Source organism: Rheinheimera muenzenbergensis, from assembly GCF_036984005.1.
Classification (GTDB): domain Bacteria; phylum Pseudomonadota; class Gammaproteobacteria; order Enterobacterales; family Alteromonadaceae; genus Alishewanella; species Alishewanella muenzenbergensis.
Genome location: NZ_JALAAR010000002.1, coordinates 310,752 through 420,523, shown reverse-complemented (window position 1 = coordinate 420,523; position 109,772 = coordinate 310,752). Strand labels below are relative to the sequence as shown.

Genomic DNA, 109,772 nt, shown 5'->3' with positions numbered 1-109,772 from the left:
AAAACCCCGCTCGACTTGCATGTGTTAGGCCTGCCGCCAGCGTTCAATCTGAGCCATGATCAAACTCTTCAATTAAAGTTTTTTGTCACCGAAGTGACGCTCAGTCTTACTGACTTAAAACATTTCTGTAGTAGTCACTCAACCGATTAAATTTCGTTGCCAAAATCCATCGTAAGTGCCCACTCAGATGATTGATTGCTAATTGTTAAAGAGCGTGCTTCGCTTAGAAGCGGGAGGCGTATGTTACACTTCCCAGTTTTTAAGTCAAGCGTGAGGAGAATTCTATTTTCTAAAACACTCATCACACCGGACTTTTTATCTCGTTTCACCGTGTTTACCACCACCGTGAAGCGAGGGCGCCATTTTAGTGATTTAAACTTTCGTGTCAAGCGTCTTTTTAAAAGATTTTTGCAACTCAGTTTTCATCACCCGAAGCCTGCTAAGTGCAGCGCCCCGTGGCATGGCGCGCATTATAGGGCGTTTTTAAACAGGCGCAAGCGGTTATTTAAGAAAACTTGTGTTTTTAAGATCGTTAGCAGAAAAATTGCACAAAGCGCTATAAAAGCGAGCAAAACATGCTAATTTTCAGCTGTTCGAATAGCTACAGCAGCTTTAAGGCGGTTTTTGCCATAGCTAAAAGCTTTGATAAACACACTATGTTCAACCGGAATATACTGCCGTTCAGTTGCAGACAACCAAGGGATGTCGTCAGTATCGGGATCGTTAATATAGACAAAGTGCTCATCCACCGCACAAACCACCACCCAATGTGGAGCTTTGCTTTTATCAAACTGCCAGGTGCTGATTAGCGCAAGCAATAAAGCTCCATCCTGCAGAATCTGTTTAATCTTACTAATACCAGGTTCTGCGCGATGTAGTACTATGCCACTTTGCTCCACTTTATAGCGGTACGAATCGTGTACCCGCTGCAAAATGGCCTTTTTTACCTCACTGCGTACTGAGTCAGTAAACAGCGGTCCTTCTTTATTAAGGTAGATTTCGACCGCAAACCCCCTGCTATGCGCAGCCAGTGCTAAGCCCCTAGGGCCACAGCCGCCATGGCCAGATGTCATAAAGATAGTAGTGGCCTCGCGCCAGATATCAATTTCCAGTGATACCGGGTCATATTTACCTGGCTCAAAGTAATTAAACGCCATTAACAGGCAAGCGGGCCCACAGGTAAAAGGGGTGGTTTGTGCTATATAAGGTACTTGCCGCTGTACTGAGTCGGTATCAAACTGGATGATCTGTTTCTGCATACAGATAGCATCAGAATGATCTTCGTAAAAGTCGTGTTTAACGGCAAATTCATGATAATTAAGTTTCTGATATAAACGGATAGCTGCGGCATTATCGTAACGCACTTCCAGGCGCAGCAAAACACAACGTCGCTTAGCCGCGACTTGTTCAGCATGTTGCAGCATAAATTCTGCTATACCCTGTTTGCGGCAAGCGGGATCTACCGCCAGAGAATACAGCCGCGCCAGGCTGGTGCCTCGCCTATATATAAGTAGAAAGTATCCAACCACCTGTTCAGCCCGCTCGACCAACAGCAAGTCGCTGCGTTTTTCGGTGATAAATCGCTTAAAGCTGCGCATGCTAATGCGATCCGCAGTAAAACATTTCTGTTCTAATGCCACTAAGTTCGCCGTATCAGACAAACTGGCATTTCGGATCGATAACATAGCGGGGACTGCGGTTAATGCCATAACTACACTCTTTATTGCCTTTAGCAGATTTTTAACTAAGTTTAGGATAACAACAGCTAAACAAATGAAAAGCCAACAAGAAATTTAAATGTTGTAGTGCAGATTTCTTCGCTGTCTTTTTTTGTCACACCACGACATGCTTTAATAAAACTATAGGAGTGGCAATGGCCAAACTTATTATCGTCGTCGACAAAGCTCAGGACTGGGCACCTTTTCATCAGTATGATGGCGTAATGACATTACCGGCCTATCTAAAATGGTCGGCCAAAAATAAACAACGTACCCGGGTAATTAACCTATGCCGCCAGGCGCAATATCTCGGCAGTGGCTATTACTGCTCTTTGCTGGCAGAAGCGCGCGGCCACCATGTAGTGCCCTCTGTCCGAGCCTTTAATAAATTTAACCGCCATGAAATTGCTGATATAGCGGAAGAAATTCCCGGTACCATCTTAAATCAACTCAACAAAGCCTTAGTCGATGAATCCAGCACACAGCTTGTTTTTAATATTTACTTTGGTGAAACCGAACATAAAGCACTGAAAAAAGTCGCCAGCTATCTATTTGAAGCCTTTCCGGTACCAATACTGCGTGTTGAATTACAAAAAAAAGCCAGCTGGCAGGTGAAAACGTTAAAAATTGGCAGCGTACATAAATTAGACGAACAAGAGCAGAGCTTGTTTGGCAATACATTAGAGCGTTACAGCCACAAGATCTGGCGGGTAGAACCGACTAACCGCAAATATAAGTACGATTTAGCTGTATTGGTAGATCCAAAAGAAAAGTTTCCCCCTTGCACACCCAAATCATTAGAGCTGTTTAGCAAAGCGGCCAGAAAAGCCGCCATGGACACCGAGCAGATTGGCGCCAAAGACATTCACCGGTTGGCAGAATTCGATGGTTTGTTTATTCGCGAAACGACCGGAGTAAACCATCATACTTTTCATATGGCATTAAAGGCCGAGCGCGAAGGCCTGGCTGTGATTGACGACCCTAACTCGATATTGCGCTGCGGTAATAAAGTGTACCTGCAAACCCTGTTTGAACAACACAAGGTACCGATGCCGGATGGCATTATGTTATTTAAACAAGATGAAGATAACCTGGAGCGTGCTGCCGATACGCTCGGCTTACCATTGGTACTGAAAATTCCTGATGGCAGCTTTTCCCGCGGCGTAGTGAAAGTGAAAACCCTGACCGAGCTGCGCTCACAACTGAGTGCTCTGTTTGAGCAAAGCGCGATTATTCTGGCACAGCGCTATACCTTTACTGAATATGATTGGCGTATAGGTGTGCTAAACGGTATGGCTATTTTTGCCTGTAAGTATTTTATGGCGCGCAATCACTGGCAAATTTATAAGCATGGCAAGGCAAAAACTGAAAGTGGTGGTTTTAGCACCTGTGCTATTGCAGAAGTGCCGGCACATGTACTGGATGCTGCTATCCGCGCCTGCACCCCTATCGGTGACAGCTTGTATGGTGTAGACATTAAACAAGACGGCGAAAAGGTTTACGTTATCGAAGTTAATGACAACCCGAATATTGATGATGGCGTAGAGGATTTATATCTGGGTAATAAACTGTATGACATGCTGGTAGAAGACTTTATCCGTCGTATCGAACTAAAACGGTAAGTCTGGGGGGACACAAAAATGTCCGGAACATTTTTGGACAGCTTTCGCTGGCCTGCGCAGCAGGTTTTTATCAGGGATGATAAAAACAAAAAAACCGGCCTGGGCCGGTTGATTTGGTGCAGATGGAGAGACTCGAACTCTCACGCCTTGTGGGCACAAACACCTGAAGCTTGCGTGTCTACCAATTCCACCACATCTGCGTTATGTCTTCGCTACCGCGTTAACATGGCGTGCAGTATAGCGACTTTAAAAAAGCAGTCAACTAGCAAACTGCACATTTTCATCCGTTTTGCATCGTTCGGGCAAATACTAAGCAAGATGCTTAGTATTTCGCCTTTTTCAGTAAGCCAATCTCTTCTAAACGCTGCATTAAGTAGTCGTTAGAGTTAATCGGCTCAGGATAACGATTGGGTCTTTCAGCGCTAATACACGTTTCCAGCGTCTTTATTACGTAATCCGGGTTCGGGTGCATAAAGAACGGAATTGAATAGCGAGGCTCACCCGCAGCAGCACCAGCCGGATTAACCACCCGGTGCGTCGTCGATGGCAATACATGATTAGTTAGCCGTTGTAACATATCACCGATATTCACCACTATAGTCCCCTCAATAGTGGTGACCGGCAGCCAGCTGCCATCGCGGCGCAAAATCTCCAGGCCTGCTTCATTTGAACCCACCAGCAGAGTGATAAGGTTTATATCTTCATGCTGACCAGCGCGGATAGACTGGGTGCTGGTATCTTTAATCGGCGGATAATGAATCGGCCGTAATATAGAGTTACCGTAATTGACTTTGTCGGCAAAGTAACTTTGCTCCTGGCCTAAGAACAACGCCAGAGCTTCTAACACTGTATTACCCAGTTTCTCCAGTTCGCTATACAGAGCATAGGTTGCCAGCTTAAAACCCTCTACCTCAGTTGGCCAAACATTAGGATACAAACTGGGATGCGGTGCAGGGCCTGTAAGTTCACGACCAACATGCCAGAACTCTTTTAAATCCGGATGATTAGAGTCTTTAGCTTTTTCTACGCCAACAGCGGTATAACCGCGCGCACCGCCCTGCCCTGGCTTGTGGTACTTAGCTTTAACTTCATTGGGTAAAGCAAAAAACTGTTTAATTGCTGTGTAAGTATTTGCTACCACTTCATCCGGAATACCATGGCCGCTAATGCCGCAGAATCCAAACTCAGTGTAGGCCTTGCCAATTTCGGCAACAAAGTTATCTTTGTCGGTGGCAAACCGTCTTATATCTAACGTTGGAACTTGCTGTGTCATATAAAAGACCTGTTTTTTAGCCTAAAGAAAAAAAGAACCCTGCAATAGCAGCGCTCATCAAGTTAGCTAATGTTGCAGCAAGCAAGGCTTTTAAACCCAGCTCGGCAATATCAGCCCGGCGACTTGGCGCCATACCACCCAAGCCACCTAATAAAATAGCAATGGAAGAGAAGTTAGCAAAACCACACAGCGCGATAGTCACTATCACCTGAGTATGAGCGCTTAACTGCTCTTTCACCTGCACAAAGTCGAGGTATGCGACAAACTCATTAATAACCAGCTTCTGACCAATAAAACTACCCGCCAGACGGGCTTCGTCCCAGGACACACCCAAAATAAAGGCCAGTGGCTGGAACACATAACCGAAAATGACCTGTAGTGTTAAGCCTTCAACGCCAAACCAGCCGGCAATACCGCCAATAGCACCGTTAACCAACGCGATTAAACCAACAAAGGCCAACAGCATGGCGCCAACATTTAATGCCAGTTGCATACCACTGGATGCCCCGGCTGCAGCAGCATCAATCAGGTTGGTATGCTGAGTATCGGCCTTGATCTCGTTTAACTCATTCTTTGGCTGTTCTGTTTCCGGCAGTATCAATTTGGCCATTAAAAAGCCGCCGGGGGCAGCCATAAAACTGGCCGCAATCAGGTATTTCAACTCAATACCTAAGCCAGCATAGCCTGCCAGTACTGAACCTGCTACTGATGCCAGGCCACCCACCATAACAGCAAATAATTCAGAGCGGGTCATCGTTGGAATAAAGGGCCGCACTATTAACGGCGCTTCGGTCTGGCCAACAAAGATATTGGCTGCCGCCGACATAGATTCAGGCCGGCTGGTGCCGAGTAATTTTTGCAAGCCGCCGCCAATAATGCGGATGATCCAGGTCATCACGCCTATGTGGTACAGCACGGCAATTAATGACGAGAAGAAAATAATAATCGTCAGTACATGAATGGCAAAAATAAAACCCTGCGATTTACGGCCAATATCACCAAACAGGAACTCAATACCGGAGGTGGCATAACTGATAATGTCAGCGACAAAGGTAGAAATGCTGTACAACACTTCCTGACCTACAGGCACATAAAGTACAAAAGCGCCGATCGCTAATTGAATGGCAAAAGCGCCGCCTACGGTACGCCAATTTATCCGGCTGCGATTGGCTGAAGCAACATAAGCCACCAGTAACAGGGCAAAAATGCCCACTAATCCCATCATACTTAGTTCCCTGATTGTTATTATTCTGCCAGTAGTTGGCGAATTTTTGCTTTTATTATATCGATAGCAATCTGATTTTTACCGCCACGGGTAACCACCAGATCAGCATATTGTTTAGAAGGCGCAATAAACTCGAAAAACGCTGGTCTAACCGAGTTTTCATACTGCTCTGTTACTGAAGTTAAACTACGCCCCCGGTCTTCTAAATCGCGCTTAATACGCCGTAACAAACATACATCAAGCGGCGTATCCATAAATACCGTAATATCAAACTGCTCGCGCAACTGTTCATCAGTCAGCAGTAAAATGCCTTCTACCAATATCACTTTGGCCGGTTGCACCCTAATGGTTTCGTCAGTACGGGTATGGTTTTTATAGCTGTACTGCGGCATTTGAATGGCTTTACCGCTACGCAGTGCGCGCAAATGTGCGGCCAATAGTTCATGCTCAAACGCAGCAGGATGGTCGTAGTTTGTTAAAGTACGCTGCTCAAACGATAAATGGCTCTGATCACGGTAATACGCATCTTCGGATAAAATAGCAATACGTTCACCGCCCAATTCAGCTACCAGCTCCTGGTATACCGTTGAGGCGAAAAGGCTTTTACCTGATGCCGAAGCACCAGCAATAGCGATAATAGTGTTTTTTCCCACGGAGTAATTCACTTTGGCAAAATTAGCCGGTAATTATCGCTAAAAACCGGGTATTAAGAAATAAAAAAATGCCCGCATTAAGCGGGCATTTTAATTACGTTTTAACTAAAAACATTAGAAGCGGTATTCAACACCAATTTTCATGCTCCAGTAAGACGGGTTAGCAACACGCGCCTGCGGATTAGAACTGGTGAATTCATTAAACTCATACTGACCATTTGCGTTAACAGTTGCATCAACTACGGATACAGTTTGCGGGAAACCGGCTTCGTACATTACGCCCCAGTCATCGTTCAGTAAGTTGGTTAAGTTATCAATTACAAAGAATGCTTTAGCTTTGTGTCCTTGTACGAAGCCAGGCAAATCCTGAGTGATACGTAAGTCAAACTTAGTCCACCAGTCAGAATAATCTGCGTTACGTTCAACAATTTGACCACGCGGTAGACCTTCAGCATCAACAAATGTAAAGAATGCATCTTGATTAAACGGTACACCGTCGTCATTTGCACCCCAAACTACGTTTGGATCATCAGCACCAGTTGGTACATACAGTAACTGGCGATCAGAAGAGGTATCACCTGCAATATTACCCCCAAAGGTGTAGCTATAAGGGCGGCCTTTGTTGTGCGAACCTAGCAAAGCAATGGTCGTTTCATAACCATCTACAAACTCGTGCTTATAAGTAGCACGGAAGGTGAAACGGTGCGGCGTTTCATAGTTAGAAGTTGCAGGACGCGGATCATTTAAATCAGAGCGGGCATAGTTACCAAAGTTAGAACCTGCTACCGAACTACCCATAGGGTTTGAGTCTTCTGCATCAATATAAGCGTAGGCCAACTGCATTTTCAGACCATTATCGAAATCCTTCGATACAGAGGTACTGAAAGATAACGTTTTAGCATCTTCAGATGCGTTAGTTAGTAAGTATTCACCACTGCGACCACCTACACGCTCATATACCGGGCGACCATCGAATAACGTATCAACTTGCTCTAACGCTAAGTCTTTTACAATAGACTGGTTCTGCCCAACTGAATACATCAAATCGGCCATCACAATATAGCCAGATTCAAAGGAGTAAGTACCACCGAAGGCGTATTTCCACTCACTTGGGAGTTTGAAGGATGGGTCTACCGCATTAACGGCACTATCACCTGTAGCGCCAGCTACCTGGTCAAAATACTTCTGTGGAATATCATACAGTGGACGACCAGCACCACTTAACGGTGTATTCAACACGTTAGCAGGTGAACGGTCTTCAATCTGGATTTGTGTAATACCATCGTTTTGGTAGCCGTTTGCTAACCATACGTTAGGATTACCGCCTGAATACAAGCCAATACCGCCGCGCAGCTCTAACTCATCGTTTACGTTCCAGTTAATACCTAAACGTGGTTGAATTAAGCCTTCGCCATCAAAGGTTGCATCATTAGCAAAGCCGTAACGATTTACGAAGTTTTGGTTAACGCGTGGTTTATCACTGCTGCTGTACCAGTCATAACGCAAACCAAAAGTCACAGTCATATCCATATCGTAGATATAGTACTCATCCTGAGCATAAAGCGTATGGTTTTCATAACCGAAGCTCGCGGCTGCGTTAGTAGGGTCATTAGTCCCTGCACCGCTACCGTAGTATATACGTGCTGGTTGACCAGCTTCAAAAGCATCAATGTTATTGAAACGATACTCACCAATGGAATGTTGTACGAACATGTTGAATACATTGTATTCTTCAAATTCATAACCAGCATAAATTAGGTGATCACCAACAGAATAGGTACCAGCAAGTTTTAAAAAGGTTGTGTCGTAGCTAAGTTTATTTGACTGACGTGAGTCATCAACACCTAAGAACACTGTGGCGCCATTAACACGTATTTGCACTTCACCTAAACCACCAGGGCCAATGTTTTGCTGACGATTGTCTAACTCGGAATAACCTGCGCGGACTTCTGTTGAGAAATTATCGGTCCAGTCAGAGAAAAACTGGGCAACATAAGAAGTGAACTCAGCACCCCGGTCATAATAGTGGTCAGAGAATTCATAGGCACCAGAGAACGTATCTGACTCCCGCACCGAACCACCATCGTTATAATTATATGTCAGTGCAGCACGGTGCATATCATTGATATACCAATCCAACTTAACCAGTAGCTTTTCATCTTCAACTGGTGATGAAGTTATTGGTGAACCTACTTCATAGCCATAAACATCGCGGGCAATTTGTGCTATACGGTCGATGTCCGCTTGGTTCAACCCTGAAACTGGAGTACCAACGTTTGCATCCTGCGGACCGCGACTGAAGTTGTCTGCACCTTCGTATTTTTCGTAGGCTGCAAACCAGAATAATTTGTCTTCTACTAAAGCACCACCAACGTTTAAACCGTAGTTCTTTTTATTAAAATCATCACGGTCAATTTTCATACCTTCCAACTCATCACCAACCATATCCTGATTGGTGTAGTCAAAAAATACTGTGCCTTTTAATTCATTGGTACCTGACTTAGTTACAGCATTAATGTTACAGGCAGTAAAACCACCGTATTTAACATCAAAGGGGGCAAACTCTACAGAAACCTGCTCCAGCGCATCGTAAGAGAACGGCATACGCTCTGTAGGATAACCATTGTTGTTTAAGCCGAAGTTATCATTCATTTTAACGCCATCAACTGTCAGGCTGTTAAAACGTGGGTTAGCACCGTTACACTGAATACCACGGGCAAAACCGGCATCGATGTAGATACGCGGATCAGCAGCTACCACATCAGAGATATCTCTGTTAACGGACGGAATAGTTTGAAGGTCAGATAAACTAAAGTTAGCTACCGGGCTCTTACTGCCATAAGCAGAATTGCTGATTGAAGATCCTGTTACAGCAATGCGCTCAACATCAGGCTGCTGAATAACAACGTTAAGGTTTTGAGTATCACCTAAGGTAAGAAAAACGTTGTCAATAGTTTCAGTGCGGCCTTCCGGACCAACAACAGTCAATAAATATGGGCCACCTACTTGTAAACCGCGCGCAGAAAAGGTACCTGTTTCATTAGTAGTTAATGTTCTGGTAGTACCGTTACGTTTATCTGTAATTCTTACTGTCGCATTTGTAACTGTAGTACCGGCTTCAGTGGTAACGACACCACGCACAGCTGATGAGGTTTCTTGTGCCAAAGCGATATTGCTTACGCCTAGGGCGAGCGTTACCGCAAGAGCTATACTTTTAATTTTCATATCGTTTTTCACCTGGTAGTTGTAGGTTGTTATCTAAATCCATTTGAATACTTATGTGTGTTCAATTTGGGAGATAAGGTTAACTATTTTATATTACATTTTTCTTACGCCAATCCAAGTTACGGGAACTTTTTATTCCTCTTGTTGTCGTAGGCGGTTGCCACATAAGTGTAACATAGCTGGTCGGAGATGCGCACTATGTAGCTGAATTTTGCTCATAAAATGACAATTTATGAATTTTCAGCTGCAGGCTGGCTTTTCACACGGCTTAGCCTATATGCTAAGTGCCGGTCTAACTTAAACCCGCAAATTGAATGAAAAAATTATTTACCATCTCAGTATTCAGCGCCGCTTTAAGCCTTGGAGGTTCGCCAGATATGCATGCTACCGAGCTTACCTTTGCCACCTTTAATGTCAGTATGGAAGCGCAAAACTATTTGCCACACGGCGAAGCCGGCGATGGCACAGTGCTGGCAGAATTGCTTAAAACCGACAGCCAACCGCAAATTAAAAATATTGCCCATATTATTCAGCTGGTGCGCCCTGATGTGCTGCTGTTAAATGAATTTGACTATATTGCCAACCCGGAACACGGTATTAAAGCTTTTATCCGCAACTATCTAAACAAAGCTCAGGGCAATGCGCTGGCAATTGACTATCCATATTTTTACTACAATACAGTAAATACCGGCCAGCCCAGTGGTTTTGACCTGGACAATGACGGCAAAGCAAGCGGCATAGGCGCTGATGCCTGGGGTTACGGCTTTTACCCTGGCCAATACGGCATGGTATTACTGTCAAAATATCCGATAGACACAGCTAAAGTACGCAGCTTTCAGCAATTTAAATGGAAAGATATGCCAGGATTTATGCCAACGAAAAAGGCCGATGGCAGCCCCTGGTATAGCGACGCGGCCTGGGCGCAGTTTCCGCTATCATCAAAAAGCCACTGGGATATTCCGTTGCTGGTAAACGGCAATACCATACATGTGTTAGCCAGCCACCCTACACCACCGGTGTTTGATGGCCCGGAAAACCGCAACGGTATTCGTAACCATGATGAAATACGCTTTTGGGTTGATTATTTAACGCCAGACAATGCCGGTTATATCTACGACGACAAAGGCAGTAAAGGTGGTCTGGCTGCAGACAGCCCTTTTGTACTGCTGGGAGACCAGAATGCGTCTGCCGATGGTGAAGGTGATGCGCTAAATACTGCTATCCGAGCGCTTTATCATCACCCACGTATCAACAATAGCAACCCGCCGGCCAGCGCGGGAGGTGCAGAGAATGCAGCAGATAACCCTAACGCGCCCTTCCATACCGCTGGCTGGAGAATGCGCGCAGATTACGTCTTACCTTCAACATCTGGCTTTGTAATTAAAGATAGTGGTGTGTTTTGGCCGGCAAAAGCCGACCCGCTCTACCCTCTGGTAGGCTCGCGCGGTGCCAGCTCTGATCATCGTTTGGTGTGGGTCAAGCTTGAACTCAGCGCTGACTGAGCAGCACTGAGTTTGTCAGGTAGAAATTAGAATTTTAATACCAGGTTTTGCACGTGTACTGTTACTTCTTCACGGTCATGGTACAGGTGCTTAACCTGTAAACGGAATTTAATACCAGCATCTTCCAGGCGCTGCTCCAGCTGGGCTAATATCTCGGTTACGGTTTCATAGCGTTTTTTCATCGGCAGCTTTAAATTAAACATTGCCTCCTGACACCAGCCATTAATCAGCCAATCGCCCATCCGCTCTGCAACCCGCTGCGGCTGCTCAATCATGTCGCACACCACCCAGTAGACATTTTTCTTTTGCGGTTCAAACTTAAAACCATCTACCATTAAATGCTTAACCTGACCGGTTTCCATCAGCGATTCAGCCATAGGGCCGTTATCTATTGCGGTAACCATCATACTGCGTTTCACCAGCTGATAGGTCCAACCGCCCGGACAGGCACCTAAATCAACGGCATTTAAGCCACCGCCCAGGCGTTTGTCCCATTCGTGCTTTGGAATAAACTGAATAAAAGCTTCTTCCAGCTTTAAGGTACTGCGGCTTGGTGCTTCGTTGGGAAATTTCAGCCGCATAATGCCGTTTTCCAGCGGGCTGTTATTCTCAGGATAGGACAAACCAACATAGCCCTGCTGACCTGTTAGTAAAAACAAATGCAACACCGGAGCGCGCTTTTGCTCTTTTGCCAGTAATACGCCAGCCTGACGCAACGACTGGCGCAGTGGTACTGTTAATTTACGTGCCAAAGTTGACAGTGTCTTACCCTCATTGGTTTCCGGGTATTCCACTCTTAGCTCACCACAACCCTTTAGCTCTGCGGCAACTAAGGCTTCTATTACCGGCGCTATACGATCATCAGCCGGTAGCTGCAGTAACTCAGCCTGTAACAGGCTCCACTGGCGGATAAAAATAAACTGCTCAAAAGGATAGTCGCGATAAAACCGTGCCAGACTGTCGGCGTCGTAAGCTTCAAAGATCACAAAGGCGTTGTTGGCACTGAGCTTACAAAAACCAAACACATCGTACTGGCCGGCCTTGTGCTGAATTTCAGCCGCGCATTCTTTTTCAAAACCGGCGCGGCAGTACAGTAATAGTTGTTTCATGTTAACTCCGCCGCCAGGCGCTTATCGCAAGCAACAGCCAGGCAGCTATAAGGAGCTGGCCACCAATAGGCGCCAACTGTGAATAATAAAACGGCAAGGTAAATACCCCCGCCAGTATAGTCCAGACAAAACACCAGAGCCCCAGATGCCAGACAACAGCAACCAGCTTTGTCAGTTTTGCCTCACTGTGTTGCCGGCCCAGCGCCAGAAGCGCCAGACAATGAAAAGCCAGCATGCCCAAAGCGCTCAATACGCGGGCCAAAGCTTCAGCACTTAACTGTCCTTGCCACAAATGCATCACTACCGCACTTAACCCCACTACGGCTGCGCCATACAAAGCGGTTAGGCTGTTACTGCTGTGCCAAAAGTACTTCATCAATTTTCCTGCTGCAAAATTGCGCTGCCTGCGCTATCAACTGTTGTTGTGTCAGGCCGCTTTTAACTCTGGGTTTAAAATCATGGTCGCCATCAGCAAGCCAGTAAATTTGCACTGCCGGCCAGCTTTTATCTGTCAGCTCAGCCGCATTGCCAAAGGCATCACGCTCGCCCTGAGCAATAAACAGCGGACATGCCAAGTTGGCAAAATGCTCAGTGCGCCAATGCTGTTTTTTCGGCGCATGAAACGGATAACCAAAAGCCACTACCGCCTGCACATTTTGCTGGCAACTTACTAAGCTGGCGACCCGAGCGCCCATTGACTTACCACCGATAAACAGCGGTAAATCCGCCGGGCACTTATCGATTTGCCGGCTGAATTCGGCCTGCAATAACGGCATTTTTTCCGGCAGGCTGCGCTTGCCGCCGTCGATAAAGCGCTGCATATAAGCAAAATTAAAGCGCCTCACCTCAATATTCAGTGCTGCCAACTGCTGCGCCAATTGCTGCATAAAGTCACTTTGCGCGCCTGCACCGGCACCATGCGCCAGCAACAAACGCGCTTTGGGCTTATAAGCCGTATCAACAATAACGTCAGTCAAGTGCCACCGCATTGGTAAACTGCTGCTCGGCAAAGGCGGCTTGCTCGGCTTCTACCATAGCAACCATCCACTGACGGAAGGCAGTTATTTTACCCAGTTCAGTCTGGCTTTCACGGCAAACCAAATAATAGGCATCTTTGGATATCAGCACATGGTTAAACGGTACTATTAAGCGGCCGGAATTAATATCTGGCCTGGCCAGCACGTTATGCGCCAACGCCACGCCCTGACCATGAATGGCCGCCTGCAACACCATTGACGAGTGGCTGAATATCGGCCCCTGATTGACATTAAAATGTTTAAAATTTTGCGTAGTAAACCAGGCCTTCCAGGCCCGGCGTGAGCCATCATGCAATAAATTATGGTATTGCAGATCGGTAGGTTCCTGCAGCGGCTTCGAACTGTTTAACAGCAGCGGCGAACATACCGGCAATAAATACTCAGTATGCAGTTTATCGGCATGTAAGTTACGCCAACTGCCGCGGCCATAGTAAATAGCCACATCAACATCATCCGTTAACGAACCTTCATCCAAATCTACTGCTTTAATACGCACATCGATATCCGGGTGTTGCTCGCTAAACTGGTTTAACCTCGGCACCAGCCATTGAATCGCGAAGCTGGGCTGCAGGCTTACCGTTAATGAGCCTTTGGCACCGCGCGCCAGTAGTTTTTCGGTTGATTCATGCAGCTGCAAAAAAATTTCTTTAATATCAAGAAAATAACTCTGCCCCTCTTCGGTAAGCAGCAAAGAGCGGTTTTTTCGCATAAAGAGTTTAAGGCCAAGATGATCTTCCAGCGCTTTAATCTGATGGCTGATAGCGGCTTGGGTAACGTACATCTCTTCTGCTGCCTTGGTAAAACTTAAATGCCGGGCGGCAGTTTCAAAGGCTTTTAATGCATTTAGCGGAGGCAGACGGCGCGCCATAATATCTCTTAGATGAATAAATCAGTGATTAAATTTTCTAATCCGAATTATAGCGCCGCCACTTCGACTTAGCCAGCACAGAGATTAGCTAAGCTTACTTCTCTACCGGCTTATAACCTTCAATCTCAACGTCTTCGCCTTTAAATAAGAAAGCTTCCATTTGGGTTTCCAGAAACTGCCTATGCTCTGGGTTCATCATATTCAGCTTTTTTTCATTAATCAGCATAATCTGTTTAGCCTGCCATAAAGCAAAAGCTTCTTTACTGATGCTGTTAAAAATCTTTTTGCCTAAATCACCCGGGTACAGCTGAAAATCCAGCCCTGGGGCTTCTTTATTAAGGTATTCACAAAATACGTTACGGCTCATATAGCTTTATCCTTGTTGCCCGTGCTTGCAGCTAATAACTGCTGAAACAGTTGTTTTGCCGGCGCCGACAAACCAACCGGTGGAATGCGCTCTATTGTAAACCAAGTTGCAGCTGATTGCTCCTGCACGTTGTCAGGCTTATGCTTAAGCTGCACCAGCTGCGGCTGGATCCACAAATGAAAATGACTAAAAGTATGCCGAAAACCGGCTAAATCGTTACGGCTTTTAACATCCAGCGCATTAAGTGCCAGGTAGTGCTCACGCTCGTCAGAGGATGCAAATTCAATAAAACCATAAAGCCCGCCCCACAAGCCCGCTGCCGGGCGCTGCGACAGCAACACTTTATCGTCGTGTTGTAACAGCAACCAGAAGCTTTGTTTTTCCGGTAGCGCTTTTTTCGCTTTTTTGCCGGGATACAACGCCTGCTCACCTGCCAGGGCCGCTTTGCACTTTAATTTTAACGGGCACTCAGCGCAGCGCGGCTTGCTGCGGCTACACAGGCTGGCCCCTAAATCCATCATTGCCTGGTTAAATTCTGCTACGGTATTTTTCGGCGTAACTTGCTCAGCCAGCTGCCACAGCTGCTGCTCTGTTTTTTTATCGCCAGGCCAGCCGGATACCGCGGCAAAGCGGGCCAGTACTCTTTTGCAGTTACCATCTAAAATAGGATAATGCTGGCCCAGTGCTAAAGACAACACCGCCCCAGCGGTAGAGCGGCCTATGCCAGGCAAAGCCAGCACCTGGTCAAATTGGCACGGAAACTCACCGCGGTAATCTGCCGCCATAACCTGCGCCGCTTTATGTAAGTTACGCGCCCGGGCATAGTAGCCAAGCCCGGTCCATAAATGCAGTACTTCATCCAGCGGTGCCTGTGCCAAAGCATTTATGTCGGCAAAACGGCTGGTAAAGCGCTCAAAATAAGGAATTACCGTGGCGACCTGGGTTTGCTGCAGCATAACTTCACTAAGCCAGGTTTTATACGGGCTTTTATTCAGCTGCCATGGCAGTGTTTTACGGCCGTGCTGCTGATACCAGCTAACCAACTGATTTGAAAACCAAACTGCATCTTGTTGCTGCAACATTGCTGCCTCTGCTTTAACGATTGCGCGCAGTATAAGCAGCACTGTTTGGCTTGCCAACCATAATCACGGTTGAGCAAAGCGGCTAATACAAGGATAATACGCGCCGTTAACGATTATGCGGAGCAACAAATGACAGACAGTACCGGCCAACAGCAGGATCAACAGGCTGAAACCACTACCTATATGCGCAGAATTCGCTCTTTTGTGCTGCGCGAAGGCCGGCTGACCAAGGGCCAGCAACACGCACTGGACACTTACTGGGTTGACTACGGTTTAACCTATCAAGCCGCGCCACTGCAGCTAGCCGAAATATTTGGCCGCGAAAACCACAAAGTGCTGGAAATCGGCTTTGGTATGGGTAAATCCTTAGTGCAGATGGCAAAAGCCGCACCAGAAAAGGATTTTATCGGCATTGAAGTACACCGGCCCGGCGTAGGTGCCTGCTTATCTGAAGCGGTGGCGCAGCAGGTAAAAAACTTAAAAGTGTTTGAACATGACGCAGTAGAAGTGCTGGAGCACAGTATTGCCGACAACAGTCTGGACACCGTGCAGCTGTTTTTCCCTGATCCCTGGCATAAAAAGCGCCACCACAAACGCCGCATAGTACAGAGCGAATTTGTGCAGTTGCTGCGACGCAAATTAAAGCCGGGCGGCGTGTTTCATATGGCCACCGACTGGGAAAACTATGCCGAACATATGCTGGAAGTTATGTTGGCTGCAGAAGGCTTTACCAATTTATCTGCCGACAATACCTATGTTGAACGGCCAGAGCAGCGGCCACTGACTAAATTCGAACAACGTGGCCAGCGTTTGGGCCATGGCGTTTGGGATCTGATGTTTAAAAAGGAAAGCTAAATGCTAGCAACAGCCAGTCAACTGGTTTTACGTAACATCGACGATCTGCGTGGCAAAGTATTAATCGTAGAACCTGTGGCCGACAACCTGGCTGCAGAGCTACTGCACCAGGCACCTGAGCTTGAACTAAGCTGTTACAGCACAGATGCCGGTGCCGCCCAAAGCTGGAGCCATCCTGCGGTGCAGCTGTATGCTGACGTCAGCCCGCAATTTAGCCACAGTTTTGATACTGTGGTGTTGTTTTATCCCAAAAGCAAAGAGCAGCTCGCCTTTACATTAGCCCAGTTAAAACCGGCGCTAAGTGCAAATACCGCCGTGTTTGTAACCGGTGACAACAAAGGCGGTATTAAAAGCCTTGGCAGCCACGCACAAAAACTTGGTTTACTTGCCAATAAGCTCGACAACGCCAAACACTGTTTATGGTTTGCCCTACATGGTGACTTTCAGCAATTAGCCGCAGCCAAAGCAACAAGCTTTAGCATAACAGCCGGCGGTGAAACCTTAACCCTGCATTCATTACCAGGTGTGTTTAACCACGGCAAGTTGGATGTGGGTACAGCTTTATTGCTGGACAACTTACCGCAAATAAACCAGGGCAAGGTGCTGGATTTTGCCTGCGGCTGTGGCGTTGTCGGAGCTATGTTAAAGCTTAAACATCCTGCCATTGAACTATTTAGCTCAGATATCAGCAGTTTAGCAGTAAAAGCGACTGAGCTTACGCTGGCAGCTAACCAGCTGAGCGGCAGCGTTATAGCAGCAGATGGCTTACCGGCCACGCCGAAGCAATTTGACTGTATCGTTAGCAATCCGCCGTTTCACACTGGTATAAAAACCGACTACAGTATTGTTGAGAGCTTTATCCGCGACAGTGCCAGCCGTCTTAGCAATAATGGCAGTTTAACTATCGTTGCCAATAGCCACCTGGCTTATCAGGAACTACTACAACAGGTATTTAAAAAAGTGAGTATTGTCGCCAAAGCCAACGGCTTTACCGTGTATAAGGCTAGCTAGTTTATTAAGGAAACACCATGGCCAAACTGTCTGTTGCATTACTATTACTGTGGTTAACCCCGGTTGCAGCAGCAGACAGTTCAGGCTGTATCCAGGCACCGAAACGGCAAAAAGCCTGCCCCAACCTGATATACCGGGTTGCACAATTACCGGCCATGCCAGCACCGGCTATGGTGTGTATTTGTGCCACAGATTTTGCGCCTTTGCTGGTTACCCCGGCTTCTGACAGTGAAAAAGTGCAACAAAATATGCTCAGGCGTCAGATGGAGGTAATACACGGTGAAAAACTACAAAGTGTATTGGATATACTGCAACGCCGCCTTTAGTCATTCAGTAGCACTAAACGCGGGCTAAAGGCGCCCAGGCTTTCTTCCGGCTGCTGTAGCAACACCGGCACTAAAAACAATTCGCCGCGCTCCACCCAATAAATAGCATTTTGTTCAAACTGCAGTGCCAGCTCGATAGCCTGCTGCTTGTCACACAGCACTATCCAGCTTTTTTCCTGATAGGTTAAATCCGGTGCGCTACCGATCACCGAGCGGTATGGCAGCCGTTGTTGATTAAGGCAGGCTTGTAATTCTTTATCGCGGCGTAAATTAAGATAAGGATGTTCGGTGTGTCCGGCGGGATTTTGTGCACTGATAATAGCAAAGTCGACATCACATTTAAGTGCCTGATGACACAGAAAGATACTCGTTTTATAACTTTCCCACAGGCTCATAACCACACCTAAAAGTAACAAGTGCTCTTACTATAAACGGCTTTATTAATTTTGCCACTGTAGTTTGCTAAAAACATCTAATGTGCATAACATCAATACAGCAGCATAACTTTGCGCCTCATACCGCAGGACTAAGATAAGCAGATGATTGCAATAGATAAAACAACATCGATAAAAAGCGCTTTAATTTGGGTCATTATGCTGACATGCAGCCTGACTTTGTGTCTGGCTATGATGGTATCGACCTTACAGGACGTGAAGTTGCAGCGCAGTAAGCTGATTGCTCAGTTGCAGGGCTATGCCAGCATTATTGCCTTCAATGCCCGCGACAGCTTGCTAAAGGATGATGCCGATATTGAAGATAACCGGCTGAAGTCGTTTAAAGCGGTAACTATGCTGCACAATGTGCACATTTATAAGCTGATGCCGGGTACCGCAGAGCTGAGCTTCTTCGCCAGCTACAATCGTGATGGCATAGGGCCTTTTCCGGTGCAGTTTGCCCGTATTGAGCAGTTTTCCAAACCCTATGTCAGCGATAATCATATAGAGCTTATCCGGCCAATTATGCTGGACGAACAAATAATCGGCTATGTCTATGTCCGTGCTAATCAGGACGAGCTCAGCAGTTATATTCAAACCAGGGTGTTGCTGGACATCTTTATCGCGCTGATTGCATTGGGCAGTGCCTATTTTATCAGTTCCAAGTTGCAGCAACGCTTTACCACACCGATAGAAACCTTGCTGAACCTGGTGCAAAAAGTTGCCAAGGAAAAAGACTACCGCATTCGGGCTCCGGTTGCGCCAATTAAAGAATACAACATGCTCAGCCGCGCTTTTAACACTATGCTGGACAGAATTGAGCAGCAAATCAGTAAACTGCAGCAGGCTGAGCAGGAAAATCGTCAGCTAACCTTAAGTCTGGAACAAAAAATTGAGCAGCGCACTGATGCACTAAAAACGTCAAATCAGGAGCTGTTAAATACTCTGGCTACGCTACATCAATATCAGAATCAGATAGTAGAAACCGAAAAAATGGCCAGCCTGGGCCAGATGGTTGCCGGTGTGGCACACGAAGTTAATACGCCGATAGGCCTGGGCGTGACCGCCTCAACCTTGATGCAGGATAAGCTTACCGATATTCAGAAAGCCTTTGATGAGAAAAAACTCACCTCGTCACAGCTGGCCAAATTTCTGGCCGAAAGCAAAGAGAATCTGGGAATTATTTATCGCAATATGGAACGCGCTGCCAGTCTGATCTCCAGCTTTAAACGTGTGGCGGTTGATCAGTCCAATGACAACCGCCGGCAATTTAATATGCTGCAGCTTATCAATGAAGTTCTGCTGTCTTTGCGGCCCAATTTAAAGAAAACCCGGCATCAACTGGTAGTTAACTGTCCACCTGAGCTTGAGCTCGACAGTAAACCCGGGCCTATTAATCAGATCCTGATTAACTTAATAATGAACAGCCTGATCCATGCTTTTGAGCATACCGAACAAGGTACTATGACCATTAGCGTGCTGGTAAAAAACAATAATTGCACCCTGTCTTATACCGACAACGGCACCGGAGTACCGGAAAACATTAAAAAACGCATTTTCGATCCCTTTGTCACCACCAAACGCGGTGAAGGTGGCAGTGGCCTGGGCCTGCATCTGGTATATAACCTGGTAACCCAGGCCCTAAACGGCAAAATTTTGCTGGAAAGCACGTTGGGGCAAGGCGTCAGCATTAAAATTGATTTTCCGGTTATCGTGATCCGCCATGCCGCTTAACCGGCGCTGTTCGTTCGTATTTGGATAAAAGCGCCAGGTGGCAGTTCAATTGTTAACAAAAAACTTGTTAACAATTGGACTGCTGGTTATAATCACGTATTATTTGACAAGTGCAAGTCATCTATAAAACGCTAATTCGCCATAAAACTAACAATATTTACATAAGGTTTAAATCCTATGCAAACACCTGTGATTCTTATCGTTGAAGACGAAGAAGTAACCCGGTTAAATCTGGTCAGTCTGTTCCAGGGTGAAGGTTATGACGTTATTGAAGCCATAAACGGCGAAGAAATGAATCAGAAACTTACTGATAATAAAGTAAATCTGGTGGTAATGGATATTAATCTGCCTGGCAAAAACGGCTTGATCCTGGCTCGCGAATTGCGTCAGAAAGAGAATATCGGCCTTATTTTCCTTACTGGCCGCGACAGTGAAGTAGACCGTATTCTGGGTCTGGAAATTGGCGCCGATGATTATTTAACCAAGCCATTTAATCCACGTGAACTAACTATCCGTGCCCGCAACCTGTTAAGCCGCACTGTTGCTCAGCCGGTAGTGGAAGAGCACAAAAGCATAGTTAAGTTTAATGGCTGGACGCTGGATGAAAACAGCCGCAATCTGACATCTCCAAAGGGTGTGGCGCGCCGTTTACCTAAAGGCGAATACCGTGCCTTGCGTTTGATGCTGGATACACCGGGTAAAATTTTCACCCGTGAGCAGTTAATTCGCCATATGACTGGCCGTGACTTACGTCCAAATGACCGTACTGTAGACGTTACCATTCGTCGTATCCGTAAGCATTTTGAGTCAGATATCGATAGCCCTGAGTTAATCAGCACCATCCATGGTGAAGGCTACCGCTTTGTTGGCAAGTTAGAAAAGTAAGCCTTTAAGCCTTTTCAATATAGTCAGACAGAGCAGTCAGATGCTGCTCTGTCTTAAAATGAAATTCCACCAGTTGCCGTTCCATTCCTTGCCAGTTTATTTCTTCCTGCTCTAAGCGTTTTGCCTGTTGTTGCACCCAAAGCAAGCCAACAGATGCCGCTGCACCTTTAAGTTTATGCGCCGCTTCCTGAAACTCTTTTAACTGCCGTTGCACCGCTGTTTCCATCAATCGGTTCATGTATCCAGGCAGCAACTGCGCAAATAATTGTGCGCTACGTTTTACCGTATCTTTGCCTAATGACTGCAAATAATCATTTAAAATATTGATGTCCAGTGCGGCGGACTCGGTCGTTTTCTGCTCCAGCAGGGGCTTTTGCAACTTAACAGCACTGGGTGAAAACAACTGCGCCAGCACGGCGTCAAGTTTGCCGGTATTAATCGGTTTGGCTAACGCATTGTCTATGTGCAAGCCTTGCAGTTGTTGCTCAGCTTTGCGCACGTTGGCACTTAGCACCACTATTGGTAAGGCGGCTAACCGAGGCTCCTGGCGGATAAACTGGGCTATTTGCTCTCCACTCATATCCGGCAACTGCATATCCAGCAGCACCAGATCGATATCGTCTTCGGTTTCCAGCAGTGCCATGGCGTCTTCACCGGTTTCAGCATGGATCACCGTATGACCGCGCTGCTCCAGCAAGCCGGTTGCTATTTCAGCATTTAGCGGAACATCTTCAATCAGTAAGATGGTAAGCTCCGGACAGCTTATCTGAGTTGCCGCTTCCTGCTCAGAGCACTCCGCCGGTAGCCTGACTTCAAAACAACTGCCACGGCCGAGTTTGCTCTGCAACACTATGGTGCCTTTCATGGCCTCCACTAATGCCCGCGATACCGATAAACCAATACCAGAGCCGATGATACTCAGGCGACGACCATCACTGGACTTGTAATACATATCAAAAATCCGCTCCTGCTCCTTGGCTGCGATACCAATACCGGTATCACTAACCTGAAACATCAGTTCAGATTTTTCGGTATCCACTTTGCACGTCAGCGCCACCTGCCCGGCCGCAGTAAACTTCACTGCATTGTTCAGCAGGTTCCACAATACCTGGCGCAATCGGGTTGGATCCAGACGCAAATACAGCTCTACATTGCCTTCGCAATGTAATTCAAATGCCAGGCCTTTTTGTTGGCACAGTAATTCGGCAAAGTTGGCAATGTCGTTGATAAACTGCCGCAACGACAAGCTCTGATACACAATGTCCAGATCTTGCCGGTCAATTTTGTCCAGATCGATAATATCATTGAAAATATTACCCAGGGTTTCCGCACTGCTGAAGATGGTATTAGCCCAGCCATGTTGCTGCTTGGTAAGTTTGCTTTCCAGCAAGCGCCGGCTCAGGCCGACAATACCATTAAGCGGAGTACGTAATTCATGGCTTAAGGTGGCAATAAATTTGCCTTTATCCTGATAAGCTTTTTCCAGCGCCTGCTCTGCCAGCTTTCGCGAGGTGATATCGCGGCCAAAACCTAATAAACCGATATAACGACCATGGCGGTCGTAAAACGGCACCTTACGCATTTCCAGCCACAATCTCTGGCCGTCTTCTTTTACATACTCCACATCCAGCGTAAGTTCCGACGGCTGCATCGCCACTTCATATTCAGTCAAAATAGCCGCCTGGGCACTTTTGGCACTGTATATTTCTGCCGGATAGTGGCCGATAAGCTCAGAAGCGGACTTACCCATCAGCTGTTCGAACATCTTATTGCAACTGGCAAAGCGGCCGGTTTCATCGCGGTAGTAAAACAAATCGGGGGAGCTATCGACAATAGAGCGGATAAGTAAACTTTGCTCTTCCAGCTCAATCTGGGCTTTTTTCCGTTCAGCTATTTCTTTACGCAGTTCGTCAATAGCGCGGCGTTTAGCCTGAAAGGCTTTTTTTCGCTCTTCTATCTCATAGTTCAGCTGGCGGATATTTTCCTGCATACCCTCATTAAGCAATCTTTCCTGATGGGCAGAGTCTTCCAGGTAGGACAAAGCGGCATCTAAATGCAGTACCAGATAAAACAAAAAGGCAATAGCAACCGGGCCCAAAGCAGCGGCCGCCAGCATTGCTCCTCTCACCAGCTCCCAATCGACCTGGTTATTCAGCACCACTGATGTCACAGCCGACACTATAGCCAAACCAAGCGACAACAGCAGCTGACACAATAATGCCAGCTTCAGCTTGCCCCAGTGGCGTATCCATCTGGCGAAGGTTCTAACCTGAGGATGAACAGGTCCTTGCATCAGGCACTACCTCGCATTTTCCGCTTAGTTAGCCGGAGTAATATCCAACAGCAAATTACTGTAAGAACAATACTGCACTTCGGTATCTTGCATGCGCTGCACACCTTGCCGGCTATTAGATACTGCGCCCTTATACAGCCGGATATTATGGCCCTGGCCTACCCTTACCGCACGGCCATCAGCCTGGCGGCTTTGGGTGCTACACAGCAAATGCGCCAATTGCTTATAGTTGTCGCGCTCAAATAAATCGCCTGAGCTTAGCATTGGCGTCAGGCTGTTATTAGCAGCAAACTTCCAGTCGGCAAAGCGGGCCCGCATAATGCCATCTTTAATCTCCAGCTGATCTTCGCGGGTCAGGTAATGCGTACTCACTTTGGTTATGCTGGTAGCCGCACCCTCGCCAGAGCGCTCAGTGCCATGCGTGTCGACCACATAAACACCATTAGCGCCGATAACCTGCATTGTTACTTCCGGGCCATTTTCATTGTTATTAAAGCCAACCAGCAATGCTGTCGCTTCATCAACGCCAAAACCAAAGCGGCTTTGCGTATCATTCAGTAACCTGATCAGGCGGCCCTGGCGGCCACGCTCAGAAAAATGCGTGTCCAACACACCAAAATTGAACAAGCCTAAACCGCCGGTGGCAGTGTAGGTAAGGTGATCTTCTGCCAGACCATTGCTACAGCTTTGATCTTTATCACAACCCGGCATAGGTGCAGGTAAATCGAAGGCGCCATATTGCATAGCACTGTAGCTGTCGCCATTAGTGATCATCGGTATTTTGCTGCCAGCAAAACTGCCTCCGCTCATCACGGCGGTGCCTGCGCTGGTGCCAGCCACTATCATGTCGCCATTTTTCAGCATAGTTTCAATCTGCTGCAACTCAGGGCTCGGGCTGCCATCAGCAAAACGCAATGCCTTAAGCGTCAGACTCTGATCTCCACCGTTAAAGAAAATCGCATCTGAACGCTTTATCAGTTCGACAGCAGCTTCACTGCCCTGCTGACAAAAACTGCTGAGTTGCTCCATTAAATCAGGGTAGACACGCTGACGCTGATAACTGCCATGGTACTGCTCCAGATACTGCGGTAACTTGTCACAAGACGCCTTATCAGCCGTTTTGTTTGCTTGTGCAGCCTGGTAAGCAGCGTTAATTGGCAGCCAGGTTACATCAGCACCGGCTTCTTTAAATAAATTGGTATAAAAATCGACCGCGGCAAAAGGATCACGGCCTGAGGCGGTAACAACCAACAGCCGGGGCTTACGCTGTGGTCCGGCGACCTGCTGCGCCAGACTGATTATTTTCTGGTAAATTTCGATGCTAAAAGGGTCTGCCGTTTTGGCCAGGTCAGCAAATTCTCTTTGCCGTACTGCCGGTGAGCGCCTGCCAGAGTTAGGGGCTATTGCCATCACCTGCAACTGATCCAGCACAAAATTCAACTCACGTCCGGTCAGTGAGCTGTAATTTGTCCGGCCAGAAACCCAGATACCGTCCATTTCGGTTTCAGCCGAACGCCACAAACGCATTAGCTCACGTTCTGAAATGCGATCAGTTCCGGTTCGCGAGCGAACAAAATCGAGCACCGCCAGCGTTTGCTGCTGTTCGATGACACGTTCTTCGCCCCAGAACAGCTTATCGCCAACGTTAGCAATATTTTCTGCCGACAACTGAAACACATCAGCAGCCTTAGCAGCGTCAGAAAAAACGCCCTCAGTGCTACAGTGGCGCGCGCTTGCCGAACTGCAGGTTTTTAACCCGCCTCCGACCAGCACCATAGAGTAGTCAGGAAATTTTTTATTGTTAGCTTGTACAGCGGATACAGTGCAGGCCAATATGGCTGCGGATATATAAAAGCTCAGTGGTCTCATTAATCTAGTTCTTATCATTGAGTACAGAAGTGTTCAACTACCAATACTGCAGATAGCGGCCAAAATTCAAAGGCTATAGATTAGCCTGTATTGACTTGGTTGCCAATTAGCAGTATTTGTATTAGCCATGTTTTATTGAACTCAATTCAATTTTGGTAGCGATATGTTGAAAAAAGCCTTCGTGCTCAGTTCATATCACTACTCGTCTTACTACCTGTCAGAGTGGTTTAACGAGTAGATACGTGTCAGGCATTAAACCATGCCTGGCAGGTAACTATTCCTGCAGCCTAATAACTCAACTAAATACTTATAAGCTCAGCAATGCGCAGTCTACCGCGCGCCGGGCCATGTTAAGACAGGTGTATCTATGCAAAAGTTATCTTCTTTAGCGCTAGCGGTTGCCGGCAGCTTTATCGTCAGTCCTATGGTGTTCTCTGCCGATGAAGTGGCAACAGAGCAGCAGAAAATTGAAAAGATTGAAATTACCGGCTCACGCATTAAAGGTGTCGATCTGGAAGGCACTCAGCCATTAGTGGTTATTTCAGCCGATGAGATAAAAAACTCCGGCGCCAGCACTGTGTATGATTTGCTAAAAGACGTGGGTCAGCTGCGCGGCGGTTCAGGTACCTTTTCTACCTCTGAAAGCGGTACTGCCTCTAACGATACGCCTGCCGGCCAGGCCGCAGCCTCACTGCGCGGCTTAGGCCCCTCTTCCACGCTAACCCTGATTAATGGCCGCCGTGTTGCAGCTTCTTCTTTTGCCGCCGGCACGGAGAACTTTGTCGATATTAACTCTATACCGGTGTCGGCCATCGAGCGGATAGAAATTCTCGCCACCGGCGCATCAGCCATTTACGGTGCTGATGCCGTCGCAGGTGTGATTAACTATGTACTGAAAAAAGATTTTGACGGCATAGAAATGGATCTGAGCTATGGCAACTCGACCGCCAGTTCAGACGAAGGTAAAGCCGGTATTAACCTGATTTGGGGCAAGAGTTTTGCTAACAGCAACCTTACGGTATTTGCTGACTACTTTGACCGTAAAGATTTTGCTTACCGCGATCGTGAATTGACCGACGAAACCTGGTCACTATCTACCCGAGGCCAGTTTGCCAGCGTGCGTTACACCACCTCTGACTATTTAGATCCGGTAAGTGATGAGTATGTCGGTTTCCCCGATCCGGCCTGCCCCAGCGAGCTGATCGTCGTAACAGACCCCACCTATGGCGACAGAGCCTGTGGTTATAACCCAAATAAAGACATGCTAATCCGTCCGGCGCTGCAATCAGCTTCTGGCGGCTTTATGTTCACCACTGAAATGGACAGCCTGCGCTGGTCGAACGAATTCTTTATCAGCCGCACTAAATCTACAGCCCAGAGTACGCCAGCCAACTTTACCAATTTACAGGATCAGAGCAGCTGGATCTTTGCCGCCTTTGACAACCCTTTTATTCAGGCTAATGACGAGCTGGCATCACTCATTTATCCGGGTTTTGAAAGCAGTCCCAATGGCAATGATGTTGATGTAGTTGAACTGCGCGGCCGCTTTTTAGCGCCACGGCAAATTGCAAACGAAACCACAGCGCTGCGTTTTGTCACTGCCCTGCAAGGCGAAGTGGCTGAGTTTGAATGGGAAGGCGCGCTGATGTATTCACGCAGTGAGTCCGATCAGCAGGCCTTAGCCGGCATTTATAACCGCTATAAGTTTAATGCGGCCTTATTTGGCGAGCTGTGCGCCGACGGTTCAACCGACTGCTCAGCAGAAAATGGCGGCTTATGGTTTAACCCCTTTGGCGGCCAGACTGGCAATGACGAGGTACTGAGCATTATCGAAGAGCGGCCAAAGCGTAAAGGTAAATCGGAAGTGTTAAGCGCAGATTTTCGCCTGAACGGCGATCTGTGGGAGATGCCAGCCGGCATGGTAGCGTCGGCTTTTGGTGTCGAATACCGCCAGGAAAAACTCAGCGACCAGCCGGATTTAATTGCCCAATCACGCTTTGACCGCGACTACCTGGTAGACGTAATTGGCTTTGGTTCCAGCAAATCCTCAGCCGAGCGCAAGCAATGGGCCGCCTTTGCCGAGCTGTTTGTTCCACTCACTGATAGCATCGATTTACAGTTAGCCGCCCGCTATGACCACTACGACGACTTTGGCAGCAGTGTAAACCCGAAAGTCGGTTTAACCTGGCGGCCATCCGACAGCCTGGTGCTGCGTTCTTCCTGGGCCACTTCGTTCCGCGCGCCCTCTTTAACTCAGGCCGGTGTCGAGCTGCGCACCACCAGCAGCACAGCGCGTTGTCTGTCTGAATTTGCTGAGCTGTTCTGTGGCGGTGAAGTCGGTGGTGAAATCACACCTAACACGCTGGAGTTTGGTAACCCCAATCTGAAAGCCGAAGAAGCCGAATCAATTAGTGCAGGTTTCGCTTTCAGCCCCAATCAGGACATTACCTTTACCGCAGACTACTGGCAGTTTGATCACAAGAAAATTATCGGCACCGATTTAGAGTCTATGCTGGTGCGCACCTTATCCGACCCAGGCTTACGCTTCTGTGGCCTGGTACCGAGCGATAAAATTGGTATTGCGTTCGACCCTGAGCTGTGCGACGAGCTGGGCCTGATGTCGGGTTTTGATAACAACTTAAGCCAGGTACTGGCCGACTGGCAGGACATTGACAGCCGCGCCACCAGCCTGCCGCTGTTTCGCGACCACATTCTGCTGCTGGAAAACACCGGCAATCAGCAAACCAAGGGTATCGACTTTACCTACAGCCAGCGTTTTGCTGCCGACTGGGCAACAGTGCGTTTTAGCGCCGACGTGACCAAGTTAATGAGCTTTACCCGCGATCGTACCGCGTTTTCAGGTACCGAGCAGCTGGCCGGCAGTTTCCGCTATCCGAAGTTACTGGCCAGCATGAAGCTGCGGCTAAGTGGCGACAACTGGTTTGGCGGTGTAAGTATTAACTATACCAGCGACTATCAGGACGAGATTGCCCTGCTTGAACCTGCCGACATTGCCCTGCTGGCAGAGCAAGGTATTGGCACTGATCGCCGCGTGCCGTCCTGGACAAAAGTTAATGCCAACTTTGGCTATGATGTCAGCGACAACCTGACGCTAAGCCTGAATATTGATAACCTGTTCGACCGCGAGCCGCCATTTATTTATGGCCGTTACAAAGATGTCGACTTTATCAACCATGATGTCTTAGGCCGTAACTATCGCTTACTGGCGACCTACCGCTTCTAACATCAGCCAGGGGGAGTGATTATACTCCCCCTGATTAGCCATTTTTTTCAGGATCACTTTATGTCTGCCGTAACAAACAAACCGGTATCGATGCCTGACGCCTTTATCATCCTGTTTTTTGTCATGATATTGGCCGCTGTGGCATCCCATCTGGTGCCAGCCGGCTCTTTTACTATGTTAGAGCCAGCGCCTGCAGTAGAAGGCGCCGCCAAGCTGAAAAGCAAAATCGACCCAAACAGCTTTACACTGCACCATGACGCTGCACAGGGCGCGCCGCTATTTGCCGAAGGTGGCGGTATCGGCTTTTTTAACTACGCCTTTGAAGGCCTGGTATCAGGCGATAAATGGGGCTCCGCCGTCGGCGTTATCGCCTTCATTCTGCTAACTGGTGGTGCCTTTGGCATCATTATGAAAACCGGTGCCATCCACAATGGCATCCTGGCGCTTATCGGCAAAACCCAGCGCATGGACTTTTTGTTTATCCCGCTGATGTTCAGCCTGTTCTCGTTAGGCGGCGCCATCTTTGGTATGGGCGAAGAAGCTATAGCGTTTTGTATCGTATTACTGCCACTGATGCTGGCACTGGGCTACGATGCCATTACCACAGTACTGGTAACCTATGTTGCCACTCAGATCGGCTTTGCTACCTCCTGGATGAACCCGTTTAATGTCTCTATCGCCCAGGGTATTGCTGAAATCCCGCTGATGTCCGGTAAAGAGCTGCGTATCGTCATGTGGACAGTGTTTACCCTGTTTGGCATTATTTTCACCATGAAATACGCAAGCAAAATTAAAGCTAAGCCAGAATTGTCGCTTAGTTTTGCCAGCGATCAAAAGCTGCGCTCGGCGCAAAATGAAAGCGCGAAAAGCCAATACAACAGCTTAGACTCTATCATTCTGCTGGCGTTTTTTGCCGGCCTGGTATGGATTATCTGGGGCGTCACCACGCGTCAATACTATATACCGGAAATTGCCAGCCAGTTTTTTACCCTGGGTGTGGTGATAGCGATTATCGCGGTAATAGGCAGGCGTTTTAGTATGAATGACGCCGCCGACGGCTTTAAACAGGGTGCCGCTGAGCTGTTACCGGCTGCGTTAATTGTCGGCATGGCCAAAGGCATAGTACTGCTGCTCGGTGGTGACAATGCCGAGTCACCGTCGGTGCTTAATACGCTGCTGTACTACAGCGGCCAGGCGCTGGATGGCTTACCGGCATATTTATCGGCCTGGCTGATGCTGGTGATCCAGTCAGTGATAAATTTCTTTGTCGCCTCCGGCTCCGGTCAGGCGGCGCTGACTATGCCGCTAATTGCTCCGCTGGCCGATTTAGTCGGACTTTCCCGCCAGATTGCGGTATTAGCCTTTCAGCTCGGTGATGGTTTAACTAACTGCATAATTCCAACCTCGGCGGCGTTAATCGGCTGTTTGGGCGTAGTGCGGCTAGATTGGACTGTCTGGCTGCGCTTTGTCTGGAAATTACAGCTGTGTCTGTTTGCGCTGGCCAGTGCCTTTATGTTTATCGCCGTTGCTATTGCATATCAATAACAGCATCTGAGCTGTTTGAGGTTACTATTTTGAACTCTACAATTGTGAACAACATTATTTTAATAAAAAATGCCGAACTGCTAGCCCCGCACAGTCTCGGCAAAAAAGACGTAGTACTGGCCGGCAATACTATTGCCGCCATTGGTGAAGATTTTAATCTGGCAGGCTGTAACCTGCCGGTAACGGTAATAGACGGCAAGGACTATTACCTTACGCCGGGCTTTGTCGACTCGCTGGTGCATTTTATCGGCGGTGGCGGCGAAGGCGGTTTTGCCACCCGCACGCCGGAAATGCAGCTGACCGATGCCACCTTAGGCGGTGTTACCACAGCTGTTGGCGTATTAGGCACCGACGCCACCACCCGCACCTTAACGAACCTGTTAGCCAAAGCCCATGCGTTGGACATCGAAGGCATTAGCACCTATTGCCATACCGGCTCGTACGAAATTCCCTGCCGCACTCTTACCGGCAATATCACGGATGACTTAATCCTGATTGATAAGTTTATCGGCGTCGGTGAAATTGCCATCAGCGATCACCGCTCATCACAACCCACCACAGATGAAATCCGCAAAGTGGCGGCAGCGGCGCGGGTTGGCGCCATGTTAGCCGGCAAAAGCGGTGTGGTCAGTGTGCATATGGGCGCCGGCGAGCGTATTTTGCAGCCTGTTTATCAGGCGGTAGCCGGTACAGAATTAAAACTGAAACAGTTCTACCCTACCCATATGAACCGCAATCGCAGGGTTTTTGAAGCCGGCCTCGAGTTTGCTACTAAAGGCGGCGTAATTGACTTTACCACCAGCACTACCGACTTTGATTTAAAACACGGCGAAGTGGCAGCAGCGGCAGCTCTGGCTGAGGCCTTAGCCTTTGGTATTAAGCCAATGCAGCTGACACTAAGCTCAGATGGCAATGCCAGCCTGCCCATTTATAACGACGAGGGCGAGCTGCTGGGCTTGCAGGTTGGCAGTGTGCAAAGCCTGTATCAATCAGCGCGTGAGGCAGTGTTAACGCACAAGGTCGCGCTGTCAGATGCCATTTGCAGTATTACCGCCGCGCCGGCGGCCATACTGGGCTTAAAGCAAAAAGGCCGGCTGGCAGCACAGCTGGATGCCGATCTGGTGTTGCTGCGCCGCGATGATTTAGCCATTGATAGCGTCATAGCCAAAGGCAAGTTGCTGGTGCAGCAAGGCAAAGCACTGGTAAAAGGCACTTTTGAGCGCCAGAGCTAAATACGCTTTTGCAAATTACCTATTTCAAATAGCAATAATTCGCATAAATATGGCGCCTTTGCCATAAGATTATCGATTAAAAAGCTGCTGCGGCAGCTTTTTTTATTGTGCCAACTGCTATTAATGGCAAAAATATCGCCAATTCATGTAATTAATTTTCAATTTCAAAACTACGCTTTCTGCGTTATACCGCCTACTTTACAGCATAAAGTCAGCTTGCTTTTTTCTACAAAGCACGGTATACCTGTACGCTCTTGAACGTTTAGATGGCTAAACATTTTAAGAGTAAATACTCTACAACGCATTGACCTCTGAAAGAGGAACCGTTATTTTCTTTCAGCAGCAGCAAAAACCAACAAAAAGAATAATAATTCAAAAATAATAAATATTTATTAAATATCAGGACAAGTGTGGAGGTTAGTCATGGCGTTGTACCAGCACAGTCAGGCAAGAGAAAACTGTGGCTTCGGTCTGATCGCACATCTGGAAGGCGCAGCCAGCCACCGGATCGTCAGAACCGCTATTAACGGCCTCGATCGTATGCAGCACCGCGGCGGCATTTCTGCCGACGGTAAAACCGGTGATGGTTGTGGCTTATTAATGCAAAAGCCAGACAGTTTTTTCCGTGCTATAGCCGAGGAAAACGGCTGGAATCTGGCAAAAAAATACGGCGTCGGCATGATTTTTTTCAGCCAGGACCCGGTAAAAGCAGCCTTAGCAAAAAAAATTATCGAGCAGGAAATTGGCCGCGAAACGCTAACCCTAGTTGCCTGGCGCGCCGTGCCTATCGACGCCAGTGTATTAGGCCCATTAGCCCTTAAATCGATGCCGGCCATTTCCCAGGTTATAGTTAACGCGCCGCACGGCTGGGGTGATCATGATTTAGAACGCCGGCTGTATATGGTACGCCGCCGCATTGAAAAACAACTTAGCGACGATGCTGATTTTTATATCCCCAGTTTTTCATCATTGGTTACTGTATTTAAAGGCCTGATGATGCCGGCCGACTTGCCGCGTTATTATCTCGACTTAGCCGACATCCGCATGGAAACCGCCATTTGCGTATTCCACCAGCGCTTTTCTACCAATACCATGCCACGCTGGCAGCTGGCGCAGCCGTTTCGCTTTTTAGCCCATAACGGTGAAATTAATACCATTACCGGTAACCGCCAATGGGCGCGGGCGCGGCAGTATAAATTTTCTTCACCGCTGTTAAGTGACTTACAAGACGCGGCGCCCTTTGTCAGCCAAAGCGGCTCTGATTCCAGCTCGTTAGATAACATGCTGGAGCTGTTATTAGCCGGCGGTATGGATTTATTCCGTGCCATGCGTTTGTTAGTGCCGCCAGCCTGGCAGGGCAACCGGGTGATGGATGACAACTTAAAAGCGTTTTACGAGTTTAACTCCATGCATATGGAGCCGTGGGACGGCCCGGCCGGTATTGTGATGACCAACGGGCAACACGTTGCCTGTAACCTCGACCGTAACGGCCTGCGCCCTGCCCGCTTTGTTATTACCCGCGATAAGTTAATTACGCTGGCATCCGAAGTCGGCATATGGGATTACACGCCAGACGAAGTGGTAGAAAAAGGCCGCGTTGGCCCGGGCGAAATGCTGGCGGTAGATACCACCAGCGGCAAAATCTGGCGCTCGGATGAAATAGACAACGACTTAATGGCGCGCCACACCTACCGCGACTGGCTAAACAGCAATGTGCAGCGGCTGGTACCGTACGAGAAATACGAAACCGACTTAATCGGCAAACGGGTATTCTCTGATGATGACATGCTGGTGTACCACAAGCTGTTTAACTACAGCTACGAAGAAATTGATCAGGTAATGACGGTACTGGCCAAAGACGGCCAGGAAGCGGTCGGCTCTATGGGCGATGACACGCCAATGGCGGTATTATCGCGCAAGCCGCGCACCTTATACGATTACTTCCGCCAGCAGTTTGCCCAGGTGACTAACCCGCCTATCGATCCACTGCGTGAAGCGCATGTAATGTCACTGGCCACCAGTATTGGCCGCGAGCACAACGTATTTAAAGAAACCGCCGGTTACGCCCGCCGTATTCAGTTTGAATCACCGGTGATGATGTACTCCGACTTAAAGCAGCTAAAACAGGCCGACGAAAAATACTACAAGCATCAGATCTTCTCGCTGAACTTTGACCCGGCAGCCTTAAGCCTTGAGCAAGCGGTAGAGCAATTGTGTGCCGACGTTATCACTGCCGTGCGCGACAATAACGTGGTGCTGGTAATGTTAACCGACCGCCGTATTGAGCAAGGCAAGCTGCCGCTCCCGGCTGCCATGGCAGTAGGTGCGGTGCAACATGCGCTGGTTAATGCCCAGCTGCGCTGCGACTCCAACATTATTGTTGAAACCGCCTCAGCGCGCGACTCGCATCATTTTGCGGTATTAATTGGTTTAGGTGCCACCGGCATTTACCCCTTTATGGCCTACGAAACGGTAGAGCAGCTGGTCGAAAAAGGCGTGATTAACCTAACCGCCCGCCAGGCAGTATTGAATTACCGTAAAGGCATCAACAAAGGCCTGTACAAAATCATGTCGAAAATGGGCATTTCAACAGTGGCCAGCTACCGCTGCTCTAACCTGTTTGAAGCCGTCGGCATTGATAAAGCCGTGATGCAGCTGTGTTTTGCCGATATCCCATCGCGTTTGGGCGGCGCCGGCTTTACCGACTTTGAACAGGACGTACAGCAACTGGCCAACGTCGCCTGGCTCAAGCGCAAACCGCTTAACCATGGTGGCTTGTTAAAATACGTGCATGACGGCGAATACCACGCCTATAACCCGGATGTGGTGCAAACCCTGCAAAAGGCCGTACGCTCAGGCAAGTACGAAGATTACCAGCAGTACAGCAGTATTGTGAACCAGCGCCCGGTGGCGCATTTACGGGATTTATTTAAGCTAAACAGCGCTACGCCGGTGGCGCTGGATCAGGTAGAGTCCGAGCAAAACCTGTATCCGCGCTTTGACAGTGCAGCCATGTCTATCGGTGCCTTAAGCCCGGAAGCCCATGAAGCCCTGGCCATAGCGATGAACCGGCTTGGCGGGCGCTCAAACTCGGGTGAAGGTGGCGAAGATCCACGCCGCTTTGGCACCGAGAAAAACTCCAAAATTAAGCAAGTGGCATCGGGTCGCTTTGGCGTAACACCACATTATCTGGTTAACGCTGAAGTTATTCAGATCAAAGTCGCCCAGGGCGCCAAGCCTGGCGAAGGTGGCCAGCTGCCGGGTGAAAAAGTGACTGCCGAAATTGCCCGGCTGCGCTATTCAGTGCCTGGTGTAACGTTAATTTCACCACCGCCACACCATGATATTTACTCTATTGAAGATTTAGCCCAGCTAATCTTCGATTTAAAGCAGGTTAACCCGCAGGCGCTTATTTCAGTAAAATTAGTGTCAGAGCCCGGCATCGGCACCATCGCCGCTGGCGTGGCCAAAGCCTATGCCGATTTAATTACCGTATCCGGTTATGACGGCGGCACCGGTGCCAGCCCGCTTACCTCGGTGAAATACGCCGGTAGCCCCTGGGAGCTTGGCCTGGCTGAAGTGCATCAGGCGTTGGTGGAAAACGGCCTGCGCGATCGGGTGCGTTTGCAGGTAGACGGCGGCTTAAAAACCGGCCTCGACGTGATTAAAGCGGCTATTTTGGGTGCCGAAAGCTTCGGTTTTGGTACCGGCCCTATGGTGGCGCTGGGCTGTAAATTCCTGCGTATCTGCCATTTAAATAACTGCGCCACCGGCGTAGCCACGCAGGATGCCACACTGCGCCGCGATCACTTTACCGGCTTGCCGGAAATGGTAATGAACTACTTTAAGTTCTTAGCCTTTGAAGTACGCGAGCTAATGGCACAGCTGGGCGTAACCGAGCTTACCCAGCTGATTGGCCGCACCGATTTACTCAGCATTAAAGACAGTGAAACACAAAAGCAGTCGCGGTTAGATTTAACACCGATATTGCAAGCCAGCGGTGTGCAATCAGACAAAGCGCTGTACTGCGTGCAAAACAACACCCCGTTTGACGAAGGCGCGCTTAACCAGCAACTGCTTAAGAGCTGCGAGCAAATGGTGCTGAATAAAAGCGGTGGCCGCTTAAGCCTGAATATCCGCAATACCGACCGCTCAGTCGGCGCAGCGTTGTCGGGCTTTATTGCCCGCCAGCACGGTAATCAGGGCATGGCAACCGATCCTATCCGCATCCGCTTTAACGGCACCGCCGGCCAGAGCTTTGGCGTGTGGAATGCCGGTGGCCTGCATATGTCACTGCAGGGCGATGCCAACGACTACGTAGGTAAAGGCATGACCGGTGGCCAGTTGGCTATTTTCCCGGCCAAGGGCGCCAGCTTTGCCAAAAACGGCTTTACCATTGCCGGCAATACCTGTCTGTACGGTGCCACCGGCGGCCGTTTATACGCTGCCGGTCAGGTAGGCGAGCGCTTTGCTGTGCGAAATTCGGGCGCGTTAGCGGTGGTAGAAGGCACCGGCGATAACTGCTGTGAATATATGACCGGCGGCGTGGTGGTAGTACTGGGCTGCACCGGGGTGAATTTTGGTGCCGGTATGACAGGCGGCTTTGCTTATTTACTCGATGAGCAAAACGATTTAGAGCTTAGGTTAAACCCGGAGCTGGTCGAGGCGCTGGAAGTCAGTACGCCGATACTGCAGGAGCACCTGCGCAGCTTATTGCACCAGCACGTAGAAGAAACCGGCAGCGAAAAAGCACAGAAAATCTTAAACGACTTTAACCGTTATTTAAGTCAATTTAAGCTGGTAAAACCAAAAACCAGCGATGTAAACACCTTGTTGGGACACCGCGCACGCTCGTCAGCCGAGCTGCGGGTTCAGGCGATGTAGGGAGACGTTATGGCACAGAATGTATACCAGTTTATCGACGTAAAACGGATTGATCCGCCAAAACGCTCACACAGCGAACGCACTATCGAGTTCGTGGAAATTTATCAGCCAATGACCCACACCCAGGTAGAAGGTCAGGCCGATCGCTGCCTGGATTGCGGCAACCCTTACTGTGAATGGAAGTGCCCGGTGCACAACTATATTCCGCAGTGGTTAAAGCTGGCCAATGAAGGCAAAATTTTAGAAGCTGCCGAACTGGCGCACAAAACCAACAGCCTGCCCGAGGTATGCGGCCGGGTCTGCCCGCAGGATCGCTTATGCGAAGGCGCCTGTACGCTTAACGAAGGCTTTGGCGCCGTTACCATCGGCAGTATTGAAAAGTATATTACCGATAAAGCCTTTGAAATGGGCTGGCGGCCGGATTTATCGGCCGTGGTAAAAACCGAGCGCCGCGTCGCCGTGATCGGTGCCGGCCCGGCAGGTTTAGCTTGCGCTGACGTACTGATCCGCAATGGCGTCACACCGGTGGTGTTCGACCGCTATCCGGAAATCGGCGGCCTGTTAACCTTTGGTATACCGCCGTTTAAGCTGGAAAAAGACGTACTTAAGCTGCGCCGGCAAATTTTCAGCGAAATGGGTATCGAGTTTCGCTTAAACACTAACGTAGGCGTTGATGTCAGCTTTGACAGCTTACTTAACGAGTATGACGCGGTGTTTTTAGCGCTGGGCACCTACACGCCAATGAAAGGCGGCTTAACCAATGAAGACGCACCAGGTGTATATGAAGCATTGCCGTTTTTAATTGGTAATATCAATAACTTAATGGGCTGGCAAACCGAGCACCCGTACGTTAGCTTAAAAGATAAAACTGTAGTGGTATTAGGCGGTGGCGACACGGCAATGGACTGCGTACGCACCTCCATACGTCAGGGCGCAACCAAGGTAAGCTGCGCCTACCGGCGTGACGAAGCCAATATGCCAGGCTCACGTAAAGAAGTACAAAACGCGCGCGAAGAAGGCGTCGAGTTTTTGTTTAACTTACAGCCGTTGGGTATCGAGGTTAATGCAGAAGGTAAAGTGATTGGCGTTAAAGTAGTCACCACCCAAATGGGCGCACCCGATGCCAAAGGCCGCCGCAGCCCCGAGCCGGTGCCAGGCTCCGAGCAGGTGCTACCTGCTGATGCGGTGGTTATTGCTTTTGGTTTTCAGCCCAGCCCGCCGCAGTGGTTAGTCGATATGGGTGTGGAGCTCGATAGCAAAGGCCGGGTTGTTGCCAGCGAAAAGAGTACCTATGCCATGCAAACCAACCAGCAGAAAATCTTTGCCGGTGGCGATATGGTGTTAGGTTCTGATTTGGTAGTTACCGCTATCGCCCAGGGCCGTAAAGCCGCCGAAGGTATACTGGATTACTTAGAAGTATAGGCTTGGAAGTATAAGCCTGGAGGTATAAACAGCAGGTTTAACTACCTGCTGTTGCTTGTGCCATCTGCAGCAGCGGACTGTTAAAGCGAGATTAGGTTTGCCCTAAGCCAACCGTCTATGCCCTGGACGGGCATAGAGGAGTCCCCATGGATGGGTTTACGACGTGTTGGCGTGGGCAAACCGGCTCGAGCACTTCTACACAGCTGGAAGTTACTGAAAAGGACAACAACATGCCCCACTTCACCCTACCCGACCTCTGCGACGCCCACGCCGACTCTATTCGCGTAGCCGAGCCCATTTTTCAAAACTACGGCGGCAAAACCGCCTTTGGCGGGCAAATTGTTACGGTGAAATGCTTTGAAGATAATTCCAAAGTTAAACAATTAGTCGCCACACCGGGCCAGGGTAAAGTGTTAGTGGTAGACGGTGGCGGCTCTAAACGCCATGCCCTGCTCGGTGATATGCTGGCCGAACAAGCCGCAGCAAACGGCTGGGAGGGTATTATTATCAACGGCTGTATTCGTGATATCGACGAGATCCGCCAAACGCCGCTCGGTGTTCAGGCGCTGGGTATTCACCCGATGAAAACCGACAAGCGCGATCTAGGTGATATCAATCTAACGGTAACTTTCGCCGGGGTAGATTTTATCCCCGGCCAGTTTGTCTATGCCGATAACAACGGCGTGCTGGTCGCGATTAAAGCCCTGCAGTAACCAGCTGCTTTATCTTTAGCGCTTTTTCAAAATGGTCCAGCCGCTGGGTTTGGATCCACCAGGTCGCCGCTTCCATTAATAGCGCCGGGTCATCGTTTTTATTGGCAAAAAAGGCGTAAAACGACACGCCCACTGTCTCGCCTTTGGCGAGGATCTTTTTGTCACAAACGGCAATAATTTTTTGTCTTAATGCATCGCGCATAGTGCGGTAGTTCCTGCGGTTAAAATGGGTTACAAGCAGTGCCTTGGTGAAAAATCATCTGCCAGTTTTCAGCATCAAAGCGCCAGAGAGAGCTGCGCACCGAATAGCTGGGGCTATTGCTCTCTGCACGCTGTATCGTTGCACGGTAAGTCAGCTGCGCCAGGCCATCGGCCAAAACCCGGCAGTCAAAATCTTGTTGGCTAATAACCGGCGGCGTTTCAGCTGGCAGGCGTTGTAGCACATCAGCTTTACCAAAGCAGCGGCCGGTAGCGGAGATTTCATGAAAATCATCGGCCAGATAGCGGTCTAGCAGTTCAACTGATAATCGGGTGGCAGGCTGCACCAGCAGCTGTTCCAGCTCAATTAATTGCTGTTTAGTGGTGTCGCTATGCAATTTTTAAGATCTCCGCTAAAGCTGGTCTGGTACTCAGGGCTGGCTAGGGTGGTATACCCTAAACCAGGTTGTTCATGCGGATAATAATACCAAGATTTTGATATGAGAAACCGCGCCTGAGCAGCAAAGGCAAAAGGCAAGACCTGACCCTGAGGTACGCGTAATGAGATAGCACTATTTTTTTAGATAGCCCGGCGGCTCAAGTAAAATAGTGGCAAAGTCCAGCCAATCCTCATCAGTTAGCGGCTCGGTTGTTCTTCCTACAACCACCTCTGTGGGCTGTGCTGCGACATCAAACGGCTCGCACGCTGTCCCCTGATGAAAAATCATCTGCCAGTGTTCGCCATCAAAACGATAGATTGAACTGCGCACCGAGTAGCTTGGGCTATCGTTTCCTGCGCGCTGTATCGTGGCGCGGTAAGTAAGCTGCGCCAGGCCATCGGCCAAAACCTTGCAGGTAAAGTCTTGTTGGGTAATCTCAGGTGGCGTTTCTGTTGGTAAACGCTCAAGCACATCCGCTTTACCAAAACAGCGGCCGGTTGCGCCGATTTCATAAAAATCATCGGCTAAATAGCGGTTAAGTAGTTCGGCAGATAAACGCGTAGCGGGCTGTACCAGTAGCTGTTCCAGTTCAATTAAATGCTGTGTAAGCAGCTTGCAGTCCATGGTATTCCCGAATCTATGGGTCAAAAAAATATTTAACACAGACTATAGAAGAAGAGAGGCCGCATTTGGCTTTCTCATACAACTATAGGAATTCTAATATGTACGACGACCTTATTCTGCCAACGATACATCTTTTCACCGCTATTGCGCACGCAATGACCGAATATTTTAAACTGAAGCAGCTACACACCAGCGGCTGCACTCAGCTGAACATCAACGTACGCAACTCTTTTCAACACCCCTTTTAATAGCTCGTTTCACGATTTCTACACATCTAAAAGTTGATGCGACGTTTTATTTGTTTATAATCGGTTAACTTTGAATGCTAGGAACCAATGACATGGATGTTAAACGCGCAGAACTGAAAATCACGATAGCCAAGTTAATTGAGCTGGCATACTCAACGGACAACGATCTTACAGTGAAACTGATGGCTAAATCAGGCAGTACCAAGCTGACAATAGATCAGAACGGCAAAGCTACGTTATCTGGAGCAGCAGGCAATCTGACATTTAGCGGCTCACCAGCGCTCGAGCAGATTGGTGCAAAAATTAAACGGGTAAGCATAAGCTTCACACGTGGAAGCGACAATAACGTTAAATACACCGCTACATTCAGCCTGGAAATTATAAGCATGTCAGTATCAGGCGAATTTGATATAGAGGCGCTTATTCTATCCTGCTCAGGCTTGCTGTGCCGTGCAGCAAGGGCAATGAAAGGCCGAAACCAAGCTCTTGAGCACCAGTACCAGCAAATAATGGGGAACTAGGGATGAAATATATTGTTAGTGCCGCAGCCCTATTGGCTTTGATCGGTTGCGCGGCGACAAAGCCGGTTTCTTTGTTCCAAACCTACACTGATTACAGCAGCCAGATGAATGCCGAAAATGTCGAGCAACTGGCACCGATTTACTTTAGTTCTAACCTGTTACCGCAGTCGTTTAGTGATGCTAGCGTCACACAGCAATTGCTGTTTAAAAACATGATGGCTAAGTCATTGCAGCATAAAGAGTTAATCACTGGGAACAGTGGTTGCGTGGCAGTAGTCGGCCAGGACAATGAGCAACAGCCACTGCAGTTTAATTTGGCTTACCGTGCTGAGAACGACAGCTGGTTAATTGAGCAGGTTCACGTTGTGTTTCTGGAACAATTCACTGAGCTTAAGCCGATAACCAATTGCGCGGAGTTGTTTCCCGGCTAATTTGAGTTATCCAACCGCTGCTACTATGCTCCACTCAGGTTATTTATTACGGCCAGTTTTATGATTACCGCTGAACAAATCAAACAGCTTTCCACCGCCGAAAAACTGCAGGTGATGGAAACCTTGTGGCAAGAACTCACTACCGAAGGTGCCGATAAACTCGCCTCCCCTGCCTGGCATCAGCAAGCTTTACAGCAAACAGAAAATGCGGTTAGAGAAGGTGATGAAGTAACGCATGACTGGGAGCTGGCGAAGCAGAGTTTACGTAATAAATTCCGATGAAAATTAAGGTTCTCACTGCTGCAATAAACGATCTGGAGAATGGCCGTTTGTTCTATCAACAGCAAGGAGAGCATCTTGGTGACTACTTCCTGGACGCCCTGTTTAGTGATATTGATTCTCTAGTTATTTACGCCGGTATCCACCAGCAGGTTTTTGGCCATTAACGAATGCTGGCACATCGTTTTCCTTATGCAATTTATTACAAAATGCCAAAGCCAGATGAAGCGGTAGTGTGGCGAGTATTAGATATGCAGGCTAAACCCGCAAAGACAGCTAAAAGCCTGGAGTCCTAGCGCTTAGTTGACAGTCAAAAGGCAAGACCTGACCCCGAAGACAGACACGAAGACAGACACTATCTGAAATTCATTAGCTGGTTTTTCAATTTGATAATACTCACCCACTTCGATTACTTTTCCGAAATCGATTTTAAAATTATTATCAGCCGGCTTTTCAGGTACTACTGTACATCCCGACAAAAGCAGTAAAATTATAAATAAAACCTGTCTTTTCATATGTGTCCCTTTAAATCACTAACAGTATGAATGGCAGCATCCCAGATATTGCCCAGCCGTTTTGCCAAAAGTTAAAATGCATTAGACCTGACACTGTACTTCCATAAGTTTGTCGTAATTAGTTTTACCCTTTGTTGGCTATTGCACTAGCCACTATTTTTTGCACCTCTGGTACATCACTTGTGCCAAAACGCTCCATTAACTCGTCATACACTATTATTGCTTCTTCTGAACGCTCCAGTTGGCCCAACGTGATACCTTTATATAGCATTGACTTAGCCACTGCTTCTTGCACCTCTGGTAAATCGCTAGTGCCAAAACGTTGGATTAGTTCATCATACACGGTGATTTCGTCTTCTGAGCGATCCAGCTTGCCCAGCCTTACGCCTTTGTTGATCAGAGCCATGACCACTTGCTCTTGCACTTCTGGCACAGTGCTCGTGCCAAAACGCTGGATTAGCTCGTCATAGACCGGGAATGCATTTTCTGAACGCTCCACTTTATCCAGCGTAATGCCTTTGAATAGCATTCCCTTAGCCACTGCCTCTTGCACCTCTGGTAAAACGCTTGTACCAAACCGCTGGATTAGTTCGTCCCACACCGAGATTGCGTCTTCTGAACGCTCCACTTTATCCAGCGTAATTCCTTTGAATAGCATTCCCTTAGCCAACGCCTCTTGCAACTCTGGCACATCACTTGTGCCAAAACGCTGGATTAGCTCGTCATACACAGTGATTGCATTTGCTGAACGACCCAGCTGCCCCTCCGTTATACCTTTATTGACGAGTGCCTGAGCCACTGATTCTTGCACTTCTAGCACATCGCTCGTGCCAAAACGCTGGATCAGCTCGTCATAGACCAGGATTTCGCCTTCTGGCCGATCCAGCTGACCTAACGTGATGCCCTTGTACAGCAAAGCCTGAGCCACTTTCTTTTGCACTTCTGGCACATCGCTTATACCATAACGCTGGATTAGCTCGTCATACACCATTATTTCGTTTTCTGAACGACCCAGCTTGCCCAAGCTTACGCCTTTGTTGACCAGTGCCTGAGCTACTAATTCGTGCACTTCGGGCACATCGCTTGTGCCAAAACGCTGGATTATTTCGTCATACACGGTGATTGCGTCTTCAAAACACTCAAGCATGCCCAGCCTTACGCCTTTGTTGACCAATGCCTTGACCACTAGCTCTTGCATTTCTGGCAAAGTGCTAGTGCCAAAACGCTGGATTAGCTCGTCATACACAGTGATTGCATTTGCTGAGCGACCCAGCTGCCCCTCCGTTATACCTTTATTGACGAGTGCCTGAGCCACTGATTCTTGTATTTCTGGCACATCGCTCATACCAAAACGCTGGATAAGCTCGTCATACACCACTATTTCGTTTTCTGAACGACCCAGCTGCCCCAGCGTGATGCCTTTGTTGACCATTGCCTGAGCCACTTGATCTTGCACCCCTGATACATCGCTTAGACCAAAACGCTGGATTAGCTCATCATAAACTTTGATTTCCAGCTCGAGATCAGTTTGCTTGAGTGCCCATCTCAAATAAGCCTTAGCAACCCAGTCTTGCTCAGCAATTTCCAAACTTCTGGCCGATTTAGAATGATTAATAATGTCCTGAAATTTACCCTGTAAATACAATTCAAGATAGTTTGGACCATGTGTTTCTTTTTCTCGTTGCTGTGCCTGTTTTAGACGTTGCCGCAACCCTTGCAAAATATCGTGAGTAATTGTTGAAGCAGACATGCCAACATCAGATTGATCGCCGGTTTTTATTTTATTCTCATTGCGTTGTGGAAACGCTGAGACTGCTTCTAACTCATCGAGTTGGTGAGCATATGGATCAGTAAAAATCATCGGCGGAAAACAATCTAGCTGTTGCGCCAATTCGATCAAAAATAAATCAGCTCCATCAGCACAGCGCATATAATGCGCTAAGTTTGTTTGCAAAATAGAATCGGCAATATGCGAGGGCGCTTGCTCAGCCATATCCACCCAAAACAGCCGGTGTTGACCTGAAAAATGATTTTTAATCTGTGGGAAAAAAGCATCCGCCTGCCCACTATAACCAATAAACAATGCTGGCGATTCATTTAAAGTCGCGCGAACAAATTGGCTCAATTGCAACGCATGATCGGCTGTTTCTTCATCAGAGTTAAGCTGGGCAAAACCGTGGCTCTGTCCGTGCAAATGTACAACGGCTGGGTTATCAATTAAATGATAGAGGTTTAAATTGGCAGCTGTAAAATCGTAAGTTGCGGGATACAAACCCAATAATCCACAGCTACGTGCCAATAAATTATCGAAGTTAAAAGTTAAAACTCGGCCAATATAACCTGCCCGCAACAAACACGCTAAAGCAATATGCGCCCAATTGATCTTTGCTTTGTCAATATAGCCTTTCAGAAAGCGTCTACGGTCATCGCGTCCAATTTGTGCCATGCACTTTCCGTAGTCTTCGCGATCAGCACCAACCAGTAACTTCAGCTCAGTTTTAAAATGCTTTTGCATATCTTCTATTAGTTGTTTCGCCAGTGGAATTCCCGCCTTGAAAGAGCAACCCGCACCAGTAAAAAATACGAATGGCTTTTCGCTTTCCTTTGCTTTACGAATAAATTCAGCCAAATCAGCAATAGAATATTGTTGTGACACTTTGCCCATTCTCCTCAAACCTTGTTTTAATTTAATAACTTCGGGGATGGGTCTTGCCTTTTGTCATACCTTCAGTTGTTTTATCAAACCAGCTAACTGTCAATCAGCTACCACCTTTACCTTAAACTTAAACACCGTCAAGTATTTAAATCGGCTAAGCTATTGAACCAGCGTACAGTTCTTTACCAAAACCAGCGGTCGCATCAAAATCCATGCTGCCATTTGGAGTTCAAATAAAACCAACGAACTTCTGATTTAATGCTGATATTGCCGCTTTCTGGTTGTTTTTTGTGCTAAAAATTTGTTCTGGCGTTAGTTGAAACCTGCTTCAATAAGAAAAGAATTTTCTGTTCCGTGTAATCTCACCTGATTAACCAACAGCCCCCCAGCCAGAAAACTATTTTCTTGCTTGCTCAATACACTTTAAAAAGTTACTATTTTTTTAACTTTAATTTACAAGGATGAAGGATGAAACAAGCAAGCCACCAGTTGGCAGATCGCACATATGCCCAGTTACGGGAACAAAGCCGGTTAAAGTCTTTAGAGAAAATGCCATTGAACATTCGGGAAGCGGTAACGCTTGACGATATTACAGGCAGAACAATGGCGCAGTTATCCCGTTGGGAGGCGCATCCTGATCGCCGGGTAATGTGGTCGTGGCAGCATTGGGCCAGCCGTTACGCCGCCATTTATCCTAAACGGTTTGAGCTCGCTATCTGGTTTCATAGTAAGCTGTGCAGTGTGTCATTGGGTCGACCAACCTGGGGTGCCGGCAAATTGCGTTTAGATATGATTGAATCTTCTCCTGAGAAAACACCACTAACAGGCCAGACGGTACAATTAACGGTTTTAGTCGCGGAAACTTATGCAGACATTATTGGCGCTGAGCAGATCAGAATAATGAACCCAATAAACAGCAAAGTACGTTCGCATTATGAAGCTATGGGCTTCACCTATGTTGGCGGTAAAAGTGACTACTGTGTGAAGGATTTACTATGAACAAACGAACTGACAGGCCTGAACCCGGTACTCCCGAGTTTGACGAATGGCTTGGTAAGCGGATAGCCAAACGCGTTAAAGAGCTGGAAAGCGTACCCGATTTAGAAGACGAAGTTGGCGTATTGTCCGGTAGCTTTGAAAGCATGACTAATACCGATGCTGAAGCCTTTCCTGACGAACCGGAAGAATATATGCCGCATGAACGGGTAAAGATTGTGGTAGATAACAACAGTAAAAAGAAACCCTAGGACTTTAAGGACTCGAAGTTCAACAGCAAAACCTGGCTTAGCTGCTGCTGATAACCGACTGCTCAAGTAAACCTAACCAGGCTGGGTGGAATTAGCCGTTTGCACAGTAATTTGCAGCCCCAGTGCTTTGGCAACCTTGGCTACAGTAGCAAAGGTAGGGTTGCCGTCTGGTGAAAAAGCTTTATACAAGCCTTCGCGGCTGATGCCGGTATCGCGCGCCAGTTGGCTCATATTTTTCGCTTTGGCAATTACACCTAACGCATGCACAATAAAAGCCGGATCATCACCCGCTTCTTCAATGCAGGCTTCAAGATATAGCTGAATATCTTCGTCAGTTTTTAAATGCTCTGCGCTGTCCCAGCGCATGGTTTTAATAGCCATAACCTACACCTCTGCCCATATCGTTTGACTACAGCAGCTTACGCCACTGATTTGGCAATATTCTGCGCCACAACATAGGCTTTGTACTGGGCGTCAATTTTAAAAAACACCTCTACCGGCGCGTTATAAACCCGCTTAATCTTGGTTGCCAGATCAATGCTTAACTCACTTTCGCCATTTATAAAACGGGTGATGGTAGATTTAGCCACATTCAGATCACGGGCTGCATCGGCTGCTGTCAGGTTTTTACGCTGAAGATAGCGTTTAAAATGTGCGCCGGCGGCTTTTGGCGGGCCAATCAGGCCCATCTCGCGCAGGTTTTCACTGCTTAGCAATTCCGTATTGTTTGTCATTTCATCTATTACCTTAACGTTGAAACGCGCGTTGAAATTACACGGCGAACCTTATGTCAATACAGCTTAGCCCTTGAGCCAACTGTTGAAAAGCGTTGACGCCAGCGCCTTGCCAGAGAGCTAACCTCTGGCCTCAAACAATGCCGTTTGCTTTAGCCCCGCTATCCGCTAAGCTGCTTTACACCCTTTCTCCTACTGCCGGATAGACCATGCGTATGCTGTTTACTCTGACAGGCTATGTGCTGGCTGGCTATTGCCTGCTGTGCTTATTGCTGTATCTGTTACAGCGGCAGTTTCCGCTGTTTCCGGTTAAGTGGTTGCTAAAAGATACTTACAACTCTGTGGCCTATGCGCCTGGCATTAACAGCCCGACGCTGATTTTACTGGCAGAACAAGATGAAATTATCGGCCGTACCCACAGCGAGGCGCTGTACCGGGCATTTGCGCCCGGCGTTGCCACGCTTAAAAGCTACAGCGGTAGCCACAATACTAACCTACCCGCCAGCCAGCTTGCCGCCTGGCTTGCCGCTGCAACACTCTGATGCAAGATCCCGATGCGCCACCGGTACATTGAGTGCCCTTGGGGTTCTGTTAGGCTCTAACAACTGCGCTAAATTAGCTGGCGCGTTAGCGGTCTTTGTATGTTTTATTTGCCTCAAAAGCTTCCAGCTCCAGCGGCGAGTTGTCGTAGCCGTAGTTAACTAAATCGGCAAAGTGTTGAGTGATCACCTGCTTTAAGCTGGCACGCTCTATTTGCAACACATGCACCAGCTCGTGCGCGAGCTTAGGCGTATTTAGCGGATAGTCTTTTCTGACATAAATCGAGTAACCAAATACCTGAGCGTTGTTAACTATGCCATCGCCAATAAAACCTGTGGCCTCACCGACGAATTTCAGCATAGGATTGTGATGCGGAAATGGCACGGCATCGACGTACACCAACCTGACTTCTTCCGGTTTTTTTATGCCGATCTCTTTGGCAAGTGCTAACTGCGCTTCGTTAAGCGGCTCACCCATTTTTACACCAGCAGCTTCTGTTTCAAGGGCCCAGTCGATATATTGTGGCAAAATGACTGCTGAAATAATGCTTTGCTTAAATACGATTACTGCGCCAATAAGCGCCAGCACAAAAGACAATACTATGGTTATTTTTTTCATCCAGCTTAATGTCCAATCTGTTAGTGGCGTTTATTATGCTTGCTAAACTGCTCTTTGTCGAAAAAATGCAATAAAACAACATACTTAGGCACCAGGGGCTTGGGGTCACCAGGGGCTTGGGGTCAGGCCTTGCTATTTGCCTGATACACACTGCTTTGTATATCAACCCCAACGCAGCTTCGACCTTTGTCTAATTTGCCCTTATAGACGATCGGTCTATTATTCTTGCATGACGACATTAAATACCACACCCCGCCGAGGCCGGCCGCCCAGAACGGCACAACAGCGGGATATCCGCGCCGAGCTTATTCGAAGCGGGCTTGAGCATTTAACCGAAATCGGTTTTACCGCCTCTGGCCTGGATAAGGTGCTAAAAAGCGTCGGGGTGCCTAAAGGCTCGTTTTATTTTTACTTCAAAAGTAAAGAAGCCTTTGGCCATGCCGTGCTTGATAGCTACGCCAACTACTTTGCCAGCAAGCTTGATAGCTGCTTGCTTGATCAGCGCTTTTCGCCGCTTACGCGGATTGGCAATTTTGTTGACGATGCCAAACAGGGCATGGCCCGGCATAGGTTTAAGCGCGGTTGCCTGGTGGGCAATTTAGGCCAGGAAGTAGATGTATTACCCGAAAGCTTTCGAGCGGTGCTGATAGCTATCTTTCAAAGCTGGCAGCAGCGTATTGCTGCCTGTCTGCGCGAGGCGCAACTGGCCGGTGAGTTAGCGCCAACGGCTGATTGCACTGCACTGGCCGAGTTTTTCTGGATTGGCTGGGAGGGCGCGGTCAGCCGCTCGCGGCTGGAGCAAAGTACAAAACCGTTAGAGCGCTATCTGGCGCTGTTTATTCAGGGGTTAGGCAAGTAAATTTTGTTAATAAATAGGCGTTACGTCTATTGGGGAGACACTATGTTTAAAGGCGTATTAATTGAAAAAGACGAGAGCGGTTATCATGCCGCGCTTAAAGATTTAGACGACTCTGTGCTAATGGACGGCGATACGCGGCTTAGTGTGGCTTACAGCACGCTTAATTATAAAGATGCGCTGGCCATTAGCGGTAAAGCCCCGGTGGTGCGTAAATTTCCCATGATCCCCGGCATTGATTTAGCCGGCACAGTAATAAGCTGCAGCTCGGGTAAGTTTAAAGCCGGTGACGAGGTGCTGCTAAACGGTTTTGGCGTTGGTGAAGCGCACTGCGGCGGCCTGGCACAACAAGCCCAACTTAACAGCGAATGGTTAATTGCCCTGCCCAAGGGGTTAACAGCCAAACAGGCAATGGCAATTGGTACTGCAGGCTACACCGCTATGCTGTGTGTGATGGCGCTGCAAAAGCATGGCGTAAAGCCGGGAAACGGCGAAATACTGGTTACCGGCGCCAATGGCGGCGTCGGCAGTTATGCCATAGCGATACTGGCTAAACTGGGTTACAGCGTTGTCGCCGCGACCGGCAGAATGGCAGAAGCCGGCTATTTAACCGCGCTTGGCGCCAGCGATATTATTGACCGGCACACCCTGTCTGAACCCGGTAAACCGCTGGCGAAAGAGCGCTGGGCTGGCGTAGTTGATTCTGTCGGCAGCCATACTCTGGTTAATGCCTGTGCCAGTACCAAGTACGGTGGTATTGTTGCTGCCTGTGGTCTGGCGCAGGGCATGGATTTACCAGGCACGGTAGCGCCCTTTATTCTGCGCGGTGTGACCTTAGCCGGCATCGACAGCGTGATGCGCCCGCTTCAAGATCGCATCGAGGCCTGGGAAAAGTTGGCAACGCTGTTGGACGCCGGCACGCTGGAAAATATCGCCACCGAAATCGGTTTATCGCAGGTGTGTGACACCGCACAGCAATTGCTCGAGGGCAAGGTGCGTGGACGTATCGTAGTGAATGTAAACCAGCTTTAAGCCAAGCCATCAGCGGTAATACACAGCTACTGTTTAGCTAGGCTATGGTTACCGCTGCAAAGGCACACTAGCGTTAGCCTGTCTTGCCGTTAGTGATCTTTGCCCGCTATTGCCTCAACAGTGCCATTGCTGGCGATAACCTGATACTGGCCCGGCGAAACCACTATAGGTGCAGGAAAGCCGCGCCCCAGTACCCGCATGCCATCGTTATTTTCACCTTCTGCGTTGGCAAAACCGTTGTTGACCACTGCAGCAAAATGCTCGTACGACGCCCACACCACGATATTGACATACTGAATGCTGCCATCGTCCTGCCGGTTAATCGATTTATAAAAGGTCGAACTGACAAAGCCGGCTTGTTTACTAAAGTAATTTACATATTCCTGGCGCACGTGCTCGGCTTGCTGCTCCATGCCGGCAGGTACGGAAATGGTATTAATAACACTTAACTGCGGCATAAAAACCTTTCCTGTTATGTCAGATATTTACTAAAGATCCCGCAAAGGTCACTTTGCTGCCGCTACTGAAAATATCAGCAGCATTTTATCTCAAGCCTTTAGCGGGTTCAGTGGCCACGTTGCCTTGTAGTGTTCGCAGTATTAACCGCGCATATTGTTTGTAACCTTGTTCATCAAAAGCGCTTGATGACGGATTCATAAAGCCATGCGTAAAACGGGTAGGTTGTGCGCTTACACCCGGTTTAGTTTGTAACTGCGCACAGACAGAAGCCACATCAAAATGCGGCTCGCTGTGGCCAAAGATAACCTCAGTGGCTAGTTGCGGTTGAAGCGCCAGATGCTGGTGAATTTGGCCGGGGTAAAACAGTATCGCCTGCTTTACCTGAGCGCTGTCGCATGTTGCCAGTGCGCGCCATAGTGCCGTCGCGCCAGCACTAAAACCCAGAGCGATATCGTATGGCTGCCCGCTGCGTTGCAGCGCCTGTGCCGCGATAACAGCATAATTATCGTGCCCACACTGGGCGATATAAGCGTCATAGGCCTGAGCTTCACCGGTAAACTGCTGCGCCTTACCCTGATAAGGGTCAACCAGGTGCAGCGTGGCGCCGCTTTGGCGTAAGTCGGCCAGCAGACGTTCCAGGCCTGAACAGGCTCCAAAGATATCGCTAATTACTAAAACTACTTTTGTCATTCAACCCCATTGCAGCGGTACGGCTGCCGATGTTTGCGCAATTAACAGTTGCTGTTGAACCAGCATCCCGGTCTGTGACAGCACCGCCTGTTTCGTCAACAAGGTGGTGCCGGTATCGGCCTGCAGACTAACCCAGGCATTACGGCCACTTTTCTTGGCACAATACAGCGCTTTGTCGGCAATATTGATAACATCCTGCCAGCTTAATAACTGATGCTGAGCAGTAATAAACGGATAGGAAGCGCAACCAATCGAAATAGTGCAATTTAACGTCACACCGTTGCCAAGTTCAAACTGCGTGGCGGCAACTTCCTGGCGTAAACGTTCGGCCAGTGCTAACGCATTGCACCAGTCGGTTTGCCTGGCCACTACCAGAAATTCTTCACCGCCCCAGCGGATAAAATAATCGGAATGACGAAAGATTTTCTCCAGCTTAAGTGGTATCTGTTTTAACAAACTGTCCCCCCCGGCATGGCCATAATTGTCATTTACCGCTTTAAAGTGATCGATATCAATCAGAAAAAAGTGCAGCTTCGCTTTGTCTGCCTCAGCACCGTCGCCTGCCGGTGCGGCAAAGAAGCGTTGGATAGCATGAATATCGGCGGCTAATACCTGCGTTAAGAAGCGGCGGTTTTTCAGCCCGGTTAACGGATCGGTCAGGCTGGCTTGCTCCAGTTCTTTATTTGCTTTATCCAGTTCCAGATTACGCCGTGACAACTCCCGGGTTTGTTCATTTACCAACGCCTGCAAACGGGCGCCTTTTAATTTTAAGTAGCGCACCCGGCGCTGAAACCCTAAGTACAGCGCGGTAAGAATACCCAGACACAGCAAGGCCCTGAACCACCAGTACTCATACCAGGCCGGTTGTTGCACTATGCTAAGTGCCAGCTGATGCGGGCTCCATTGTCCGGCTTTATTGCTGGCTTTAATCTGTAGTGTGTACTCACCCGGGTCCAGGTTGGTATAGGTTGCAACGCGATGTTGTGCACTGCTGTACTGCCAATCGTTGTCATACCCCAGCAGCTGGTAAGCGTATTGGTTGTGCTCTGGCGCTGAGTAATCCAAAGCCGAGAACTCTACGCTTAAACTGCGTACCTCTGCTGACAGCACCACGGCTTTACCGGCAATAACGGGCTGGCTGATGCCATCTACCGATAACTCGCTAATCACCACCGGCGGCTGGTAATCCCAGCTGGTGTAACGCTGCGGGCGCACCATCAATAAACCTTTGGTACCGCCGTACAACAAGGTGCCGTCACGCAGCTTAGCATAGCTGCCAACCCAAACCGTACCGATATCAATACCATCGGCCTTACCCAGGCTGCGAAACTGTAACGGCTGCCGCTCTAACAGATGCCACTGTGTCCAGATTCGGCCGCTCTCGTCCGCTAATAAATTGGCGCCCATATATAAACCGGCTTTACCGGCTTTAGCACTTATTGCCTCAAAGTGCGCTTGATCACCCTGCCAGCCGCTAAAGCGATGCAAACCGCCGCGGGTATCTACCCAAAGCTGCCCCTCTGCATCAACCAGCAGGCCGGAAACCAGATTGTCGGCCAGGCTATGCGGATTGTCCGGCTGATGAAAAATGCCACTTAACTGGCTGGCACCTGGCGCTAAGACATATAAACCATTAGTGGTCCCCACCCATAAATAGCCATCCGCTGTTTTTGCCAGTGCATTGACAAATTCGCTCATCGGTTGATTATTGCTAAGCAAAAACGATTCAAAACGGTTACTGCTGGCATGCCAGCGCGCTAAGCCACTGCGCGTACCCACCCAGATGTTTTCGTGTTGATCGGCCAGTAAAGTGCGGACAAAGTTGCCAGGCAGACCATGCTGCACAGAGTAATGCTGAAAGTCTTTGGTGTCGGCGCGATACCGGTACAGCCCACTGTCCATGCCGACCCATATGGTGCCACCTTCTGTCTGCACCATAGTACGGACTAAGCTGTTGCCCAGCGCGTTGGCGTTGTTGTTGTCGGGCTTAATGGTATACAGCAACCCCTTTGTTGGCGAAACAACGTCTATTCCCTTACCCCAACTGCCCAGCCAGACCGTACCGTCGGCCAGTTCTAACACCGAGCGTACATTGCTGAAGCTGAGAAACCCGGGCCGTACCGGGCTGTGCCGCAGCGTACGAAAGGCTGCATTTGATGGGTTGTATCGGTTTAAGCCACCGCCCCAGGTTGCAATAAATACCATACCGGAGCGGTCGAGCCAAAAATCGGCTACCGCATTCGAAGTTATACTGCCGGTCATGGCGGCATCATGCAGAATATGCTCAGCTACCACGCCGGTTTGCGGCTCGATGATGAGGATGCCACTGCCGTACAAACCTACCCACAGCTGGTCTTTTACCTGAGTAATGGCCCTGACTTCAGGATTGGCCGGTACGCCATCCAGCCTGATCCTGGTGTCTATATGCTGTATTTGTCCGCTGTCAGGGCGATACACACTCAGGCCGTGCATGCGGGTACCCACCCAGATAGCGCCATCATTTGCCTGGAATAATTCGCGGATTTCCTGGCCGGCAAACGCTGCTGTCGTCTTATCTGCGGCCTGAAAGGCGACAATGGCGTCGCTTGCCGCCGTCTTAACATAGAGACCGTTTTGTGTGCCCAGCCATAAATTATTATGTTTATCTAACAGCAGCGCCAGAATACGCTTATCTGGCTGTTTATTACCGGCGGGCAGTTGTGGACGATAGGCTGTTATCTGTGCCCTGGCAGTATCAAAGTAATCCAGGCCATTACCGGTGCCTATCCAAACGCCGCCGTCAGCCGCAGCGGTGATTGCCCAGACATCATTATGCGACAAGCTGTTGGCCGTGCCCGTTGCATTGCTATAGTTGGTAAATTGTTCCGTCGCCGGATCAAACACTGACAGGCCGTTAGAGGTAGTACCTATCCAGAGTCGGCCATCATTAGCCAGCCATAGAGTATTGATAAAGTTGCCGCTAAGGGATGCCGGGTCGTCGGGGTTGTGCTGATATTTTTTGAAATGGTAGCCATCAAAGCGCAGCAGGCCAAACTGGGTGCCAATCCACAAAAATCCGCTGTTATCCTGCGCCAGGGCTGTCACTACGCCGCCAGGTATAGCGTCTTCGTTGCCAACGGTATCGAAGTATCGCTGCCCCAAGCTAAACAGGTCGCCATCTTGCGCAGCATACGCCAGACGGCATTGGCACAGCACAAGCAACAACAGCGGGACTATTAGCCGGTAGGTCCAATCCTGATTGGCGGGCATTTTTACCTTGCAATCCTCAGCTTAGTGCACAGGTGGCGCCAGCGTTTAGCGCCACATTAGATTATGCTTGCAAAGGTAGCAGAACAACAGCTGCAATCCAAGAGGCCAGGCTAAGCACCAATCAGCCATAACGCCTTGTTGATGCCGCTGTTGCTCTGTCGTGCGTAAAGGGTTTAGGGCACAAAAGCCGGTAACACTTTTTCGGCGATCATTTGTAAATACGCCTGCCGTGCATGGCCGGTTACCACCACCAGCAGATCCAGCTCAGCTACCAGCAAGATGGTGATGCCACCACCGCCCTGGGCAGAAATGCTGCGGTACTGTTTGTCAGCAAGCTGCATTGCCGTTTGCCACCAAAAGTAGCCATAGGCCGAATTTGATAAGCTGGCGCCGGCATAAAAATTCTGTACCTGCTCATCGCTCAGTTCAACATGCCCGGCCGTGGCCTGGCTGATAAAGGCGGCCGGGATCAGCTGCTCGCCCTGCCAGTTGCCGTTATTTAACACCAGGCTGCCCAGTTTCAGCATATCGCGCGAAGTCAGGCTGGCAAATGCCCCCGCTGTTGGCACGCCATCCTGCTCGGTACGCCAGTCATAGTTAACGATACCCAACTTGCCAAATAACTGCTGTTTAATAAAATCCTGCGCTGAGCCCGGCACTACAGCGTCCAGTACCTGCATCACGATATCCGGGTTTGGCCCCTGGTAATTAAAGGTCTGCGATTGCTTAGTCACAGCTTCGCTATCTTCGAAAAAAGCCTGTAGGCGCTTAATACCGTAATAACGCCCGGGCTGGCTACCATATTGTCTGATTCTGTCAGCGCTGAACTTAAGGCCGGAGCGCATTGTCATGGCCTGATGCAGCGTGATGTTGTCTATACCGGCGACAAATTTTGTCTGATCTAGGCCTTGCAAAAAACTCAGTACAGGTTTGTCTAAATCGGCCAGCGATAAATAACCCAGCTGTATAGCACGGCCTATAGCCAGACTGGTGTAGGTTTTAGTAGCAGACGATTGCGGATGCGGCAAATCGATACGCCCGCGCAAATAGTAAGACTCAAACAGCAACTTACCTTTATGGCTGATCAGTAAGCTGTCAACTTCGCCATGTTGCTTGTCTGCTATTTCGCTGGCCAGTCTGCTGATCAGCGTCTTGTCGCCGCCATCTTGCCCCAGCACGCCTGTTGCTATACCGTCTTGCAGCTGTGCCGGTGCAGAGGTAGTAAAGGGCTGCTCCAGCGGGGCAATATCCCAGAAGGTGTGGCTAATTTGTGGCACACGCCAATGGATAATTTTAGCCTCCTCGGCCGTTGCGGTTGGTGCCTGATGTGGCTGCACAGCCGCATCTGCTGCTATGGCGCCACTCGCCATACTTAACAAGGTTATTGATATTAAACGATTAAATTTCATAAAAGCGCCTTTTGTCTTAATGCTATTTTGCCTGGCTATCGCAAAGCCCATCGCCCACCAGCTGTTGTGATAGCGGATAGCTAAGCAGGTTAGTGCGGCAACGACATAAAGCTGGAATTTCCACTGACTTTTGGCTGACTTTTCGCTGATTCTCCAAAAAACGTTAGTTATCAGCTGGTTGATTAATTGCATTAGCGGTGGTGCCGATTTACTCTAGCCTGATGTGTTTCGCTTTGGCTTCTGTAGTCTGGCATCTATTGGTTAGCAGGTCGCTATGTCACAGCAATATTGGATTGGTGGTTTTTATATTGATTTGTCGCGCAATCAAATTACCCACCTTAATGAAACAACAACCCTGGCGCCGAAAGCTTTAGCTGTACTGACGTATCTGGCGCAGCATCAGGGTAAGGTGGTAAGCCAGGATGAATTACTGACAGAGGTGTGGCAAGGCACTATAGTGTCACCCAATACGCTACAGCGCAGCATTACCCAGCTAAGAAAAGCGCTCGGTGACGATGGTAAAGTTCAGGGCTATATCAAAACCCATGCTAAAAAAGGTTATAGCCTGGAAGCTGATGTGCGCTGGCAACCTGAAGCCGCCCCCCAACCCGCCGCGGCAGCAGCGCCAATGGCCGCCGCGATGCCGGCCAAGCGCCGTTATGCCGGCTTAACTCAGTTTAACCTTGGCCTGCTGCTGTTCGCGGTGTTGCTGGTTACAATGTTGCTGGGTGCAGGATTACTGTGGCAAGGTTTTTTGCCGCAGACAACAACCCAATTTAAAATCAGTGAATTTCGCCCGCTTACCGCCAATGACAACAAAGAGGTGGCGGGTATTTATTCGCCAGACGGCCAATATATTGTTTTTCATCGTTATTCCACTGAGTTTTGCCGTAACACTATCTGGGCAAAACACATTAAAACCCAGCAAGAGTTTCAGCTGAGTAAAAATTTAGATTCTAATGGCGCGCACAGTTTCTCTACCGACGGTAAAAGCTTAATATTTGTTCAGTCCAGAGATTGCACTGAGCCGCTAACGCAGAAAACCTGTTATCACTTAATGAGTCTGGACTTTGACGCGGCGTTGCTATCCCCCCAGGCGCCGAAACGACTGTTAGAGTGCAAAAATTCCGCCATTAAAAATCCGCAATGGCTGGATGATAACCACATAGCCTTATTGCAACAAAAATCGGGCCACTGGAGCTTAATCCGCTATGTTGTCGCAGCAGACAGCAGCGACACCCTCTATGAAGTTAGCGATGGCAACGTGCTAAGCTATGACTACTCGGCCAAAGATAAGCTGATAGCCGTAGTCAGCCAGAGCAATGACGGCAGCTATTATTTAACTATGCTAAGGCCAGACGGCGAGCAGTTATCCGGCCATGCTATTCGCTATCCGTCACAAATCGCCCGCTTCAAATCAATTTACCCTAACTTTTCGCCGTTTGAAAACCAGCTTATTTTTAGTACCGGCCGCCAGTTATTTACCCTGTCATATGATGGCCAGATAAACCCGGTTGAATTACCTATTGATGACGCTATGGGCACGCCGGTATTTCACCCCGACGGTAACCGCATGCTGGTGACCAAAGGACAATACGACAGCGATATAGTGGCACTACCCTTAGCCGGCACTTTGGCAAACAATGAGCAAAAGCCGGCACAGGCTGCGCTAAGCGGAACGATAATAGCGCGCTCGGTTAAAGCTGAAAATAACGCGCTGTTTCAACCTGGCGGCAAACTTATTGCCTTTCAGTCGGCACGCTCCGGTCAGCTGCAGGTATGGCTGAGCGACGGCCATACAACCTGGCAACTCAGCCATTTTCCCACCGATACTTACCTGTATGGCATGCACTGGGCTAAAGATGGTAACAGCCTGTTAGTCAACACCGATTATGCCCTAAGCCAGCTGTTTTTAGACGGTAGCCAACACAGTTTGCCGTTTAAATACCCGATACATAGCGTGTTTCACTACGACAGTATTGCCAACACCGCGCTGGTAAAGCTGCAAATAAACGGCGTGCTCAAGTTTGCCGAAGTAAACTTAGCCAGCGCAACCAGGGAGGTTATCAATAATGCTGAGGTTACTCAGGCCGTTAAAACCGCACAAGGCCGGCTGATTTATACCGATCAGCTTGATAGATTCTGGCTGCAAGGCCCGGTTGAAGATTTGCTGATTGAGCCACTTAGCAACCAGGTCAGCAACAAAGGTTTTGTGGTTTATGGCGATACCCTGTATGGCATTAACAAGGATTTTCAGCTGTGGCGCTACGCTGTCGACACTGAACACTTTGCTGTCATCGCTGAGGTGCCAAAAACCGTTGACGCCATAACCGCGGCTAATGCCACGCAAATACTGCTGACACAGCGGATAAACGGCAGAAAAGAAGTGGTAGAGTTGGTGCTGGCCGACTAAAACGGGCATTGCTGCCGGCATCTGGCAGTGCAGAGTTTTGATGGCGCTATGATAGCTAATGGCAGACCAATTGCTGCTGCGACTGCGCCGCCCTGGCCTCGATTTCATTGATCATGGCATCAGCATATTCGCCCTGATACAAGCGCCTGAACTCGCCTTGCAGCACCAGTTTATTCAGCGCACACTGCCAGTTGTTAATAACGGTATCGTTAACTGCTAAGGAAAAAGCCAGGTAAATTTCAATAGGTTGTAGCGGATATACCGGCTGTAAGTCCAGGCCGGCGTCAAGCAGCTCGGCCTGGCGTTTAGGTGTTACATCGCTGTGCATGGCAATTAAATCGGCGCGGCCAAGTTTTAGCATGTTATAACAATCACCGGATTGTCGGCTTAAAATCAGGTTTTTGTCTATCTCAAAGCCCAGCGACAGCAGCTCGTTAACGATACTGGTGTTGCGCGTTTCACAGACCACATGGTTTTGCAGTAAATCAGCCAGGCTGGCATTGTCTTTTATTGCTCCTTTTCTGGCGTGTAAATCTACCGAGTAGATTTTAATGGGTCCCACCCATTTAAATTTATCTTCCCGCCCGGCGGTGCGGATAGTGTCATATAACGCGACATTGTCGCTACTAACGGCGATGGCGTAAGCCCGTGCCCAGGGTAAAATTTCTATTTTGGCCGTATCGCCCAACTGTTGCTGAACAGCCTTAATCAACTCGGTAGACATGCCATACACCTGGCCATGTTGATCTTTTAACCTGCCACGGCCACTGGGCTCGGTAATGATACGCAGCGCGGCGGCCGCAGAAGATTCAGTGTCAACCGCTAACACCGTTACCGGCATAAATGCCAATAATGCCAGAGCCGTAATAAGCAGCCCGGGCAGCACTCTGTAATAGTTCTTGTTATTCACCTAAAACGTCCAACTCAACACCAGTCTGTATTAACGACAATGCCACTATTGTAAAACAAATGCACTACTCAAGCTAAATTGCGACATCACATTAATCATTACTGCATTTGCCGGTGACTAATTAAAACGGCAGGTTAGGTCGTGCATTTTGCCGCCGTCAGAATAGATGGCTGCCTGCACAGCGAAGAAGCACTCATTAGCGCTGCGATGTTGCTAAAAAAGCAATAATCTCGCTCTGATATTGCCGGACCAGCCCGCTATGGCCGCCGCCGGCTATTTTTAAATGCTGATATTGGTACGGATATTGATGTTGCTGCAATCGTTGGATTATCCGATCAGACATTTCGCTGGATGGCCACAACTCATCAGCAGTGCCTGAAACAAGTAACACGTCGGCCTGCATCCGTTGCACCGGGATCAACGCTTGTTGATAAGCTTGCTGATTTTGTAAGGCGATTTCATAACCTTGCCGGATATTGCCTTGCATTAACGCCAATGCTGAGTGCAAGTTAAAAGGCACAAAGGTAATAGCTTGGCCCTGCCAGCTCCAGGATGAACTGGTGCTATACCATTCCGGGCTACCAAACACCACATCACTTGCCACTACCGCCACCACAGTGCTTATTTGCGTTGACCGGCTGGCCAGCAATAACGCTAACTCCGCCCCTTTTGACACGCCCAGCACTGACAGTTTTTCGGCATTGATGGCAGGATTGCTGCGGGTATGTTCAATAGCGTCAAGCACCCCGCCAAGCTCTATCCGATCCAAACCTGATGGAATACCCGGCAAACCAAAATAACCGACGACCAATAGCGCAAACCCCGCATCCAGATAAGCTTGCCGCTCTGCTGCGTTACGATCATTAGTCAGGTTCATGCCGCCTTCGGATCCGCCTAAAAAAACCAGTAACGGCGCAGGGTTGTCGGCACTTGCCGCTGCCGGTAAATACAATTGACTATGCACCTTGCCCTGATTAGACAGCGGCACAAACCAGGTAATTAAATGCGGCAACTGGCTGCTTAGTAATAGCAGCGCCAGGAGCAAAAGCGCTATCTTTTTGAGTTTGTTAAACTTTGCGGTATTGAATAATTTAAAAAACATAAGCCATAGCCTGATCAATTAAAACTTATAACCATTGTTTATTAACCGCCGCAGTGAAGCTAGCCCTTGTTGTCATCAAAGTTGACTGACAAATGTCAGATGTATGGCTGGAACAAGTGCTAGCTATTGAGCTACTGATAACAACTGGCGATTTTGAAAAACGGCCTGGCAGCGCCTATAGTGAAGCGGTCAACAAACTGAAGTAGGTTAAGCCGTGTCAAACTATTGTCTGGTTATTTATACCGTGCTGGCAATAGCCTGTGCCAGTGCTGTTGCCGGCGATGCTGCTGCAACCTTAGATGAAGCCGAGGCTTACCTGACAGTCAACCCAGCCCGCAGTATAGCTTTGCTGGATCAGATAGCGGACATAGACACACTGTCGCCTGAGCTGGCCATTCGGCGCTATGTGCTGTTACTGCGTGCAGCTGTGCCGACCAACGATATGCCACGCTTGATACAGGTGCTGGATATATTGTTTAACTATCAGCAACATGCTTATTTCCAGCAACACGTTACCGCTATTACCAGTGCCCTGGGTATCTGGCTGCGGCGTAATAACTACCTACATGATGCCCAATCCAGTTTTGCCTGCTCTTATACCCACAGTACTACGGAGCGACAGCGGCTTACACTCACTAACAGCCTGGCACTTGTCGCCAGACAACTGAACGAAACCGACAAAGCCCGCACATTATTTATCGCTGCACGTCAAATGGCGCAGCAATCAGGCCAGCTGAGCGTAGTGGCGATGGTGGAAAATAATCTTGGTATGCTGGCGCTGGACCAAGGCAATATAACCGCCGCCGAACCACACTTTCGCGCCGCGCTGACACAGTATCAGGCCATAAGCCAGCGCGCCGGACAAATTTCGGCCGGCATAAACCTGTTGTTTTATTTTGTGCTGCAACAAGATGTTCTGAGTTTTCAGCGGCTTTATACGCCAACGGCCAACCTTACAATCAACTTTCCGAACGAAGCCAAACAGGCCTTACTGTTCTGGTTACACAGTCGTTTTATGCAATTACAAGGGCAGCCGGTCACAGCTCAAATGCAACAACAACTGCGTGAGGCTTTTCAGCTACTGGAAGATAACCAGGTTAAAACACTTATTCAGCGCTATTTGGCAACCCCTTTGGCTGTAGATGTTAAGGCCGCACCGGCCCTTAGCCGGCAAAGCTTTAACCGGCCCTGGTTTAGCAGCGTGCTCGCCTGCAACTGGCCAGTCAGCAGTTTAACAGAGCAACCCCAGCAGCAGGAGTCTGAGAAAAAGCCAGGTTAAGCAAACACAGCGCTGACAACCTGGCTTAGCACTACATACGACGCGCTTAAATCAGGCCGGCGGGTTTCCTTCCTGGCACAAGCATGTTGCGTTAAGGATTACAGAGATCAACGAGCACGGTTTGCAGCTGATCCGGCGTAAAAGCCAGACTAAACTGGCGCTGAGTGTTAACACTGGCCTGGTTGCTGCGCAGCAGAAACGTTGCCGGCGCTGGCAGTAAAGTTTCCATCACCGGCGATGCGTCACTAAACGACAACACCGCTGTCGCCGCTATATCTAACTGAGTGAGCTCAGTACGCTGACCAACGATCATAAACCTGATAGCAGACTCCGCCAGGTTGGCGCAATAACGTGCTTCAAAACGAACCTTCTGCAGATCTGCTAGCGTCATCTGGCCCAAATCCAGGTCATTAGCGTCGGTTAAAATAAGATCCTGTAACTGATAGCCATAACGCAAGTTGTAGCCTACTTTGATACCGGGCTGCCAGCTGTCGGCCTGCGGCCGCTCAAAGCTGAGGCTAAACTGGCCTGCAGTGTCGGTATAGGCTTCATAAACACCGATATAGCCAGGGCGAAACCTTATATGATTAGTTGTCACCTTTATGCCGGCGACAGGTTGGCCCAGCACGTTAACGTAACTGCCGCTAAGTTGCAGCTGTTGCGGCAGCTCGTCGGCGACGACAAGCAATACATTGCTTTCTGTTTGTTTTATACCGTCGCTTACCTGCAGTTTAACCCGGTAGTTAGCGGCAAATTGCGGCTCAACGGTAAAGAGTGCACCGCCATTCTGGCTGGCTAGCAGGGTTGCGCTGTTTTCATCAAACAGCTGCCAGCTATAACTTATCGCCTCGCCTTGCGGATCAAAGCTTATTGCAGCATCAAAGGTCTGCTTAATACCCACCAAACCGTAGCGGCGGGTTTGCCCGGCAATTCTGGCAACCGGCGGTAAATTATTATCGGCAGACAGCAGCACCGTCGCCACCTGCGGCACTAGTGCCGGCCCGCTTACGGCAACCTGCAGCAAATATTCACCGCTGAGGTCTGCTTTAAACATCGCATCTGCCTGGTTGCCTGCCTGGAACTCGACGTTGGCGCCTTGCGGCTGGCTTAATACCGACCAGTTAAATTGAGCAGCGTCGTGATCCGCCGTAAGCTCAGCCTGCAGTCTGCTCCAGTGCCCGACAGTAATCAGCCGTTCGGCGTTGATACTTAGCTGCGGCTGTGGCGCGGCCTGTAATTGCAACGGCAATACAAAGGGCGCTGATTGTTGCCAGGCGTCTGACACCTGCAGCTGGATCTGGTAATCACCGGCTTTATCTGCCTGAAATAACGGCTGTTGCTCATCGGTTAGATCCAGTGTGGCATCGCTTCCCCCCGGTGCGCTGACAATAAGCCAGCTGTAGCTGAGCGTATCGCCATCCGGATCGCTGGCCTGGCTGGTCAGTTTAATTGGCGTATTGGGTGCCAACGTTGTGCTGTCCACACTAAACAGGGCCACCGGTTGACGGTTGCTTTCTGTGACTTCAATCCCGGTGCAGTCTTGATCCTGATGTTTGCCATCATTTACCTGCAGGCAAATAGTATAAGTGGCCAATGCTGTCGGCTGGAACAAAAACTCCGCCTGATGCTGTGGCTGCGTCACATAAGCACCACCTTGTATAGTCCAGTGATAGCTAAGTACATCGCCGTCACTATCACTGCTCTGGCTGCTAAGCTGCAACTGCTCGTTTACCCACAGCTGACGGCTGTGACTGGGGTCAATTTTTGCCTGTGGCGGTACATCACCAGTCTGATAAACATTGATGCTATGTGTAACCGTTTGTCTGATGAAGTTTCCCAGTTGCAGGCTAAGTTCTAATTGGTATTCGCCAGGCTGATCAGCCACAAAGCCGGCACGGCTTTGCACGGCATTTTCCAGCTGCGCGGCACTCGCTACCGGTTTGCTAACCAGCTGCCACTGATAATTGGCGGTCACTTTGTCGCTTATCATATGGCTGAAGATGGCTTGCAACTCAAGGTAATCGCCTTGCTTTGCCGTATCTGGCGCGTCAATTTTCAGGCTGTGCTGGCCACTAGCGGCTACACTAAGCGGCAGCTCTGTGCTGTGGCTAGCGCCCTGGCTATCGGTTACCGTTAATACCACCGTATAATTGCCGGCGCGCTGCGGGTAATAATGAAACACCTGAGCGGTGTTGTCTGCCGGTGTTACCAGTTCATTGGCGGTATCTTTGATTTGCCAGTAGTAACGCAATTGTGACCGCTCTGGATCATGGCTGCTGCTGGCATCAAAACTGACCCGTTCACCTACAGCAACCTGAGGCTGGCTTAATGAAAATTGGGCAACGGGCGGCTGATTTGGTTGCACAACAACTTGTGGCGCCCCACTGCTGCCGCCGCAAGCCGATAGCAAAACTGACAGCGAGGCTGCGCAAATAGTTAACTTAGTCTTCAATGGAATTTCCTTATTAGTTTGCGTGCGTGCCAGCGACGCACAACACAACAGACGGCCGAAACATCAGCGCCAAAACAGCAATATTGCTGCTGTTAATAAGGAAACGTTTAACTGCAGTAAAACAGCTAAACTTTTTTAAAATTGCTGCTCAAAGGTCAGCGAAAAATGCCGTGGGGCGCCATATGCCGCCCAGCCACGGTTAATATCTACGCCGTCAAAATAGGCTTTATCCAGCAGGTTTTTAATACTAAGCGTAAAAACGCGGCCATTGCCTGCCGTAACCCGGTAGTAACTGTTCAGGCGCCAGCTGGCCGGCTGACTTACCGCAACCGGCTGGCGGCGGCTAAACGCCGGCAGCTGATAATGCTGACGGGTTTCACCTTCCACCGCTATGCCTAAAGTGCTGCCGGCTATTAACTTGTCTAACGGGGTAGACAGCATCAGACGATACAGGCTATCAGGGAACTGAAATTGCCGCTGTGCCACGGTATCCGGCGACGCGGCGCTGAAACTGCGGCTGTAACTGGCATCAAGCTGCAGCCAATGGCTCTGATAAGCCAAAGCGACCTCCCAGCCAGATTGAGCCGGAAAAGACTCAGCGACCAGCTGGGCGTAGTTACGCTGTTCACTGCGATAAGCACTGACCGTGAACTGACCGCGCTGTTGCCAGAAATCAGCTTTTATACCGGTTTCCCAGGAGGCAAACCGGACCGGACTAACGACCAGGTCCAGCATTGACAGATAGCCCTGGCGAAAGTCTACGGTGTTGGCATAGCTGACATACCATTGCGCTGTGCCAATGGCCTGACTGAGGCCAAAATAGAGATTAGTGTATTGGGTGCGCTCTGTATCTGTAGCAAAACTGCCTTTATTGTTGTAGCGGCTGTGGTTACGGCGCAGCGATGCCGACAGCAGAGTTGAATCTGTCAGTGCTATTCTGCCGGCCAGTTTCAGGCCGCTGATTTGGTAATGTGAGTCGTTAACAAAGCTGTCTGCGACAGCTGTTGGCCTGGCCTGATTGCGGTTAAGCGCGGTAAAACTGTGCGGCTGCAGCACGGTAGTGGCCTGATAATCCATCAGCTGCAACTGCTGATAGTTTTGGTGCCAGGCACGGCTTGCCGTGATACTGACATCAAGCGGAAAGTCCGCCAGCAGCGTAGAGCCGTCCAGAGTCAGCGCAACTTTGTCGGCTGCAAACTCAAAGCTGTTATCCAGGGCGCCAAAAGACAGCGACAGTGTCTGCCGATCAGGGTAACCGAAGACATCCGGCACCAGCGCGGTTTGTTGTTGGCTGGCACGGCTAATATGCAAACTACTTTGCCATTGGCTGGCCAGGTGTTGGCGGACAATTAGGCGCGAGAATGACATATTTTGCTCTGCGCCTGCCCAGACCGGCCAGAAGTTAGTGGATAGCGGGCCATCATAGTTCGTTAAATCAGCATACAATAATGGCCGGATTTTCGAGCGTTGCTGTTGCCGGTCAGTTTGCGCAATATGATATAGCTCTATCTGACTGGCAGCACCCGGCTGCCAACTCAATCGGGCCAGGGCGCCGTAACGTGAATTGTCCGAGTAGTCGGCTGCATCCTGCTGTCGTTGTGCTACCACTACCGCCCTGCCGCTCAGGTCCTGCCGATTTAATACCGCGCCGGTTATGTCGGCACTAATCCGGTATTTTAATAGATCGCCAAGGCTCATGCTGCCCTGTCTTGCCACTGTTTTGTCTGCTTGTTTCGGCCTTAAATTTACCGATGCCGAATTGATACCATTGTCCTGCACTATGCCATTGGTGCCGCGATTTATCTCCAGCAAATCAAAATAAACAATATCTAAATCTGATACGGCAAAGTTGGCATCGGCAAACGGCTGATTGTCAATCATAAAGGGATTTAATAGCTGGCCGCGGGATCTGAATTCACGGTTACCGGTAAAGGAATTAGCTGTGCTGTATATCCCGGCACTGGATCGCAGCACTTCACCCAAGTCGGTTTGATTAAATGGCTGAAAAGCAGCGGTATTTAGCATTGAAATAGTTTGCGGTGTTTGTTTTACCGTCTGACGGATGCCCGATGACTGACTGGTTGTTTGTTGCCAGTCTGGCTGCGCGGCTAAGGCTGTTGCCTGCAGTTCGGGTAATGAAAAGCTGACGACGATCTCTGTCGGACTTTTCGCTGCGGCACTGAGCACGGCCAGCGGTTTTATCACAAAGTGCCGCTCACCAATCTGTTGATAGTGCAAGCCACTGTCAGCTAACACCCGCGACAAAGCCTGCTCAGGGGTTAACAGCTCTGACAACTGCTGACAGTATTTGCCGGCTGTCAATCTGCTGTCTGCTGCAACAAAAACACTGCCGGTGCGGGCCAGCTCATTTAAACACTCAGCCATCTCAGCGGCAGCAATAGTGTATTGCTGCTGTACCCCATGCTGCGATGGGCTGGCATAAGCGGCTGTTAACACTACATTGAGCAGCAAAACTGCACGGCTAATACCGCAGATACATTCAGACGTCATGGCTATTCAGTTAATTATGCGCTTCGCGCCAGCGACACTTGCACCCACCAGGGGCCAAAGTGGTTAATTTTTACCGGTAAGCTATTCGCCAACATATCAAGCGCTGTATCGGCTGCGAATGCTGGAAAGACTCCGTCAATAAGCAGGTTTTGTGCATCCTCTGCCACACTGATAATGCCGCGGCGGTAGCGGTTTAGTTCGGCGCAAAACTGCGTTAACCTCATACCACTGGCAACCAATTTACCTTCGCGCCAATCAGGCAAAGACGCCACCGGCTTAGTGTCACCAAAGCCATTACTGGTCAGGGTTATTTCCTCTGCGCCGGACAATAACTGGCTTTGCTGAGCAAAGCTGATCAGCGCTTCGCCTTCATACAGTGACAAACGGCAGCCTTGTCCATAGTTATATACATTCAGCTGACAGCCGCGACTGGCAATCTGTATGCTTTGCTGCTCAAAGGTGCTGGTTAGCAGCAAATCAGCGCGGCCACTGCCGGATTGCAGATGCAAAAAAATCTCGCCTTGCAGCAGGTCTAGCCGAGTCTGAGAACCAGACAAGGTGCTATCTATCGCAGAGTTGGTATTCAACCAGAGCTGTAAATACTCGCTCAGATGCACAGTTTGCGTTTGTCCGATGGCTGCAGCATGATCAGCGGTAACAGCGTACCACTGCGATTTACTCCAGGGCGTGCGGGCCAACATATAGCTTAAAAATGATGTACCGAATACTGCCAGACATTTAAGTGCAGTGCGTCTGGATAGTGCCGGTTGCTGCAGTAGCTTGTCCAGCTCAGGATGTTGTTGTTGATGTTGCTGCAGCTGTTCAAAGGTTTGATGCATCTGCAGCACTTTTTCCCATGCTGCCCGATTTTGTGGCTGTTGCAGCCATTGTTCAAAGCGTTCGCGGGTTTGCAAACTGACCGGATGCTCCTGCAATTCGACAAACCAGTAGGCGGCGCTTTTTAGGCTAACGGCGTCGGCGTTAGTCAAGATCGAAGGCTTCCCTGAACATCGTCATCCGCAATATAGCCTGAGCTAAATAGTTTTTTACGCTCGCCACCGAAATATTGTCACGCTCAGCCACCTGGTTATAGGTTAGCCCTTCTATCTGCACGGCAATAAAAGTGCGCTTTATTTTGCCGGGTAAGCGGCACAACATACGATCGGCTTTAACAATAATGTCGATAACGATCTGGTGCTGCGTCAAATCAGCAGAATAAGGTTCAGATAAGTGCTGCAAACTCTCCAGATAGGCTTGTTCTATTTTCCGTCTGCGCCAGAAATCAATGCACAAAGCGTGAGCGATGCGGCTCAGATAGTGCCGGCCACCAGACAAACTATCGAAACGGAGATCTTTTTTCAGCAGGCGCTCGAACGCATCTTGCGCCAGATCAGCAGCATCGTCGACACATTGCAGCTTGCCGGCTAACAAGCTTTTCATCCAGTGATGATGGGCACAATAGAGCTTTTGAACGTCCTGTTGATCCATTACTAGCATCGTTGTCAAATCAGGTGCAGGATTTCAGCATCTCGTTTTTATATTGTCAACAAACAGTTTCATTACGCCTGCTGCTACCTGCCGGGCCAGCTTACAGCAACCCGGTGTTTGCGCTTTAGAATTGCCGGCGTTAGAGTAGCGACAATCAGCACAGAGAGCCGCCGCATGAATACAACAGAACCGACCCCGATAAAACACAGTATTCACTTAACTGAAATAGCACCTGATACTTTTATCGATGCCAACGGCCGCCAGCTAAGCGCAAAAGAAGTACGTAATATCGTTACCCCCCATGATTTTAACGTTGCTTCAAGCTTATTTGGTTGCGCGCTGGCAAGGCCGTGGCGGCGGGGTTTGGCGATGGCGATAGACGCTTTACTGATCACCCTGCTGGCCGGTGGTGGCCTGATGTTTGTTACGCCGTTATACGCCTATCTGGTTTGGCGCTGTCATCGTCTGGGCAACCCCAAACGACGCAATATTTTACTGCTGTTGTTACCTCTGGTGCTGGTATTTGCTGATAACCAGTCCGCAGATAAAGACAGCACAGATAACACCACAGTAAATGTGATTGACGCTATTAGCATTAGCGCTGCTGCAGTTAAAATACAAAGTAATAATTGTGATGCCGTTTGCGCCGAAGCCCAAAGCGATTTATTAATTAAATCGCTGTTAAATCAAAACTTTACTGATGAACACGCCACAACCAGTCTACGCGATTTACTTGAGGAATCGGCCCTGAGCGAACAGCAGCAGCAACAAAAGCTGGACAGCCTGAAGCAACAACGCGCTGAACTGGCAGCCGCCCAGCAATTGCTGGCAACACAGCAACAGGCCGAGCCGGCGCCACTACCTGAACCCGGCTGGTGGCAAAAGCTACAACAGTCTGATCATAGTGTTATTAAGTGGATTGAGGGCATTATGGCTGATCTGGGTATCAGCTTTGGTTGGGCTGTGGCCTATTTGACGCTGTTTATCAGCTGGAATAATGGCCAGACACCGGGCAAACGCTTGTTGGGGATCAGGGTAGTACAGCTGGATAACAAACCATTGTCGCTGTGGGGCGCTTTTGGCCGCCAGGGGGGTTACAGCGCCGGTTTTGCTACCGGCTTACTCGGCTTTTTGCAAATATACTGGGACCCAAACCGGCAGGCCATTCAGGACAAACTCGCTGACACCCTGGTATTACGCCTTAAACAGCAACCATAAATCACACTGCAAAAAGTGGTAAAACCAGTTATTAAAATTAGTCCAAAAGCGCAAAAGCAGAACTTTATACTAAAAAAATTAAAATAAGCCATTAAAACTAGGGTTTTACCAGCAAAATAAACCAGCCAATTTTGCGGCATTTTCTTTAGTATGCGCACTGAAGAATAATGCTAACCCGGCGCTGTGGTTATCACTACCCCGCGCCCTCGCTATAGGCTGACTTATGTTATTTGATGCTGATTTAACGACCCGCTGCCCGCTTAGGCAAAAGATCCGTAATTACTACCGTATCGACGAAAACACAGCGATTGATTATTTACTGCCACTGGCCGAGGTTGGCGTTAAAGCACGCAGCCGGGCCTGGGAGCGGGCGCGGCAAATTGTGCATACTATTCGTAAAGATCAGGACGGCCAGGGTGGCATTGATGCGCTGTTAAATGAGTTCTCCTTATCCAGTGACGAAGGCGTAGTGTTAATGTGCCTGGCTGAAGCCCTGCTTAGGGTGCCGGATAAACGCACTCAGGAAGCCCTGATCCGCGACAAGCTGGCCAAAGGCGACTGGAGCTCGCATTTGGGCAGCAGCGACTCCTTATTTGTTAATGCTTCGTCCTGGGGCTTGTTGGTTACCGGAAAAATGGTGACCTACAACGATAAAACCAAGGCGCAGCAGTTTGGCATGCTGAAAAAAACCCTGGGCCGTTTAGGTGAACCGGTGATCCGCAAGTCGGTTAACTTTGCCATGAAAATTATGGGCAAACAGTTTGTCATGGGTACCAATATTGACGATGCGATAGAGCGTGCGCTGGATACCGAGCAAAAAGGCTATGTTTATTCTTACGATATGCTGGGCGAAGGTGCCCGCACTATGGCCGATGCCGAGCGCTATTACCAAAGCTATTTAACGGCGATCCATGCAATTGGTAAAGCAGCCAATGGCAAAGGGCCTGTAAAAAGCCCCGGTATTTCCGTTAAGTTATCGGCTATTCATCCACGCTACGAATTCAGCCACCGCGAACGGGTCATGAACGAGCTGCTGCCTAAGCTGAAAGCACTGGTGCTGGTAGCCAAAAGTTATGATATCGGCTTTACCGTGGATGCCGAAGAAGCCGATCGCTTAGATATTTCACTTGATATTATCGAAGCTATCTTCAGCGATGACGACCTGGGCGATTGGGCCGGCTTTGGCCTGGCGGTGCAAGCGTATCAAAAACGCGCCATTTTCGTTATTGAATGGCTAACCCAGCTGGCGCGCAAGGTGAACCGCAAGCTAATGGTAAGGCTGGTAAAAGGTGCTTACTGGGACACTGAAATTAAAACCAGCCAGCAAAAGGGCCTGGAGCATTACCCGGTATTTACCCGCAAAGCCTCGACTGATGTGTCCTACAAAGCCTGCGCCATTAAACTGCTGGAAGCGCGTGATGTACTGTACCCACAGTTTGCTACCCACAATGCTTATACCGCCGCCACCATTTTAGAAGTGGCCAAGGGCAATAACAGCGGCTTTGAATTTCAGCGCTTGCATGGCATGGGCGAATCGCTATTTGACCAGATTGTCAGCAGCGAAAAAATTCAGTGCCGTGTCTATGCCCCGGTCGGCGAGCATGAAAACCTGCTGGCCTATTTAGTACGACGCTTACTGGAAAACGGTGCTAACTCGTCTTTTGTTAATGCCATTGTCGATACCAGCCAGCCGGTCGAGGCCCTGTTGCCAGATCCGGTTGAAACGCTGCAAAGTCTGCGCAATAAATACAACACGCAAATAAAGATGCCGGTCGATTTATACGGCAGCGAGCGCGCCAATTCTAAAGGCCTGGATTTAACCGACGTGGACAGCGTAACGGCATTTAAAGCCAATCTGGATAACTGGTTTAGCACACATTTACTGCAAGCCAATCAGGTACCGCAAGGTGCCATAGCGGTAAAAAACCCGGCCAATCATACCGAAATTATCGGTCATTTGCGCCTGCACAACAGCGAACAGATGCAACAACTGCTGGCCAATGCTGATAGCGCCTTTGCTGGCTGGTCGCAAACACCGGTAAGTGAGCGCGCCAATTTACTGCGCCGCATCGGCGATATTATCGAGCGTCATCACGATGAACTGGTAGCTATTTGTATTAAAGAAGCCGGCAAGGTCGCGCAAGACGGCATCGACGAAGTACGCGAAGCCGTCGACTTTTGCCGGTACTATGCCGCCCGCGCAGAAGAGCTGGCTAAAGACCAACGTTTTGAGCCACGCGGTGTGGTGCTGTGTATCAGCCCGTGGAATTTCCCGTTGGCGATATTTTTAGGTCAGGTTGCCGCGGCTATTGTTACCGGCAATACCGTTATTGCCAAGCCGGCCGAGCAAACCAGCCTGATTGCACTGCGCGCCATTGCACTGATGCAGGCTGTTGGCTTACCCGAGCATGTGGTACAGGCGGTAATTGCCCGTGGCAGTGAAGTGGGTAAACACATAGTGCCGGATAGCCGTATTCAGGCCGTGATGTTTACCGGTTCAACCGAAACCGGCAGCCTGATTTCGCGCACTCTGGCGCAGCGTAACGATATTCAGGTACCACTGATTGCCGAAACCGGCGGCCAAAATTGTATGATAGTCGACTCTACCGCCCTGCCGGAGCAAGTGGTTGATGATGTTATCAGCTCGGGCTTTCAAAGCGCTGGCCAGCGCTGCTCGGCGCTTCGGGTATTGTTTATTCAGCAGGATGTCGCCGACGGCATTATTGCTATGCTCAAAGGCGCATTACAAGAGTTGCATGTTGGCGACCCGGCCTGGCTTAGCACCGACATAGGCCCGGTAATTGATGACAAAGCGCTGAACAACCTGCAACAGCATGTTGAGTACCTCAAAGACAAAGCCATTTTGCATTATCAGAGCGATATTCCGGATAACGCCGAACAGGGTGCCTATTTCTTTGCCCCGCGTTTGTACGAAATCAGTGACTTGTCACTGCTAAAACGCGAAGTGTTTGGCCCCTGTGTGCATGTGATCCGTTTTAAGGCCAGCGAGCTGGACCAGGTTATCGACCAGATAAACGCTACCGGCTACGGCCTGACCATGGGGATCCACTCGCGCATTGAAGACCGCTGCAACTATCTGGCTAAAATGTCGCGCGCCGGTAATGTCTATATTAACCGCAATATGATAGGTGCCATCGTTGGCGCCCAACCTTTTGGCGGCAGAGGCTTATCCGGCACCGGGCCTAAAGCCGGCGGACCAAACTACTTACTGCGGCTGGTTAAAGAGAAAGCTTCACCGGATAACGTGCAGATGACTAACTTAAGCCCGGACCAGCTTAGCCTGCACCATAACGCCGATGCCGATGCTCAGGTACAACAGCTGATGGCCAATTCACTGCGGGACGAAAAAATCTGGCGTGCTACACCACTGAACGATCGCGTTTCAGCCGTTCGGCAACTACTGGCAAAAATTGCCACCGTAGATATTATCGACGAACTGGCTGACGATTTAGCACTAACGCTGGCCGATGCCCGCGCCCAGCTAAACCGGCTGGAAAAACATATGCGCAAGTGCACCACCCTGCCCGGCCCGACCGGCGAGTCAAATACGCTGCATATAGAACCGCGCGGCTGCGTGGTGTGTTACGCCGATAAAAGCACCTCGTTTAACTTCTGGGCCATTTCCATTATTACCGCTCTGGCGGCCGGCAATACCGTCATTACCGTAGCATCAGAGCTATTTTATGCCGAAGCGCTGGCCTTTAAAGATAAGTTTATTGCCACCGGCGTTGCGGCCGGGGTATTTCAGGTGGCTAAACCGGATCAGCTGCAAGCCATTTTGGCCCACCCGCATCTGGCTGGTGCAGTAGTGGCAGCGCGCTCATCCCGTTTAGGCTATTTTAGCCAGCAGCTGGCGCAGCGCGATGGCGCTATTTTGCCGGTGATCAGCGCCGAGTATTACGATACGCTGATTAAACGTCTGGTAACCGAGAAAACCATCAGCATTGATACCACCGCATCGGGCGGTAATACCTCACTGATGACCATGGTCGAAGACGACGACTAACACTCATACCAGGCCTGGTCTGACTAATAACAGCGCTTTGGCACTAACACCGGACCTACTGCCAGCAGATCAGAGCAGTAAGGTCCGGTTTGTGCTGTTGCGGTGCTTAATGTAGACTCGCTGACTTTTAAGCAGAATAACGTTGCGTAAAGCACACTTTTTTGTAGCCAAAGTGATATTTATGGGATACGTAAAGCATGACCAAATTTAAGGTACCTCATACCCTTACCCTGCTGTTTAGCATGATGGTATTGGCGATGATCGCCACCTGGATAGTGCCGCAAGGCTTTTTTGACACCCAAACCCTGGCCAATGGCCGCACTGCTGTTATTCCCGGTACCTTTACGCTGGTAGAGGAGCGGCAGTACTTAACGCCCTGGCAATTGCTAACGGCCATACCACGCGCCTTTGCCAGTGCGCAGGATGTGATTTTCTTTGTAATGATTTTAGGTGGTGTGCTGTCTATCGCCCGCGCCACCGGCACAGTAGATGCGCTGATTGGCCGTCTGCTGGAGCGTTACGGCAATAAGCCACAAATGCTGATCTTTATGGTGGTGTTTTGCTTTGCCATGGCCTCAAGCTTTATCGGCACTGCCGGCGAATATATTCCCTTTGTATTAATACTGGTGGCCTTGTGTAAAGCTATGCGGCTGGATGCCATGACTGCAGTCGGTATGACCGTTGCCGGCTACGGTATTGGCTATGGTGTATCGGCGTTTAACCCTTTTACCGTTATTATTGCCCAGCAGATAGCCGATTTACCGCCGATGTCTGGTAACTGGTTACGCTTTGCTATCTTTGTGCCCTTTGTGTTGATTGGTTTTCACCATGTCTGGAGCTATTCGAAAAAGGTCCTGGCCAACCCCGAAATCTCGATGGTAAAAGACTTACCCTGCCCGTTAATTGGTACAGAAACCGTCGCTTATCCGCCGCTGACCTGGGCCCACCGCTTGATTTTAGCCAGCTTTGTACTGACGATTGGCATAGTGGCCTACAATATCCGCGCGAACGGCTGGTACCTGTACGAGCTGGGTGCCGCCTTTATTGCCTGGGGCTTGTTTATTACTGTTATTGGCAAGGTATCAGCCGATGTTGCAGCAAATAAATTTATCGCCGGCGCGATGGAGCTAACCACCACCGCTATGCTGATTGGTGTCGCCCGCGGCATTTCTCTGATTATGGAAGATGGCCAGATTTTACATAGCCTGGTGCATGGTATGTCTACGCCGCTGTCCTATGTTGGTGCTGAAGCCGCAGCGGTAGGGATGCTGGTTATCCAAACGCTGTTAAACTTTTTTATCCCATCCGGCAGTGGCCAGGCTTATGTCACCATGCCTCTAATGGTACCGGTTGCCGATCTGCTTGAGATCCCGCGTCAGGTTGCGGTACTGGCTTATCAGTTTGGTGATGGTTTCTCCAATATGATCATTCCCACCAATGCGGTGTTAATGGGCATTATTGGTATTGCCGGTATTCCTTATGGCCATTGGTTCCGCTTTTGTTTACCGCTGATGTTAAAGCTAATGCTGGCTTCATCGTTAGTGCTGGTGCTGGCAATAATCTTTGGCTACGGCTTAGACTTACAGCCGGCTGTGGCGTAAAAACAGACAGGCCGGCATTGCCGGCCTGTTTTTTTATCACTCCAGCGTCAGTAACACCTTAACCTGATCTGACACCGCGCCAGCACTGACATAACCAATAATATTCGGGTTATTTGCCACCAGTGTTAACACCTCAGCGTCTGATGCCACTTCTTTTGGCGGTGTGCCCTTGCCGGTAAACACCAGCTTAGACCAGAAGGCCTTGACCTGGCTGGATGACCGCCCCAGCGCTTTTTGATCAAACTCCGAGCGCAGTGGCGCCGAATCTGCCAGATTAACCGGTACCGCTGAAGAGCCGTCAGTAAAAGCACTGAGCTTGCCAGTATACAACCTGGCTAAGTCTTCCTGCGTCAGGCTGGTCTGGTTAGACGGATGCACCACTACCGCTATTGCAGCATCAACGGCTACAGGCAGCAATAAACTGCCAATAACAAATATTGTTTTCATACCGCCTCCTAAAACACCAGATCAACACCAAAGGTCAGAGATTTACTGTCACCCGCCACCATTAAACCGTCATAGCCTTTATCTTCCACATCGTCGTATTGCAGTTTAAAGGCTGCAGAGTTATGGAAGTCGTAGCGAAAACCTATGCTGGTGGTGTTGTGCACTTCGCCTTCGCTGTCAAAGTCGGCATAAGAGATATAGGGTGTAATGCTATTAAAGCGGTAGCCCAGTGATACCATATAGGTGTCAAACTTACCGCCATCGAGGTCGAGTTGGTTCAGCTCTGACAGCAATACCAGATTGTTGTAATCGATATTGACAGAAATACCGGCAAATTTACCGCGCCGCTCCAGCTCACCGCCCCAGTCTACCCGCTCGGTTACACCATTTACGGTACGGTAGCGCTCGTTAATGTACGTCATGTAAGTCAGGCGGATATCCAGCCAGTCACGGTTAAAACTGACGACGCCACCGACAATATCCTTCCAGATCTCACGGACCGGGTTAGTGCCAAAAAATTGCGATAACAGTTTGTTTTCTTTATCGTCCTCGCGGCCGGTGTAAATATTGCCACTAATATCCCAACTACCAAGCTGGGTATTAAACAGCGCATTAATGCCGGTGTAGTTAAAAATTTGCCAGGTATAGTTGTCTGCCGGCGGCCGCAACCAGAGGTAAGCAAAACCGACATCAAAAAAGTCAGAATAGTAATACAGCGGCAGGCGCTTTTTACCCGCCTGTATGGTCCAGGTATCGTTTAGCTGATAAGAGATATAAGCCCATTCAAAGCTGGCATCAAAATCATCCGCGCCGCGGGCAACAATTTGCCCGGTAACAGACAAGCCTTCGGTTAAGTCTGCCGACAGCTGCAAGCCAATGCGGCTATCCGGTTTAAACGACCATTCTTCTTCGTAAACGCCTACCTGAGGATAGTTGGCTAAAAAAGTTGGAGGTAAGCCAAACTCCTCCACCCCGCTACCGCTTAGTACCTTGCCACCTGCTACCGTGGCAAAACCGGAGATATTGATCTCGGCCGCCGCAGTCAGAGGTAACAACAACATCATGCTATTTATACTGCGTAACATTGTTTTTCTCATACAAGCTCCTAGTTTTAACGCAAAAGGTGCTGAAACCTTTTGCTAAACATAGTTCAGTAAATTCTGAATTGCAGAAAAAGTAGCAAAAATCCGCCATTTATACCTTCAATTGGTACAAAGCACGGAAAACCTACTTTTGTCGCTGTCACTCTGCTGTTAGCATAGGGTTATATCGCACACTTCAGCAGATCCTATGCAGCACGCCCGTCAAATCGCTGACATTCTTCTAAAAGGCTTTCGCCGCCACTTTAGTTTATTTCAGGCTATTACCGCCAAAGCCAAGCAACGCTTTGAATTGGCCGACTGGCGTGCCTTTCAGCAAGATAGCTCGGAGCGGATTTCTTATTATGATCTGCGGGTAAACGAAACCATTGCCCAGTTACAGCAACAATTACCCGGCCAATGCCTGAATGAATCGTTGTGGCAACAGGTGAAGTTGCAGTATCTGGAATTTCTGGCCTTTCATCCGCAGGCAGAACTGGCCGAAACTTTTTACAACTCGGTGTTTTGCCGACTGTTTGAGCGTAAGTACTTTCATAATCAGAATATTTTTGTCGAGTCCACACTCAGCAAACAGCATTTACCGGCACCGGTAGCCTCGGTATACGACAGCTATTTTCCGGCGCAGGATGGCTTAAAACAATGTATTCGCGCCATTGTCGCCAGTTTTGCTTTTGTTACACCTTTTATCGATATAGAACGTGATATCCGGCTGATTGTTAAAAGCTTTATGCAGCACAGCAGCCATGGCCGCCACCCGGTGTATCAAATTCGTTTTGACATCTTAAAACCGGCGTTTTACCGCAATAAAGCTGCTTATATTGTTGGCCGGGTGGTAACGCCGGACGGCCAGCAACCCTTTATTATTCCGCTGTTGCACCGCGAAGGCGCAGGCCTCTATATCGATACACTGGTGACCGACGCCAAACAAATGACGATAATTTTTGGCTTCTCGCGTGCTTATTTTATGGTGGCAAGCCAGGTGCCCTCGGCACTGGTGCATTTTTTGCGCGAGCTGCTACCGCACAAAACGCTCGCCGAGTTATACGCCAGCATTGGTTTGCATAAACAGGGTAAAACCGAATTTTACCGCGAGCTGCTCAGCCATCTTGGCAACAGCAAGGATCAGTTTGTTGCTGCGCCGGGCATTCGTGGCATGGTAATGATGGTGTTTACCCTGCCGTCTTTTCCTTATGTGTTTAAAGTGATCCGCGATAAATTTGCGCCGAGTAAAGAATTTGGCCGCGATACGGTAAAAGCGCGTTATCAGCTGGTAAAACAACATGACCGCGTAGGCCGCATGGCCGATACACTGGAGTATTCAGACGTCGCACTGCCGGTAGCACGCTTTACACCCGAGCTGTTGCAGGAGTTGCAACAAACCATTGCCGGCTCCATGCAGATTGAAGATGATTTGGTCATTATCCGCCATTTATATATAGAGCGGCGCATGATCCCGTTAAACATCTATCTGGAACAGGCCAACGATAACGAGAAAGCCAGCATCATGGACGATTACGGCCAGGCAATAAAACAAATGATTGCCGCCAACATTTTTCCTGGCGATATGCTGCTGAAAAACTTCGGTGTAACACGCCACAACAGAGTGGTGTTTTATGATTACGACGAAGTGCAGTATTTGCTGGAGGTCAATTTCAGAAGCTTCCCGAAAACCGATAACTATGAAGATGCGCTGTTTGCTGAAGGCACAGTGTGCGCCGCGCCGGGTGACGTCTTTCCTGAGCAAATGGCTACCTTTGTTACGCCACAGCCGCAAATTCGTCAGCTGCTATTTAGTAAACATCCGGAACTCCTGGACGCAGCCTATTGGCGGCAGAAGCAACACAATATCCGTCATGGCATTATCGAAGATATCTACCCCTATCCTGACGCTATTCGTTTTTATCATCAGTACCATAACGAGACTACTACGCAATGAAAATATACGTCGACGCCGACGCTTGTCCGGTAGTTATTAAAGATATTATTTTTCGCGCCGCCGAGCGTAAGCAAATCACCACTTTATTAGTTGCCAATCAACTGATCCGGGTACCACCATCCAAATTTATCTCGGCGATAACAGTATCAAGCGGCTTTGATGAAGCCGATAACGAAATCGTGCGCCGCTGTGAAGCCGGTGATTTAGTTATCACTGCCGATATTCCGCTGGCGGCCGACGTATTGGCCAAAGGGGGTTTTGCGTTAAATCCGCGCGGCGAGCTGTACAGTAACGACACCATTAAACAAAAGCTCACCATGCGCGACTTTATGGACACCCTGCGTGGCAGTGGCGTACATACCGGCGGCCCGCCACCACTTAACCAAAGCGATCGTCAGGCTTTTGCCAATCAGCTGGATAAGTTGCTGCAACGTTTTGCTGCCCGCTAGCACTACACCTTAAACCGTCCCACTTGCACACTAACCAGCTGCACCAGCTTACGTACGCGCACCCCGTCATTGCCAGTGTCACGGGCCAAGTCGGATAACTCAGTGGCATTTTGGCTAATACCATTTACTGTTTGGTTTACATGCTCAGCCACCGTCGACTGCTGCTCTGTTGCTGCAGCTATTTGGGTGGCCATATCATTAATGTTGGCAATGCCTGAGACAATATTGTCCAGATAGCTGCTGGCCGATGACGCATGTTGCTCGGTTTCTGTCACCTGACTTTTGGCATTATCCATCGCCGACACAGCCTGACTCACGCCATGCTGCAGACGGTTAATCATGTCATGAATATCTTTGGTCGATTGCTGTGTACGTGATGCCAGTGTCCGTACTTCATCGGCGACCACGGCAAAGCCCCTACCGGCATCACCGGCCCGTGCGGCCTCTATCGCTGCGTTTAGGGCCAGCAAGTTAGTTTGCTCGGCAATGCCACCTATTACCTCCAGCACCGAGACAATATTGCGGCTTTCAACTTCCAGATCACTGATGGCTTTAACCACTTGCGATATGTCTTTTGCCAACACATTGATCTGCTGCATAGACTGGCGGATCACTTTACCTGAACTATCTGCTGCTTTGTTGGCATCCTCAGTAGCACCATTGGTTAACGAAGCATTACTGGCAATTTCCTGCACTGCATGCTGCATCTGATGTATCGCGGTTAACACCTGTTCTATATGCGAGGTTTGCTCGCCGGCTTTATTACTGGTGAGTTCAGTTTTCGATGCGATATTGGCCGAAGCCAGCTCAAGCTCTGTCAGTTGCTGTTGCACTTCACCAATCATTGCTTGCAAGGTACTGATAAATTCGTTGGTTTTAAGCGCAACATCGCCAATTTCATTGCTGCCGCTAACCGGCAACCGGCGGGTGAGATCGCCGCCAACACTGGCCAGCTCACTGACCATAGTTTTTAACTGCGTTAGTGGTTTTACAATTAAACCTGGGCTAAATACTATGGTGACCACAGCAATGGCCACAGCGATTAACATTAATAAAATAGTCAGGTTTTTTTGCTGACTTACATAGGCAGACAACTGCTGGCCCAGCTCGATAGCCCGCGTATCAATGCGCTCACCTAAGCCGTTATATTCTTCGCGCAGCGTTGAAAAAGCTGCCGTCTCGCTGGTTTCAATTAACGTGCGGGCCTGCTGGATATTACCCTGCTGGGCAGATTGCATCACCTGTCTGGCCAGGTTGTGCCAATTATCAAATACTTTAGCAAAGGCACTATCGGCCATGGTGCTGACATCATGCTGGCGCACCAGTGCTGCGGCTTTTGTCATCCGCTCCAGGGCCTGCTGCACATTGTCATCAAAGTCTTGTTGTGCATTGGCAACCGGGCGACCTTCTGCACTTAACTGAACATATTCACGCATTGCCAGTTCAGCCTGATACAGATCTCTGTCAGCGTTTAACACCGCCGTGGTAGCGGGCGTAAGATTGTTAACGGCAATATCCGTTTGAGCGATAACCCCGTTTACCGTAATCAGGCTCTTAGTACCGACAGCGGCAATCAGCACCGACAGTAAAACAATAGGCAGGGCAATTTGTAATTTAACTGACAAATTTTTCAGACTGGTCATAATCACTCTCTTTGAAAAATAACCGCGGTTTAATCTGTAACTGCTGGACTTGTGCTGTAATTAGCATAGTTGAGTTTTTTCAGCTGTAGTGACTGTTTTTATTAAATTTATCCGGATGTACGAAAAACACATCAACTAAAATTCCTTGACTAAACTTGATATAAGTCTCCGTAAGAATGACGGCAATGAACAAATTTTTGCTACTTTGTCTGCTGGTCTTCTCTGCTCAGGCAGAAACATTAAAAACAGTGATTACAGTAGATCGTGACGTATTTGAAGACTCTCGCCGCTTTCTTAATGGTCGTGATGCGCTGGAGATCACCGACTTTAGTACAGAATATGCCCGGCGCGATATTGTTGACTTTGTGCTAATTCAACAAGCCGTGGCACTGGGCGGCATTAAATTAGTGGTAAAATTTGAGCCGGGTAACTACGATGCCCGCAATTTGCGCTCTATCAGTACTGGTTTGCTGTTAATTGGCCTCGATACCTTTTGGTTATCCGAGTTGGAAAAACTGCAAGAGCAGATCTTTATCAGCGATCCGCTTATCCGGCGCGGCGAGTTTATTGCAGGCGTTTACACATCACCGCACAATAGTCAGGCGTTAGCGGTAACAAGCCTTGCACAGTTAAAAAAACTAAGCGCGATATCCAGCTCTCACTGGCATGCCGACTGGACAACCTGGCAACGAATCTCGCCAGAAAAACTGATTAACGACCCATCCTGGCCGTCGCAGGCAAAACTGGTAAGCCGCGGTTGGGTAGACGTCATGTTGGCACCTTTTCTGCCCACTATGCCCTTTACCATGCGAGGCCCTGATTATGAACTAATCGCTATTCCGGGCGTTAAAGTTGGGCTGTACGACAGCCGCCATGTCGCAGTGTCGCGCCTTCACCCGGACGGCGAGCGGGTATTTGCCGCCCTGCAAAGCGGTTTGGCCCAGCTTAGAAAAGACGGCCGTATTGTTAAAGCCTACACCGAAGCCGGCTTTTTTCACCCCGCCGTGGCCAACTGGACCTTACTTAACCCTATTTCTAACCAGACCAGGCACTAAGCTTAAGCCCGCTGACAAAACTGTGCTGCCGGCCTGTGCCAGGGTCGGTGAAACTCAGGCTTTTTGCCAGTAATTGCAACGGTTTATCAAACTGAGGTGACTGCTTTGGCTTAAGCTGCGGGTAATAGTTATCGTGCAAAATCGGCATCGCCAAACTTAGCATATGCAGGCGTAACTGGTGGGTTTTACCTGTATGCGCTGTTAACTGAAATAACCCCAGCCCGGCCTGTTTTGCCAACAGGCTGATATCCGAACGTGCATTTACCTCACCCGGCACTATGGCATTAACAAAACGCGGCGTGCTTTTTTCTATGCGGTTTTCAATCTGCCAGTGCTGCGGTAAAGCCGCTGCTGCAACAGCCTCTGTTAACTGCGCCACAGCCTGATACTGCTTAGCGATAATACCGCTGCTAAACAGCTGATAATACGCCGGACGGCTTTGCGCATTAACAGAAAACAGCACCAGACCGGCGGTATCGCGATCCAGCCGGTGCACCGGCACCATATCACTAATAGCGGTTTCCCGTTGTAAGCGCGCCAGCAGGCACTCATTCACATAGTCGCCGCCCGGTGTAACCGGCAAAAAATGCGGTTTGTCGGCCACAATAATATGCTGATCCTGGTACAGGATCTGATGGGCAAAGGGTATTGCCGGCTCGGCGGCAACTTCGCGGTAATAACACAACCTCTTGCTTGGTTGAAATGGCGTGTGTTCAGAAATCGGCTCACCATTAAACCAGTGTACTTTGCCATCCTGTATGCGTGCTTGCCAAACCTCCGGTGCTATACGGTGAAAATTGGCACACAAATAAGCAAACACTGTCGGCCAGCCCTGGTTGTTTGCCGGCAGGGTAATTTCGGATGCGTTAACTGCGATTGACATAATTTCTCCAGAATTGCAGCCTGCAGTGTAGCAGAATCCCCTGTTAGCCCAAAAAGGCTTCCGCCTGCACCATCGGCTAAATCTATGGCGATGGTCATGTTGTACTGCTGGCGTAATGCCCCCTGCTGATTAAGGCAATATAAAAATGAAAGCAATAATAACACTGCTGTTTACCAGTTTAGTGCAGGCCAGCCCGGCACCGGCGTGCAACACTGAGCAGCATCGTGCTTTTGATTTCTGGCTGGGAAACTGGCAGGTTTTCAAAGCCGATGGTAGCCTGGCCGGCAATAACCGCATCAGCCTGGCACAAAATGGCTGTGTTTTAACCGAGCAGTACCGCACGCCCGGTGGCTTTAACGGCCAAAGCCTGAACATGTTTGACAGCAGCCGCGGGCTTTGGCATCAAACCTGGGTAGACAATAGCGGTAGCTTGTTGCTGCTTGAGGGCAACATTGTCGACAACGATATGCTGCTATCCGGCGCTATGACAACCGCAGAAGGTGAGGTTCAGCAGCAGGATCCGCTGGACACCAAACCAGGACGGCAGCGTCAGACAGCACTGGCAGGCGCAAACGGCAGACGGTAACTGGGTAACCCTGTTTGATGGCCTGTACAAAAAAATACCTGACAACAATAAAGAAGGACACTAATCATGCGTCTGCTTAGCCTGGTAGCACTAATACTGTTTAGCCATATGTCAGTCAGCGCCTGTGAACTTGAACTTAACGGCGCCGATCGCAGCCAGGCCGATAAAAAGCGCGACCTTAGCAGCCTGCCTTGTCAAATGAACGCCCTGCTACCGGTGCAACCGGGCAATGTAGTATTGGATTTACTCGGTGGCGCTGGCTATTTTAGCGAACTGTTATCACAGCAGGTAGGCGCAAACGGCAAGGTGTATCTGCACAACAACCAGGCCTATTTACCTTATGTTGAAAAGCAGTTACGGCAACGGCTGGAGCAAAACCGTTTACCTAATGTAGTCCGGTTTGATGCTGAACTGGACAAACTAGCGCTTGCGCCAGACAGTCTGGATGCAGTGTACTTTATTATGGGTTATCACGACATGTATCATGTTAGTGAAGGTTGGAAAATAGACCCAAAGCAGCTGATGACACAGATTTACACGGCACTTAAGCCTGGCGCTAAGATGCTTGTAGTCGATCATAATGCCAGTGCGGGCAGCGGCACGGCAGCGGCGCAGGAACTACACCGGATTGAAGTAAGCTATGTACAACAGGAATTGCAGCAATTTGGTTTTAAGCTGATAACCAGCAGTGACGTACTGGCTAATAGCCAGGATGATTACACTAAGTCAGTGTTTGATAAAACCGTACGTGGCAAAACCGATCGCTTTGTACTGCTGCTGCAAAAACCCGTCAACTTATAATAACCGGCAGATTGCGGTCTGCTAAAAACCGGCTAAAATGGCGGCCCGACTCTTTACCCTGGGCTGCCTGTGCCGCATAACAATTCCGTCCTTACACTGCGTCAGCGCGAACTGGCCAACGCCACCCGGGTGTTTAACGCCCGTGGCAGCAAGGTAAAACGCTGTGACAGCTGCTTATTGCCTCAAGCCGATTGCATTTGCGCCGGCAAACCACAGGTGGTAAGCAACAGCGCGTTCTGTTTTATTATGTACACCGGCGAGTGCTACAAACCGAGTAATACCGGCCGAATTATTGCCGATGTTATTTCCGACAATCATGCTTTTGTCTGGGACAGAACCCGGCCTGATGCCACTATGCTGGCATTATTAAATAACCCGGTCTATGCACCTATCATAGTGTTTCCGCAGCAGTACGCCGAAGCGGAGCGCTGCATCGACAGTCCGTTAGATGTCGCTGCGGTGCAAACGGGCAAAATACCACTGTTTATTATGCTGGATGGCACCTGGCGCGAAGCAAAAAAAATGTTTAAAAGCCCTTACCTAGCGAATTTTCCTGTACTGGGTATTCAGCCGCAGCAGGCCTCCTGTTATCAGCTGCGCGAAGCGGCACATATACACCAGTTATGCACGGCTGAAGTGGCCATTGCAGTGCTGAAACTGGCCAATGACAGCGCTGCAGCCCAAGCCCTGGCAAGTTATTTTAATTTATTTCGCCGCGCCTATATCGCCGGCAAACCCCATTTAAACTTTACTGAACTGGCAGAATAAACTGCAAAGGATCTGACATGCGCGACGTAATACTGAGCAAACCTGCAGTGGAACTGTATAAAATTCTTAAGTTTGAAGGCCTGTTTGGCAGTGGAGGTGAAGCCAAAGCCGCGATAGATGCCGGCCTGGTTAAAGTAAATGGCGAAGTGGAAACACGTAAACGCCGGCAAATAAACGCCGGTGATATGATTGAGCTTGGCGGCGAACAGCTGCAAATACGCCTGGCATAACCAGCGGCTAAACCTGGCGGATAAAAGCCGCCAGCTGTGTGCTCAGCCAATCGGCATCATCCAGCGCCAGATCATGTCCGGCCCACGGATGTTGCCGGTGCGCCACCTGCCAGTGTTGCGCCAACGCCACCGAACACTGCGGGCTAACCAGCTTGTCGCCCTGACTACTAAGTAATAATGTCGGGCATTGCGGTGCAGGCGGCACTTCAAAGCGACTGGCGGCATAAAGCTGTCGCAGCGCATTACCGATACTAAGCGGCCTTTGCTGCTGCCATAGTTGCCAATTCGCTAATACGCCGGCATGTTGTGATGCCGCAGCGCTGGTTAGTTGTAAAATAATACGCTCACGGCTGTTGGCACTGCTAAACAGCGTACGCAACAGCAACGGATAATTTTGCCAGCGTAAGCGCTGATAAAACGGTGACAACGGCCTGGCACTGCTGTTAATTAACGTGATAGAAGCCACCTCGGCCGGAAACTGCGCCGCCCAGTCGGCTGCCAGCATGGCGCCCAGCGATATCGCCACTAAATGTACCCTGCCGTTAAACTCGGCAGCGTGTTGCAACTGAGCACGCACAGATTGGCGTAAAGCACTGATACTGCACGGTGAGCGCTGATGGTGTAACTCGCCGCAACCGGCAAAATCATAGCTTAATACCGGATTAGTTAACCTGGATGCCAGTAAAGGCCGGAATTCACCCCAATGCCGCTGTTCACGGCTAAGACCACGGATTAACAGCAGCGGCACTGCCTTAGCTAGTACCATAATTGCACCGCCTCTGCCTGCAATTGTGGCTTATCGGGCAACGGCAGCCAATGCCGATAAGACAGGCTGGCGTTAATTAAAAAATTAATTAAAATCAAATGACTGCGCAATACCCGCCTTACCCGGTGCGGCTTAACCGGGTGAAACATACCCAGGCTGGATAACAGCTGAAACGGATTCTTGCGCACCCAGTTCCACGAGCCCATTTCCAGCGTTAGCGGCAACAAGGTATTGTTGTATGCTGCGGCCTGATCATACAGATAGTCCCATAAATCGCCATGACACAAATAATGTTGTGCTTGCGGTTCAAAAATGTAGTTTTGGTGTGGATAGGTTTGAAACAACAATTGACGTAAGCGGTACATCTCGGCCAGATGAGCTATCGGCTGACGCCGGCTTTTGGCATAGGGAAACCACAACCGGTCAGTACTGCCAAAACCGGAATGACAATCCAGCACCAGTGAAAATGGCCGTTGAAACAGCTCTGCCGAGACAAAATTGACCAGGGCCTGGCTTTCAATTTCCATTTTGTCGGTACGGCCACGGTGCCAGGGGATCATACGGCTGATACGCTGCCCGCCAACCAGCCAGGCCGCCCCTTCAACACAGTCTACCGGCGCATTGCGCATCAGATCGACGCTGTTGCCATTGGCGCGCCAACCATTAGCCATACCCGCCGGATTTAATAGCGGAATAAAATAAATGCAGCAGTGTTCCAGCGTGTGTTGTAAACATTTGTCCCACGCCAAGCGCTGCAATAGCGTTTGCAAATAGGCCAGCACCACCTGAGTGCCAATACGTTCCAGCCCGTGCACACCGCCTACCAGCAATACCGCCGGCTTATTTACGCCAGTGTTACCCAGCGACAACGCATACAGCGGCAGCAATTGCGTCATATGCGGTACTTTTGCCAACACCTGCACGCGCAAATCGGCGGGAGCGCTGGCAATTAAGTGTTCAAGCTGCGCCAGCTCCGGCAATAAATCCTGCTGCAACTGCATACCACCACTAGACTAATGACACTGGTATGACACAGCATACCTTGCCCCAAGATGAAAAAAATGGCAGTTTTATGAAGATTTACCCCGGATTTACCTCCGGTTGCCCTGCTGTTGCGACAATAAAACGCGGTTCACTTATACTCAGTCTTAATCTAGCCGGAGGCGAAATATGCAGTTTGTCAGTTTAGCTAAATTGCTGCGTTTTAATGGCTACTACTGGGCAGCCATATTTTTGTTGGGTTTATTAAGCTCGTTACAGGCGGTGGCCTTACGTGAAAAGCCCTTTGAATGGCATTACTTTCCGATGATGCTGGCCAGCGACCTGGTGGCAATGTTGCTGACAGCCGGTTTAGTGATCTGGAGCTATCATCGTTTGCGTCAGCAAACCTTCAGCAATACCCAGCTGCTGTTGGGCGTAGCTTTGGTCGCCTTAGTCTATATTCCGGCTGAAAACGCGTTCTGGCTGTTATTATGGGACAACAAAATTACTGATATCCGGCTATTGGCCGGTAATCTGGATACGGCTGTGTTGGCGTTTTTTGTCTGGACCGCCTGCTATCTGACAGTGTTGATCTATCAAAAGCAGCTGCAGCGCCTGGCGCAAACCAATGAACTGAGCCAGAAAGTGCAACAGTTAGAATTGCAGGCGCTAAGCCATCAGCTTAACCCGCACTTTACCTTTAATGCGCTTAATTCAGTTTGTGCCTTGCTCGAAGCCGAGCGGTATGACGATGCCGAAACCATGTCTGAGCAACTGGCAACCTTTTTGCGTTATTCGCTGAGCAAATCACCTGATAGCCTGGTACAGCTGGCCGATGAGTTGTCTGCAATCAATGCCTATCTGCAACTGCAAAAAACCCGCTTTGGCGATAAGCTCAAAGTTAATTGCCAGATTGATGACACGTTAAAACGCCAGCGTATACCGGCGTTATTGTTGCAACCTCTGGTAGAAAATGCGATTAAATACGCCGTCGCCACACGTAAGCAAGGTGCAACCATTACCATTAGCGGTGCCCGCCTGCAAGATAGCCTGCATCTGTGTATCAGTGACGATGGCCCGGGCTCGCAGTTGCAGGCCAACAGCGGCGGCGCCGGTGTCGGCCTGGATAACATCCGCAACCGCCTGCTACAGCATTTTGGCAATAACGCTACACTGGCCATTGGTGCCAGCCCGCAAGGCTTTAAAGTGGATATCTGTTTACCATGGCAAACAGCATGATGGCAGTCCCTTTGCCGCCACAGCGGTTAAGCAATTTTTGGTACTGGCACTTGCTGTACTGGTTAAGCTACCTGCTGATCAAGTTTACCCATCTGGCCGTGTTGGTGCCGTTACAAAACGAATCCAGCTGGCCGTATTTATGGATCTACAGCCTGGTGACTCTGATCAATGTGCTCTGTACCGGCTTGCTCGGCCAGCATGAACTATTGCAACAGCGACCATTTTGGCAGCAGCTGAAGCGGCTATTGCTGGTCCTGGTGCCACTGTGGCTGGCGATGGTAATACTGCGCCAGACGCTGGTAATGCATTTCGCCACCCCTATGTTTCAGGAGGTTGATTCTCTATTAAAGTACTTTGTCGCCTTTTCGCTGGTGCTATTACCACTGGCCGGCTGGCTGGCAGTATTTATGCTGATTAAAGCTAATCAATTGCACTATTCCAGTGTATTGCAGCAACAACAGCTGGCGAAAAAAGCCCGTCAGGCCAGGTTAAAAGTGTTGCGCTACCAGCTCAACCCACACTTTATGTTTAATACGTTAAATGCGCTTAACGCGCTGATAGTGCAGCGTAACGGCCAGGCCGCTGAACAGCTGATCCAGCATTTATCCACTTATCTGCGGCATTCATTAAAGAATCAGCAGGATGAGTTTATTCCGCTGCAACAGGAACTGGATGCCTTAACCGCTTATATGGCCATTCAACAGGTGCGCTTTGGTGAGCGGTTACAACTGAGCTGGCAACTGCCGGACCAACCGCCCAAGGTATGTTTTCCGCCGTTATTGCTACAGCCACTGGCTGAAAACGCAATTCAATTCAGCGTTGCTGAGGTAGCTGGCGATATTTGTTTGCAGATCACGGTGCAGCAAACCGGGCCACAATTACACATCAGGCTGGCGCAACAAGGCGCCAGTGCTACTGCCGGCTGGCCCAATGCCAGCCAGCCACTAAACTTAGTTAATCTTGCTGAGCGGCTGCAGCTGTTATTTGGCAGTGCCGCCAGTTTAACCCTTAGCCACAGCAACAGCGGCTTTTACAGCCAGCTTAGCATAGCAACGGAGGCGCTGAATGACTGCCGCACTTAAGGTTATTATTGCTGATGACGAGCCGTTAGCAATCAGTAACTTAAAAGCCAAACTGGCCGTATATCCGAATATGGAGATTGTCGACTGTTTCGACAATGGTGATGACACCCTGCAATTTTTACAAACCGCTACCGATATCGATCTGGTGTTTTTGGATATTCAGATGCCCGGTATCAAAGGTATTGAAATTTTACAGCAAGCCGCTAAAGGCTCTGCGATGACCCGGCCACTGTATATACTGGTGACAGCATACGAGCAGTTTGCCTTTTCGGCGTTTGAACATTTTGCTTTTGATTATCTGCTAAAACCGGTGTCACGCCAACGTCTGGCACAAACCCTGCTGGATGCCCGCACCGCGCTGGATAAGCCATCAGAGCAGGCAATGGCGGTGGCGGCAAATAAGCTGACCTTTAAAACCGGCGCCTCAACCTTACTGCTGGACGATATTGAAATTCTGCAAATTGAAGCGGCCGGTAACTATATGTGTATTCATACTCTGAACGACACCCTGGTTATCCGTGAAACCATGAAGGAGCTGTTGCAACGCTTACCACAGCAGTTTGTGCAGGTGCACCGTTCGGTGTTACTTAACCTGCACCATGCACACAAGGTGCAACCGCATAACAACGACTATGAGTTTACGCTAAGTAACGGCAAAAAGGTTATTGCTTCAAGACGTTACAAACTGAACTGGGCTGACCAACTCAGCAATCTGCCACAGCATTAAAGTCACCACTTAACCCCAGCCGGCGTCGGCTTGTCACTTAGTAACAACGGCGCCACCTCTTACCCCATCACAGCAGCCTGCACCGGTTTTGCTTGCCACAATAACACTATGGCACTTGCCATACCTTAAACAACAGAGGGCAGCACAATGAAAACCGCACTTTTATTAGCAGTATCTCTGGCAAGTGCCAGCATGGCAGTACAGGCAGATCGTCATGAACGTAAAGAATACGGCTACATGTATGATGGTCTGGTGAAAATTTGTATTAATACGCAAAAAGACAATGCTTTAGGTCTTTTCAGAACCTTAAAGGACTATCGTGTCAGCCGCCAGGACGCAGTTAACGGCGTGGTATGTAACGGCCAACAACTGATGGATTTTGCCCGCGCCAATCAAGCAGTAAAAATTACCCGCGCACTGCAGCGGTATGAAGATCCGAACAAAGGCAGAACCATCATCAGAGATATTACTGCCCCGGCAGCAAATTAATCAGGCCGTTGGCTGGCTGCGAGGGGCACTAAATCAGCACCGCCCCTCGCCGCAGCTTAAGTTAGTTTGCTGCTGTATCAAGTGGCGCAAAACTCTTTACCAAATCATCTACCGCTTTCATTTGTTCAAGATAAGCTTGCAGTTTGGCCAGTGGTAAGGCACAGGGGCCATCACATTTCGCCTGATCCGGATCCGGATGGGCTTCAATAAACAACCCCGCCAGACCTAACGCCATACCAGAACGTGCCAGCTGCGCCGCCTGCGCCCGCCGACCGTCGGCCGAACTGTCACGACCACCGGGTTTTTGTAGCGCATGGGTAGCATCAAATATGACCGGGCCATATTGTTTCATTTCATCCATGCCCAGCATGTCTACTACCAGATTATTATAACCAAAGCAGCTGCCGCGCTCGCATAACAGAACCTGCTCGTTACCGGCTTCTTTAAACTTGCTGATGATATGCCGCATTTCATGTGCTGCTAAAAACTGTGGCTTTTTCACATTGATCACAGCCCCGGTTTTCGCCATGGCTACCACTAAATCGGTTTGCCGCGCTAAAAATGCCGGCAATTGGATCACATCAACCACTTCAGCAACCGGCGCCGCCTGGTAAGGCTCATGCACATCGGTAATCAGTGGCACCTTAAAGGTGCGTTTAATTTCTTCAAAAATTTTTAACCCTGCATCCAGGCCAGGGCCGCGGTATGAATGCACCGATGAACGGTTGGCTTTATCAAACGACGCTTTAAACACATAAGGAATACCCAGCTTGCTGGTAACTTCAACATAGTGCTCGGCAATACGCATCGCCAGATCGCGCGATTCCAGCACATTCATGCCACCAAACAGCACAAAGGGTAAATGGTTGGCTACCGGTATGCCGGCAACCGCAATAGTATGAGTGTTCATGTCAAATCCAGAGAAAACAGCTGTTATCAGAATGCCGGTAAAAATACCGGTTGTTTAGTTATGGCTACCCGCACTGCTAACCCCAGCCAGCCCAGTGCACCAAGGAAACACAAGCCGCGGATAAAAGCGGTGCGGCCACGAAATGCCATTACCGCCAGCGCAATGTAAGCCAGTACTGCAAATAGCTTTTCAGTCAGCCAGGCGTGTACAAACGGATATTGCTGTATTGTCAGCATTAACATTATGGCACTTAGCAACAACAGGGTATCGATAACGTGCGGCGCAATTTTAAAAAATTTGTGTTGTAGCATGGCTGCCGGTTTTAAACTCATGGCATAGCGTAGCAACAGAAAACTGACACTGAGCACTGCCATCAGCAGGTGAAAATGCTTGTAAGCCATATACATAGGGTTAATCCTTCGTCGTTAAAAAAACAGCCAGCTTAAGCTGGCTGTGGTTATTCTTCGCTGTCCGGGTATTTTTGCAGTATTGCCTCTAATTTGTCGACCCGCTGGGTAAATATTTCTACTAATTTGGGATCAAACTGCTTACCGGATTCAGCGTTAATATGGGTCATAACCTGTTCTAAACTCCAGGCCGACTTATAGCAGCGGCGGTGACGCAGCGCATCATACACGTCAGCCAACGCCGCAATGCGGCCGTAAATATGAATATCATCGCCCTTTTTGCCGGCCGGGTAGCCGCTGCCATCCCATTTTTCATGGTGATCTTGTGCTATTACCGCACCGGCCTGAATAATGGCCCGTTTCGAATTTTTTAAAATGTCATACCCGATACTGGCATGGGTTTTCATTACTTCCCATTCCTGGCCCTGCAATTTCGCCGGTTTATTCAGGATCCCATCCGGTATCCCCACCTTACCTACATCATGCAGCGGTGCGGCAAACATCAGACGTTCGGCTTCTTCATCCGGCATACCATAGGCTTTGGCCAGATCGTAGCAAATAAAGGCTACACGCTTGACATGATTACCCGTTTCTATTGAGCGGTGCTCGACAGCCTCACTTAAGCGATAGACGATTTCGCGCTGGGTATCTTCAATTTCATGTTGCAGTTGTACATTTTCATAGGCTATCTGCACATTTTGCGAGAATAGCTCAATCAGCTTTTTCTCATTTTCATTAATCACACCGGGTAAACCGGAAATGTACAGCAAAGAACCATGGGTAAACTTACTGGTGCAATAGGCCACCAGATAATTGTCTCGGTACACTATGCCTTTGGAATGTAAGGCGGTTTCAAACGCTTCCAGTAATTCTGGCGCCAGCACTTCCTGCACTGGCTTGCCTTCCTGACGCTCAAACTCGCCCTGGCCGGCAAACACCACCAGCTTATGCGGATCAGACACGTCTCCGCTGATATTACCGGCCACCATGGATGAGCTCACCAACAGGGCGTTTTCGTTACAACCGAGAATAGACGTTAGCTGCTGCAACACGCCGTCGATAAATTGTTCCATCGAGTGTGAAGAGAATAAGTCAGCGGACGCATTGATGATTTTTTCTAAGCCTTGCCGGCTTTGCTCCAGCGACATGATATCGCGGTACGAGCGCAGGCTGGACATAATAACGGTAAACAGTTTTTGCGCTGTCAGCTCGGTCTTGGATTTATAATCGTTGATATCATAATTAATAATGACCTGCCGCTCCGGTGCCTGGCCTGGCTGACCGGTGCGTAGAATGATCCGCACATGTTCATTATGCAGGGTTTCGCGGATATAGCTGGCAACCAGTAAGCCAGCGTCATCGGTTTCCATTACCACATCAAGTAACATCACCGCAGTATCCGGATGCTGCTCAATTAATTTTTTTGCCTCAGCACCGGAATAAGCACTGATAAAGGTCAGGTTTTTACCCTGAAAGGTAAAATCACTCAGTGCCAGCTTAGTCACTGCGTGCACTTCAGGCTCGTCATCAACTATCAGGATCTTCCAGCTACCGTTTAACGTTGGTTCTGTCTGTTCCGGCTCTTCGGCAAATAAAAATTCATCACTCATCCGCTTATCCTTGGCGCATTTTAGCTGTGCAGCATACTGCTTTAGTTATATGCGCTAACTTAGATACGGTCAAAGAAAACCTGATGTAATTCAACTTAACACGGATAACAGCCGCCGCTAATGCGCCAGTTACCGCCGTAGTCACGTAACGACTGTACCTGTGAAAAACCGGCGTCGTGCAATAGCTGCTGCACCGCATCCGCCTGATCATAGCCATGCTCCAGATACAGCCAGCCATTTGGCTGCAAATACTCTGGTGCGTGCTGCACTATGTGACGGATATCCGCCAGCCCATGCTGTTCTGCTGTCAGGGCCGTTATCGGCTCATAACGTAACGCCGCCAGATGGCTGTCATGCGGATCAATATACGGAGGGTTTGATACGATAAGATCAAAGCGTTGCCCAGTCAGCGCAGCAAACCAGTTGCTCTGTAACACTGTGCAGTTACTGATACTTAACTGCGCACGGTTGCGCTCTGCCAGCTGCACCGCAGCGCTGATGTAATCTACTGCGGTTAACTGCCACTGTGGTTTGTTGTGCGCCAGCGCCAGCGCTATAGCACCGGTACCAGTGCCTAAGTCCAGCACTTTGGCATTTGTTGGCAACGGCAGGCTAAGCGCCTGCTCAACCAGCAGTTCGGTATCCGGCCGTGGTATTAACGTGCTGGGGCTAACCTCGAGCTGCAAATCAAAAAAGTGCCAATAGCCAAACAGATAGGCCAGTGGCTGGCCCTGTAAGCGCGCGCCTAGCAGCGTGCTAAGCTGTGTCTGCTCGGTTGCCGTTAATTGGCGCTCCGGGAAGCTGTATAAATAGCTGCTGCTGACATTAAGCACATGGCACAAACACAATCGGGCTTCAATATCTGCAGTTTGGCTAACCGCCGCCAGCTGCAACTGTGCTTGCTTTTGCCACTGCGCCAGTGTCAGTGCTGCTGACACTTAGCGGTTCTCGTCGGCCAGTGCCGCTAACAAATCGGCCTGGTGTTCATGCTTTAACGGCTCAAGTACCTGATCTAAATCGCCTTCCATTACCTCATTTAGGCGGTAAATGGTTAAGTTAATACGGTGATCGGTTAAACGGCCCTGCGGGAAGTTATAAGTGCGGATGCGCTCGGAGCGATCGCCGCTACCTACCAGCGAGCGACGGGTCGACTCTTCTGCCAAACGGCGTTTTTCATCTTCAGCTGCCTGAATGCGTGACGCCAGCACGCTCATAGCGCGGGCACGGTTTTTATGCTGCGAACGTTCGTCCTGACATTCCACGACGATACCGGTGGGCAAGTGGGTAATCCGAATAGCAGAGTCGGTACGGTTAACGTGCTGACCACCGGCGCCGGAAGCACGGTAGGTATCCACTTTTAAATCGGCCGGGTTAATTTCTATCGCTTCGCTTTCCGGAATCTCCGGCATGATGGCCACAGTACAGGCAGAAGTATGCACCCGGCCTTGTGATTCAGTAGCCGGTACCCGCTGTACCCGATGCCCGCCCGATTCAAACTTCAGTGTGCCGTAAGCGCCTTCACCCTGCACACTGGCGATAATTTCTTTGTAGCCGCCGTGCTCACCGTCACTGGCACTCACCACTTCCAGCTTCCAGCGGCGCTTTTCGGCAAAGCGGCTGTACATACGAAACACATCGCCGGCAAAAATAGCCGCTTCATCGCCACCGGCGCCGGCACGGATTTCTAAAAAGCAGCTGTTGTTATCGTTCGGATCTTTAGGCAGCAGTAAAATCTGCAATTCCTGATCCAGCTGCTCAATGCGTTCTTTGGCGGCTTTATATTCTTCCTGCGCCATTTCACGCATATCCGGATCGCTGTCTTTTTGCATCTCTTCTGCCGAGACTAAATCCTGCTGCGCCTGCTGATAGTCAGCAAAAGCTTTGCTGATATCTTCCAGTTGGCTGTACTCTTTTGACAGTTCGCGAAATTTAGTCTGATCGCTGATGACAGAGGCATCGCTTAACAGCGCCTGCACTTCTTCGTAGCGCTCAGCCAGCCCTTCCAGCTTACGGTATACCGATTCTTTCATGATGTTGTATTTGCCTGATTACAGATCTAACAAGGTGTTGATCATATTTTGTTTATTAAGCTCATCGTCCTGTACCAGCTGACGAATGGCTTTAGTGGGGCTGTGCATCAGCCGGTTAGTCAGTTTAACCGAGAATTCAGCCAGTACTTTTTCGGCGTCCTGGCCGGCAGATAATTGGTTTACCGCCTTGGCCAGCAATTCATTACGTACCGCATCGCAGCGCTGCCGGTAATCGCGTACCCAGTCTGCATTGCCCTGCAGAGTTTGCCACTGGGCAAATTCAGCCACGCCAACGGCAATCATCTGTTTGGCCTGTTCGGCAGCCTGCTGCCGGTTGGTTAAATTTTGCGCCACTATAGACTGCAAGTCATCTACGGTGTACAGATAAGCATCTTCCAGATCGGCCACTTGCTGCTCAATATCGCGCGGTACGGCCAGATCGACCAGAAACATTGGCTTGTGCTTACGCTGCTTTAGCGCTTGCTCCACCATGCCTTTGCCGACGATCGGCAAGGTGCTGGCAGTAGAGCTGATGACAATATCAGCTTCGGCCAGTTGTTGTGGCACTTGCGATAGTGTTATTGCCGAGGCGGCAAATTGTTCTGCCAGCAACACGGCCCGCTCGTAAGTACGGTTGGCTACACTAAGCTGGCCTGCGCCCTGCTCTTGTAAATGCCGCGCCACCAACTCTATGGTTTCACCGGCGCCAATCAGTAATACCCGCACCTTAGCCAGGTTGCCAAATATTTGTTTCGCTAAACTAACAGCCGCAAACGCCACCGACACCGCATTGGCGCCAATATCAGTGTCAGTTCTAACCTGTTTGGCTACCGCAAAGGTTTTTTGAAATAAGCGTTCAAACTGTGGGTTAATGGTTCCGGCATTACGCGCCTGATTATAGGCTTGTTTTACCTGGCCAAGAATTTGCGGCTCGCCCAGCACTAACGAATCCAGCCCGGAAGCTACCTGCATCAGGTGCTCAGCGGCGGCACTGTCCTGATGTAAATACAGGTGCGGCTGCAGATCAGTGCTGTTAAGTGCATGAAATTGCGCCAACCAGCCAATTACCTGTTCCGCCTGGCTTTGGCTGCCGTTAAAATACAGTTCGGTACGATTACAGGTAGACAGGATCACCGCATCGGTTATGCTGGTCAGCGTGGTCAGCTCGCGCAAGGCCTGCGACACTTGCTCTGGCGCAAAAGCGACTTGCTCGCGCAGGGCAACCGGTGCCGTTTTATGATTTATGCCGAGAGCGAAAATGGCCATCACCTGTGTGTTAAAAGTTATCAGGGGCGAATTGTACGAAAAAGCCCATATTAAGAAAAGCTAAGAAAGCCAAGTGAAGGACTTTAGTGTGCGTTATCCGTATTATCAGCCCGCTCTGATGCTATTATTTTGTCTGTTGCTCAGTGGCTGTAGCCTGTGGCAGCGCCCGGCTATGCCCGAGCAACCGCTGGCCGCCAACGAACGCGAACAGCGTATTATGGCGCTGCAACAGTTTAAGTTACAGGCCACATTGGGCATAAAAGCACCTAATGACAGCATCAGCGGTAATTTGAACTGGCACCAGCTTAATAGTGCCGACTATCAGGCACAGCTGCGCAATGCTATCGGGATCAGCCTGTTTGAATTAAGCCACAGCAGCGCTGGCAGTGCGATAAAGATCCGCGGTGACACTTACACCGCGGTAGATACCAGTTCCTTATTGCTGCAACTGGCGGGCTGGTCGATACCCCTGCATGATATGCCGCTGTGGCTGCGTGGCTTACCGGGCAACAGAGGGCGCAACATAGTGCGCGATGAATTTGGCCGTGTTACCGGCTTTAGCCTGACTGACAGCACCGGCATTGTCTGGCAACTGCAGTATCAGAGCTTTTTCCCCGACGCCCTGGCCCTGCCAAAACTTCTGCTGCTAAGTAGCAGCGACACTGAAATAAAACTGGTAATACGAAATTGGCAATAACAACGCTTACGCTGCCCGCCGTGGCAAAACTGAATTTATTTTTACATATTACCGGCCGCCGCGAAGACGGCTATCACAATCTTGAGACGCTGTTTCAGTTGTTAGATGTCGGCGATGAGCTGAGGTTTAGCTTACGCCAGGACGGCGCCATCGGGCTTGATTGCAACAACAGCGAGCTGATAAACGAGCAGAATTTAGTGCTGCGCGCGGCCCGCCTGCTGCAGCAATACAGTGGTTGCAAGCTTGGCTGTGATATTTATCTGGAAAAACACCTGCCAATGGGTGGCGGCCTCGGCGGCGGTTCATCTGATGCGGCCACCACCTTACTGGGCTTAAATAAGCTGTGGCAACTGCAGTTATCTATCGACGTTTTGGCCGACCTCGGCTTGTCGCTTGGTGCAGATGTACCACTGTTTGTCCGCGGCTTTACCGCCTTTGCCCAGGGCGTAGGTGAAAAATTACAACCGCTGCAACTGGACGAAAAACTGTACTTAGTCGTCACGCCGAACTGCCATGTCAGCACCGCAGAAATATTTCAGCACCCTGATTTAATTCGTAATTCTAAGCCAATACCGCCTGGCGAAGTGCTGAGCGCAAACTGGCGCAATGACTGCCAGCCATTGGTAGAACGGCTCTACCCTATTGTTGCAATAACCTTACAGTGGTTGGTAGAATACGCGCCGTGTCAAATGACGGGTACTGGCGCCAGTGTGTTCGCCGCATTCCCGGACCAGACCAGTGCTCAGCATGCCCTTGCGCAATTACCGGCTAACTGCCATGGTTTTATTGCCAGAGGGGTCAACCAGTCGCCAGTTTGGGCTGCGTTGGCAGATACCGAATAAGTAACTGCAGCAGCTATAGGTTGCTGTTTATTGATAAACCGGACTCACCACTGCCCTGAGGATCCTACCGTGCCTGACATGAAGGTTTTCGCTGGTAACGCCATACCAGAACTCGCAAGTAAAATCGCCAGCCGCCTGTATATTAAACTGGGAGATGCCGAAGTCGGCCGCTTCAGTGATGGCGAAGTCAGCGTTCAAATCAATGAAAACGTGCGTGGTTCTGATGTGTTTATCATCCAGTCTACCTGTGCGCCAACTAACGATAATCTGATGGAGCTGATTGTAATGGTCGACGCCTTGCGTCGTGCTTCAGCCGGTCGTATTACTGCAGTAATGCCCTACTTTGGTTATGCCCGTCAGGACCGTCGCGTACGTTCTGCCCGGGTGCCAATTACCGCAAAAGTGGTAGCCGACTTTTTATCCAGCGTTGGTGTTGACCGGGTATTAACGGTAGATTTGCACGCTGAACAAATTCAGGGCTTCTTCGATGTACCAGTAGATAACGTATTTGCCAGTCCGGTACTTTTAGAAGACATGCGTAAGAAAGATCTGCAATCACCGGTAGTGGTATCGCCTGATATCGGCGGCGTAGTACGTGCCCGTGCTATCGCCAAACTGCTGAACGACGCCGACTTAGCCATTATCGACAAACGCCGGCCAAAAGCCAACGTATCGCAGGTTATGCATATTATCGGTGACGTTAAAGATCGTGACTGTATTATCGTTGACGACATGATCGACACCGGTGGTACTTTGTGTAAAGCCGCTGAAGCGTTAAAAGAGCAAGGCGCCAAGCGCGTATTTGCTTATGCTACGCACCCGGTATTCTCTGGCAGCGCGCCACAAAACATTGCTAATTCCGTGATCGACGAGCTGATTATCACTGACACTATACCGCTGACACCTGAGATGAAAGCGGTAAGTAAAGTACGTCAGCTAACGCTAAGCGAAATGCTGGCCGAATGTATCCGCCGTATCAGCAACGAAGAGTCTATTTCGTCAATGTTTGACTAAACAGAGTCTGATTTGCAAAAGGCGCCTTGTGGCGCCTTTTTTAATGGCCCAAATTTACTTAGCCGCCAGATAACGCCGAATTGCCAGATAATCGGCTTGCAGTACGTCGACATCAAACTCCGGCACTGTTACACCGGGCCTCGTGGTTGGCAAAAACACCGCCTGTAATCTGGCATCCGGGTTAAGCAAATACAGCATAATGCCATGTGCCACCAGATAGTCGGCGCTGTCGGGCGCAATGCCATCATTTTGTACGTTAAAACGCAGTGACAGGGCTTGCTCAAACGGCTTTGCTAATGCTGCTACTTGCGGATCCGGTCGCAAACCACGAATATCTGCCGCGAAGTACTGCAGATACTGCGCCAGTTCAACTGCGCTGTCGCGCTTGGGATCTATGCTGTAAAACAGCAAATCCAGCTGAGAGAATTCAGCTTCGCTGGCCAACTGCTGCTGTAAATTGGCCAGTTTGGCCAGCGTCAGTGGGCATACATCCGGGCAATAGGTGTAGCCATAGCTCAGCAGATGCCAGCGCCCTTGCAGCGTTGCAGGTTGCACCGGCAAGCCCTGATGATCCTGCAGCTGAAACGCGCCCAGGCTAACAGGCCTGGCTAACAGTACGGCTTGTTGCAACTGCGGTGCTGTGCGCTGTGGCCGCTGTTGCCATAACAGAAGTGCCAGCAACACCAAGGCCAGTAGCGCCAGTGGCACGCCAAACCGCGCCGGCAACGCTTGCGCCGTTACAGCCGCCACAGATGATCAACCAAAAGCGCACAAAACAGCGCCAATAAATAATATATCGACACCTGAAAAGTTCGCATCGCACTGTGCCTGTCCGGGTACCAGCGCAACATCAAGGCTGAATGTAAAAACCAGCCGCCCAGTAACAAGGCTGACAACAGATATAAAGCCCCGCTCATACCTACGCATACCGGCAACACACTAACGGGTAACAACAATAAGGTATAACTGACGATGGCATCGCGGGTATAAGGCACGCCATGGGTGACCGGCAGCATGGGTACTTTGGCCCGGCGGTAGTCGTCAAGCCGGTCTATCGCCAATGGCCAGAAATGCGCCGGTGTCCAGACAAAGATAATCAGCACCAGTAAAAACGGCTCAATACTGAGTTGATTGGTAACACTGGTCCAACCCAGCAAAGGTGGCAGCGCACCGGATAAGCCACCTAACACAATATTTTGTGAGCTGTAGTACTTTAAAAAGCGGGTGTAAATAACAGCATAACCTATCAGGCCAACACAGGTGAGCACAGCCGTAAGTGGGTTTACCAGCCACCACAACAGGTTTAGCGAAAAAGCTGACAGCAGCACCGCAAACCAGAGTGCCTGGCTTGCCGTTAAACTGCCGCGCACTAACGGGCGGTAGCGGGTACGCTGCATTAAGCGGTCAATTTTGCTATCGGCCAGGTGGTTAAATACTGCCGCTGCAGCCGAAGCACCCGCTATACCCAGGGTGGCAGCAATCAGCTTGTGCCAGTCCTGCCAGGCAGGAGCGGCCAGCAGCATGCCGACCACGGCGGTAATAACCAGTAGCAGCACCACTTTAGGTTTGCATAGCTGTAAATAATGCCGCCAGTTGCCGGTGAAGGAATAGCCCAGCGTTTCAGTTAGCATAATAAGCACCTGTTACAGTTCAGTACTGATGAAAATATAAAAGCCGCAGTGCATGGGTGTAATCGCCTTCGATCGCCATGAGCGCAATAAACACCGCTATGGCAAACAGCGGCACAAACAACAGCAGTTTTAATGCCAAGCGTTCCCATTTTACATGCATAAAAACACTGAGGATCAGCCCGGCTTTAAGCAACATAAAAATCAGAACCAGCGTCCAGCGCAGTGGCCCCTGCAGATGCAGATAATCGACCATGTAAGAAAAAAAACTCAGGAGAAACAACAAGCCCCAAACTTTAAAATACAGGCTGATTGGGTGCTGCTGGGCATGATCGGCAGACATGACTCACCTCACCATAAGTAAAAGAATGCGAAAATAAATACCCAGACCAAATCAACAAAGTGCCAGTACAGGCCGCTGATTTCGACAATTTCATAACCGCGCTGATCATAATCACCGCGCGCCAGCTTACGCGCTACCACTAACAGATAGATCACGCCGGCGCTAACGTGCAGGCCATGAAAGCCGGTGATCATAAAAAAAGCGGCGCCAAATTGGCCGGCCCCCATCGGATTGGTCCAGGGGCGCACGCCATCGGCAATTAATTTGCTCCATTCAAACGCCTGCATGCCAACAAAACTAGCCCCCAGCACCGCTGTTGCCAACATCAGATATACGGCCAGTTTTTTTTGTTTGCGGTAGGCACAACTGACGGCCATTGCCATAGTGCCGCTGCTGGTGATCAGAATAAACGTCATGATAGCGATCAGAAACAGCGGTACGGTATGGCCAAATACCACCAGCTCAAATACCTGGCTGGCATTAGGCCAGTCAGCCGTAGCCGACAAACGCACTGTCATATAGCCGATCAGAAAAATGCTGAAGATAAAGGTATCACCCAGCAGAAAAATCCACATCATCAGCTTGCCCCAGGACACCCTGAAGGCACGCTGATCTGAGGTCCAATCGGTAACGACGCCCTGCCAGCCGCCAGGTTCTGCCGCTTTATCGGATTGCCCGCTCATAAATTAGCCTCGCCAAAGCCACACAGAGCGGCCAAAGTGTTAAGAGTCTGCGCCGGGCTGGTTAGTAACCAGAACAATAGCAACCACAACAACAGCAGGTAGTGCCAGTAAGCGCAGCACAGCGTTAGTGTCTTTTCCAGCGTTGCCGCCCTGGCCTTAGCCAGTTGCAAAAACACCGGTGACACAGCGATGACACCGCCCAGCAAATGCACAGCATGCAATGCGGTTAACAGATAGAAATAGTTGCTGGCAGCCGTGTCGGTAAAACCAAAACCAGCATCAGCTAACTGCAACCAGACACGATACTGGGCAAATAAAAACAGCAAGATTAACGCTACCGCAGCTGTTAATGCCCCCAGCACCGCGCTAAGCCGCTGGCGGGCGGCACACCACTGCGCCAGCTGCATGGCCAGACTGCTGCCCAGCAATAAGCTGGTGCTAAGCCACAAACCGCTGCGATCGGATAAGGGTAACCAGGGCTCGCCGGCCAACACCTGAAAGTCCGGCAACTGCGAGCGCCCCAGCAGAGTAACAATAAACAACGAGAACAATACACTGACCGTAGCGAGGAAAAACTTCAACGCGGTGCGCTGCGGCCAGATATCTTCCGGCAGATAGTGTAATGCCGGATCTTGTCCCTCAGGTTGTGCCAGCCAGGGCTTTTCGGTCAGCTTGCTGAAAATACTCATTGGCCCGCCTTAGCATAAGCCTGGGCATCATCCAGCACGACAGCACTGTCAGGCAGGTTCTGCGGAATAAAATCATCACGGGCACCGGGTACACTGTAGTCATAAGCCCAGCGGTATACGGTTGGCAGTTGCGCACCAAAGTTGCCGTGCGCCGGCGGCGTTTGTGGTGTTTGCCATTCCAGTGTAGTGGCTTGCCAGGGATTGGCACTGGCTGTTTTGCCCCGGCGCAGGCTGATAACCAGGTTGGCTATAAACAGCAGTTGCATCACTGCCACAACCAGTGCCGCAACGGTGATACTGCTATTGAGACTTTGTGCTGATTCAGGAATAAAATCGGTACCGGCAATGGCATAGTAACGCCGAGGCACCCCCAGAAAGCCCAGATAATGCATCGGCAGAAACACCAGATAAGTGCCGATAAAGGTGCCCCAGAAATGCAGCTTTCCTAAACCATCATGCAACATCTTGCCGGTGACTTTAGGAAACCAGTGATAAATAGCGGCAAATAGCACCAGAACTGGCGATACGCCCATCACCATATGAAAATGCCCGACCACAAAGTAAGTGTCGGACAAAGGTAAGTCGACGACCACATTGCCGAGGAATAGCCCGGTCAAACCGCCATGCACAAAGGTAAAGATAAAACCAATGGCAAATAACATCGGCACAGTAAGATGAATATTGCCCTGCCACAACGTCAGCACCCAGTTGTAAACTTTCAGCGCGGTCGGCACCGCAATAATCAGCGTTGTCGTTGCAAAGAAGAAACCAAAATAAGGGTTCATGCCGCTGACATACATATGATGGGCCCAGACAACAAAACTCAGGCCACCAATGGCGACGATAGCCCACACCATCATCCGGTAACCAAAAATGTTTTTGCGCGCATGTGTCGCCAGTATGTCGGACACTATACCAAAGGCCGGCAGTGCCACTATGTACACTTCAGGATGGCCAAAAAACCAGAACAGGTGCTGAAACAAAATCGGGCTGCCGCCGCTGTAATCCAGTTGTTCGCCCAGCGACACTATCACCGGCATAAAAAAACTGGTGCCGACCGTTTTATCTAAAAACATCATTACCGCACTGACCAACAGGGCAGGAAAAGCCAGCAACCCAAGGATAGTCGCAACAAAAATACCCCATACAGTTAGCGGCATCCGCATCAACGTCATGCCGCGGGTACGGGCCTGCAGCACAGTACAGACATAATTTAATCCGCCCATGGTAAAGGCGACAATAAAGATGGCCAGTGATATCAGCATTAGCAAAATACCAGGCCCGGAGCCTGGCGTGCCGGGTAAAATTGCCTGCGGTGGATATAGCGTCCAACCCGCTCCGGTCGGGCCACCGGTGACAAAAAAGCTGGACAGCAGTACCAGCACCGACAGCAGATAGGTCCAGTAGCTAAGCATATTCAGAAACGGAAACACCATGTCACGGGCGCCAACCATTAGCGGGATCAGGTAATTACCAAAGCCGCCCAACAGCAATGCCGTTAACAGATACACCACCATAATCATGCCGTGCATAGTAACGAACTGCAGATAATGCGTAGAATCTATAAATGAAAATTGGCCAGGAAACCCCAACTGCAACCGCATCAGTGCCGACAACACTAAGGCCACCAGCCCGACAAAGATTGCCGTCAGGCTGTACTGTATAGCAATAACTTTGTGATCCTGGCTCCAGACATAACGGGTCCAGAAACTTCCCGGTTCATCATGCTGATGTGCAGTGCCATAACTGGCAGATATTGTCATGCTTTGCTCCTTAATATCGCTGCAAACTCAGGGCTGCAGGCTGCTGATATAGGCTACGACATCTGCTATATCCTGCTCCGACTGCAGCGACTGTGCGATCAGGCTCATTTGCGCACCATAAAAATCGTCCGGATGACTACCCCGCACCCGCTGTTTGAAATAATTCAGTTGCCGCTGCAGATACCAAGCGTCCACACCGGCCAATTTGGGGGCATTCATGGCATAACTGCCACCCGCAGCAGCCCCATGACAGGAGGCGCAGCTGCGGTACAATTTTTGTCCGCGCTGTACATCGCCATCTGTCGTTTTAGTTGTTGCTGGCGGCAGGCTAGCGATATAAGCCAGCAGATGGTTCAGCATGGCAGGATCCGCCACGGTATTGGCCATCGCCGCCATCTGGGCGCCAAACTGGTCACCTTCGGCGCTACCGCGAATACCTTGCTGATAGTGCAGCAACTGCCGGCGCAGATACCAGCGCGACTGCCCGGCCAGTGCCGGGGCATGCATTTGCTGATTGCCCTCACCAGCCGCACCATGGCAGGCAGCACAGAGTTGATACTGCGCCTGGCCCAGCCGGATATCAGCCTCTGCTACCGTCTGGCTTTGACCAAAGGTTTGCTGCTGCGCTAACCACTGCTGATATTCGCTACCGGCTTTCACTACAACTTTACTGCGCATAGCAAAATGGCCGCTGCCGCATAACTCTTCACACAGCACATCAAACTGGCCGGTCTGCGTCGGGGTAAACCAGAGCGTGCTGACCATACCCGGCACCAAATCCATTTTTACTCTGAACTGCGGCACGGTGAAATTGTGTAGCACATCGGCAGATCGCAGCAGCATTTTCACCGGCTGATCCAGTTCCAGTACCAGCTCTTTACTTAAAATGATGACATCGTCTGTGCCGGCAGGATCGGATGGCACTATGCCCAATGGGTTTTGTTCAGATATCAGCGCCGTATCAACTTTGCCCAACTGGCCATCGGCGCCGGGCAAACGAAAACGCCAGTGCCATTGCTGGCCAAAAGCTTCAACTTCAGTGGCGTGTTCCGGTGGCTGAACAAACTGGGCCCAGACATATAAACCCGGTGCCAGCATGGCGGCGATACCAACACTGGTCAGGGCAACCAGCCAGCCTTCCAGCTTTTTGTTTTCAGGTTCATAGTGTGCTTTATGGCCTGGCCGGCTGCGAAAGCGAAATATCGCAAAAGCCAAAAACAGATTAACCAGCACAAATACCACGCCGGTTATCCACACCGTAATATCGACAGTAAAATCAATGGATGACCAGTTAGACGCCAGTGGTGTAAACCACCAGACACTAAAGTAATGCAGTAACAGAGAGCCGATTACCAGCAATACAATAACGAGGGTAATTGCCATAACGCTGTTATTCCTTAACGTTAAAAGTGAAAGTACCAGGTATCGACTTCAACAAATTAACCAGACAACAGTACGTACAACTATTAGCCCAACAACTTGAGGACTGAGCTTTATTTGATTTTGACTATAGGCGATAAATGAGCAGCTTGCCTAAAAAACCGGCGTACAACTGCACGCCGGTTTGGCTAAAGTACTGCAACTGTCAGGGCATGGCTTTCATAAAACGGCGAAAATAAATTTGCGTACGTACCACCCAACCGGGGGCGCCTTCACCACTGCCGGCTAACTGTAATTTGGGGTGGCGCCGCACGGTACGGTTTAACACGGCTTCGTCTTGCGGATCGATGTCAACAAACAGCACATGCTTGCCTTGCTGCAACACATCCTGAAACTTTTTAAAGTGCACGTTAGGTTCCTGTATGCCGATAAAGCCACCTTCCCAGGTACAAAAACCCAGCACCACTATGGCTAAAAATATAAATGGCACCCAACCAGCGGCACTCTCAGTCCAGCCCATACTGTAAGCCACCAGCAACACCACTGCCGCAGCTATAACTCCGACTACAGCACCCAGTTCAGTTGCATGCACAACATCGCTTTTTAGTACCGCGGACACTTCCGGTAAATGATGTAATTCGACGTTGGCATCCTGTTCACTTAAAACATGAATTTGCGGGGTATTAATCCCCTGTTGTTCGAGCTCGCGCTCAACAGCTTCAAGATCATCAAGATCTTCGCTGATAAAATACCGTCTTAACATAATATTCTCCGCTAAAAGCTTGCGATATGTCGCCGTAGTCGCTTTGCAAACCAAGGGCAGTTAGCCATTGGCCTAACTGCAAAGCTGCTCACTTTTTAACCAGCACTTCTCAGTATAGTCTTAATTTAGCTATCGCGTATAAATGCCGCTAATTTGCAATTGCAGCTAGCGGGTGCCGGTGGTAATATGTCGCGCCCCAGAAAATGGGGTCCAGCCTGAGACTGGTCGCAAGTCTTGGGATACTTAAATATTTGGAGTACATCATGTCTGATGCAATCTTTACATTAAACGCAGAAGTCCGTACTGACTCAGGGAAAGGTGCGAGCCGCCGCCTGCGTCACGAAGACAAAGTGCCAGCTATCATCTACGGTGGTAGCAAACCAGCGCAATCAATCACTTTAGAGCACTCTAAACTGATTAAAGCACAAAGTTTCGAAGCCTTTTACTCACACATCCTGACAATTAACGTTGCCGGTGAAGAAGTAAAAGCCATCGTTAAAGCTATGCAGCGTCACCCGTTCAAGCCAAAAGTTATGCACGTTGACTTCCAACGCGTAGAAGCTGGCCACGAACTGCACACCGTTGTTCCTGTTCACTTCGTTAGCGAAGAAGCAGCAGTTAAAAAAGGTGGCGTAGTAGTACACGCTGCTAACGAAATCGAAATCTCTTGTCTGCCTGCAGACTTACCAGAGTTTATCGAAGTTGACATGAGCAATGTTGAAGTAGGTACTCACCTGCATTTATCTGATCTGAAAGCGCCTAAAGGTGTTACTTTCGTTCAGTTAGCTAAAGGTCACGACTTAGCCGTTGTTTCTGTAAACAAACCAGCTGGTAAAGCAGCTGATGCAGAAGAAACTGAAACTGCTGAGTAATGTCTGACACGACTCAATCAGCCATACAGTTGATTGTGGGCCTGGGTAATCCGGGCCCGGAATACAGCCAGACCCGGCACAATGCCGGTGTCTGGTTTGTTCAACAACTGGCCCACGCCTTTAATGCCAGTTTTAAAAACGAACCGAAATTTTTCGGTCATACCGGCAAGTTTGTCTGTGCCGGCCAAGAATTCAAACTGCTTATTCCCTCTACTTACATGAATTTAAGCGGTAAAGCCGTGCTGGCGATGGCACAGTTTTACAAGCTGGCTCCCGAGCAAATACTGGTGGCGCATGATGAAATGGCGCTCGAACCCGGAGTAGCAAAATTTAAACTCGGTGGCGGCCATGCCGGCCACAATGGTTTGCGTGATATTATTTCCCGCCTGGGCAATAATCAGAATTTCTATCGTTTGCGTCTGGGCGTTGGCCATCCGGGACACAAAGATCAGGTCACCGGCTATGTGCTTGGTAAAGCACCAGCCAGCGAACAACAACTTATCGAACAAAGTATTGATGAAGCAACGCGTTGCTTTGACATTCTGGCCCGTGATGGCCTGGTAAAAGCGCAAAGCCGCCTGCACAGTTTTAAAGCCAGCTGATACAGCCGGTACAACTTTTTACAGCACGTAAAGGATACTAATTATGGGTTTCAAATGTGGCATCGTTGGCTTACCAAACGTAGGCAAATCCACCCTGTTTAATGCATTAACTAAAGCAGGCATTGAAGCGGCAAACTTTCCGTTCTGTACTATTGAGCCCAATACCGGCGTAGTACCGGTACCGGATCTGCGGCTGGATAAACTGGCTGCCATTGTTAACCCACAGCGGGTACTGCCTACCACGATGGAATTCGTTGATATCGCCGGTTTAGTGAAAGGCGCCTCTAAAGGTGAAGGCCTGGGTAACAAATTTTTGGCTAACATCCGTGAAACCGACGCCATCGGCCATGTAGTACGCTGTTTTGACGATGAAAACATTATTCACGTAGCCGGCAAAATTGACCCGGCCGACGATATCGACACCATTAATATGGAGCTGGTACTGTCTGATATGGACAGCGCCGAGCGAGCTATTTTACGTGTCAGCAAAAAAGCTAAAGGTGGCGACAAAGACGCCAAAGCCGAAATAGTAGTGCTGGAAAAAGTGAAAGCGCATTTAGAGCAAGGCTTAACGCTGCGTCAGCTGGAGCTGGATAAAGACGAAAAAGCCCTGATTGCTTACATGAACTTCTTAACCATCAAGCCGACGATGTATATCGCTAACGTGACCGATGACGGCTTTGAAAATAACCCTTATCTGGACATCGTTAAAGCCATTGCCGACAAAGAAAATGCCATCGTCGTACCGGTTTGTGCCGCCATTGAATCAGAAATTGCCGAGCTGGATGATGATGAGAAAGCTGAGTTTATGGCCGATATGGGCTTAGAAGAGCCGGGCTTAAACCGCGTTATCCGTGGTGGTTACTCTCTGCTTAACCTGCATACCTACTTTACCGCTGGCGTAAAAGAAGTACGCGCCTGGACTGTGGCTATTGGTGCCACCGCGCCACAGGCAGCCGGCGTAATCCACACCGACTTTGAAAAAGGCTTTATCCGCGCTGAAGTGGTCGGCTACAACGACTTTGTGCAATACAACGGCGAAGCCGGCGCGAAAGAAGCCGGTAAATGGCGTTTAGAAGGTAAAGACTACATCGTAAAAGATGGCGATGTGATGCATTTCCGCTTTAACGTTTAAACCTTACGCATTCTAGAAAAGTCGGCTTGTACGCCGACTTTTCTATATCCCCCATATGTATACTCAAGAAAATTAAAAAACTTCTCGGTACTTGTACCGTCTGAACCATATAAAGTCTTCCAGCGGGTTCTTGCACACCTTGTAAATTTCGACTTAAAGTGATATTTTGCCAATATTTTGTAAACCTATATTTAACAAATATGGTTAAAGTTATACTGATTTTACTATTGGCAGTAATGCACGCCGAAGCAAATGAGCTCAATGGCTCATTTGAAAGTGGAACTTATGTTAGTCCAAGCGGTATATTTTCCTGTAATTTGCATAACGAGAAACTGATGGTAGATCTTGATTCACTATCAGATAATTACAATGAAGATAAAACTGAGTTAGTTAAGTTTTCTTCATCAACTTCTGATGTTTATATCAACTACTGGTATTCACTTGCTCCAAAAAATGCTGTGTTCTCGCAAATAGAAGATTCTGTCGGAACTGACGACACGAATTTAGCACTGCTGTTCACTCAACTGGAAGAAGGTGTACTTAATGATGTATTTCTCTTGAACCTTACCCAAGTAAAGCAAGAATCAATATTTGTTAATAATGGCATTGCACAGCTTAAAGTTTACCTAGCTGAATTCGAGGACAAGGTTCAACACGTTTCGTCCATAGCGTGGATTTCAGACAAATACATTATAACCAGTGTCGTCTTGCCATTAGATATGTATCTCCCTAAAAGCCAGGGAATACTAGATCCCATCCAATTAGGCGACTTAGCAAAAGTTCATCTCCATAGCTGTAAACTATCAACAAACTGAAAAAGGATTTACATATGTCTATTTCTCCTACTTTAAGTGATTTACCTTATGATTTCCCTCAGAAACCCCAAGATCAGCTGAATACTCTAGCTGATATTTTGGGCATACCTCGCCACAAAGTGAAAAACGGCGGCGACGCTGAAATTGATGCCATGATTGGTGTGATTTTATACAGACACCTCGACCCTGCGCAGAGACAAACCGCCATGCGGGATATTCGCGCTATTGGTTCAAAATCGTTAATGGGTGATCTTATAGACAAGGCTTTACAAACTACTTTTGTTAATAAAAATTGGGGCTTGTGGTCGTTGACCAATAGTGAGTTAGTCGAATACAAGGAAACAAGAGAAACAATTAGCAAATATGCATCAGCAATAGGGATCGGAGCAACGGCTTTAGACAGTAAAAGTCTCATTAACGACATATTTAAAAATAAGAAGATGAACCGTAAACATGTTGCAGTTCTTGTAATTTGGGCTGCAGTCTATGTAAATAGTAGCCAGCTGAGCAATGCCAACGTAGAGTGGCAACGCAGACACTCTATGAATCCTTCCACTTACCACAACAGGTAAATTTCGATAATGCTTAAGACTCTGATCTTATTGGGTTTGTATTTAGCTGCAATGTTTTGGTACTGGTTTAATTCTCCAGAGAACAAAGACATTATGTTTGTAGTGCTTGTAGTCATCTTTATCCTTTCAGAAGTCAAAAATGCTTATGACATGAACAAGCTGCAAAAACACATTGAGACGTTAAAACAGCCGAACAGCTAATAAAAAGTCAGCTGATATATTCCACAATATTACAGAAAAAGCCGTTGTTTACCGACAACGGCTTTTTTTATTGCTTGTGAAACCAGCGTTTTGCATATTAATTCGGCAAACGAACCAACATTGATTTTTAAACGCAAAAAAACGGTTGACGCTATAGGGGCAGTTCTGGATAATACGCGCCACTTGCTTAGGTCAAGTTAGCGTGGCTACATAGCTCAGCTGGTTAGAGCACAGCACTCATAATGCTGGGGTCGCAGGTTCGATTCCCGCTGTAGCCACCACTTTAACTTTACCTGTGCATGCGGGGATGGCGGAATTGGTAGACGCACTGGATTTAGGTTCCAGCGCCGCGAGGTGTGAGAGTTCGAGTCTCTCTCTCCGCACCACTTTTAAAGTGGATGCACACAAGTTTTTGCAGGGGCGTAGCCAAGCGGTAAGGCAGCGGGTTTTGATCCCGCCATGCGTTGGTTCGAATCCAGCCGCCCCTGCCATT

The 109,772-nt window shown here is 49.3% G+C and carries 97 protein-coding genes, 4 tRNA genes and 1 rRNA gene; 49 read left to right on the top strand and 53 right to left on the bottom strand.

All coding sequences use genetic code 11. The features are described from left to right. Both MN202_RS04100 and MN202_RS04095 read right to left on the bottom strand, forming a co-directional pair. A 16S ribosomal RNA gene (locus MN202_RS04100) occupies positions 1 to 75 on the bottom strand; the annotation flags it as partial. A 503-nt stretch (positions 76 to 578) separates the two neighbouring features. Next, entirely contained in the window at positions 579 to 1,709 is a 1,131-nt protein-coding gene (locus tag MN202_RS04095) for a GNAT family N-acetyltransferase/peptidase C39 family protein (RefSeq protein ID WP_335734810.1), read from the bottom strand. A 164-nt stretch (positions 1,710 to 1,873) separates the two neighbouring features. On the opposite strand from MN202_RS04095, the gene MN202_RS04090 reads away from it, so the two are divergent. Then, a complete protein-coding gene (locus tag MN202_RS04090) occupies positions 1,874 to 3,340 on the top strand; it encodes a RimK family protein (protein WP_335734809.1) in 1,467 nt (488 codons plus the stop codon). Between the two features lie 114 nt (positions 3,341 to 3,454). Here MN202_RS04090 and MN202_RS04085 read toward each other — a convergent pair. The 5 genes from MN202_RS04085 to MN202_RS04065 all read right to left on the bottom strand — a co-directional run bounded on the left by MN202_RS04085 (position 3,455) and on the right by MN202_RS04065 (position 9,716). Next, positions 3,455 to 3,540, bottom strand: a tRNA-Leu gene (locus MN202_RS04085). A 122-nt stretch (positions 3,541 to 3,662) separates the two neighbouring features. Further along, positions 3,663 to 4,613 carry an isopenicillin N synthase family dioxygenase gene (locus tag MN202_RS04080; protein ID WP_335734808.1) on the bottom strand — a complete coding sequence of 317 codons (951 nt, stop codon included), beginning with the start codon at positions 4,611 to 4,613 and terminating at the stop codon, positions 3,663 to 3,665. 16 nt (positions 4,614 to 4,629) lie between these two features. After that, complete coding sequence (locus tag MN202_RS04075; protein WP_335734807.1) at positions 4,630 to 5,838, bottom strand: NupC/NupG family nucleoside CNT transporter; 1,209 nt, start codon at positions 5,836 to 5,838, stop codon at positions 4,630 to 4,632. Positions 5,839 to 5,858: 20 nt separating this feature from the next. Continuing rightward, on the bottom strand, positions 5,859 to 6,491 hold the full coding sequence (udk, locus tag MN202_RS04070; protein WP_335734806.1) for a uridine kinase: 633 nt from the start codon (positions 6,489 to 6,491) through the stop codon (positions 5,859 to 5,861). A gap of 114 nt (positions 6,492 to 6,605) precedes the next feature. Further along, a complete protein-coding gene (locus MN202_RS04065) occupies positions 6,606 to 9,716 on the bottom strand; it encodes a TonB-dependent receptor (RefSeq protein WP_335734805.1) in 3,111 nt (1,036 codons plus the stop codon). A 314-nt stretch (positions 9,717 to 10,030) separates the two neighbouring features. Between MN202_RS04065 and MN202_RS04060 the strand changes: the two genes are divergently transcribed. Further along, complete coding sequence (locus MN202_RS04060) at positions 10,031 to 11,218, top strand: endonuclease/exonuclease/phosphatase family protein (RefSeq protein WP_335734804.1); 1,188 nt, start codon at positions 10,031 to 10,033, stop codon at positions 11,216 to 11,218. Between the two features lie 26 nt (positions 11,219 to 11,244). On the opposite strand, the gene rlmM is transcribed toward MN202_RS04060, so the two are convergent. The 6 genes from rlmM to mutY form a co-directional block, all read right to left on the bottom strand. Beyond that, positions 11,245 to 12,327 (bottom strand): 23S rRNA (cytidine(2498)-2'-O)-methyltransferase RlmM, encoded by a 1,083-nt coding sequence (rlmM, locus tag MN202_RS04055; protein ID WP_335734803.1) that lies wholly within the window; start codon positions 12,325 to 12,327, stop codon positions 11,245 to 11,247. A 1-nt stretch (position 12,328) separates the two neighbouring features. Next, positions 12,329 to 12,703, bottom strand: a complete 375-nt coding sequence (locus tag MN202_RS04050; protein WP_335734802.1) for a DUF423 domain-containing protein — start codon at positions 12,701 to 12,703, stop codon at positions 12,329 to 12,331. Continuing rightward, positions 12,678 to 13,316 carry an alpha/beta family hydrolase gene (locus tag MN202_RS04045; protein WP_335734801.1) on the bottom strand — a complete coding sequence of 213 codons (639 nt, stop codon included), beginning with the start codon at positions 13,314 to 13,316 and terminating at the stop codon, positions 12,678 to 12,680. Before MN202_RS04045 ends, MN202_RS04050 begins: the two co-directional genes overlap by 26 nt. After that, the gene (locus tag MN202_RS04040) at positions 13,297 to 14,232 is read right to left on the bottom strand and encodes a transcriptional regulator GcvA (RefSeq protein ID WP_335734800.1); all 936 of its coding nucleotides are present in this window, start codon (positions 14,230 to 14,232) and stop codon (positions 13,297 to 13,299) included. The genes MN202_RS04045 and MN202_RS04040 overlap by 20 nt, the downstream gene beginning before the upstream one ends. A 94-nt stretch (positions 14,233 to 14,326) precedes the next feature. After that, positions 14,327 to 14,599: an oxidative damage protection protein gene (locus MN202_RS04035; protein WP_335734799.1), complete on the bottom strand. Its 273-nt coding sequence runs from the start codon at positions 14,597 to 14,599 to the stop codon at positions 14,327 to 14,329. Continuing rightward, complete coding sequence (gene mutY, locus MN202_RS04030; RefSeq protein WP_335734798.1) at positions 14,596 to 15,681, bottom strand: A/G-specific adenine glycosylase; 1,086 nt, start codon at positions 15,679 to 15,681, stop codon at positions 14,596 to 14,598. The genes MN202_RS04035 and mutY overlap by 4 nt, the downstream gene beginning before the upstream one ends. A 129-nt stretch (positions 15,682 to 15,810) precedes the next feature. Here mutY and trmB point away from each other — a divergent pair, with 129 nt between their 5' ends. The 3 genes from trmB to MN202_RS04015 are packed head-to-tail and all read left to right on the top strand — an operon-like array spanning position 15,811 to position 17,873. Beyond that, positions 15,811 to 16,536, top strand: a complete 726-nt coding sequence (gene trmB, locus MN202_RS04025) for a tRNA (guanosine(46)-N7)-methyltransferase TrmB (RefSeq protein WP_335734797.1) — start codon at positions 15,811 to 15,813, stop codon at positions 16,534 to 16,536. After that, positions 16,537 to 17,547, top strand: a complete 1,011-nt coding sequence (locus MN202_RS04020) for a class I SAM-dependent methyltransferase (RefSeq protein WP_335734796.1) — start codon at positions 16,537 to 16,539, stop codon at positions 17,545 to 17,547. A 17-nt stretch (positions 17,548 to 17,564) separates the two neighbouring features. After that, complete coding sequence (locus MN202_RS04015; protein ID WP_335734795.1) at positions 17,565 to 17,873, top strand: hypothetical protein; 309 nt, start codon at positions 17,565 to 17,567, stop codon at positions 17,871 to 17,873. Here MN202_RS04015 and MN202_RS04010 read toward each other — a convergent pair. Beyond that, on the bottom strand, positions 17,870 to 18,268 hold the full coding sequence (locus tag MN202_RS04010; RefSeq protein ID WP_335734794.1) for a DUF3293 domain-containing protein: 399 nt from the start codon (positions 18,266 to 18,268) through the stop codon (positions 17,870 to 17,872). The genes MN202_RS04015 and MN202_RS04010 overlap by 4 nt on opposite strands. 144 nt (positions 18,269 to 18,412) lie before the next feature. Between MN202_RS04010 and MN202_RS04005 the strand changes: the two genes are divergently transcribed. Further along, positions 18,413 to 20,041 carry an ATP-binding protein gene (locus MN202_RS04005; RefSeq protein ID WP_335734793.1) on the top strand — a complete coding sequence of 543 codons (1,629 nt, stop codon included), beginning with the start codon at positions 18,413 to 18,415 and terminating at the stop codon, positions 20,039 to 20,041. 177 nt (positions 20,042 to 20,218) lie between these two features. Then, positions 20,219 to 20,926 carry a two-component system response regulator ArcA gene (gene arcA, locus MN202_RS04000; RefSeq protein WP_335734792.1) on the top strand — a complete coding sequence of 236 codons (708 nt, stop codon included), beginning with the start codon at positions 20,219 to 20,221 and terminating at the stop codon, positions 20,924 to 20,926. Between the two features lie 4 nt (positions 20,927 to 20,930). Here arcA and MN202_RS03995 read toward each other — a convergent pair whose 3' ends face one another. Together MN202_RS03995 and MN202_RS03990 are read right to left on the bottom strand one after the other, a co-directional pair. Next, positions 20,931 to 23,219 carry an ATP-binding protein gene (locus MN202_RS03995; RefSeq protein ID WP_335734791.1) on the bottom strand — a complete coding sequence of 763 codons (2,289 nt, stop codon included), beginning with the start codon at positions 23,217 to 23,219 and terminating at the stop codon, positions 20,931 to 20,933. Between the two features lie 24 nt (positions 23,220 to 23,243). Continuing rightward, positions 23,244 to 24,896: a cyanophycinase gene (locus tag MN202_RS03990; protein ID WP_335734790.1), complete on the bottom strand. Its 1,653-nt coding sequence runs from the start codon at positions 24,894 to 24,896 to the stop codon at positions 23,244 to 23,246. Positions 24,897 to 25,455: 559 nt separating this feature from the next. On the opposite strand from MN202_RS03990, the gene MN202_RS03985 reads away from it, so the two are divergent. From MN202_RS03985 to rraA, 6 genes are all read left to right on the top strand, one after another. After that, positions 25,456 to 28,332, top strand: a complete 2,877-nt coding sequence (locus MN202_RS03985) for a TonB-dependent receptor domain-containing protein (protein ID WP_335734789.1) — start codon at positions 25,456 to 25,458, stop codon at positions 28,330 to 28,332. 60 nt (positions 28,333 to 28,392) lie between these two features. Continuing rightward, positions 28,393 to 29,877: a putative basic amino acid antiporter YfcC gene (gene yfcC / locus MN202_RS03980; RefSeq protein ID WP_335734788.1), complete on the top strand. Its 1,485-nt coding sequence runs from the start codon at positions 28,393 to 28,395 to the stop codon at positions 29,875 to 29,877. A gap of 29 nt (positions 29,878 to 29,906) precedes the next feature. After that, positions 29,907 to 31,109, top strand: coding sequence for a beta-aspartyl-peptidase (gene iadA, locus MN202_RS03975; protein WP_335734787.1), 1,203 nt, complete (start codon positions 29,907 to 29,909; stop codon positions 31,107 to 31,109). A gap of 423 nt (positions 31,110 to 31,532) precedes the next feature. Continuing rightward, the gene (gltB, locus tag MN202_RS03970; RefSeq protein WP_335734786.1) at positions 31,533 to 35,993 is read left to right on the top strand and encodes a glutamate synthase large subunit; all 4,461 of its coding nucleotides are present in this window, start codon (positions 31,533 to 31,535) and stop codon (positions 35,991 to 35,993) included. Positions 35,994 to 36,002: 9 nt separating this feature from the next. Beyond that, positions 36,003 to 37,415: an FAD-dependent oxidoreductase gene (locus MN202_RS03965; protein ID WP_335734785.1), complete on the top strand. Its 1,413-nt coding sequence runs from the start codon at positions 36,003 to 36,005 to the stop codon at positions 37,413 to 37,415. 230 nt (positions 37,416 to 37,645) lie between these two features. Continuing rightward, complete coding sequence (rraA, locus tag MN202_RS03960) at positions 37,646 to 38,128, top strand: ribonuclease E activity regulator RraA (RefSeq protein ID WP_335734784.1); 483 nt, start codon at positions 37,646 to 37,648, stop codon at positions 38,126 to 38,128. Here the strand turns inward: rraA and MN202_RS03955 are convergent. The 3 genes from MN202_RS03955 to MN202_RS03945 form a co-directional block, all read right to left on the bottom strand. Continuing rightward, positions 38,112 to 38,330: a DUF6500 family protein gene (locus tag MN202_RS03955; RefSeq protein WP_335734783.1), complete on the bottom strand. Its 219-nt coding sequence runs from the start codon at positions 38,328 to 38,330 to the stop codon at positions 38,112 to 38,114. The two genes, rraA and MN202_RS03955, sit on opposite strands and share 17 nt — an antisense overlap. A 19-nt stretch (positions 38,331 to 38,349) precedes the next feature. Beyond that, positions 38,350 to 38,724: a nuclear transport factor 2 family protein gene (locus tag MN202_RS03950; protein WP_335734782.1), complete on the bottom strand. Its 375-nt coding sequence runs from the start codon at positions 38,722 to 38,724 to the stop codon at positions 38,350 to 38,352. Between the two features lie 174 nt (positions 38,725 to 38,898). After that, the gene (locus tag MN202_RS03945) at positions 38,899 to 39,390 is read right to left on the bottom strand and encodes a nuclear transport factor 2 family protein (RefSeq protein WP_335734781.1); all 492 of its coding nucleotides are present in this window, start codon (positions 39,388 to 39,390) and stop codon (positions 38,899 to 38,901) included. A gap of 340 nt (positions 39,391 to 39,730) precedes the next feature. Here MN202_RS03945 and MN202_RS03940 point away from each other — a divergent pair, with 340 nt between their 5' ends. From MN202_RS03940 to MN202_RS03925, 4 genes are read left to right on the top strand one after another with little or no spacing between them, the layout of a single operon-like run. Next, positions 39,731 to 40,159, top strand: a complete 429-nt coding sequence (locus MN202_RS03940; RefSeq protein WP_335734780.1) for a hypothetical protein — start codon at positions 39,731 to 39,733, stop codon at positions 40,157 to 40,159. A 2-nt stretch (positions 40,160 to 40,161) separates the two neighbouring features. Then, the gene (locus tag MN202_RS03935) at positions 40,162 to 40,590 is read left to right on the top strand and encodes a hypothetical protein (RefSeq protein WP_335734779.1); all 429 of its coding nucleotides are present in this window, start codon (positions 40,162 to 40,164) and stop codon (positions 40,588 to 40,590) included. A 60-nt stretch (positions 40,591 to 40,650) separates the two neighbouring features. Further along, complete coding sequence (locus MN202_RS03930) at positions 40,651 to 40,872, top strand: addiction module protein (protein ID WP_335734778.1); 222 nt, start codon at positions 40,651 to 40,653, stop codon at positions 40,870 to 40,872. Further along, positions 40,869 to 41,036 carry a hypothetical protein gene (locus tag MN202_RS03925; protein ID WP_335734777.1) on the top strand — a complete coding sequence of 56 codons (168 nt, stop codon included), beginning with the start codon at positions 40,869 to 40,871 and terminating at the stop codon, positions 41,034 to 41,036. Before MN202_RS03930 ends, MN202_RS03925 begins: the two co-directional genes overlap by 4 nt. A gap of 472 nt (positions 41,037 to 41,508) precedes the next feature. Here MN202_RS03925 and MN202_RS03920 read toward each other — a convergent pair whose 3' ends face one another. Next, entirely contained in the window at positions 41,509 to 44,040 is a 2,532-nt protein-coding gene (locus MN202_RS03920) for an SIR2 family protein (RefSeq protein ID WP_335734776.1), read from the bottom strand. A gap of 468 nt (positions 44,041 to 44,508) precedes the next feature. Here MN202_RS03920 and MN202_RS03915 point away from each other — a divergent pair, with 468 nt between their 5' ends. Both MN202_RS03915 and MN202_RS03910 read left to right on the top strand, forming a co-directional pair. After that, the gene (locus tag MN202_RS03915) at positions 44,509 to 45,039 is read left to right on the top strand and encodes a hypothetical protein (protein WP_335734775.1); all 531 of its coding nucleotides are present in this window, start codon (positions 44,509 to 44,511) and stop codon (positions 45,037 to 45,039) included. After that, entirely contained in the window at positions 45,036 to 45,287 is a 252-nt protein-coding gene (locus MN202_RS03910; protein WP_335734774.1) for a hypothetical protein, read from the top strand. The genes MN202_RS03915 and MN202_RS03910 overlap by 4 nt, the downstream gene beginning before the upstream one ends. A gap of 72 nt (positions 45,288 to 45,359) precedes the next feature. Here the strand turns inward: MN202_RS03910 and MN202_RS03905 are convergent, their stop codons facing one another. Then, positions 45,360 to 45,668: an addiction module antidote protein gene (locus MN202_RS03905; protein WP_335734773.1), complete on the bottom strand. Its 309-nt coding sequence runs from the start codon at positions 45,666 to 45,668 to the stop codon at positions 45,360 to 45,362. Positions 45,669 to 45,706: 38 nt separating this feature from the next. Then, positions 45,707 to 46,021, bottom strand: coding sequence for a helix-turn-helix transcriptional regulator (locus MN202_RS03900; RefSeq protein WP_008222020.1), 315 nt, complete (start codon positions 46,019 to 46,021; stop codon positions 45,707 to 45,709). Positions 46,022 to 46,230: 209 nt separating this feature from the next. Here MN202_RS03900 and MN202_RS03895 point away from each other — a divergent pair, with 209 nt between their 5' ends. Further along, on the top strand, positions 46,231 to 46,563 hold the full coding sequence (locus MN202_RS03895) for an alpha/beta hydrolase family protein (RefSeq protein WP_335734772.1): 333 nt from the start codon (positions 46,231 to 46,233) through the stop codon (positions 46,561 to 46,563). 85 nt (positions 46,564 to 46,648) lie between these two features. On the opposite strand, the gene MN202_RS03890 is transcribed toward MN202_RS03895, so the two are convergent. Beyond that, positions 46,649 to 47,179: a hypothetical protein gene (locus tag MN202_RS03890; protein ID WP_335734771.1), complete on the bottom strand. Its 531-nt coding sequence runs from the start codon at positions 47,177 to 47,179 to the stop codon at positions 46,649 to 46,651. Between the two features lie 229 nt (positions 47,180 to 47,408). Between MN202_RS03890 and acuR the strand changes: the two genes are divergently transcribed. Both acuR and acuI read left to right on the top strand, forming a co-directional pair. After that, the gene (gene acuR, locus MN202_RS03885) at positions 47,409 to 48,038 is read left to right on the top strand and encodes an acrylate utilization transcriptional regulator AcuR (RefSeq protein ID WP_335734770.1); all 630 of its coding nucleotides are present in this window, start codon (positions 47,409 to 47,411) and stop codon (positions 48,036 to 48,038) included. 42 nt (positions 48,039 to 48,080) lie between these two features. Next, a complete protein-coding gene (gene acuI / locus MN202_RS03880; RefSeq protein WP_335734769.1) occupies positions 48,081 to 49,067 on the top strand; it encodes an acrylyl-CoA reductase (NADPH) in 987 nt (328 codons plus the stop codon). Between the two features lie 89 nt (positions 49,068 to 49,156). On the opposite strand, the gene MN202_RS03875 is transcribed toward acuI, so the two are convergent. The 4 genes from MN202_RS03875 to MN202_RS03860 form a co-directional block, all read right to left on the bottom strand. Beyond that, on the bottom strand, positions 49,157 to 49,525 hold the full coding sequence (locus MN202_RS03875; protein ID WP_335734768.1) for an antibiotic biosynthesis monooxygenase family protein: 369 nt from the start codon (positions 49,523 to 49,525) through the stop codon (positions 49,157 to 49,159). Between the two features lie 85 nt (positions 49,526 to 49,610). Next, positions 49,611 to 50,216, bottom strand: coding sequence for a dienelactone hydrolase family protein (locus MN202_RS03870; RefSeq protein WP_335734767.1), 606 nt, complete (start codon positions 50,214 to 50,216; stop codon positions 49,611 to 49,613). After that, on the bottom strand, positions 50,217 to 53,465 hold the full coding sequence (locus MN202_RS03865; protein ID WP_335734766.1) for a diguanylate cyclase: 3,249 nt from the start codon (positions 53,463 to 53,465) through the stop codon (positions 50,217 to 50,219). Between the two features lie 173 nt (positions 53,466 to 53,638). Further along, positions 53,639 to 54,874 carry a serine hydrolase domain-containing protein gene (locus tag MN202_RS03860; protein ID WP_335734765.1) on the bottom strand — a complete coding sequence of 412 codons (1,236 nt, stop codon included), beginning with the start codon at positions 54,872 to 54,874 and terminating at the stop codon, positions 53,639 to 53,641. Positions 54,875 to 55,148: 274 nt separating this feature from the next. Here MN202_RS03860 and MN202_RS03855 point away from each other — a divergent pair, with 274 nt between their 5' ends. Next, positions 55,149 to 57,287 carry a transcriptional regulator gene (locus MN202_RS03855; RefSeq protein ID WP_335734764.1) on the top strand — a complete coding sequence of 713 codons (2,139 nt, stop codon included), beginning with the start codon at positions 55,149 to 55,151 and terminating at the stop codon, positions 57,285 to 57,287. Positions 57,288 to 57,342: 55 nt separating this feature from the next. Here the strand turns inward: MN202_RS03855 and MN202_RS03850 are convergent, their stop codons facing one another. After that, entirely contained in the window at positions 57,343 to 58,197 is an 855-nt protein-coding gene (locus MN202_RS03850) for a substrate-binding periplasmic protein (RefSeq protein WP_335734763.1), read from the bottom strand. A gap of 196 nt (positions 58,198 to 58,393) precedes the next feature. Continuing rightward, entirely contained in the window at positions 58,394 to 59,299 is a 906-nt protein-coding gene (locus MN202_RS03845) for an acyl-CoA thioester hydrolase/BAAT C-terminal domain-containing protein (protein WP_335734762.1), read from the bottom strand. A 214-nt stretch (positions 59,300 to 59,513) separates the two neighbouring features. Between MN202_RS03845 and MN202_RS03840 the strand changes: the two genes are divergently transcribed. Further along, on the top strand, positions 59,514 to 60,578 hold the full coding sequence (locus tag MN202_RS03840; protein WP_335734761.1) for a tetratricopeptide repeat protein: 1,065 nt from the start codon (positions 59,514 to 59,516) through the stop codon (positions 60,576 to 60,578). Positions 60,579 to 60,669: 91 nt separating this feature from the next. On the opposite strand, the gene MN202_RS03835 is transcribed toward MN202_RS03840, so the two are convergent. The 4 genes from MN202_RS03835 to MN202_RS03820 all read right to left on the bottom strand — a co-directional run bounded on the left by MN202_RS03835 (position 60,670) and on the right by MN202_RS03820 (position 67,029). Beyond that, on the bottom strand, positions 60,670 to 63,030 hold the full coding sequence (locus MN202_RS03835) for a PKD domain-containing protein (protein WP_335734760.1): 2,361 nt from the start codon (positions 63,028 to 63,030) through the stop codon (positions 60,670 to 60,672). Positions 63,031 to 63,165: 135 nt separating this feature from the next. Beyond that, positions 63,166 to 65,541, bottom strand: a complete 2,376-nt coding sequence (locus MN202_RS03830; protein WP_335734759.1) for a TonB-dependent siderophore receptor — start codon at positions 65,539 to 65,541, stop codon at positions 63,166 to 63,168. Between the two features lie 14 nt (positions 65,542 to 65,555). Beyond that, on the bottom strand, positions 65,556 to 66,530 hold the full coding sequence (locus tag MN202_RS03825) for a FecR family protein (RefSeq protein WP_335734758.1): 975 nt from the start codon (positions 66,528 to 66,530) through the stop codon (positions 65,556 to 65,558). Then, complete coding sequence (locus MN202_RS03820) at positions 66,523 to 67,029, bottom strand: sigma-70 family RNA polymerase sigma factor (protein WP_335734757.1); 507 nt, start codon at positions 67,027 to 67,029, stop codon at positions 66,523 to 66,525. Before MN202_RS03820 ends, MN202_RS03825 begins: the two co-directional genes overlap by 8 nt. A 174-nt stretch (positions 67,030 to 67,203) precedes the next feature. On the opposite strand from MN202_RS03820, the gene MN202_RS03815 reads away from it, so the two are divergent. The 3 genes from MN202_RS03815 (at position 67,204) to MN202_RS03805 (ending at position 73,875) form a co-directional block, all read left to right on the top strand. Continuing rightward, a complete protein-coding gene (locus tag MN202_RS03815; protein ID WP_335734756.1) occupies positions 67,204 to 68,247 on the top strand; it encodes an RDD family protein in 1,044 nt (347 codons plus the stop codon). Between the two features lie 223 nt (positions 68,248 to 68,470). Beyond that, positions 68,471 to 72,274, top strand: coding sequence for a bifunctional proline dehydrogenase/L-glutamate gamma-semialdehyde dehydrogenase PutA (gene putA / locus MN202_RS03810; protein ID WP_335734755.1), 3,804 nt, complete (start codon positions 68,471 to 68,473; stop codon positions 72,272 to 72,274). 197 nt (positions 72,275 to 72,471) lie between these two features. Next, the gene (locus MN202_RS03805) at positions 72,472 to 73,875 is read left to right on the top strand and encodes a YfcC family protein (RefSeq protein WP_335734754.1); all 1,404 of its coding nucleotides are present in this window, start codon (positions 72,472 to 72,474) and stop codon (positions 73,873 to 73,875) included. A gap of 36 nt (positions 73,876 to 73,911) precedes the next feature. Here the strand turns inward: MN202_RS03805 and MN202_RS03800 are convergent, their stop codons facing one another. Both MN202_RS03800 and MN202_RS03795 read right to left on the bottom strand, forming a co-directional pair. Beyond that, complete coding sequence (locus MN202_RS03800; protein ID WP_335734753.1) at positions 73,912 to 74,322, bottom strand: type 2 periplasmic-binding domain-containing protein; 411 nt, start codon at positions 74,320 to 74,322, stop codon at positions 73,912 to 73,914. A gap of 8 nt (positions 74,323 to 74,330) precedes the next feature. Next, complete coding sequence (locus tag MN202_RS03795; RefSeq protein ID WP_335734752.1) at positions 74,331 to 75,419, bottom strand: porin; 1,089 nt, start codon at positions 75,417 to 75,419, stop codon at positions 74,331 to 74,333. 193 nt (positions 75,420 to 75,612) lie between these two features. On the opposite strand from MN202_RS03795, the gene aceK reads away from it, so the two are divergent. Next, the gene (gene aceK / locus MN202_RS03790; protein WP_335734751.1) at positions 75,613 to 77,358 is read left to right on the top strand and encodes a bifunctional isocitrate dehydrogenase kinase/phosphatase; all 1,746 of its coding nucleotides are present in this window, start codon (positions 75,613 to 75,615) and stop codon (positions 77,356 to 77,358) included. After that, a complete protein-coding gene (locus MN202_RS03785; protein WP_335734750.1) occupies positions 77,355 to 77,807 on the top strand; it encodes a YaiI/YqxD family protein in 453 nt (150 codons plus the stop codon). The genes aceK and MN202_RS03785 overlap by 4 nt, the downstream gene beginning before the upstream one ends. Positions 77,808 to 77,809: 2 nt before the next feature. Here the strand turns inward: MN202_RS03785 and MN202_RS03780 are convergent, their stop codons facing one another. Then, positions 77,810 to 79,450: a methyl-accepting chemotaxis protein gene (locus MN202_RS03780; RefSeq protein ID WP_335734749.1), complete on the bottom strand. Its 1,641-nt coding sequence runs from the start codon at positions 79,448 to 79,450 to the stop codon at positions 77,810 to 77,812. 185 nt (positions 79,451 to 79,635) lie between these two features. Between MN202_RS03780 and MN202_RS03775 the strand changes: the two genes are divergently transcribed. Next, positions 79,636 to 80,505 (top strand): hypothetical protein, encoded by an 870-nt coding sequence (locus MN202_RS03775; protein ID WP_335734748.1) that lies wholly within the window; start codon positions 79,636 to 79,638, stop codon positions 80,503 to 80,505. Here the strand turns inward: MN202_RS03775 and MN202_RS03770 are convergent. Beyond that, positions 80,486 to 81,388, bottom strand: coding sequence for a pseudouridine synthase (locus tag MN202_RS03770; protein WP_335734747.1), 903 nt, complete (start codon positions 81,386 to 81,388; stop codon positions 80,486 to 80,488). The two genes, MN202_RS03775 and MN202_RS03770, sit on opposite strands and share 20 nt — an antisense overlap. Positions 81,389 to 81,533: 145 nt before the next feature. Here MN202_RS03770 and MN202_RS03765 point away from each other — a divergent pair, with 145 nt between their 5' ends. The 4 genes from MN202_RS03765 (at position 81,534) to MN202_RS03750 (ending at position 83,773) form a co-directional block, all read left to right on the top strand. After that, complete coding sequence (locus MN202_RS03765) at positions 81,534 to 81,974, top strand: hypothetical protein (RefSeq protein WP_335734746.1); 441 nt, start codon at positions 81,534 to 81,536, stop codon at positions 81,972 to 81,974. A gap of 66 nt (positions 81,975 to 82,040) precedes the next feature. After that, complete coding sequence (locus MN202_RS03760) at positions 82,041 to 82,775, top strand: methyltransferase domain-containing protein (protein ID WP_335734745.1); 735 nt, start codon at positions 82,041 to 82,043, stop codon at positions 82,773 to 82,775. Between the two features lie 69 nt (positions 82,776 to 82,844). Then, on the top strand, positions 82,845 to 83,543 hold the full coding sequence (locus MN202_RS03755; RefSeq protein WP_335734744.1) for a tRNA-uridine aminocarboxypropyltransferase: 699 nt from the start codon (positions 82,845 to 82,847) through the stop codon (positions 83,541 to 83,543). Positions 83,544 to 83,560: 17 nt separating this feature from the next. Then, the gene (locus MN202_RS03750) at positions 83,561 to 83,773 is read left to right on the top strand and encodes an RNA-binding S4 domain-containing protein (protein WP_335734743.1); all 213 of its coding nucleotides are present in this window, start codon (positions 83,561 to 83,563) and stop codon (positions 83,771 to 83,773) included. Between the two features lie 7 nt (positions 83,774 to 83,780). Here MN202_RS03750 and MN202_RS03745 read toward each other — a convergent pair whose 3' ends face one another. After that, positions 83,781 to 84,539 (bottom strand): alpha/beta fold hydrolase, encoded by a 759-nt coding sequence (locus MN202_RS03745; RefSeq protein WP_335734742.1) that lies wholly within the window; start codon positions 84,537 to 84,539, stop codon positions 83,781 to 83,783. Continuing rightward, positions 84,530 to 85,540, bottom strand: a complete 1,011-nt coding sequence (locus MN202_RS03740; RefSeq protein ID WP_335734741.1) for a M14 family zinc carboxypeptidase — start codon at positions 85,538 to 85,540, stop codon at positions 84,530 to 84,532. Before MN202_RS03740 ends, MN202_RS03745 begins: the two co-directional genes overlap by 10 nt. A gap of 169 nt (positions 85,541 to 85,709) precedes the next feature. Between MN202_RS03740 and MN202_RS03735 the strand changes: the two genes are divergently transcribed. The 4 genes from MN202_RS03735 to MN202_RS03720 all read left to right on the top strand — a co-directional run bounded on the left by MN202_RS03735 (position 85,710) and on the right by MN202_RS03720 (position 89,057). After that, positions 85,710 to 86,759, top strand: a complete 1,050-nt coding sequence (locus tag MN202_RS03735) for a sensor histidine kinase (RefSeq protein WP_335734740.1) — start codon at positions 85,710 to 85,712, stop codon at positions 86,757 to 86,759. After that, positions 86,756 to 87,841 carry a sensor histidine kinase gene (locus tag MN202_RS03730; RefSeq protein ID WP_335734739.1) on the top strand — a complete coding sequence of 362 codons (1,086 nt, stop codon included), beginning with the start codon at positions 86,756 to 86,758 and terminating at the stop codon, positions 87,839 to 87,841. The genes MN202_RS03735 and MN202_RS03730 overlap by 4 nt, the downstream gene beginning before the upstream one ends. After that, complete coding sequence (locus tag MN202_RS03725) at positions 87,825 to 88,568, top strand: LytR/AlgR family response regulator transcription factor (RefSeq protein WP_335734738.1); 744 nt, start codon at positions 87,825 to 87,827, stop codon at positions 88,566 to 88,568. Before MN202_RS03730 ends, MN202_RS03725 begins: the two co-directional genes overlap by 17 nt. Before the next feature lie 147 nt (positions 88,569 to 88,715). Beyond that, positions 88,716 to 89,057, top strand: a complete 342-nt coding sequence (locus MN202_RS03720; RefSeq protein WP_335734737.1) for a DUF3718 domain-containing protein — start codon at positions 88,716 to 88,718, stop codon at positions 89,055 to 89,057. Between the two features lie 61 nt (positions 89,058 to 89,118). Here the strand turns inward: MN202_RS03720 and kdsA are convergent, their stop codons facing one another. The 6 genes from kdsA to hemA all read right to left on the bottom strand — a co-directional run bounded on the left by kdsA (position 89,119) and on the right by hemA (position 95,280). Next, positions 89,119 to 89,967: a 3-deoxy-8-phosphooctulonate synthase gene (gene kdsA, locus MN202_RS03715; protein ID WP_335734736.1), complete on the bottom strand. Its 849-nt coding sequence runs from the start codon at positions 89,965 to 89,967 to the stop codon at positions 89,119 to 89,121. A 26-nt stretch (positions 89,968 to 89,993) separates the two neighbouring features. Then, complete coding sequence (locus MN202_RS03710) at positions 89,994 to 90,374, bottom strand: SirB2 family protein (RefSeq protein ID WP_335734735.1); 381 nt, start codon at positions 90,372 to 90,374, stop codon at positions 89,994 to 89,996. Between the two features lie 50 nt (positions 90,375 to 90,424). Beyond that, entirely contained in the window at positions 90,425 to 91,984 is a 1,560-nt protein-coding gene (locus tag MN202_RS03705; RefSeq protein ID WP_335734734.1) for a DUF3369 domain-containing protein, read from the bottom strand. 95 nt (positions 91,985 to 92,079) lie between these two features. Beyond that, positions 92,080 to 92,922 carry a peptide chain release factor N(5)-glutamine methyltransferase gene (prmC, locus tag MN202_RS03700; protein WP_335734733.1) on the bottom strand — a complete coding sequence of 281 codons (843 nt, stop codon included), beginning with the start codon at positions 92,920 to 92,922 and terminating at the stop codon, positions 92,080 to 92,082. Further along, positions 92,923 to 94,014: a peptide chain release factor 1 gene (prfA, locus tag MN202_RS03695; RefSeq protein WP_335734732.1), complete on the bottom strand. Its 1,092-nt coding sequence runs from the start codon at positions 94,012 to 94,014 to the stop codon at positions 92,923 to 92,925. 18 nt (positions 94,015 to 94,032) lie between these two features. Beyond that, the gene (gene hemA / locus MN202_RS03690) at positions 94,033 to 95,280 is read right to left on the bottom strand and encodes a glutamyl-tRNA reductase (RefSeq protein ID WP_335734731.1); all 1,248 of its coding nucleotides are present in this window, start codon (positions 95,278 to 95,280) and stop codon (positions 94,033 to 94,035) included. Between the two features lie 73 nt (positions 95,281 to 95,353). Between hemA and lolB the strand changes: the two genes are divergently transcribed. From lolB to MN202_RS03675, 3 genes are all read left to right on the top strand, one after another. Next, a complete protein-coding gene (lolB, locus tag MN202_RS03685) occupies positions 95,354 to 95,977 on the top strand; it encodes a lipoprotein insertase outer membrane protein LolB (protein ID WP_335734730.1) in 624 nt (207 codons plus the stop codon). Continuing rightward, the gene (ispE, locus tag MN202_RS03680; RefSeq protein WP_335734818.1) at positions 95,974 to 96,819 is read left to right on the top strand and encodes a 4-(cytidine 5'-diphospho)-2-C-methyl-D-erythritol kinase; all 846 of its coding nucleotides are present in this window, start codon (positions 95,974 to 95,976) and stop codon (positions 96,817 to 96,819) included. The genes lolB and ispE overlap by 4 nt, the downstream gene beginning before the upstream one ends. Before the next feature lie 78 nt (positions 96,820 to 96,897). Next, on the top strand, positions 96,898 to 97,833 hold the full coding sequence (locus MN202_RS03675) for a ribose-phosphate pyrophosphokinase (protein WP_335734729.1): 936 nt from the start codon (positions 96,898 to 96,900) through the stop codon (positions 97,831 to 97,833). A gap of 54 nt (positions 97,834 to 97,887) precedes the next feature. Here MN202_RS03675 and MN202_RS03670 read toward each other — a convergent pair whose 3' ends face one another. The 8 genes from MN202_RS03670 to MN202_RS03635 all read right to left on the bottom strand — a co-directional run bounded on the left by MN202_RS03670 (position 97,888) and on the right by MN202_RS03635 (position 105,082). After that, on the bottom strand, positions 97,888 to 98,583 hold the full coding sequence (locus MN202_RS03670; protein ID WP_335734728.1) for an SCO family protein: 696 nt from the start codon (positions 98,581 to 98,583) through the stop codon (positions 97,888 to 97,890). Further along, positions 98,571 to 99,464 carry a heme o synthase gene (gene cyoE / locus MN202_RS03665; RefSeq protein ID WP_335734727.1) on the bottom strand — a complete coding sequence of 298 codons (894 nt, stop codon included), beginning with the start codon at positions 99,462 to 99,464 and terminating at the stop codon, positions 98,571 to 98,573. The genes MN202_RS03670 and cyoE overlap by 13 nt, the downstream gene beginning before the upstream one ends. A 19-nt stretch (positions 99,465 to 99,483) precedes the next feature. Next, the gene (locus tag MN202_RS03660; RefSeq protein WP_335734726.1) at positions 99,484 to 99,804 is read right to left on the bottom strand and encodes a cytochrome C oxidase subunit IV family protein; all 321 of its coding nucleotides are present in this window, start codon (positions 99,802 to 99,804) and stop codon (positions 99,484 to 99,486) included. Between the two features lie 8 nt (positions 99,805 to 99,812). Continuing rightward, a complete protein-coding gene (locus tag MN202_RS03655; RefSeq protein ID WP_335734725.1) occupies positions 99,813 to 100,487 on the bottom strand; it encodes a cytochrome c oxidase subunit 3 in 675 nt (224 codons plus the stop codon). After that, positions 100,484 to 101,176 (bottom strand): cytochrome c oxidase subunit 3, encoded by a 693-nt coding sequence (locus tag MN202_RS03650; protein ID WP_335734724.1) that lies wholly within the window; start codon positions 101,174 to 101,176, stop codon positions 100,484 to 100,486. Before MN202_RS03650 ends, MN202_RS03655 begins: the two co-directional genes overlap by 4 nt. Beyond that, entirely contained in the window at positions 101,173 to 102,939 is a 1,767-nt protein-coding gene (locus MN202_RS03645; RefSeq protein ID WP_335734723.1) for a cytochrome c oxidase subunit I, read from the bottom strand. The genes MN202_RS03650 and MN202_RS03645 overlap by 4 nt, the downstream gene beginning before the upstream one ends. A 27-nt stretch (positions 102,940 to 102,966) precedes the next feature. After that, entirely contained in the window at positions 102,967 to 104,322 is a 1,356-nt protein-coding gene (locus tag MN202_RS03640) for a c-type cytochrome (RefSeq protein WP_335734722.1), read from the bottom strand. A gap of 202 nt (positions 104,323 to 104,524) precedes the next feature. Next, positions 104,525 to 105,082 carry an NAD/FAD-utilizing enzyme gene (locus MN202_RS03635; protein WP_335734721.1) on the bottom strand — a complete coding sequence of 186 codons (558 nt, stop codon included), beginning with the start codon at positions 105,080 to 105,082 and terminating at the stop codon, positions 104,525 to 104,527. 263 nt (positions 105,083 to 105,345) lie between these two features. Between MN202_RS03635 and MN202_RS03630 the strand changes: the two genes are divergently transcribed. The 8 genes from MN202_RS03630 to MN202_RS03595 all read left to right on the top strand — a co-directional run bounded on the left by MN202_RS03630 (position 105,346) and on the right by MN202_RS03595 (position 109,770). Next, positions 105,346 to 105,954: a 50S ribosomal protein L25/general stress protein Ctc gene (locus tag MN202_RS03630; RefSeq protein WP_335734720.1), complete on the top strand. Its 609-nt coding sequence runs from the start codon at positions 105,346 to 105,348 to the stop codon at positions 105,952 to 105,954. Beyond that, positions 105,954 to 106,556, top strand: a complete 603-nt coding sequence (gene pth / locus MN202_RS03625) for an aminoacyl-tRNA hydrolase (RefSeq protein ID WP_335734719.1) — start codon at positions 105,954 to 105,956, stop codon at positions 106,554 to 106,556. The genes MN202_RS03630 and pth overlap by 1 nt, the downstream gene beginning before the upstream one ends. Before the next feature lie 43 nt (positions 106,557 to 106,599). Next, the gene (gene ychF / locus MN202_RS03620) at positions 106,600 to 107,691 is read left to right on the top strand and encodes a redox-regulated ATPase YchF (protein ID WP_335734718.1); all 1,092 of its coding nucleotides are present in this window, start codon (positions 106,600 to 106,602) and stop codon (positions 107,689 to 107,691) included. Positions 107,692 to 108,026: 335 nt separating this feature from the next. After that, positions 108,027 to 108,506: a hypothetical protein gene (locus tag MN202_RS03615; RefSeq protein WP_335734717.1), complete on the top strand. Its 480-nt coding sequence runs from the start codon at positions 108,027 to 108,029 to the stop codon at positions 108,504 to 108,506. Between the two features lie 14 nt (positions 108,507 to 108,520). After that, complete coding sequence (locus MN202_RS03610) at positions 108,521 to 109,078, top strand: hypothetical protein (protein ID WP_335734716.1); 558 nt, start codon at positions 108,521 to 108,523, stop codon at positions 109,076 to 109,078. A gap of 405 nt (positions 109,079 to 109,483) precedes the next feature. Further along, positions 109,484 to 109,560: transfer RNA gene (locus MN202_RS03605), tRNA-Met, on the top strand. A gap of 20 nt (positions 109,561 to 109,580) precedes the next feature. After that, a tRNA-Leu gene (locus MN202_RS03600) sits at positions 109,581 to 109,665 on the top strand. 30 nt (positions 109,666 to 109,695) lie between these two features. Then, a tRNA-Gln gene (locus MN202_RS03595) sits at positions 109,696 to 109,770 on the top strand. Positions 109,771 to 109,772 lie beyond the last annotated feature (2 nt).

Coding starts and splice junctions, on each gene's coding strand:
- MN202_RS04095 (WP_335734810.1), bottom strand. CDS start 1,709: ATGGCATTAACCGCAGTCCCCGCTATGTTATCGATCCGAAATGCCAGT.
- MN202_RS04090 (WP_335734809.1), top strand. CDS start 1,874: ATGGCCAAACTTATTATCGTCGTCGACAAAGCTCAGGACTGGGCACCT.
- MN202_RS04080 (WP_335734808.1), bottom strand. CDS start 4,613: ATGACACAGCAAGTTCCAACGTTAGATATAAGACGGTTTGCCACCGAC.
- MN202_RS04075 (WP_335734807.1), bottom strand. CDS start 5,838: ATGATGGGATTAGTGGGCATTTTTGCCCTGTTACTGGTGGCTTATGTT.
- MN202_RS04065 (WP_335734805.1), bottom strand. CDS start 9,716: ATGAAAATTAAAAGTATAGCTCTTGCGGTAACGCTCGCCCTAGGCGTA.
- MN202_RS04060 (WP_335734804.1), top strand. CDS start 10,031: ATGAAAAAATTATTTACCATCTCAGTATTCAGCGCCGCTTTAAGCCTT.
- rlmM (WP_335734803.1), bottom strand. CDS start 12,327: ATGAAACAACTATTACTGTACTGCCGCGCCGGTTTTGAAAAAGAATGC.
- MN202_RS04050 (WP_335734802.1), bottom strand. CDS start 12,703: ATGAAGTACTTTTGGCACAGCAGTAACAGCCTAACCGCTTTGTATGGC.
- MN202_RS04045 (WP_335734801.1), bottom strand. CDS start 13,316: ATGCGGTGGCACTTGACTGACGTTATTGTTGATACGGCTTATAAGCCC.
- MN202_RS04040 (WP_335734800.1), bottom strand. CDS start 14,232: ATGGCGCGCCGTCTGCCTCCGCTAAATGCATTAAAAGCCTTTGAAACT.
- MN202_RS04035 (WP_335734799.1), bottom strand. CDS start 14,599: ATGAGCCGTAACGTATTTTGTGAATACCTTAATAAAGAAGCCCCAGGG.
- mutY (WP_335734798.1), bottom strand. CDS start 15,681: ATGTTGCAGCAACAAGATGCAGTTTGGTTTTCAAATCAGTTGGTTAGC.
- trmB (WP_335734797.1), top strand. CDS start 15,811: ATGACAGACAGTACCGGCCAACAGCAGGATCAACAGGCTGAAACCACT.
- MN202_RS04020 (WP_335734796.1), top strand. CDS start 16,537: ATGCTAGCAACAGCCAGTCAACTGGTTTTACGTAACATCGACGATCTG.
- MN202_RS04015 (WP_335734795.1), top strand. CDS start 17,565: ATGGCCAAACTGTCTGTTGCATTACTATTACTGTGGTTAACCCCGGTT.
- MN202_RS04010 (WP_335734794.1), bottom strand. CDS start 18,268: ATGAGCCTGTGGGAAAGTTATAAAACGAGTATCTTTCTGTGTCATCAG.
- MN202_RS04005 (WP_335734793.1), top strand. CDS start 18,413: ATGATTGCAATAGATAAAACAACATCGATAAAAAGCGCTTTAATTTGG.
- arcA (WP_335734792.1), top strand. CDS start 20,219: ATGCAAACACCTGTGATTCTTATCGTTGAAGACGAAGAAGTAACCCGG.
- MN202_RS03995 (WP_335734791.1), bottom strand. CDS start 23,219: ATGCAAGGACCTGTTCATCCTCAGGTTAGAACCTTCGCCAGATGGATA.
- MN202_RS03985 (WP_335734789.1), top strand. CDS start 25,456: ATGCAAAAGTTATCTTCTTTAGCGCTAGCGGTTGCCGGCAGCTTTATC.
- yfcC (WP_335734788.1), top strand. CDS start 28,393: ATGTCTGCCGTAACAAACAAACCGGTATCGATGCCTGACGCCTTTATC.
- gltB (WP_335734786.1), top strand. CDS start 31,533: ATGGCGTTGTACCAGCACAGTCAGGCAAGAGAAAACTGTGGCTTCGGT.
- MN202_RS03965 (WP_335734785.1), top strand. CDS start 36,003: ATGGCACAGAATGTATACCAGTTTATCGACGTAAAACGGATTGATCCG.
- rraA (WP_335734784.1), top strand. CDS start 37,646: ATGCCCCACTTCACCCTACCCGACCTCTGCGACGCCCACGCCGACTCT.
- MN202_RS03955 (WP_335734783.1), bottom strand. CDS start 38,330: ATGCGCGATGCATTAAGACAAAAAATTATTGCCGTTTGTGACAAAAAG.
- MN202_RS03945 (WP_335734781.1), bottom strand. CDS start 39,390: ATGGACTGCAAGCTGCTTACACAGCATTTAATTGAACTGGAACAGCTA.
- MN202_RS03940 (WP_335734780.1), top strand. CDS start 39,731: ATGGATGTTAAACGCGCAGAACTGAAAATCACGATAGCCAAGTTAATT.
- MN202_RS03935 (WP_335734779.1), top strand. CDS start 40,162: ATGAAATATATTGTTAGTGCCGCAGCCCTATTGGCTTTGATCGGTTGC.
- MN202_RS03930 (WP_335734778.1), top strand. CDS start 40,651: ATGATTACCGCTGAACAAATCAAACAGCTTTCCACCGCCGAAAAACTG.
- MN202_RS03925 (WP_335734777.1), top strand. CDS start 40,869: ATGAAAATTAAGGTTCTCACTGCTGCAATAAACGATCTGGAGAATGGC.
- MN202_RS03915 (WP_335734775.1), top strand. CDS start 44,509: ATGAAACAAGCAAGCCACCAGTTGGCAGATCGCACATATGCCCAGTTA.
- MN202_RS03910 (WP_335734774.1), top strand. CDS start 45,036: ATGAACAAACGAACTGACAGGCCTGAACCCGGTACTCCCGAGTTTGAC.
- MN202_RS03905 (WP_335734773.1), bottom strand. CDS start 45,668: ATGGCTATTAAAACCATGCGCTGGGACAGCGCAGAGCATTTAAAAACT.
- MN202_RS03900 (WP_008222020.1), bottom strand. CDS start 46,021: ATGACAAACAATACGGAATTGCTAAGCAGTGAAAACCTGCGCGAGATG.
- MN202_RS03895 (WP_335734772.1), top strand. CDS start 46,231: ATGCGTATGCTGTTTACTCTGACAGGCTATGTGCTGGCTGGCTATTGC.
- MN202_RS03890 (WP_335734771.1), bottom strand. CDS start 47,179: ATGAAAAAAATAACCATAGTATTGTCTTTTGTGCTGGCGCTTATTGGC.
- acuR (WP_335734770.1), top strand. CDS start 47,409: ATGACGACATTAAATACCACACCCCGCCGAGGCCGGCCGCCCAGAACG.
- acuI (WP_335734769.1), top strand. CDS start 48,081: ATGTTTAAAGGCGTATTAATTGAAAAAGACGAGAGCGGTTATCATGCC.
- MN202_RS03875 (WP_335734768.1), bottom strand. CDS start 49,525: ATGCCGCAGTTAAGTGTTATTAATACCATTTCCGTACCTGCCGGCATG.
- MN202_RS03870 (WP_335734767.1), bottom strand. CDS start 50,216: ATGACAAAAGTAGTTTTAGTAATTAGCGATATCTTTGGAGCCTGTTCA.
- MN202_RS03865 (WP_335734766.1), bottom strand. CDS start 53,465: ATGCCCGCCAATCAGGATTGGACCTACCGGCTAATAGTCCCGCTGTTG.
- MN202_RS03860 (WP_335734765.1), bottom strand. CDS start 54,874: ATGAAATTTAATCGTTTAATATCAATAACCTTGTTAAGTATGGCGAGT.
- MN202_RS03855 (WP_335734764.1), top strand. CDS start 55,149: ATGTCACAGCAATATTGGATTGGTGGTTTTTATATTGATTTGTCGCGC.
- MN202_RS03845 (WP_335734762.1), bottom strand. CDS start 59,299: ATGTTTTTTAAATTATTCAATACCGCAAAGTTTAACAAACTCAAAAAG.
- MN202_RS03830 (WP_335734759.1), bottom strand. CDS start 65,541: ATGACGTCTGAATGTATCTGCGGTATTAGCCGTGCAGTTTTGCTGCTC.
- MN202_RS03820 (WP_335734757.1), bottom strand. CDS start 67,029: ATGGATCAACAGGACGTTCAAAAGCTCTATTGTGCCCATCATCACTGG.
- MN202_RS03815 (WP_335734756.1), top strand. CDS start 67,204: ATGAATACAACAGAACCGACCCCGATAAAACACAGTATTCACTTAACT.
- putA (WP_335734755.1), top strand. CDS start 68,471: ATGTTATTTGATGCTGATTTAACGACCCGCTGCCCGCTTAGGCAAAAG.
- MN202_RS03805 (WP_335734754.1), top strand. CDS start 72,472: ATGACCAAATTTAAGGTACCTCATACCCTTACCCTGCTGTTTAGCATG.
- MN202_RS03800 (WP_335734753.1), bottom strand. CDS start 74,322: ATGAAAACAATATTTGTTATTGGCAGTTTATTGCTGCCTGTAGCCGTT.
- MN202_RS03795 (WP_335734752.1), bottom strand. CDS start 75,419: ATGAGAAAAACAATGTTACGCAGTATAAATAGCATGATGTTGTTGTTA.
- aceK (WP_335734751.1), top strand. CDS start 75,613: ATGCAGCACGCCCGTCAAATCGCTGACATTCTTCTAAAAGGCTTTCGC.
- MN202_RS03785 (WP_335734750.1), top strand. CDS start 77,355: ATGAAAATATACGTCGACGCCGACGCTTGTCCGGTAGTTATTAAAGAT.
- MN202_RS03780 (WP_335734749.1), bottom strand. CDS start 79,450: ATGACCAGTCTGAAAAATTTGTCAGTTAAATTACAAATTGCCCTGCCT.
- MN202_RS03775 (WP_335734748.1), top strand. CDS start 79,636: ATGAACAAATTTTTGCTACTTTGTCTGCTGGTCTTCTCTGCTCAGGCA.
- MN202_RS03770 (WP_335734747.1), bottom strand. CDS start 81,388: ATGTCAATCGCAGTTAACGCATCCGAAATTACCCTGCCGGCAAACAAC.
- MN202_RS03765 (WP_335734746.1), top strand. CDS start 81,534: ATGAAAGCAATAATAACACTGCTGTTTACCAGTTTAGTGCAGGCCAGC.
- MN202_RS03760 (WP_335734745.1), top strand. CDS start 82,041: ATGCGTCTGCTTAGCCTGGTAGCACTAATACTGTTTAGCCATATGTCA.
- MN202_RS03750 (WP_335734743.1), top strand. CDS start 83,561: ATGCGCGACGTAATACTGAGCAAACCTGCAGTGGAACTGTATAAAATT.
- MN202_RS03745 (WP_335734742.1), bottom strand. CDS start 84,539: ATGGTACTAGCTAAGGCAGTGCCGCTGCTGTTAATCCGTGGTCTTAGC.
- MN202_RS03740 (WP_335734741.1), bottom strand. CDS start 85,540: ATGCAGTTGCAGCAGGATTTATTGCCGGAGCTGGCGCAGCTTGAACAC.
- MN202_RS03735 (WP_335734740.1), top strand. CDS start 85,710: ATGCAGTTTGTCAGTTTAGCTAAATTGCTGCGTTTTAATGGCTACTAC.
- MN202_RS03730 (WP_335734739.1), top strand. CDS start 86,756: ATGATGGCAGTCCCTTTGCCGCCACAGCGGTTAAGCAATTTTTGGTAC.
- MN202_RS03725 (WP_335734738.1), top strand. CDS start 87,825: ATGACTGCCGCACTTAAGGTTATTATTGCTGATGACGAGCCGTTAGCA.
- MN202_RS03720 (WP_335734737.1), top strand. CDS start 88,716: ATGAAAACCGCACTTTTATTAGCAGTATCTCTGGCAAGTGCCAGCATG.
- kdsA (WP_335734736.1), bottom strand. CDS start 89,967: ATGAACACTCATACTATTGCGGTTGCCGGCATACCGGTAGCCAACCAT.
- MN202_RS03710 (WP_335734735.1), bottom strand. CDS start 90,374: ATGTATATGGCTTACAAGCATTTTCACCTGCTGATGGCAGTGCTCAGT.
- MN202_RS03705 (WP_335734734.1), bottom strand. CDS start 91,984: ATGAGTGATGAATTTTTATTTGCCGAAGAGCCGGAACAGACAGAACCA.
- prfA (WP_335734732.1), bottom strand. CDS start 94,014: ATGAAAGAATCGGTATACCGTAAGCTGGAAGGGCTGGCTGAGCGCTAC.
- hemA (WP_335734731.1), bottom strand. CDS start 95,280: ATGGCCATTTTCGCTCTCGGCATAAATCATAAAACGGCACCGGTTGCC.
- MN202_RS03675 (WP_335734729.1), top strand. CDS start 96,898: ATGAAGGTTTTCGCTGGTAACGCCATACCAGAACTCGCAAGTAAAATC.
- cyoE (WP_335734727.1), bottom strand. CDS start 99,464: ATGCTAACTGAAACGCTGGGCTATTCCTTCACCGGCAACTGGCGGCAT.
- MN202_RS03660 (WP_335734726.1), bottom strand. CDS start 99,804: ATGTCTGCCGATCATGCCCAGCAGCACCCAATCAGCCTGTATTTTAAA.
- MN202_RS03655 (WP_335734725.1), bottom strand. CDS start 100,487: ATGAGCGGGCAATCCGATAAAGCGGCAGAACCTGGCGGCTGGCAGGGC.
- MN202_RS03650 (WP_335734724.1), bottom strand. CDS start 101,176: ATGAGTATTTTCAGCAAGCTGACCGAAAAGCCCTGGCTGGCACAACCT.
- MN202_RS03645 (WP_335734723.1), bottom strand. CDS start 102,939: ATGACAATATCTGCCAGTTATGGCACTGCACATCAGCATGATGAACCG.
- MN202_RS03640 (WP_335734722.1), bottom strand. CDS start 104,322: ATGGCAATTACCCTCGTTATTGTATTGCTGGTAATCGGCTCTCTGTTA.
- MN202_RS03635 (WP_335734721.1), bottom strand. CDS start 105,082: ATGTTAAGACGGTATTTTATCAGCGAAGATCTTGATGATCTTGAAGCT.
- MN202_RS03630 (WP_335734720.1), top strand. CDS start 105,346: ATGTCTGATGCAATCTTTACATTAAACGCAGAAGTCCGTACTGACTCA.
- pth (WP_335734719.1), top strand. CDS start 105,954: ATGTCTGACACGACTCAATCAGCCATACAGTTGATTGTGGGCCTGGGT.
- ychF (WP_335734718.1), top strand. CDS start 106,600: ATGGGTTTCAAATGTGGCATCGTTGGCTTACCAAACGTAGGCAAATCC.
- MN202_RS03615 (WP_335734717.1), top strand. CDS start 108,027: ATGGTAGATCTTGATTCACTATCAGATAATTACAATGAAGATAAAACT.
- MN202_RS03610 (WP_335734716.1), top strand. CDS start 108,521: ATGTCTATTTCTCCTACTTTAAGTGATTTACCTTATGATTTCCCTCAG.